The organism is Hyphomicrobium nitrativorans NL23 (assembly GCF_000503895.1).
GTDB classification, from domain to species: domain Bacteria; phylum Pseudomonadota; class Alphaproteobacteria; order Rhizobiales; family Hyphomicrobiaceae; genus Hyphomicrobium_C; species Hyphomicrobium_C nitrativorans.
Genome location: NC_022997.1, coordinates 1 through 115,343, shown reverse-complemented (window position 1 = coordinate 115,343; position 115,343 = coordinate 1). Strand labels below are relative to the sequence as shown.

Here is a 115,343-nt window from a genome sequence, read left to right as displayed (position 1 = left end):
GATCAGCGCCACGGCCTTGATCATGTCGTCGTTGAAGCTTTCGCGTAGCAGGTTCAGCGCGTCGATCTCCTGATCGACGATATTGCGAGCCCGCTCAAGAGCTTCGGCTACGTGTTCTGGACGCATCTGAAGTGCCTTTGTCGCGTTCGGGAAGGGTCGCGGAGGCGCTACTGTCCACCGTCGCTCCTCGCTGTCAATGCCGCAGACTATGCCCGCCTACAACGCTCGATAGGGAATAAGGCGCGTTCCCTGATCGGGAAAACCAGGGACACGTCGGAGGTTCAACGAATTCGGTCTGGCTCTTTCTTGATTAAAGTGCAGCGATAGCTGTCTGGGATAGTTTTTTCCATCAAGGGTTCGCCCATGCATGCAGAATTGGCTGCATTCCCGGCTTCAATTCGTCAACGTTGCCACCTATAAGAGCGGGATCGACGCTGACGTCAACCGAGGGAATCCATAGGTCAGACGGAGCGTTCCCTTGAAAAGGTCGACGTGAGGGAGGGATAGTATATATCGCTGATCGAGGGTCGGATGACCCACACCTTCTAATTTGAATGTTGCTTCATCAGACGAGGTTGCCGATGTCCGCCCAAACAGCCAACCTAGACGAGCAGAATATTGCGTTTTGGAACGAGCTGTGCGGGTCTAACCAAGCGCGGGTGCTCGGAATTGCAGATGCCTCGCCGGCTTCGCTGAAAAAGTTCGATGACTGGTTCCTGTCCTTTTATCCCTACCTCTTCCTGCATATCCCGTTCGAAGAGCTGAAGGGAAAAGACGTTCTTGAGGTCGGGCTTGGCTACGGGACGATCGCCCAGCGACTTGCGGAGAGCGGTGCCCGTTATACCGGACTAGACATTGCCTCTGGTCCGGTTGAAATGGCCAACTTCCGCATCCGCCAAGCCGGTTTGGAGGGGCAAGCAGTTCAAGGTAGCGTATTAAAGGCGCCGTTCCCCGACGAGAGCTTTGACATGATCGTGACAATTGGATGTCTCCATCACACTGGAAATCTCCAGCGCGCCCTCGACGAGTGCTACCGACTCCTTCGTCCGGACGGGAAGCTTATGGTTATGCTCTATTATGCGTACTCTTACCGTCGTTGGGAGCAAGCAAGGTCCGAAACGCTACGTTATTGGTTCCGGGAGCGGTTTGGATATGTCGGGCCGGTCAAGCCTTTGAGCGACGCCGAAAAGTGGGATTACGACCACAACGAAAAGGGACAAGCTGCACCCCATACAGATTTCGTATCGGTCCGTTCGCTCCGAAAGATGACGTCAAAGTTCTCCTCTTTCTCGTATCGGCGCGAAAATATCAATACTGAGCCGCCATTCCAGAAGTGGTCGAGCCGCCGCGAACTGTTGAAGACCAAGTATCCTGGGATTGTTGGTTTGGAAATTTACGCGACCCTCACAAAATGATACGATCCGTGATCGGGAGATCGCGAACCGCCACATTCAAACATTTAGCGATAATACTCCCGGTACCACGCGACGAAGGACTCGATCCCTTCCTTCAGCGGTGTCGCCGGGCGGTAGCCCGTGTCGCGGACGAGGTCGTCCACATCGGCCCACGTGGCAGGCACGTCGCCGGCTTGCATCGGAAGCCACGTTTTCTTGGCCTCTTTGCCGAGTGCGGCTTCAAGGATCTCGATCATCCTGAGCAGCTCGACCGGTTCCGTATTTCCGATGTTGTAAATCCGGAAGGGCGCGCTGCTGCTGCCGGGATCCGGTGCGTCTCCGCTCCATTCCGGATTGGGCGCTGCGAAGCGATCGGCGGTGCGTAACACGCCTTCGGCGACATCGTCGACATACGTGAAGTCGCGACGCATCTGGCCGTTGTTGTAAACTTCGATGGGCTCGTCCGCGAGAATAGCGCGCGTGAACCTGAAAAGTGCCATGTCCGGACGCCCCCAGGGTCCGTAAACCGTAAAGAAGCGAAGCCCCGTCGTCGCCAGTCCATAGAGATGGCTGTAGCAATGCGCCATCAACTCGTTGGCCTTCTTCGTCGCTGCATAAAGACTGACGGGGTGGTCGACGTTGTCATGCACGGAAAACGGCATCTGCGTATTGGCGCCATAGACCGAGCTTGACGAGGCGTAGACGAGATGGCGCACACCGTTGCGGCGGCATCCTTCGAGAACGTTGCCGAAGCCAACCAGATTGGCGTCGATGTAGGTCTCGGGATGTTCGAGCGAGTAACGCACGCCAGCCTGTGCGGCGAGGTGGATGACGACCTGCGGTTGCACGGCTGCGAAGAGGTTTGCGGTATCCTCTCGGGCCGCGAGATCCAGGCGGTGGAACGAGAAGGTGGGAGAGGCGCTCAAAAGAGCGAGCCGAGCCTCCTTCAGAGCCGGATCGTAATAGTCATTGAGATTGTCGATGCCGACAACGGGCGTTCCTCGGTCGAGCAGCCGGCGCGCCACATGAAAGCCGATGAAGCCTGCGGCCCCGGTGACGATGATCGGTGTATTCACGGTCGAAGCCAAGATCGGGAGACCTATTCGCGGGGTGAAACGACGGAATCGATTGCCGGTGAAATCCACATGGCGCGTGATATCTAGCGCTTACTATCCCGAATCCTCCCGCAAAGGAATACAGCGCGCGCGAGCTGCCGTTGACGTCGAGTGCTCAGCTTGGGGCGCGCAAGTCGGCATAGAGGGCAACAAGCCGTGCCTGCTCGATCTCCCAATTATAGCGGCCAAGGACCGCTTGGCGGCCGTTGTCGCCCATGCGCCGCGCCTCTGCCGGATCGTTGACCAAGCGGTCGATGGCAACAGCGATCGCTGTAGGATCGAGAGGGTTCACGCAGATGCCGCAGGCGTTTTCTTCGACGAGATCCCGCCAGAGCGGAAAATCGGACGCAATCACCGGCACGCCAGCCGACATGTATTCGAACATCTTGATTGGCAGCGAGGTGAGATAGGCGGGTGTCGGATGCAAGGTCACGAGGCCCGCAATCGAGCGCGAAAGCACATCCCGGATTCCCGTGCGCGAAAGAAAGCCTAGATGATCCGTCTTTCCCCAGCCAGGCGAAGATTGGACAATCTCCTTCGTGCCGGTGCCGACGAAGTCTCCTGCCAGCGCGAGGCGAACGTCGGATTGGCAATAGGTCATCGCGGCGATGGTGTCATGAATGCCTCGGGCGGCGGAGAGGCCGCCGACATAGCAGACGATCTTGTTCTTAGCCGTCCAGGATGCGCCGTCGTCGAGTTCACCGAGGATCGGATAGTTCTTGATGTCGGTTGCGGGCACACCCATCGCGGCGAACTTGTCGCGGATGGTCGGCGTCGCCGCGACGACGTGGTCGAAGTGGCGGCAGACGGTGCGCTCCAACAGTCGCGCGCCTGATGAAATGGGTCGGCGCAGCGCGACTGGGATGTAGGGTTTCGAGAGAATATCCTGCGGGAGATCTTCATGCGCATCGTAGATCACGCGCTTGCCTCGGCGCTTCAGAACTTTGCCTGCCAGCATCAGTTCAGGATCGTGAAAGTGATAGACATCGCAGTTGGCGGCGATGGCCTGCGTGAGCACGCGCCGCGTGGTCGTGAGCGCTCTGCTCAGCCTGCCGCCTGGCCTGCCGACATCGAGAATACGAACCCCATCGCGCGTTTCGTCGCCCACACCGTCCGCAACGATCAGCGTCACGTCGTGCCCGGCAGCCGCGAGCGAGCGGCACTGTTTGAGAAAAATCCGCGTGTCGTAACGGGCGTGCACCGATGTCAGATGGGCGATCTTCAAGGCTGGCCCTCCGAGTGGCCGCATCGTTGAGACAGAAGGCTTACGAGGCCACTTTGAATTCTCGCTCCCATAACGCAACGCTATAGAGCCGCCAGCGGCTGCGCTTATCGAGCCGTTGCATCGCCTTGGAGAATGCGTTTGCGGAAGCCATCTCACCCAAGAGGGGCGATGTGAGAACCGTCCGTTGCATCTCGGCTGCGTGTTTGGTCAGCCAAATATCTTCAGGAGCCTCGAATCCGAACTTGTTTTTCCGCCACGCCACGGCCTCGGGAAGCCGTCCCGTCATTGTCTTGCGCAAGATCCATTTGGACCAGCCGTCGCGGATTTTGTAGCGGTCGGGAAGCGACAGGCTCAGTTCGAGTAGCCGATAATCCAGGAAGGGCAGACGCGCTTCCACGCTATGAGCCATCGAGTTCTTGTCTTCGTAGCGCAGAAGGACCGGAAGATTCGTGGATTCGATTTCCAGCTTTTGCAGGCGAAAACTGTCGAAGCAACTCTTGGCGAAGGCCGACAGCGGTGCGGGCAAAGGCGCGTGGCGGTCGAAGTGCCGATGGCGACGCTTGTAGAACGCGTATCGCGCGGGAGCCACCAGCGCACCCACGAGATACTTCGCCATGTTGACGGGGTGCATCTTAGCGTTGTTGCGTGCAGATGCCCGCAAGGCCGCGACGGTGGCGCCGATCCCATCGCGACGGAATGCCGATGCGATATAGGCGGCGTAGTATTTCTCGTAGCCGAGCAGCGTCTCGTCTCCTCCCTGCCCGTCGAGCAGCACGACGATTCCGTTGTCTCTAGCGGCTTTCATGACAAAATATTGCATGGTGAGCGAGGGGCCGCCGAACGGTTCTTCCTGCGCACGCACCACATGAGGCAGCGACGAAACGAAATCTTGGTAGCTCGGCTTCGTGCAATGCCAGTCGAGATCGCTCGACTTGACGACCATCTCCGCGAAGTGCGCCTCGTTGTTGGAATCCTGCTCGCTGACGGCCGTGATGGCGCCGAAACGACCATCCGCTTCACGGCGATAAAGTTCCGACGCGGTGGCAGCGACAGATGAAGAATCGAGCCCGCCGCTAAGGCAGGTTCCTACTTTCACGTCCGACCTGAGCCGCAACCGCACCGCGTCTTCGAACAACGCCGAGAACTCCTCGGCCGCGTCCGAGATGGACAGGCTGCCCACGTCTTCCCGCGGGCTCACTTCATAGTAGCGCTGGATGGTGAAGCGGTTGTGCGTGAGATTGAAGGTGGCGCTGTGACCGCCCGGCAGGCACCGGATGCCCCGAAAAAACGTCCGGTCGTCGACGTCGCTGAAGCTGGTGACGAGGAATGTGCGGATGACGTCCATGTCGGCCGAGACGCCCTCGCCGAACGGCAGAAGTTGGCGAATTTCGGAGCCGAAGGCAAAGGCGTTGCGTCCCTCGGAGTAGTAGAGCGGCTTCACGCCGAACCGATCGCGCGAAAGAAAGAGCCTCTGTCGTGCGCGGTCGAAGATGGCGAACGCCCACATGCCGTTAAAGCGGCTCACGCACTCATCGCCCCAGCAGTCGTAGGCGGCGAGGATCACTTCCGAATCCGTCTCGGTGCGGAAAATATAACCTTTGGCGCGCAACTGCTCGCGAATTTCGAGGTAATTGTAGATTTCGCCGTTGAACGTCAGCACCTGTGTGCCGCCCGCGTTGTGCATGGGCTGAGCGCCGTGTTCGCTCAAGTCCAGGATCGACAGACGCCGATGACCGAGTGCCAGCGAGCCATCGATAAAATGACCGCTGCCGTCAGGACCCCGATGCCGGACGGCGTCCGTCATGCGTTCGATGACCGAACGCTCGGCCGGTCCCCCATCGAGGCGAACGAACCCCGCAATGCCACACATGCAATCGGTCCCTCCTGCCGCCCCGTTGTCTCTCTAGCTTCTTCTCTGCTGCTTCTAAGGCGGGACCGGTAGTTGCACCAGTCGCGATGTGAAACCTCACGCGGCGAGCGCGCGGTAGCATTGAAGCAGTGTCCGGCTTTCCTGCGCCCAGTTGTACTCGTCCTCTACGGCCAGTCTCCCCCGCTCACCCATCGCCTCAGCTTCGTCGGGATTGTCCAGTATCCATGCCATGGCCTGGGCGATGGCGGCCGGGTCCCGCGGGTCGACGAAAAGACCGCAGCGCGCATCGCCGATGAGATGCCGCCAGAGCGGAAAGTCGGAAACGATCACGGGCAGTCCTGCAGCCATGTATTCGAACAGTTTGATGGGGTAGGAATAGAGATAGTTTTCCCTTGGGTGAAGGACGACCAGCCCGGCCCGCGCCCCGCCGAGCATGCGCGCGATATCTTCGCGGCCAACCCAGCCCCGGTCGAGAACGTGTCGCCAGCCCGGCATGCGCTCGATCTCCTCGCGGAGCGCCGCGGGATCGAACGCGCCGGCCAGATCAAGAATGACCTGTGCTTTATCGATACGTGGCAGGGCATCGACGACCTCGCGAATCCCTCGGTCGACCGTAATTTTTCCGACGTAAGCGAAATGCGGCGCGCGCATCGCGTAGGGCGTGGCGTCGGATGCAACAAGCTCCTCGTGCAGCGGAAAATTACGGATCGTGTGCGTTTTGCGCTTCGGGAAGCGGCGGGCGATGTGCGGTGTCGCCGCCAGAATTTTTGTAAACATCAGCCCGCCGATCCATTCGAGGACTGCGTAGCTGACGCTCGCCGCATATCGCACGGGCCATGAGAAGCGCCAGGCGAACACTTCGCGCGGATAGTCTTCGTGAACGTCATAGATGACGCGGTATCCGGCCGCAGCGAGCAGAATGGCGAACGGCAGGAACATGCCGTCGTGGAAATGGATGACGTCGGGCTTAAATTTCCGGGCCTGTCGCGCGGCGCGCCACATAGGAACCAATCGACCCGCCACGCGCCCTCCCGTGCGGCCGACATCGACAATGTTGACCCCGTTGAAAACTTCATCGCCGTCACCGTCGCTGACGAAAAGAGCAACATCATAGCCCTCATTGGCCAGAGACACGCATTGCTTGAGCAGGATGCGCGTGTCATGCCGGTGATGCAGGGTGGCGATGTGGGCGGACTTCATGAGGCGCGGGTCAATCAGGCTGAATGAGACCGTCGCATGGCATACAGCGCCCCTCGGGGAAACCAAAGCGGTTATCTCAGTCTGCGGCCTTCTCCGTGCCCCGCGCGCCGTGTCATTTTGACTGATGCCAAACCGCACGCGGAAAGCCTTTGGCGGGCGGGGAGAGAGCTGTGGAGAAAAGGGGAAGACGGTGGCCGCAGAGCGAGCCACGCGGAGCAAAAAAGTTAGAAAAGTCATTCAAAGCTTTGAATAAAAACAATCCACATTGGACAGGCAGCTCAGGCATTCCGTCCGTTCTTCGGGTTGACGTTCACGCTCTGAACGTTCTAGACCGATGACGTTGGGGAGGGGGGCACGGTGTGCCGAAAGCGCCAGGACAAAAAGGCTTGGACGACGCCCGCATCATGCTCGGCCTGCTTGAGCAGATTGAGCGGGACAGTTCTCAGTCTCAGAGGCATCTGGCTGTCGAACTCGGGATCGCGCTGGGGCTTGTGAATGCCTACCTCGGCCGGTGTGTGAAGAAGGGCTTGCTCAAAGTCGCGCGTGCTCCTGCACGTCGCTATGCCTATTACCTCACGCCTAAAGGTTTTGCGGAAAAATCGCGCCTGACCGTCGATTATCTCTCTCACTCCTTTTCGCTTTTTCGCCGTGCGAAGCTGGACTGCGCCGCAGTGATAGAGGCCGCGCGCGCGAAGGGCATCGAAAGATTTGCACTCGCCGGCGTTTCGGATGTTGCCGAGATCGCCATGATTTGTGCACTGGAAAGCCGCACGGAGATCGCTGCGATTGTCGATCCGCAGTCTTCTCAGCAGCATTTCCTTCGTCTCCCGGTGTTTGCGTCTTTCGAGCAGATTTTCGGGTTGTGTGACGGAGTAATCGTGACGGACATCGCTGCGCCGCGAAAGATGTATGAGGCGGCTGTAGCCCGGCTCGGGGAAGAGCGCGTGTTCATGCTTGCCGTATTGTCGTCGCCGGTGGGCGATGCTCAGGAGTCGGGCGGATGAGCGGCATCAAGCGTTCATTGGGATGTTTTGCTCGCGCAGCCGCGCTCCTGGCTTGGGCGATGTGCGGAGGGTGTGACAAGGGGCTTGCGGATTGTTAAAAGGTTGCGGTTTTTCGGGAAGCTCCCGCAATAATCGCTTGTTTTAAGAGGACGATTTTATGTGTGGTATTGCCGGCTGCGTTTCCCTCGACGGCCAACCAGTACGTGACCTCGGTCGTCGCCTGGGCGCGATGAGCCGCCTGATTGAGCATCGGGGACCCGATGGGCACGGCATGTGGCTGAATGCAGCGGACTCCTGTGGTCTTGCGCATCGCCGTCTTGCCATCATCGATCTGTCGCCAACCGGCCACCAGCCCATGGCGGGCCCGAACGGCTCCGTCATCACCTACAATGGCGAAATCTATAATTACGTCGAGTTGATGGATCAGTTGCAGGATGGCTGGACCTTCCGGTCCGCATCCGACACGGAAACCATTCTCGCGGCTTACGAAAAGTGGGGCATCGACTGCTTGACGCACTTGCGCGGGATGTTTGCTTTCGCGCTGTGGGACGGAAACCGGCTGTTCGCGGCCCGCGACCGCTTCGGGATCAAGCCGTTCTACTACACTGTGGTCGACGGCGTGTTCTACTTCGCCTCCGAGATTAAAGCACTGCTGCCCGTTCTGCCCGAGGTTGCGACCGACCCCGAGGCGCTCGCCGAATATATCACCTTCCAGTATACGATCGGCGACCGCAGTCTCTTTAAGAACGTCCATCAGCTTCTCCCAGGCCATGCGCTCACGGTCTCGAACGGCGATGTGCGGACGTTCCGATACTGGGATGTGCACTACGACATCGACTGGGACCACCGCCCGGAATGGTTCGGCGGTCAGATGCACGGCCTGCTTGAGGACTCGGTGCGCGCACATCTGCGCTCAGACGTCCCAGTCGGGGCTTACGTCTCGGGCGGCGTCGATTCCAGTCTTATCGGCATTCTCGCCGCGCGCGAGCCGTCATCCGCGTGCATCGGCTTTCACGGCAAGTTCACCGGCTTTCCGGGCTACGACGAGAGCGCTTTTGCACATGCGGCTTGCGATATGGGCGGCATCGCGCTGCACGAGATCGAGATTACGGCGGAGGACTTCCGCGACAACATCGCGAACGTGATCTACCACCTCGATCAGCCCGTCGCCGGTCCCGGATCGTTCCCGCAGTACATGGTGTCCAAGCTTGCTGCCGAGCACGTTAAGGTGGTTCTGGGCGGTCAAGGCGGCGACGAGATTTTCGGAGGCTATGCGCGCTATCTGATCGCCTATCTAGAGCAGTCGCTGAAGGCTGCGATCGACGGCACGTACACCAACAGCAAGCATTTCGTCGTCACGCCGGAATCGATCATTCCGCACCTAACCGTGCTGCAGGAGTACAAGCCGCTCATCAAGCAGCTCTTCTCCAAAGGTCTGTTCGGTCCGCTGGACGAGCGTTACTTCCGTCTGATCGACCGCTCGACCGACATGACCGACGAGGTGGATTGGAGCGCCCTGGATCGCGAGTCTGTATTCGAGCGCTTTCAAGGAATTTTCAACTCCGAGCGCAACGTGCGCAAGGAAGCCTATCTCGACAGCATGACGCATTTCGATTTCAAGTGCCTGCTGCCGGCCCTTCTTCATGTTGAGGATCGCATGTCCATGGCGCACGGCCTTGAATCGCGCGTCCCGTTGCTCGATCACGCCATCGTCGAGTTTGCGGCCTCGATCCCGGCGGACGTCAAGTTCGCAGGCGGGCAGATGAAACACTTCCTCAAGACGACGTTCGCTTCGGATTTGCCGGGCGAGCTCACGGGGCGCCGCGACAAGATGGGGTTTCCGGTGCCCCTCAAAGAGTGGTTCTCGGGTGAGCTCAAGGATCTCGTTCACGACATCTTCCACACGCAGCGCTCTCGCCACCGCGACTTCTTCAACTCCGACGCCATTCTCGCGAACTTCGAGAAGACGGAGCGGTTCTCGCGCAAGGTATGGGGGTTGTTAAGTCTTGAACTCTGGCACCAGCGGTTCCATGACCGCGCGCACGAGTTCAAGCGGATGTGCGATGAGCACACGGAAGAGCCAGCGGTCGTATACACGACATCTCAATAGTGCGCAGCGTCATCCACGCCGCTGAACAGGATTACAGGGAAGAGGAACAGCAAGCTATGAAGGTCTTCATCACCGGCGGGAACGGTCAAGTCGGTTCCACCGTTGCGGAAATGTTGTTGGCGAGGGGTGATACGGTCCTGTCCATCGACAATTTCTCGACGGGCCGCCGCGACAACCTGCTTGCGCAGTCCAACCTGACCCAGGTTGAGGATACGATTGTCGACGGTGCGTTGGTCGATCGACTCTTCGCGGACTTCAAGCCTGATGTCGTCATCCACACGGCGGCGTCCTACAAGGATCCCGATGACTGGGGCACGGACGCACTCGTCAATGCGGGCGGCACGGCCAACATCGCCAAGGCGTGCAAGGATCACGGCGCCAAGCGTCTCGTCTATTTTCAGACGGCGCTGTGCTACGGCACGAAGCCGATCCAGCAGCCGATCCGGCTCGATCATCCGATCAGCCCCGTCAATTCGAGCTACGCCATTTCCAAGACGGCCGGCGAAAACTACGTGCAGTTTTCAGGCGTCGAATGGGTTTCGTTCCGCCTCGCGAACGTCATCGGCGAACGCAATGTGTCGGGCCCTCTCCCCATCTTCTATTCTCGTCTTTCTGAGGGGAAGAAGTGCTTTGTGACGCCTGCACGTCGCGACTTCTGCTACGCGGGAGACCTTGCAAAAGTTGTCGTGCGTGCCGCCGACGGCACCGGGCAGGGCGCCTACCATTTCTCGTCCGGCAAGGACGTCGCGATTCTCGAACTTTACGACGCCGTCGTTTCCGCAATGAAGTTCAACGATTACCCAGAGCCGGAAGTGCGTCCGCTCGGACCGGACGACGCCGCCTCTATCCTGCTCGATCCCTCGCGCACGTTCGACGATTTCGGCGATGTCAGCTTTACACCGCTTTCGGAGATCGCTCGGAAAGCCGTCGACCGCTGGGCCGAGCACGGCGTCGAGGGCGGCTATACGCACCTCAAAGAAGCGCGCGGCGAAATCAAGAAAAGCTGAGGCAGAAACGGCATGCGTATACTGATCACAGGCGGAGCGGGAACGCTCGGATCCGGCCTAACCGAGCGCTATCTCGTGGCGGATCATGATGTGTTGGTCATCGACAACTTTGCAACCGGACATCGCGGTTCGCTTCCCGATAGCCATCCGCGCCTGAAGGTCGTCACCGGGTCGGTTGCCGACAAGGACCTTGTCGATCGCGCATTTGCGGAGTTCGCGCCGACGCATGTGATCCATTCGGCAGCCGCGTACAAGGACCCTGACGACTGGCAGGAGGATACGCGCACCAACGTCGAGGGCACCATCAACGTCGCCAAGGCCGCGCAATCCGCCAACGTCCGCCGGTTTGTCAACTTCCACACCGCGCTCGGATACGGTCGGCCCGATCGGGTGCCGGTTCCTGTCGATGCGCCTGCGCGGCCGTTCACGAGCTACGGCATATCGAAGCAAGCCGGCGAGAGCTACATCGCGATGTCTGGCCTGCCGTTCGTGTCGCTGCGGCTCGCCAATGTGACCGGGCCGCGCCTCGCCATCGGTCCGATCCCGACGTTTTATACGCGTCTCAAGGCCGGCAAGAGCTGTTTCTGCTCCAAGACCGTGCGGGACTTCATCGACCTCGAAGACTTCTTTACAGTTATGGATCTGATCCTCGAAGACGGCGCGCCGACCGGGGTCTACAATGTTTCGACCGGCACTGGGCATACCATCAAGGAGATCTTCGATCTTGTCGCAGCGCACGTTGGCGTCGATCTTGCGGAACCTGTTCCCGAGGTCGAGCCCGGCGCGGACGACGTGGCGTCGATGGTTCTCGACCCGTCGCACACGATCGCGACGTTTGGCTGGCAACCTCGCTACTCTTTCGAGGAGACTATCCAGCGGATGCTGGCTTGGTATGACGAGCACGGAGTCATCGCCATCTACAGCCACCTGAAGGCGCCCGCTTGACCCTCCCCTCGTCTTGGGCGACGATCACGTCTATTCCGGACGGACCTCTGTTGCCAGAGCTGCCATTCGCTGAGCAGGGAGTCGAGTTGACCAATCGCAAACGCGCGGCGGTGAGTCTTGTGCTCACATTTGCAGTATTGGGTGCGGGGCTTGCCTTTTTCTTCGTGCCTACTGAAGAAAACCATAGTGTGGCCGAGAATGAGCCGGACGCGAGCAACGTAAGCGCGGGCTCCGCAGCCGATGAGATGGCGGATCTGGCGGGAGACGACCCCAAACGCTTCGTTGACTGTGCCAGTCAGCCAACGAAGGTTATGCGGATCGCTTGCCGAGTAGGAAGCGCAGCACACGCTGTGGCTCAGAACTATCCAAGCGGCGATTTTGACAAGCGGGAGGTTTTCAAGGCGTTTGCCGCGATAGAGGCGGCCACGGTCGTTCGTTCGTCATTGAGCACAGGAAGATATTCCTATCTTAAGGCTTATGCTCGCGATCAAATTCCTCTTGGCTCTGAGATGTGTCTGGATGTCGGAGCCGGAATTTGCGGAAACCACGTCGAGGCATTTCGAGATATCATGGCTGCCTTGGGCATTCGAACGCGTCCGGTGAGCTTTTTTTATACCACCGACGGACTGCGTGAAAGCCACATTGCCACCGAAGTCTACTATCTGAACGCGTGGCGCTTCATCGATGTGACATGGGGGTTCGCAGTCTCCCAGGACGGCAGTATAATGCTCAAAAGTATTTCTGAAATCAGGGGGAATCCTTCCCATACTCGAATGGAGAACGCGTTCGATGTGTGGTCGATGTTCGTGCGCGCAGCGAGGGGCGATCCAATGGAGTATCTCTATAGGCGAGACGTTGATGTTCTCGTCAATGGCAAAGGGATCGTAACTCTGGCCGTTCCCGCAGATACGCCAGCGCATGAAAATTTTGATAATGTCCCTAACTATGTTGGCGACACCACCACAAGCCATAAAAGGAACCCCACGGCATTGCGTTTCGTTGCGGAGGGAAGGTATCGGGTGTCGCTTGAGATTTCAGGTGTAGCGGGTTGCAAACCGGAAGAGGGAGATGCTCTTGAGGTCGATGGTCGCAAGCTCTCGCTGTCAGACGCTTCAAGCATAACCTTTGATATCGATCGCGAAGCCCTGTTGTCGATGCGCACAACGCAGCCGACATGCTACGCCGTGTTCTCGCAAGCGCGCTATGAAGCGCTGCACTGAAGCGGGTTTGGGGCTGCCCTGCCAATAGCGCTTGTTCTTTGGCCACGCTTCGCGTTTCTTGGCGTCGCCAGTCCCTTGCGCCGCTACTTCTGGAGATCCTCGATTATGTCTGATTTGCAAGGTGATGATTTCGCCGGCCGGAGCGTGCTCGTCGTGGGGGGGGCGGCTTCGTCGGATCAAATCTGGTGCGCGCAATCCTCGCCGCTCAGCCGCGGCGCGTGACAATCGTCGACAATTTCCTCTCCGCGGATCCGGCCAACGTACCTGAGCATCCGGCCGTGCGCCTTGTGATTGGTTCAATAACCGATGATCGCATCTTGCGCGATCTCGACGACGACATCGACTATGCGTTTCACCTTGCCTGCTACCATGGCAACCAGTCATCGATTCATGATCCGCTTGCTGATCATGAGAACAATACATTGACGACGCTGAAGTTGTTCGAGCGTTTGAAGGATATCAAGTCTCTCAAGAAGGTCGTGTACTCGGCGGCAGGGTGCGCGGTTGCGGCGAAGACCTTCGATGGCGCCACGGCAACAATGGAAGACGCGCCGGTCTCGCTCTTTCACGACAGCCCGTATTCGATTTCGAAGCTTATCGGTGAGATGTACGGCAACTACTATTTCACACGCTATGGCCTGCCCTTCGTTAAGGCCCGCTTTCAAAACGTCTATGGTCCGGGTGAGATCCTCGGGGCCGGCCGCTGGCGCGGGACTCGGGAAACCGTCTGGCGCAACGTGACGCCGACCTTCATTTGGAAGGCGCTGCACGGCGAAGCCCTACCTGTCGAAAACGGCGGCATCGCAACGCGCGACTTCATATTCGTCGAGGATATGGCGCGGGGACTGATAGCCTGCGCGCTGAGGGGGGCGCCGGGCGAGATATACAATCTTGGTTCCGGTGAGGAGACGACTATCCTGCAGCTTGCCGAGCGCGTCAATTCTCTGACCGGCAACGCAGCGCCGATCGGCCTGAAGCCGGCGCGTGACTGGGATCGTTCGGGCCAGCGGTTCGCCGATACGAGCAAGGCGCGCGATCAGCTTGGTTTCGTCGCCAGCGTTGGTCATGAGGAAGGATTGAAGCGTACGGTTGCGTGGACGAAGGGGAACCAAGATAGGATTCTGCGCTGCGTGATGCAGCACGCCGAGCATCTGCCCGAGGTGCGCGCTTACTTTAAAATGGATCTTTCATGAGAATTTTCGAACCCGGTTTGATTGCTCGTCTCAAGTCTGTCTCGCAGCGGCTTTTGAAGACCGCACCGAGGGGGAAGAAGCCGGAGGCCGAGACAAGCGCAGTTGAAGAGTACTGGACCGGACATAACGTGACTCTTCACCGGAAGTTTAGCTCCGCCAAGGAGTCGCTCGATGACTTTCATTGGCGCAACGACCAGTACTTCGGTTACATCGAACTGATGCCCGTATCCGGTGCGGATGGCTTGGCCGTGCTCGACTTCGGGTGTGGTCCAGGATACGACCTAGTTGGCTTTGCCACTCAGTCGAAGCCATCGCGCCTTGTCGGCGTCGATGTCTCTAGATCTTCACTGGCTGAAGCGTGCGACCGGCTGGCTTTGCATTCCAGCGACGTGGAATTATTGCACCATGACGTGTCGGATGACAATCTTCCGCTAGACGATGCATCGATGGATCTGGTTCACAGTTCGGGGGTGTTGCATCACGTGCCGGATATCGACAGGACGCTGGCGGAATTGCGTCGCGTTCTGAAACCTGACGGCGCAGCCCAGTTCATGGTCTATCACGCGGACAGTTTGTGGGTTCATCTCTATGTTGCCTACGAGAGACAAATCGTTCAGGGGATCGATGCAGCGCTTAGCTTGCCAGAGGCTTTTCGGAAGTCGACCGACGGCGCCGATTGCCCGATATCACGATGCTATACCCACGCGCAGTTTGTGGAACTCGCGGCTAGGCATGGTTTCGCCTTGGAAAGCTTCGGCGTTGCGGTATCGGCGTGGGAGATGTCCTTGCTGCACAAGCGTTTTGCGGCCATCATGGACCAGCGCCTTCCCCCAGAAAGCCGCAGATTTCTCGCCGGTTTGACCTTTGATGGGCAGCAACTGCCGCTCGCGCGGCCTCGCATTCACGCCGGCATTGATGGCTGCTATCGGTTTCGCCCGGTGTGACCTTGTGCACGCTTGGGTATTCGATTTGCGCTGGCGGCAAGCTAACACTGAGCGGCCATTGGGCGGGGCAAAAAAACCAAACACAAGTGTTCCGCGGCAATGAGGCGGCGAAGTGCACGGCGGGGACGTACGCACCTTCAGGCCTTGACGTTCGCGCCATGCGCTCTATAGGGTCCCCAACCTTTTTAAGGTTGGGATCTCTTCAGAGGTGATTATTCAGAGGAGCAGCGGCGTGTTCGCACCCGGATATGTGGAATTTTTTAGCGCGCATTCTCTGCCCACAGCTGATGGGTTGAGAGAATTCAAAGGATACAGGAAACCATTAAAAAACCTATCATCTGCGTCAACGCGCAATTCATATCTAACTACATAGGCGATTTTGGTTTTTTCCTTGTTGAAAAGCAATTCCTGAGCCTCGTGCTTATGGAATCCAACCTCTTGGAAAAGAGGACGAACAATTGATGCGCAAGAAAATTCTCGTTACCTATTCGATGTGGTCGACTTTTACGCCGACAACCCTTGAGTATCTGGCGGCTCTTAAGAAATTCACAGATTACGATGTTAGCTATGTGCATGTAACGCATAACGCCGTGATGGATTTTGATATCAATGACTACGACGTCGTGTTCAACAATTATTGCACCCGTTTTTGCTTTGAGGGGTATGTTGGAGACGACTATCAAAACGCGCTGCAGAAATTTCGCGGCCTTAAAATAATAGCGATTCAAGATGACTATGATCGCACGGCAACTCTGCATCGTGCCATTCGCCGGCTTGGATTTCACGTTGTGTTGACGTGTATGCAGAAGGAGTTTTGGCCGCTCGTTTATCCCAGGTCGGAGCTTCCAGGCGTGACTCTTGTTCAGGGTCTCACCGGATACATGCCGGAAAGCGTCATCGAGAACCGTGGGCGCTACCCAATTATCCCGCTGGCGGAGCGGAAGGTGAAAGTCGGCTACCGAGGTCGCGCTATCGGCGCAAGATACGGCCGCCTGGGATTCGAAAAATACGAAATCGGGCGACGCTTTCGAGAAGTAGCTCTCAAGCGGGGCGTGGCGACTGATATCGCGATGGACAATGAAAGCCGCATCTATGGCGATGCGTGGTACAATTTTTTGGGATCGTGTCGGGCGGTGTTGGGGTCGGAAAGTGGCTCCAATGTATTTGATTTTGATTCGGCTGTTGAGAAAATGGTCGAGGACCTCACGGTCGCTACGGGGCGCGCTCCAACGTATGATGAAATGAAGGACGTGCTCGCTCCACTCGAGGCGCCGTTCAATGTGGGACAGATTTCACCTCGGGTTTTTGAATGTGCTGCGATGATGACGCCGATGGTTCTGTTTCGTGGAAACTATTCGGATGTTCTGACGCCAGATGTTCATTATATCCCGTTGGAAAAGGATTTTTCTAATGCGGCCGATGTCTTGGACAAGATAGAGGATATCGACTACCTGCAAGGTTTTGCTGATCGCGCGTATGATCATTTGGTGAAGTCGGGGAAATTTGGCTATCGCGCTCTTGCGGACCTGCTTCGCGAAACGATCGAGCGGGAGTATGCAGAAAGGATAGATCCGCGATGGGTGGCGTATCGCTCGTCGACGGCGCAGAAATTTGCCCCCCCTCCGCCTGGGGCCTTGAATGAGAAGCCGACGGCTCATCCCCAGGACGCGGCGGTGCTAAACGACCGTTTGCTCCAGGCCGCGAAGCAAGCCTCCGATGCCGCCGCAGCAGCAGCGGACGCGCAAGGGTCCTCTATCGCAGGAGAGCAAACGACACCTGAGGACGATGAGCATACGCTAGCATATCGAGCTGTCCGCGGGGTGTGGAGATTGGTTCCGTTGCGTTATCGCCGCGCTTTGCACAAGGCTGTATTCCGATCGTAACGGAGGCGCCCAAGGCTCGTACTGTTGTGCGGGAGGAATGCTGTCATCCCGAGCCTCCTTGCGGGGAGGTTCCACGCAGCAGTTGCGCAGGTACGGGTAAGGCTTAGACCGTGATTTTGGCATCACGTCCGGGAAGTAAGGCCGCCGCGGAGATCGGGGTTTCCCGGCCGCGTCACCTCCCATCCCAGCTCGTGACAATGCGACAGCAGGCTGTTAACACTTTGCGCCCGCGAACGAAGGGGAATGGAGAATAAGCGGCGGGCACGTTATATATGGCCGATCGGTGTTTCGGGTGCGTCCGGCACGTAGCATGCGGTGCATGCCGATTGGCTTGACGGTCGATCCAAACAGAAAATTGAACGTCTGAGCCCAGATACTGGACATTTCCTACACGTTCAGCTCCGCCTGCGAACAGACGCCGGCCGGAGCTCGCTGAATGGAGCTTAATCGTATCCCATGACTGATCGGGGCACAGACGACGCATTGATTAAACGCGGGAGAGCGACGAACGAGCATGGTCTCGGAGTATTTCGTCTGATCCATAGCGTGGTCAAGAATTGGTCTCTCGTAAAAGAGCTTTCTCGACGCGAACTAACCGATCAGCATGCGGCGCAGGTCGCCGGGGGCATCTGGTTGTTCCTCCATCCCGTTACTCTCTTCTTTGTCTTTGCGTTCCTCTTCACCGCGGTGTTCCGTGTGCGTATCGGAGACGGTGGTCCCAGCGACTACCTTATATATTTGTTTGCCGGCTTGGCGCCTTGGTTGCTCACTGCCGATGTGATAGCTCGCTCCCCGAGCATTCTTTTCGCGAACCAGACGATTGTCAAAAAAGTTCTCTTTCCGACAGAGGTGCTCATTGCCAAGACCGTGGCCTCGGCATTGTTCGTCCAGGCCATTCTGTTTCTCACGGTGATCGGGTACATCATCATCGTTCGCGGCATTTACAATCCAATGTTTCTGATGCTGCCAATCCTGTTCGCGATGCACGTGCTATTGCTATGGGGGCTGGCGTTACTTTTGTCGAGCTTAACGCCTTACTTCCGAGATGTGTCTGAGTTCGTTCGTGTTTTCGTCACGATAAACGTGTACCTCATGCCGGTCATGTATCTGCCAAGCATGCTTCCAGGGAAGATGCAGTATGCCTTGATGCTCAACCCATTCAGCCACCTCATATGGTGCTACCAGGACGTCTTGTACTTCGGTCGGTTCGAGCATCCATATGCATGGGTTGTTCTTTTGATCATGGCCTCTGTCGTTCTTGCGAGCGGTTCCTACGTCTTCACAAGATTGCGCCACCACTTCGCGAACGTCCTCTGACGACACACTGGAGACGAACTTACCGTGAGCAATGTGGCCATACGGATCAATTCCGTCGCTAAAGAGTATCAAGTCTTCACCCGCCCACTGGATCTCGCAATCGAGGTCCTGACACGCCGAGCGCGTCACACGACGTTTCGCGCGCTCGATGGCGTCAGCTTCGAAGTTCAGCGCGGAGAAGTGCTGGGGATCATCGGGCCGAATGGAGCGGGCAAGTCCACGCTTCTCAAGATCATCACTGGCGTACTGGAAGCGACATCCGGATCGGTTGAAGTCAGCGGTCGCGTAAGCGCGATCCTTGAACTCGGCCTCGGTTTCCATCCTGAATATTCCGGTCGCGAAAACATCTATCTGAGCGGTCTCCTTTACGGAATGAACAAGGGGGAGATCGATAGAAAGATCGACGGCATTATTGCGTTCAGCGGTCTCGGTGACTTCATCAATCGGCCGGTGAAGACGTATTCCAGCGGTATGCACGCGCGCTTGGCATTCTCCATCGCTACGGCCGTCGATCCCGAAATCTTGATCATCGACGAAGCGCTCGCCACGGGTGATGCTGGTTTCGTACAGAAGTCACTGCGTCGGATTCGTCAGTTGTGTTCAGGCGGCCGCACGGTATTGCTCGTATCGCACGGCACAGCGCTGCTCGCCCAGCTTTGCAATCGGGTCGTTTGGCTCGATCAGGGTCGTGTGCGCATGGTTGGACCTTCGATGCAGGTCGTTCAGGCTTATGATCTCGCTGCGCACCAGAGTTCGGATGAAGAAAGCTGGATTGAGACTGTCGACGATGCGCTCGATAAGGAAAAGAGTAATCAGCCGCATCTGGCTACCGCTGAGAGTTCCTCCTCCGGCGTCGACGGCAGCATAGTAGAAAAAGTCGCCGCCGCGCCGCGCCAGAAAGCCCTCGAACCGCGCAAACTTTTCGAGAGCAATCAGAGCGGCGAGGATCGTTCTGTCGGACAGCAGATTTTTCGGCGCGGTCCGGTGTTTATCGACAGCGTCGAATTGATCAATTCGGCTGGAGAGCGGACGACGCGCTTGAAGTTCTATGAGCACGCGCTTCTTAGGATTAAATATAGGGTCGACGGCCCGTTACCCGAGTCAAGCCTTGGCGTGGCGATCTCGATCAATAATCGTCTCGACCTCTCGTCGGTCGCCCAATTTTACACTCAGAACATCCGGCCCTTCGAAACCCGCGAGAGCTATGACAGCGCGCCTGATCGCCGGAAGCCTGCCCGTCGGGGCACGATCGACTTGCATTTCGATTACGTTCCGTTCCGCAAGGGCGAGTACCTGCTCTCGATTGGTCTGTTGCCCAACGAGCCCGCCACGTGGGAATTCTATGAGTACCGCCATTTCTACTATCCGTTCTTCGTCGAAGATGCGGGAATGGATCTTGGCGCCCCCGTCTTTCTCGATCTGTCGCTCGTCCACAGGCCTATGGAAAACGAGACGCCTGAAGCGAACGAGGGTGTTTCCGGGTCGCCATCGGCGACTATGCCATCACTCGATGGGGGCGTTACGGATCGTTCAGCGCCAGAAGCAGCCGCGCCAGAATATCGCCTTGCGACATTGAGATCCGAGATAGAGGCGATCTGTTTCAGGGAAGGGGGATATCCGAAGACATGGCCGCGACATGAGGCGTGTCCGGCCTGTGATCAGGTTGCGCTAGCGCCTGCGTTTTCCAAGTATAGTTTTACTCACGCGCAATGCTCGGCCTGCGGTTTCGTGACCGTCGATCCCTATCCCCCCGACGACATCATCGCGAAGCTTTACGATGGCGCCTATTATACCCAGGTAAGAAATCTCTTTGAGGCGCCGCTGCTTCTCGGGTGTGGCGACGCAACGCCCTTCTCGGCGCCCAAAGAAACGCTCATGGCGGTCATCGATCGTGCGACAAGAGGCCGTGCGAGCGGCACATGGCTCGACGTCGGCGGTGGCCTTGGCGCTTTTGCCAATCTGATTGCGGAAGCGCGTCCATCCTGGACTGTAAAGCTCAACGAGTTCAACAAAAAGTCCGTGGACATCGCGCGCAATGCGTTCAACGACAGGTTCACCATTTCGACGGCAGATCTCGCCAATCTTCGCGCGTCCGGTGAATTGTTCGATGTCATCTCCTCGGTCGCCGTTCTGGAGCATATTCCGAAACCGAAAGAATTCCTTCAAGGCTATGCATCGGTGTTGAAGCCCGACGGCATGTTGGTGACGGTCGTGCCGCACTTCTCAGAGCTCAATGCCAAAGTGTCCCGCGCCTCTTCCGCGAATGTCGTGCCGCCTTATCACGTCTCGCTGTTCAATGAGCGCGGACTTCGGCGCCTGTTGGGACGTGTCGAGGGGCTTGAGATTGTCGCCATCGATCAAGCGGGGCCTTCCGCCTTTATCCCGGTTCACCTAGTGGATTACGGCGATTACTACGATATCACCGTTCCGACGGAGGAGGATCCGCAACCGAGATCCATTGCTGTGCGTTCCTATAGCACTGAGGAAAGCAATGCGATCAATGCATTGAGCCAAGCTGAGAAGGATTCGAACGATTATTTCGCCGAACGAGATGGCCGCCAACTCTTGATCGCCTATTGCAAGAAAAAAGGCAGTTCGTGAACTCGGGCGCTTGAGACGGTAACCAGGGATCCGCCTGCAGAACGAAGGCGCCCCGTTTCGGAGCCCAGTGGATAGCAAGATGTCAGACGCGGGTCGCGCTGTCGCTGAGTTCGATAAAGCGGACGCCCTCATTCTGCCAATTGAGGACCTTAGCCGCTTCGATCGCGCGGGCTTTGTAGTGAGCAAGGTTGTCCCGGTCCAATCGATTGACAGCGGAAGCGATCGCCTCGGGAGTCATCGCCTCGATCAGAACTCCGAGATTGTGCGCTCGCAAAAGCCGTGTCATCTCGGGCAAATCGGAGACGCAAAGCGCAAGTCCGGCCATCGTGTACTCGAAAAACTTGTTGGGCAGCACGTAGACATTCTGCTTCGAGTGATCCGGGAGAGCAAACAGGCCGATGTCGAACTCGGCGGCCCGCGCGACAAGCTCCGTCATCGGCACGGGCGGATCGAACGTGACGCGGTCCGATACGTTCATCTCGTGCGCTATTTTCTCGAGCGCAGCTTTGTAATCAGAGTGCGCCGGTCCACGTATTGTCAGGTGGAACTCCGGTCTCCATAGCGCGACGCTTCGGATCGAAGCCTCTAGCCCACGTCCCGGTGCTACGATGCCGTGATACAGCACTCGGATGATTTGTCCGACTGGCTGCGGTGAGCAACGCTGATAGTGCGGCGTGTTGCGAATAACGACCGGGCGTTTGTCGAGTTCGTAGACCTCCTGCAACCGATCAGCGATGCCATCCGACACGCACGTCACGAAGGAGGCACCTTTTATTGCACCTCCTTCCGCGCCTTTGATCAGGGCGCGATTGAGGACGCGCCACTGCAGGCTTTGGGCGTACTCGTCGACGGCGAGTTCGTGAGTATCGTAGCCGTAGGGAATGCCCTGGGCCGCTCCGAGCCGCGCAGCGATTGGCAAAGTTGTCCAATCGTTCGCGAGCCACAGGTCGACCTTGTGGCGACGCCCCAATTCATAAATGCTCCGGAAGTCATCTCTTAGCCTCCAGTAGGACGCCGCTGCATAAGACGGCTGAAGATTGACGCGAAGCACGCGCCACGCGCTATACCCCCAGCGAACAACAGGCATGAGCGTCACGGCAATGGGAAGAAGAAATGTTTTCGCCCAGGTCGGCGCGCCATACGCATCGAGGCGTTGGGCCAATCTTTCCGTAAGCAGTTGCCGTGGTGTCTTGCTGTCTGCCGTTGCGTTCCGATGTGGCTGAGTGATCTCGCGAGGGATCGAGAAACTCTCGCCTGCAACGGGCGCATCGTTGGTATCTGGTACATCAGCGCCCGTCACGGTTGGCGTAATGGGTGCGGTATCGATTGCAAGGCATGTCCACTTGGGCTCTGAAGAGCGGTGCCCCGGCAGACCGATCGCAACGACATCCCAGCCTGCCTCCGTCATCAGATCGCCTTGCCGGCGCACGCGTGGATCGTCGGGAATGGCCGATAAGCAGAGAATTCCGATGCGCTTGCGTCCGCTTCCAGGCCCAGGGTCTTGAAAGGCTTCCGTCTCGTTCACAGGCTCACCCCGAACCGCTCGCCCCAGATCCCAAGATTGACGATCCGCCACAGCGTGAAATCGACGGGCCGCCGCCCTTCGAGCATGTCAGCTGCCAATGCGCGCACGCCGACTGCGTTCATCAGCTCGGGATAGCGCTTGAGCGTGCTCTCGATCCCATCCTCGATGAGGCCGCGCAACGGGCCGCGAAACCAGACTTGCTCCGGCGTGGAGAAGCCGAGCTTGTCGCGCCGTTGCCGCACCGTTTCGGGGAGAACGCCGGCCATGCCGGCGCGCAAAACGCGTTTGGTATCGCCACCGACAATCTTGTGGTCGTTTCCGAGCCCGAGCAGGAATTCAACCAACGGGTGATCGAGAAAAGGAACGCGGGCTTCGATGGAGTGAGCCATCGAGTTGCGATCCTCCCAATGCAGCAACATCTGCAGATTGGAGGCGTACGTGAGTGTCATGCACAGCGTGCGAATGTCGGTGACAGGCGGAAGATCAAGTAGCTCGGAGGCAAGTGCCAGTGCACCTTTGGGATTACCGTGCTCCCGCAGAGCGTCCCCGTCGAGCCAGTTGTGCTGAACCAGCACCTGGCGAGTACCTCTGAGCGCATATGCAAGTTTTCCTGGCAGCAATGGCAGGAGATAAGTTTTGAGTTGATCCGTGACAGGCAGGCCGTGGAACTTTTTGCGCTCCAGCATGGTTCGCAGCAGCATCCGATAGTCGCGCTGCCGGGTCAGCCCGGCCATGTAGTAGGTAAAGCTGCTATGATATCCTGCGAGTGGCTCGTCGGCGCCTTGGCCGTCCAGCATCACCTTGATGCCCGCCCGTCTCGCTTCCTCGAACACGCGCCATTGCGCGAAAATCGAGGTCGATCCGAACGGCTCGTCCTGGTGCCACGTGATGTCGGACGCCTTCGCGAAAACGTCTTCGGCACGAGGGTAGATGAAGTGTGGGACCGTCTCGGCGTGCGCGACGATCTCGTCCATGAACGGCTTCTCGTCGACGCTTTTTTCCGGGTAACAAGCCGAAACCGTGTTGACTTTAGGTCCGCCCGTCCCCGATCCCATGAACTCCGACATCAGGCAGACGATAGCCGAAGAATCGAGCCCGCCCGACAGGCATGAGCCCACGGGAACGTCCGAGCGCAAGTGTAACGCGACAGACTCAGAGAGCGCGGCGCGAAAACGTTCAGCCGCTTCCGCTTCCGAAAGGTGGATCTCCGGCACGCTTGTCGAATACCAGCGCCGTATGGTGGCCTCGATGAGCCCCTTGCCGGTTTCGACGCTGATGCACTCTCCCGCTCTAAGCTGCATAACGCCATCGAACATCGTCTCAGGTGTATGGTCGGCAATGCCCGAGCTGAGAAAATCGTGAACACGCGCGACGTTCATGCGTCCGCTGACGCCGGGCAGGCTGAGCAGCTGCTTGATTTCGGAGGCGAACGCGATGCCGTGCGGGCCCTGCGCCATGTAAAGCGGTTTAATTCCGAACCTGTCGCGCGCGGCGAACAAACGCTTCTCGCGCTTGTCCCACACCACGAACGCGAACATGCCGCGCAGCTTGTCGAGCGCTGCCTCATCCCACACCGCGAAGGCGCGCAAGAGCACTTCGGTATCCGAATCGGAGGTGAAGATCTCGCCCTGCTGCCGCAGGGTTTCGCGCAGCTCGATGTAATTATAGATCTCGCCGTTAAACACGATGTGGTATCGGCCCGTCGGATCCGACGTCGGCTGGTGCCCGCCCTCCGACAGATCGATAATTGCCAGGCGTCGATGACCAAGCGCGACAGGCCCCGAGGGACTGTCGTGAACCTCCCAGCCGCTTCCGTCGGGGCCTCGGTGGGCGACGATGTCGATCCGCGCGCGATCAGGAGAAAATCCGATCGAGGAAAAGAGCCCGCACATGCCGTTTTATGATCCAATCGCAGTTCGAGCAGCACAATCGCGCCACGAATGTAGGCAAATCGCGACCGTGTCGAAATGCATTGCCGATGAAGAACGCGGTGACGAGAAGACGCTGCAATCTCCCATCCTGATCCTGCTATCTTCGCGCCGATTTTGTCGTTATCAGATCGTTCGAAGGTTGTCATCAAAGGCTGTGGGCTGTCGAGAGCGGTCGGGCACTAAATTGCAAAATGACGCTCCCCCGGAGCGACGGGTCTGGCGTTGGCGCGCATACCGATGTTTATCTTAGTCTTGCGGTCTTTCCGCACAACAAGGACGTGGGGCGCGCTCTTCCGGGAAATGAGGGACATGCCCCGCCGTGCCATCCGAGCGACGTGAGAGCCTTATATGACCGTGAAGAAGCAAACCAAGACCGTTGTCACGATCGTCGGAGCACGGCCGCAGTTCATCAAGGTCGCCCCCGTCAGTCGCGCGATTCGCGACACTGGACGCATCACGGAAATTCTCGTCCACACCGGCCAGCATTTCGACGCCAACATGTCGGACGTGTTCTTCGCAGAGCTCGGGATCGCGAAGCCGGATCATAATCTCGAAGTCGGCGGAGGCGGCCACGGTGCAATGACCGGGTTCATGCTGCAGCGTATCGAGCCGCTATTGCAAGACATCCGCCCGGACGCGGTGCTGATCTACGGCGACACCAACTCCACGCTTGCAGGCGCGCTCACGGCGGCGAAATTGCACATCCCGGTTGCCCATATCGAGGCCGGACTGCGCTCGTTCAATCGCGCGATGCCCGAGGAGATCAACCGCGTCGTCGCCGATCATCTGTCCGATTTTCTGTTCGCCTCCACGGATATCGCGGTTGTAAACTTGCGGAACGAGGGCGTCGATAGCGCCAAGATCCATCACGTGGGCGACGTGATGTACGATGCAGCGCTTCTTTTCGCCGACAGATCCAAAGACCGCTCCATCTTGTCGGATGTCGCCATCGAGCCCGGCCGTTACGTCCTTTCGACATTGCATCGCGCGGAAAACACCGACGATCCGGCGCGCCTTGCCGCACTGACGGCCGCTCTCGATCGGGTGGCCGCGCAATTGCCTGTGATCCTTCCTCTGCATCCGCGCACGCGCGGGGCAATGGAGCGTCACGGACTGCGCTTCGAGCGCGTCAAGACGATCGATCCAGTCGGCTATCTCGATATGGTCGCGCTCGAGTCCAATGCGGCCGTCATCGCAACGGATTCGGGCGGCGTGCAGAAAGAGGCGTTCTTCTACGCGGTCCCCTGCGTCACGCTGCGAGACGAGACCGAGTGGACGGAGCTGATCGACCTCGGATGGAATCAACTCGCCGCGCCGACGAGCCCCGCCATAGCCGAGCAAATCCTTTCCGCCGTTGGCCGCAAAGGCACGGAAGCGTTACCTTACGGTGATGGCACCGCCGCCCGATCCATCGCGGAAAAGCTCGCGGATTAAGGACGAACTTTTTTACCCCTCTAAGCTTTAAGCGGGCACCAATGCCGCGGCGAGTGCGTGAACAACACGGTCCTGGTCGCCCTCAGACAAATCCGGCCCCATCGGCAGCGACATGACGTGCTCGCCGAGCCATGCGCTCACCGGCGTCGGATCGTCGTTCGCGACGCTCCGATACGCCTCTTGGGCATTGAGCGGGATCGGATAGTGCACGGCCGTCGGCACGCCCGCGGCCTGGAGACGGCTTTGAACTTCCGCCCTGTTGGGCACCAGTACGGTGTACTGCGCGTGAACGCTGGTGCGGTCTCCGAGCACCGCAAGGGCGCGCGGGGCCGACAACGGCGCGTTCACATCCGAAGCATCGACCGTGCGATAGCCGGGTAAAGCGTCCCGGAGAAGCTGATCGTAACGCGCGCCGATGCGCGCCCGCTCGGAGACCTCCCACGCGAACCGCGGAAGCTTCGCGAGCACGATCGCGCACTGAAGCGTGTCCATGCGGCCGCCCACGCCGATCCGTGTATGAACGTAGCGTTTGCTCTGCCCATGCACGCGGATCTCGCGTGAAGCTGTCGCCAGGTCATCGTCGTTTGTGAACAGCGCGCCGCCGTCGCCGTAGCAGCCGAGCGGCTTGGACGGGAAGAAGCTCGTGCAGCCGAACGTGGAAAGGCCGCAGCTCTTGCGGCCGCGGTAGTCGGCACCGAAGCTCTGGCAGCCATCCTCGATGACCGGGATCCCGCCATGTTGGGCCGCGATCGCGTTGATCTCGTCCATATCCGCAACTTGCCCGTAAAGGCTGACCGGGATGATGGCCTTCGTGCGCGGCGTGATCTTCTCCGCGATCCGCCACGCGTCGATATTCGCCGTCGCCGGATCGACATCCACGAAAACCGGCTTGGCCCCGAGAAGCACGATCACCTCGGCCGTTGCGACGAACGTGAACGGCGTCGTGATGACCTCGTCGCCCGCTCCGACCCCAAGCGCCATCAGCGCGATGAGAAGAGCCTCCGTCCCGCTTGCGACGCTGACGCAGTACTTGACGCCGACATACGCTGCCAACGCGGCTTCGAGCTCGGCAACCTCCGGCCCCATGATGTACTGCCCGTGCGCCAGCACGTGCGCGATCCGCCGGTCGAGGTCCTCTTTGATCGCAGCCTGCTGTGTCTTGAGATCGATGAATTGCATGAGGTCTCTCGATCGGTCTTCGAAGGTTGCCGCACGATCCGACGAAAATCGGATCGGAAAACGCTCTAGTAACGCTCTAGTAGTGCAGCGGCAGGGCGACGCGCTTGCCGTCACGCGCCGAAAGATAGAGTGCGATCAGAAGCTCAAGCGACTTGAGGCCCTCGCGTCCGTCCGTCTCGGGCTCCGCGCGGCCGTTCAGAACATTGATGACGTTGTCGTAGTAGAGCGGATGGCCGAACCCGTAGACGCTCGTCGTCGCATAGTTGGCTTTGCTGATCTCGTCGTCCTCGGGAAGCTTCTCCGAGAACTCCCAATGCTGGATCTCGTTGACCGCAACACCGCCCACACGCACCGTTCCGTGCTCGCCGAGGATCGTGATCGATCCTTCGTAGTTCTTAGGGTAAGCGAGCATCGTGACGTTGAGCGTGCCGAGCGCACCGCTGCGCCAACGCAGCGCCGCAACGCCGGTATCCTCCACCTCGATGTCGCGCGCCAGCGTGGCCGTATACGCCATCACGCTTTCGAGCGGTCCGATCAGCCAGTCGAGCAGGTCGATGTAATGGCTCGCCTGATTCATGTAGGCGCCACCGTCGAACTCCCACGTGCCGCGCCACTTCGCGCTGTCGTAGTAGTCCTGCGGGCGCGTCCAGAACACGTTGATCGCCACCGAATAGATGCGTCCGAAGCGACGCGCCTCGACGGCGCGCTTCAGGAGCTGCAGCGTCGCATTGCGGCGGTTCTGCTTCACGACGAAAAGTTTCACGCCCGCCCGGTCGCAGGCCTCGACCATGTCGAGGCCGTCCTTCCAGCGCGTGGCCATCGGCTTCTCGGTCATCACATTGAAGCCGGCCGCGGCGGCCTGAATGGTCTGCTGAGGATGCAGGCCGCTCGGCGTCGTCAGCACGATGCAGTCGGCGTTGGTCTTGGCGAGCATCGCCTCAAGAGTCGCGTGAGGCGTAGCGCCCGTTTCCTCGGCCGCGGCCTTGAGAGCCGCGGGGACGACGTCGCATACGTCGACGACTTCGCAGCGATCCTTGTGCGTCGCGATGGCGCCGAGGTGGTTCTTTGCAATGCGGCCGCATCCGACGAGCGCGAAGCGGACTTTCCTGTCGGTGACCAGGGTCATTGATGGCGCTCCTGCGGCGTGGGCTAAAGCCTGAAAACGGTGAACCCCAGAGCCTGGAATTCGTGGCGGTCGTAAAGAGATTTTACGTCGGCGAGAATGGGGGCCGCGCCGCGCACGCTCGCTTTGAGCTTTTCGGGCGTCAGCTTGCGGTAGGCGTCATGGCCAACGGCCACGACCAGCGCATCGACGGGGTTTTCGGGCGAGATCTTCGTGAGTTCGATCCCGTATTCCTCACGGACCTCCGCGGGATCGGCCAACGGATCCTCCACGAGAACGTCAGCCCCGTGCTCCTTGAGTTCGCGCACGAGGTCGACGACCTTCGAATTGCGGATGTCGGGGCAGTTTTCTTTGAACGTAATGCCCATCACGCCCACGCGGCTGCGCGGCACGTCGATGCCGCTTTTCAGCATCCGCTTGATGGTATTGCGGGCCACATAGCGGCCCATGTTGTCGTTGATCCGCCGCCCGGCCAGGATCACCTGCGGGATGTAGCCCTTCTGCTCGGCTTTGTGCGTCAAGTAGTAGGGATCGACGCCGATGCAGTGTCCGCCGACCAGGCCGGGACGGAAGTTGAGGAAGTTCCACTTCGTGCCGGCAGCCTTCAGCACCTCGGCGGTGTCGATCCCGCACCGGGCGAAGACGACCGACAACTCGTTCATGAGTGCGATATTGAGGTCGCGCTGCGTGTTCTCGATGACCTTCGAGGCTTCGGCCACCTGGATGCTGCTCGCCTTGTGGGTGCCGGCCGTGATGATCGAAGCGTAGAGCGCATCGACGATGTCGGCGATCTCCGGTGTCGAGCCGCTCGTCACTTTTACGATCGTCGGCAGCTTGTGCTGCTTGTCGGCCGGGTTGATGCGCTCGGGGCTGTATCCGCAGAAGAAGTCTTCGTTGAAACCGTAGCCGGATGCTGCCGCCAGCGCCGGAACGCAGACCTCCTCTGTCGCGCCGGGATAGACGGTCGACTCGTAGATCACGATCGCGCCCTTCGGCATCACGCTGCCAACGGTCGTGGACGCCTTGATGAGGGGGGTCAAATCCGGACGGTTCGCGTCGTCGATCGGGGTCGGGACCGTCACGATGAAAAACCGGCACGACTTGAGATCTGCGGGATCGCTCGTGAAGCTCAGGTGTTTCGCGCTGGCAAGCTCGTCGGGCTCGACTTCGAGCGTGCGGTCGACGCCTTTGCGCAATTCCTCCACGCGTCCGGCGTTGATGTCGAAACCGAGCACGCGGCGCGTCTTTCCGAACTCCACGGCAAGTGGCAAGCCGACATAGCCGAGCCCGATAAGCGCGATATCCCCTTCAACTCTGTCCACGAAAAAGCCTTCCTGCAATTGCGACGATAAGGCCGTCCCGACCTGAGGCGCCTCGAACGGGCGGTAAAATGCACGCTGTTGTCACGAGGAGACGGCCTGCCTATGCATCAAATTATACAGAACTGTGAAAATGGCCCCCCGCCAATGGCAGGGGAATAGCTCAGCCACCGCTCGTTTTGCAACCCATTTGCTGGGGAAGGGAACCTTGAAGACAGCGGTGCAAGAGACCTCCCTCTGCCCGTGATGAAACGGCCCTCCGCGAGGATCGGACGCGATTCTATCAATGAGATCCAAGAGATGTGGTTTCAATGCCGGCTCGGAACATCGTGCCGGGTTCGTCTGAGGGAAGTCGCCGTAGGGCGACCCTGCGTCGACTGTTACCGGAGAGGCCCTATGGCTGCGTGTGGGCATAACCTCTTGACGGTTGCCCCGCCACAAGGAACACGTTGGCGGCTCGGCTGGCGACGTGCTCGGATCATGAAAATGGATCTGTCGGCAACGCGGTGCCAGCCGGATGTCCGGATTTCCACACGATACGAGAAAGTACCGAGCGCATGAGCAAGACACCTTTCGTGCACGAAAGTGCCTACGTCGACGAGGGCGTCGAACTCGGCGAGGGAACGAAGGTCTGGCATTTCAGCCACATCCTCTCGGGTTGCCGCATCGGCCGAAATTGCTCCATCGGACAAAACGTGATGATCGGCCCGAACGTGCCGGTCGGCGATAACTGTAAGATTCAGAACAATGTTTCCCTCTACAAAGGGGTGGAATTGGAAGAGGGCGTCTTTTGCGGCCCGTCCTCCGTTTTTACGAACGTGATCAACCCGCGCGCAGAGGTCGAGCGCAAGGATGAGTTTCGCGTCACCCGTATCCGTCGCGGCGCAACGATCGGGGCCAACGCGACCATCGTCTGTGGCAACGAATTGGGAGAGTATTGCCTGATCGCGGCAGGCGCCGTGGTGACGAAGTCCGTCCCTGCATTTGCGCTGATGGCAGGGGTCCCGGCACGCCGGATGGGTTGGGTCTCTCGTGCCGGCGAGATTCTCGACGAAACGCTGATCTGTCCGCGCACCGGCGAGCGTTACGAACGCGTCGGTGAAGCGCTCCGGCTGGCCGGAGGCGAAAACTAGACCATGGACCCTGTCAGGCCGAAGCGTGAAGCATCGGTCTCATCGAACGCGTCGAGCGTCCGATCCGATTCCATCGGATCGGAAAACGCTTTAGCTTATCGGCGCGTTGCCTCGGCCGAGCGCCGGATTTGCGCCTAATCCGCACTAGGCATATTGCCCCCCCGTCGCAACAGAGCCAGCCGCGTTACCTGGAAAGTAGTTGGGATTGCCCCCTGAGCTAATCGCACCGTTGAGCGTCGAGGAATAGCGCGATCCCGTGGCTGACCCGCTGAATGTCAGACCCGCAGCCCGAACCACCGACCCAATCGTGGCACTGACAAAAGGATTGAACGCCGGCGTCCCGGTGAGCGCGACAGTCAAGCCGCCGAGGTAGATGAACTGCGACCCTGTCGAAGCGAGAATGTGCTGGGCCGCGCTGCCGGAGATCGTATAGCTGGCGAGCACATAGCACCACGCGCTGTCGAGCACGACATGAACCGAGGCGCACGCGCCGAATTCGCAGCCCTCAAGTTGAAGAGCGGACTTCTCCAAGTAAATGCAACTTCCGCTCGTTGTGGTCTGGATGCGAATCCCAGCCCCGAGACGGTATCTCGACGTAATGAGAGTGCCTCTAATAGCATTGGAGCCGGTGACGCCGATAACGGCTGTCCCGGAGGAACAAGCCAGCGTGCAGAGACCCGCGCCGACGAAGTTTTTTAGGACGATTGGGGTTGTGTATGTGCCGGATGCGATGCTGATCGTAACGTCGTAGATCGACGTATCGAGGCCGCCGACGACATCGATGGCTTTTTGTATTGTCAGAAACGCTCCACCCGACGAGTTCGAGAGACCGTCGTTCGAATCGTTTCCGTCTGTGCGGACGTAGTAGGTGCGGTTGGCGGTCAAAAGCTCGCGGCCGCCGCCACCGCCGCCCGCGGTATTCGGCAGCGAGACCGCGCCCGTCGCACGGTTGACGACGATGGCTTCGTGCCAGGCCGTCCCATCGGCGCTCACCTTCACGTGCCAGTCGTTGTCGCCCGTGAGGCCGAACTCCGCGTGCCCCACGAAGTCCGTCTGAAACAGCACGCTTGCCGTATCGCCCGCCGCCGCTTTGTTGATCTTGAGGCGGTGGTCGTCGCCTTCATGGCTGAACAGACTTGCCGGGCTTGAGACGGCGAGCCGGTTCGTCGCATCGGCGGTGTCGTTGATGCCGACAAGCGATACCGGATTGACGTCTCCACCGCCTCCGCCACCCCCGCCGGTCACGATGGAGAAATACGTCCATTCGGCCGTCGAGCCCGGCGTCGTCGCGTCCGGTTCGTGATCGATGTTCCCGTCCGCGTTGGACAGGAATACGTGACCTTCGTGCTCGACGAGGTCGCCGGCATTGTAGGTGGCCGCATCGCTCCAGGCGCCTTTTGGAACGAGGCCCGAGCCGCCGCCGCCCGGCGCCTCGGTCCATCCGCCCCCCGAATAAAGGTAGAGGCGGCTTTCGTCGTGCACCCAGGCCAGCCATCCGGCGATCGGCCGATAAAAGGCCCACGCCCCGTCCTGCCAGGCTGCAACGTCGCTCGCATGCCCGGACCACGCGCCCGTTGGGCCAGCCCCTACGATGTAACGCGCGCCGGGGTCCGGGCTCGATGGGGGCGTGCCGAGATCCTTGTCTGCGACAGCGAGCTGAACGACCGCGTCGAGAGCCCGCAACGCCTCGTTGTGGGTGACGTGCTTCTGCGACTGGCTCGGCATGATATAGGGGAGAGCGAGATTTTCGGTGTTGTCCACGAGCTGCGCCTGGGTGAGGGATGCCTGGCGCGAGTATGAAGGGGCGACGAAAGCCGTGGATAAGTCAACGAAGACCCGGCCCCGCGCAGCGCGTGCGCCGGACAGAGGGCCACGAACAGCGCGATGAGGCATGTCTGGATCCTCAACCACTACGCGGAAGAACCGCGCGGCACGGGCGGCACGCGGCATTTCTCGCTTGCGCGCCATCTGCCCGCATCCGGTTGGCGCGCCACCATCATCGCCGCCAGCACCAGTCATGGCAGCGGACGCCAGCGGCTCGATGAGGGTGAGGCGAGCCGCGCCGAGACGATCGATGGTGTGGACTTCCTCTGGCTGCGTGCGCGATCCTACTCGGGCAACGGCGCGGACCGCGTGCTGAATATGATGGACTACACCCGCGCCGTCTTGCGGCAGGATAATCTCCGCGATCTCGTTCCGCCTGATGCGGTCATCGGATCGAGCGTCCACCCCCTGGCCGCATGGGCCGGACGAAGGCTCGCGCGGCACTATCGCGTACCCTTTCTGTTCGAAGTGCGCGATCTCTGGCCGCAAACCTTGATCGACATGGGGCGCCTCGCGCCCCGGCACCCGGCTGCGATTGCGCTCCGGATGCTGGAGCGGTCCCTTTACGCGAGCGCCGCCAGGATCATCGTCCTCTTGCCTGGCGCGCGCGATTACATCGAGCCGCTGGGAATTCCGGCCGACCGGGTTGTCTGGATCCCGAACGGCGTCGATCTAGAGGGGCACCCGCCACCCGCCGACGTGCCGTCGTCCGGCCCGTTCACGCTGATGTATCTCGGCGCACACGGAAAGGCGAACGCGCTCGACACTCTCATCGCAGCGATGGGGATTGTCGGGGCCGATCCCGCAGGCGAACGCATTGTGCTCCGCCTCATCGGACACGGCCCGGAGAAAGAAAAGTTGAAGGCATCTGCCGAGCGCTTGGGCCTCAAGAGCGTGCGCTTCGAACCGCCTGTCGCGAAGGCCGACATCCCCGTACGTGCGTCGGAAGCCGATGCGTTCGTGATCTCGGTAAAAGATATTCCGGGCCTGTACCGCTTCGGGATCAGCATGAACAAGATCTTCGATTATTTGGCGGCCGGCCGTCCGACGATCATCGCGGCCGACGCGTCGAACAATCCCATCGCCGAAGCGGGCGCTGGCTTCACCGTTCCGCCCGAGAACCCTGAAGCGCTCGCGGCCGCCATCCTGGAGTTGGCATCGCTGCCGCGCGCGCGGCGCGAGGAGATGGCGCTCGCTGGGCGCGCGCACGTCGAGGCGAATTATGCCATGGATCGTCTTGCACGCCGATTGGCGCAAGCGTTGGACGCAAGCGTGGGGCAGCCATGAAGCGTGCGTTCGACATCGCCATTTCGGCCACGGCGCTGATCGTGCTTCTCCCGGTGCTTGCCATTCTGGCGCTCGTTGTGCGATGGCGCCTCGGCAACCCTGTCCTGTTCCGGCAGGTACGCCCCGGGCTCCACGCCAAGCCGTTCACGATGCTGAAGTTCAGATCGATGCGGGATGCGAGAGACGCAAGCGGTGCGCCTCTGCCGGACCATTTGCGTCTCACTCCGTTCGGTCGTTTTTTGCGCTCGACGAGCCTCGATGAGCTGCCCGAGCTGTGGAACGTACTCGTCGGCGAGATGAGCCTCGTGGGCCCCCGTCCACTCCTCATGGAATATGTGCCGCTGTACTCGTCCGAGCAGGCGCGCCGACACGAGGTCCGGCCAGGTGTTACGGGCTGGGCCCAGGTCAACGGCCGCAACGCCATCTCGTGGCAGGAGAAATTCGCCCTCGATGTGTGGTATGTCGACAACCGCTCATTCTGGCTCGATCTCAAGATCATCGCGATGACACTAGGCAGAGTACTGAAACGCTCGGGAATCTCCGCGGACGGCGAAGCCACGATGCCGAAATTCACAGGTGGCCAGCAGGAATGACGAGACTGTTCGGAATCTATGGCGCGAGCGGGTATGGGCGCGAGGTGCTGCCTCTGGCGCGCGCCGCGCTGGGCTTGACGGACAGCGCCACGGACGAACTCGTCTTCGTCGACGACGGTCCGATGCCACCGCACGTCAATGGGCATAGGGTGCTGGGCTGGAATGCGTTCCAGGCTGCCACGGCAACGAAGAAATACGCATGTGTGGCCATCGCCAACTCCGCCGTCCGGGAAAAGTTGGCAACGCGATGTGTCGAGGCGGGTGTCGAATTCTTCTCGGTTCGCGCGAGCAACGTCGTCGAACTTGACGATGTCGATTTCGGCGCAGGCGCGATCCTGTCGCCGTTCGTGACATTGACGTCGAACATCAGGATCGGGAAGCATTTCCACGCCAACATCTACTCGTATGTCGCCCACGACTGCGTGATCGGTGATTTTGTGACCTTCGCTCCAGCCGTGCACTGCAACGGCAACGTGACGATCGGAGATCACGCGTACATCGGCACCGGCGCCATTCTCCGCCAAGGCCGCCCCGGTGCGCCGTTGACGATCGGAGCCGGGGCCGTGGTAGGCATGGGCGCCGTCGTCACGAAGGATGTGCCGCCGGGTGCGACCGTTGTGGGCAATCCGGCCCGTCTATTTCTGAAGAAGTGAAATCCCCTTGCTCGACACGCCATTCCCGCCCTGGCCTTCCTTCTCCGACGAAGAAGTCGAAACCGTCGCTCGCGTCATGCGATCCGGCCGGGTGAATGCCTGGACGGGTGGAGAGGTGAAAGCGTTCGAGCAGGAGTTCGCAGCGTGGGCCGGCACAAAGCACGCGGTCGCGCTCGCCAATGGCACCGTGGCGCTCGATGTCGCCTGGCGCGTGCTGGGCATCGGCGCCGGAGACGAGGTGATCACCACGCCCCGGTCGTTTCAGGCCTCGGCGTCGTCCATCGCCATGGCAGGCGCGCGTCCGGTCTTTGCCGATGTCGATCTGCAATCGCAAAACATCACGCCGGAGACGGTCGCTCCGCTTATCACGCCGCGCACTCGCGCCATCCTCTGCGTCCACTTGGCCGGTTGGCCCTGCGATATGGCGGGTTTTCGCGCCCTCGCCCGCGAGCACGGCTTGAAGCTGGTGGAAGACTGCGCGCAGGCGCATGGCGCCCGGATCGACGGCCGGTCGGTCGGCACCTTCGGCGACATTGCCGCGTGGTCGTTCTGCCAGGACAAGATCGTCACCACCGGCGGCGAGGGCGGCATGGTGACCACCGACGACGAGACGCTATGGAAGGCGGCTTGGTCGTTCAAGGATCATGGCAAAGGCTGGGCTGCCGTCCACGAGCGCGAACATCCGCCAGGCTTCCGATGGCTACACGAAACCTGGGGCACGAACGGCCGCATGATGGAGATGCAGGCCGCCATCGGGCGCATTCAACTTGCACGGATGCCCGAGTGGCACGCCGCGAGGAAACGCAACGCGGTGGATCTCGCACGTGCCTTCCGCAAAAGCTCCGGCCTCCACGTGCCCGTGCCGCCCGCGGGCGTCGAGCACGCGTGGTACAAGTTCTATGCGTTCGTGCGCCCGGAGCGCCTGAAGCCGGACTGGAACCGCGACCGCATCATGAATACGATCGTCGAGGCTGGAGTGCCCTGCTATGCCGGCGCCTGCCCCGAGATATACCGCGAGAAGGCCTTTCGCGACGCGGGGTTCGGCCCCCCCCGAGCGGTTGCCGGGCGCGGTGAAACTTGGCGAAACCAGCCTGATGTTCCTCGTGCATCCCACACTCGGCCCTGAGCATGTTTCCAAAACCTGCGCGGTTGTGGCGGATGTGCTGCGCCAGGCGGAAGGATAAAAAGAATTTTATTACAATAAGTTGAGCGTAGTTTTCGGTTCTGTGTGCGCGATGTCACGACGCCGTCGCTGTGGATTAGGATATTGGCCGCGCTGCGCGTTCCACTTAAGCTGTGCCCCGGTTTATCTGGCCGGGCAGGTGCTGCGCCGAGGCCGTTCGCTCGGCACAGCGTTTGGCCAGCAATGTTGATGGCGGCCTGAGTTTGTGTTTTGCCGCCGATCGTCTGGCGGCCGCGAAAATGATGTTTATTTGAATGTTGCGTACTCGGATTGTGAGGACAGCTTGGCGTTCAGGGACAAAATCGAGGATTTCCAGCCGCGGCTGAGAGCGTGGCTGTTGAACAAGTCGCGCTACCATAAGCGCGCAGCTCTCGTGCTGATCGACTTGACGCTGCTCTATCTCGCGTTGTGGATCTCGTTCTCGCTGCGCTTCGGTGTGTTCTACTGGCCGTCGCAGCCTGCTCTGCTGGCGCTGGTCATTGCCTGCCCGCTGATCTGCCTCGCCACGCTATGGTGGTTCGATGTCTACAAGGTGGTCACCCGCTTCATAGGATATCGCGGGGCGACACGCGTCGCCATGGCCATCGGCCTGGGCATTCTTTTCTGGGCGCTCGCCATCTTCTTGTCGGGACAAGCCGGCATCCCGCGCACTGTCATCTTCGTCTTTGGCGTTCTTGCCGCGATCTTTCTGACTCTCGTGCGCTTTGCCGCCAAGCTGCTGCTTGAGACCGCCGACATTCGCCCGCCCCGCTGGCGCGTTTCCGCGCCGAAGTCTCCGACGATCATCTACGGAGCGGGACAACTGGGCATTCGCCTTCTGGCTGACGTACGCAGGGCGGGGGATCGCGATATCGTTGGGTTCGTCGATCCGTCGCCGAGTTTATGGCGCCAGTACATCAATGGCGTGAAGGTTCACGCGCCCCAAATGCTCGAACGTCTTGTCGAGCGCCAGGATGTTTCCGAAGTTCTTGTCGCGCTGCCGGGATCGCAACGTCGCGAGCGTCGCGAAGTGCTGAGAGAACTTGAGAAGCTGCACGTCAGCGTCAAGATATTGCCCGCCTACGAAGACATCGCCTCCGGCAATGTAGGCGTGAGCGATCTTCGCGACGTGGATGTGAGCGACCTGTTGGGTCGCGATTCCGTCAAGGCGAGCCAAGCCCTTCTCGCGCGCAGCATTCGCGGTAAGTCCGTCCTCATCACCGGCGCGGGAGGCTCCATCGGCTCCGAGATCGTGAGACAGGTGGCGGCGCAGTCGCCAAAGCTCGTCGTTCTTTTCGACGTGTCGGAGCCCGCCCTTTATCGAATTGCATCTGAACTGGAAAAGCTCGTCGAAAATCTTCCGCACGCCGCGCGGCCGCAGATCACCACCGTTCTCGGCTCCGTCCTCGACCAGAAGCTCATGGCGGACGTGGTTACGGGAAATGCGATTCAGACGATCTATCACGCCGCGGCCTACAAGCACGTCCCGATCGTTGAGACGAACCCGATCGTCGGACTCGACAACAATGTATTCGGCACCCGCATCGTCGCCGAGACAGCCCGCAAACACGGTGTCGAGCGCTTCGTCCTGATCTCCACGGACAAGGCCGTTCGTCCGGCGAACATCATGGGCGCGAGCAAGCGGCTGGCGGAGTTGGTATTGCAGGCCGAGGCTCTGGAAGAAGGGCAGACGGTCTTCACGGTGGTCCGCTTCGGGAACGTTCTGGACAGCTCGGGTTCCGTGGTGCCGCTGTTCCGCGAGCAGATCCGGACGGGAGGCCCTCTGACGGTCACGCACCCCGAGGTCACCCGGTACTTCATGTCCATCCCCGAAGCCGCCGAACTGGTGATTCAAGCGGGCGCGATGGCAGGTGGCGGTGAGGTATTCGTTTTGCAGATGGGCAGCCCCGTACGCATCGACGAGCTTGCACGCCTCATGGTGCGTCTTTCGAATCTGGAAGTGCGCGACGAGAAGAACCCCGGCGGCGACATCGAAATTCGTTACATCGGCTTGAGGGCCGGCGAGAAGCTTTACGAAGAACTTCTGATCGACGCGCATTCGCAAAGCACCGATCACCCGCTCATCTTCAAGGCGGATGAGCCTGTGCTGTCGGTGGAAGTGCTCGGTAGGGCGCTCGCGCAGCTCAAGCAGGCGATGGCCGATCGCGATATCGCAGCCATTCGCGGCGTACTCACGCGTACAGTCGAGGGCTATCGGGCCGAGCCAGAGAAGAGCGCGCATGTAGAGCTTGGGACGCAGCCGCAGGGGGCCGGCTGGACCGACCCCGCCCGCACACTTCACTGATCTCCGTCATCGTCGATGATTGACGGCAACCGCCCGCAATGTCGGTAAACGTTTCCCATTTTTTTCCCGACATGGGGGCTCCGATCGTCTATCTTGATAGGATATAGCGGTCCAGCCCGGCCGCCCTTCCTGACAAGACATTCGACGCGACGTGCCGCATGTGGTCCCTCACCCCCGAAGAACTGGTTGCGATTAAGCTGTCGCTGCGCGTCGCGAGCGTCGCCACGCTCGCGAGTCTGCCGTTTGGCATCCTTGTCGCCTACGTCCTCTCGCGTGGGCGCTTTCGCGGCAAGATGCTCCTCGATGGCCTCGTCTACATGCCGCTCGTTCTGCCGCCGGTCGTCACGGGCTATGTCCTGCTCATTCTTTTCGGGCGGCGCGGTCCGCTCGGCGCGTTCCTCGAAGAGACGTTCGGCATCGTGTTGTCGTTCCGCTGGACGGGCGCTGCGTTGGCGGCCGCCGTCATGAGCTTTCCGCTCATGGTGCGCGCCATTCGCCTCGCGATGGACGCAATCGACCGCAGAAGCGAGGAAGCAGCGGCGACGCTCGGCGCTTCGCCTGCGTGGGTATTCTTCACCGTGACGCTCCCGCTGGCGCTGCCGGGCATCGTCGCTGGCGCGATGTTGGGGTTCGCCAAGGCGCTCGGCGAGTTCGGAGCCACCATCACCTTCGTTTCCAACATTCCCGGAGAAACGCAGACCATCCCGGCGGCTATCTACACCTATACGCAGACGCCTGGCGGTGACGAGGGTGCTTTCCGTCTTTCCGTGATCGCAGTCGTGATTGCGTTCGGCGCGCTCATCGCGTCCGAGCTTTTGAGCCGGCGTACGACGCGGCGACGGGCAGGCCTCCTATGATCGAGGTGTCGTGCGGGCTGGTCCGTCCCCGCTTCGTTCTGGACGCCAGTTTTAAAGCGCCGAACGGATGTGTCGCGCTGTTCGGCCCGTCAGGGTCGGGAAAAACGACCATCGTGCGCTTGCTGGCGGGGCTCGAACGTCCCGAGCGCGGTCGCATCGTCGTAGGTGGCCGCACGCTTGTCGACACTGAAGCCCGCATAGATGTCCCGATCCATAAGCGCCGCGTCGGCCTCGTCTTCCAGGATGGCCAACTCCTCCCGCACCTGTCCGTACAGCAGAACCTCGACTACGGACGCAGCTTCGCCCCGCGCGATGCCGGAATCGCGCCGTTCGATGCCGTCGTGGATCTGCTCGGAATCGGCCACCTTCTGAAAGCACGGCCCGCCACGCTCTCGGGCGGCGAACGGCAGAGGGTTTCGATCGGCCGCGCGTTGCTTGCCGCGCCGCGCCTCTTGGTGATGGATGAGCCGCTGGCCTCTCTCGACACCGCCCGCAAGCTGGAGATCCTGCCCTTCGTCGAACGGCTGCGCGATGAACTGGCCCTCCCGATCGTCTACGTCTCCCACGCTGTGGAGGAGGTCGCTCGGCTCGCCACCACGGTTGTGCGCCTGTCGGAAGGCCGCGTTGTCGCGGAAGGCTCTCCAGGCGATGTCATCGGCGCTTCGGTGCGCGACGCGGGTGATGCTTCGTTCCCGACGTTGTCTTTCGTTTCCGCCAAGGTCGTGCGTGAAAGGCCGGAGTTTTCGGTGGTCATTCTGTCCCATCCCGCGGGCGAGATCGTTCTTCCCGGAAGCACGCTCCGACAGGGAGACCTCGTGCGCGTGGCGATAGCCGCGACAAACGTCGCGCTTGCCGTCGAAGAGCCGCGCGGCATCAGCGTGCGGACACGTCTGCGCGGACGCATCCTGCGGGTCGAGGAAGGTCCCGGCCCATCCGTCCACGTTGTCGTCGAGCTTACCGGCGGCGACCGCATCGTGGCGTCGCTCACCCGCCTCGCCGTTGCCGATCTCGATATCGCGGAAGGGCGGGACGTCTTCGCTCTCGTCAAAGCCGTGACAATCGATGAAAACGCCGTTGCCACGTTCAGGCGTGACCGCAACGCCGGGTGAGAAACAGCGTAAGCTCCGGAAGCCGCACTGGTATGACATTCCCGCAACAGATGCGTGCGATTGAGATCGTGGTGCCTCTGCTGCCGAAACGGCATCGTCATGATTTTGAGGAGCGTACGCGGTCGCTCGGCATGAGGCGGTCGCCGCGCGAACTCGCTAAAATTCCTAGTGTTTTCCAAGTTCGAAAACGACCGAATGAGAACGGACAGTCTTTCGAGCAGACATTCCGCATTCCGCGTTATGAATGTGTGGATTGCACCCGGGGCTAACGGGCCGAAACCTTGCCGACACGCAGCGAAAATGGCACCGTCCGCAAATAGTAAAGGCCCATTTGAGAACAGACGGGGCTGGAGATTGGCGGGAAGGAGCGGGGGCTCTTTGCGCTCCACGCGGGTTTGTATCAAAGAGATTTGAAGTCACGGTGTTGGTCACGACATGACCGATGGGCTGTTGGCCGCCAGGCTGGAGAATGACTTTCTATCCGTGTTGTGCATGACGAATGGCGTGAAGTGCGGCAATAAACGCTGCAATAATTTTTGATTGTTGGGGCAGTCAATGGTGAGCCACCCGATCGATATTATGTCTCGCAACATTAATCGGCGTGTTGCGTGGCAACAGCTGTCTCTTGGGGTCATCGTTGCGATCCTGCCCGTAATGGTTTTCGTTCGGGTTGCCCCGCCGCTTCTCTGCGTTCTCCTGCTTGCGACGCTCGTTGGCGCGGCATATGCGCGGGGCGATGCCGGTGACGCTCTGGAAAAACTACGCGGGTGGATTGGGCGTCGCGAGGCGCATGTCCTGATCGCCGCTCTGGTTTTGTTGTGTCTCTCCGTGATGTGGTCGCCAGCCAACGAACACGGCGCTTCGCACGCTTTCCGTGTTGTCATGGCGGCTTTTCTCATCACGGCGCTGCTTGCATTCGGTTCGATGGCGAGCCTGACGAATCTCGGTCCCGCTCTCGCTATGAGTTTGGCCGCCGGCGCAGTCCTCATTCTTGCTAATCTGCACGTCGGTGACGAAACGAGAAGCTGGATCGGTCTTTCCCCCGATCTGTGGCGAATGAACCGGGCGGCCGTCGCAATCGTGCTCTTTGCGCCGCTCGCCTTGCTTTTGCTGTGGCGTTCGTCGCGCCTGCTGGCGGTTGGGCTCGTTGCCGTATGCCTCGCCGCGGTATTTTTCTCGTTCAGCGAGTCGGCGCAGTTTGCGACGCTCGTCGTAGCGGCGGTTTGGGCAGCCTCGTCACTTAATCCGATCCTCGTCCATCGTCTCGTTGGCGTGTCGATGGTAACGACGTTGCTTGTCATGCCTTTCGTCGTTCGCTTCGCGAACGAAATCGTGCCTGCGGCCGTCCATGAGAAGGTCGGATACGGAGTGTTGACGATCCGCGGGGAAATCTGGACCGCGTTCGCAGATCTCGTGCCGGAGCGGTTTCTTTTGGGCTACGGGATAGAGGCAAGCAACGTCATCGCGAAGACGCCGACCGCCGCCTCGTTGCCTGAAAGTGTGCGCGATCTGTTGGCATTCTCTCACCCGCATAATGCGCCGTTGCAGGTGTGGTTTGAACTCGGCTTGGTTGGCGCGCTTCTCGTGGCTGTGTTGATCGTCTTCGCGCTGCGCGCGATGGAGCGCTTGCCGGCCGACCGCTTGGGCGCGGCGACGGCAACGGCCGCGGCCGTCTTCACCGTCTCTGCGGTGAGCCATGGCGCCTGGCAATCGTGGTGGTTCTGCTTGGTCGGGCTGGTGGCGGCCGCCTACGCGATGTTGCCGGCACAGTCCGATGGAAACAATGGTGTGCGCCGCGAATCCGAATTTTGATTCGAGCCGATCCAGCGCTTCCGGTGAGCGCCCGTTCGCGATTGGCTTGGATCGCTCAAAGGCTCTTGTTCATACGCCGGATGCGGGTGGCAAGCTGGCGCATCACGTAGAGTGAGAATGCGGGGTTCGCCCGGACCAGTTCGAGAAACGTCTCACGGTCGATCAGGGCGACCTCTGTAGGATCGGCTGCAATCGCGGCGGCCGAGCGCGGTGCGTTGTCGATCAGCGCAAGCTCGCCGAAGATCCCGTGCATGCCGACGTTTTCGAGCACCGTGCCATACGTCACGATGTTCACCTTGCCTTCAAGGACGAGGTACATGAGGTCGCCGGGATCCTCTTCCAGGAAGATCGTGTCTCCCGCCCCATAGCGCTTGAGGGGGATCTTGAACCGTTCGAGAAAATCGAAATCGAAGGGGGCGCCGAACATGACAAGAGCCTCGGATCTGCAATCAAGCCCGCCATAAAAGAGGCAGACTATACAGCCTGCGCGACGCCCTGTCGCGGCCCAGCGGCGTCCCCTCGGATCAGCGTTAAGACGACGCAGCATTGTCGCGGAAGCGGCGCCCGGCCATACTTCCCGGCGATTGAGGGAGGTCAAAGCTCGGCGGGACAAAACCGCGTTCAGCTTGCCGGTTCCTCGGAATACGGACATGGAGACAACGCGTGAAGACATCCGGGTTTATCGCCGCTTCTCTTGTAGGCGCTCTCGTCGCCTCTGCCGCGCCTGCGCTGGGGCAGGCCAAGATCACCGCAGGCACGCTCACGTGCCGAGGGGGCGAGGGCATCGGCCTCGTTCTCGGCTCGCAGAAAACCTACGCCTGCCGCTATGTGTCGGCATCCGGCAAGCTGTCGGAAAAGTACGAGGCGTCCGTCACGCGGATCGGCATCGATCTTGGTGTTACGGAAAGTGCTACCATCGTCTGGACGGTGCTTGCCTCGTCCGACAAGCTCGACGATCGTGCTCTTGAAGGCAACTACGTCGGTGCAAGCGCGGACGTGGCTGTCGGCGTCGGCGGCGGGGCAAACGTTCTTGTTGGGGGGTCGAGAAACAGCGTCGTGCTGCAGCCCGTCAGCGTCGAAGGCCAGACCGGCCTTAACCTTGCTGTCGGCGTCGCGGAGATGACGCTCCGCTGAGAGCGGGACACCTTCGGCACATTGGTTGCGTAGCTCTGCCGCCCCCGCTATCACTCGCGGGAGCGGCAGCATCGAACCCGGAAGCGCATCACGATGGCGGACCTGAAGCTCCTGGCCCTCGACGACGAGGATCTCGCCGTCATCGCAGCCCACCTGCAGGATGCGGTGCTGCGGGTCGGAGACATGGCCTATCTAAAGGCCGACCGCAGGTTCGCCGTGGTCGTCAATCGGTTCGATTGGGATCACGCCGTCCGTTCGGAGGGCAAGACTCAGCGCTACATTCGACGTCAGACCGGCGTGCGAATCGAGCACGTGCAGGGCGCCAAGGTGTCCGGGATCGACTTGACCGACAAGGAGCGTGTGTTGTCGCTTCTGACGCTGACATTCGAGCCCGGAGAAGCTCCGCACGGGGCCGTCACCCTGACGTTTGCGGGCGGAGGCGCCGTACGCCTCGAAGTCGAATGTCTGGAAGCGGCCTTGAACGATCTCGGCGCCGCTTGGGCCACTCGCCGTAAGCCCGAGCACGCCGGCGAATAGCCGCTTTTTAAAGCACCCCATAAACAATGCCAATCGCCTGACGGAAATCGGAAACCGTGAAGGTGCATCCGCGCTTTCACCGAGGGCTTGCGTCGCTTATAACGGCCCAAACTCGGAGCGCCTCGGGGGGACCAGTCAGGCGCCAAACTGGAGCAACCCAGACATGCCCGTGTGGCTCAAGACATCCGACTCCGGATTTGCGCCTGCATTCGACGCTTTCCTTGCCACCAAGCGCGAGGCGTCCGCGGACGTGGACCTCGCCGTTCGCAATATTCTCGCGGACGTGAAGGCGCGCGGTGACGCGGCACTGATCGATCTCTCGCAGAAGTTCGATTCCGTCGATCTCGCAACGCTCGGCATCCGCGTCACAGCGGACGAGGTCGACGCTGCCGTCAAAGCCTGCAAGCCGGATACGCTCGAAGCCCTGTCCTTCGCCCGCGATAGGATCAGGGATCACCACGGCCGCCACCTGCCCGAGAACGAGATCTATCAGGATGCGCTGGGCGTCACGCTCGGCCACCGCTGGACGCCGGTCGAATCGGCGGGCCTCTACGTGCCCGGCGGCCTCGCTTCCTATCCGAGTTCGGTTCTTATGAACGCGGTGCCCGCCAAGGTGGCGGGCGTCGAGCGTCTCGTCATCGTGGTGCCGTCGCCGCGCGGCGAGTTGAACCCGCTCGTGCTGGCAGCCGCACGCCTCGCAGGCGTCGAGGAGATCTATCGCGTCGGCGGGGCGCAGAGCATCGCAGCCCTCGCCTACGGTACGGAGACTATCCGCCCCGTCGCCAAGATCGTCGGCCCCGGCAACGCGTATGTGGCCGCGGCCAAGCGGCAGGTGTTCGGTACCGTCGGGATCGACAGCATCGCGGGCCCCTCCGAGGTGCTGGTCATCGCCGACAAGGACAACGATCCCGATTGGATCGCGGCCGACCTGCTGGCGCAGGCCGAGCACGATACCGCCGCTCAGTCCATCCTGATGACCGACGACGAGGCGTTCGCGAAGGCCGTTGAGAAGGCGGTCGAGCGGCAGCTCGAAACGCTGCCCAAGCGCGACATCGCGAGCGCGAGCTGGCGCGACTTCGGTGCCATCATTCTTCTGAAGTCCTTGGACGAGGCGCCGCCCCTCGCGGATCGCATCGCCGCCGAGCATCTCGAAATCGCGACCCGCGATCCCGACGAACTGGGCAGCCGCATCCGCAACGCGGGCGCTCTCTTCCTGGGCGCCTACACGCCTGAAGTGATCGGCGATTACGTGTCCGGCTCCAATCACGTGTTGCCGACGGCGCGTAGCGCGCGCTTTTCCTCCGGGCTCGGCGTCCTGGATTTCGTAAAGCGCACGTCGATCCTGAAACTCGACGCAAGCTCGCTTGGCAAGCTTGCCCCGGCCGCGATGACATTGGCTGCGGCCGAAGGCCTCGAAGCCCATCGGCGCTCTGTCGAAATCCGTCTTTCGGAGAAAGGGTAACGGTCATGGAGCAGGCATCGTCGGAGACTGTCGCGACCAACGACCGCTTGAGCGAGATCACGCTCGACTCCGCTTCGATCGGGCGCGGCAACGCCAACATCGAGCACGAGCGCGAGGTCGCGATCTATGATCTGCTCGACGGCAACGCATTCGCGCTCGAAGGTCGCGACGAAGGCCCGTACAAGCTTTCGATCGGCATCGTCGACGATCGCCTCGCCTTTACCGTATTCAGCGCCGACAAGCCGTCGGACGAGCCGATCGTTGCTCATTTCCTCTCGCTGACGCCGTTCAAGCGTATCATGAAGGACTACTTCCTGGTTCTGGACAGCTACTATCAGGCGATCCGCACCGCTCAGCCTTCCCGTATCCAGGCCATCGACATGGGCCGGCGCGGGCTGCATGACGAAGGGAGCCGCGTGCTCATGGAGCGGCTCGAAGGCAAGATTAAAATCGACGTCGACACCTCGCGGCGGTTGTTCACCCTCATCGCGGCTTTGCATTGGAAAGGGTGACCCCGTGTCGGAGGAGGGCGAGGGGCCCCAGGCTGTGTTGTTCGCGTGCGCCGCGAACGCGTCCGGAGCCCAATGGCGGCCGCCATACTGCAGCATCTGATGGGAGATCGCGTACGGGTTGCGTCGGCGGGCGTGCGTGCTGGCCAGCCAGATCCCTATGCCGTGGCTGTGCTGGACGAGATCGGTATCGACATCTCCGAGCATGAGCCGGTCGGTCTCGACAGCATCGAGGGCGAGGTATTCGATCTCGTCGTGACGCTCTCGCCGGAAGCCCATCACCACGGTGTGGAACTCACGCGCGTCATGCCGGCCGATGTCGAATATTGGCCGACGCCGGACGCGACGGCTGTCGCGGAAGACGTCAGCCGTGAGGAACTGCTGGCGCGCTATCGCGGTGTGCGCGACACGCTGTTCCGGCGGATCAAACAGCGCTTCGTCAAAACGGGCGGCGGCCCATCCGTGTAGCCGTCGGCGCGCTTGTGCAACCTGTCATCCCGGCCCAGCGACTGCGACAGCAGGAGCGCCGCGCCGGGACCCAGGAAAAGCTTCTATCGCGAAATATCGCGTCTTCGACTTGCTCGCGCTGGATCCCGGCTCTCTGCTCCGCTCCGGCCGGGATGACAAGAGGCGCAAGTGTTGTCGACCTGCGCCGATCCCGGTGGTGGTCCCGCGATGGGAAACGTGCACTAGATGGACGAGCGTGGTCCAACGAGAAACCATGTGCTCTGCGTCCCGACGCCCTTGATCTCCATCGCCCCGCGCGGCTCGGTGTCGAACGCGTCTGCAAGCCTCTCGTGCGTCACGGGGCAGATGTGGATGCGGCCGGGTAGGGAGGCGGTTTCGAGCCGGGCTGCGAGGTTCACGGCATCGCCCCAGATATCGTAGCTGAATTTCCGCCGCCCGATCACGCCCGCCATCACCGGCCCCGTCGCGAGCCCCATCCGCATGTCGAGCGCGTGGCCCGTCTCGGCCCGCAGCGCCGCGACGGCGGCGTGCATGGAAAGCGCCATGCGGGCAAGACGCTCCGCGGACTTGGGCACGGGTTCGGGAACGCCCGCCGCCACCATATAGGCATCGCCGATGGTCTTGATCTTTTCCACGCCATGGCGCTCGGCAAGCTCGTCGAAGCGCGAAACCAGCGTGTTCAGGAGCGCCACAGTATCTGTAGCGCCGAGCTTGCGCGCGAGCGGGACGAACCCCGTGATGTCCGCGAACAGGATCGAAGCTTCCGGGAACGTGTCGGCGACGGGCTCCGCGGGCTTCGCCTTGAGCCGTTCGACGACCGTGTCGGGGAGGATGTTGCGCAACAGCGCGTCGGTTTCGGCCTTGGCGTTCTCGGCCAACCGAAACGCGTAATAGACCGCCGCGGCGATGATGCCGAAGGTTGTGACCGCAGCCTGAATGTACATCGAATCGAGCACGTCCTGCTCGGTTGCGATGAGGGCTGCGGTGCTCGGAAACCAGAACCAGGCGAGGATGTGCAGCACCAGCGCGACCGCGATCGAAGAAAAGATCAGCCACGTCCGGTGCAGGCCGTAGACGACGAACGCCGCGGCCGAGAAGGCGACATACTGAACATGCAACCCGGATTCGCGCCCGAGAAAGGACGTGAACGCGAGCAGCGCGGCGCATTCCGTCACCAGGATCAGCAGTGCCGCCGCCACGGGGCCGAAGCGGTGCATGAACGGCACGGCCAGCATGACCGCGATGATGGCGAGGTTGATGTGGATGATCGGCCAATAGCGCGCGTAGTCGAGAAACGTTTGCTGGATCGCGTAGACAAGCGTCGTGAGCACGATCAGGTAGGCGATCATGTTCAGGATCTTGAGCCGCCGCTTCGTCTCCGGCGGATAGCCCTGCGTTCCGGCTTCGACCAGTCGCGTCAGCCACGGCCCGAGTGCGGAAGTTGGGCGCGATGCCTTGAGCCAGGCGATCACGCGGCCGGAGACGCCGGTGCGTGTCTCAGCCGATGCCGGGGTGTGATCCATTGCGGCTGGAAGGCTCCCAAAAAGACGGGCCTCAAGAGCCGGAAATCGCTTCGAGCTCGTCGATATCGCAGGTAAAGCGCGTGTCCTTGCGCGCGATGGCGCCGCCGTCTTCGAGCAGCGCGAGTGCCGCGTTCACTTTCGGCCGGCTGGCGCCGATCAGAAGCGCCAGCTCGCTTTGCGAGATCGGGAGATCGATGATCACTTTCGCGCCGGTCTCGGCATCGCCCTTCTGCCGCGCCGTGGCCAGAAAGAAGCGCGCGAGCCTGACTTCGATCGGATAGAGCGCAATGCCTTCGAGCTGGTGGTCCGCTTCGCGCACGCGCCGGCACAGAAAGCGAATGACCGCTTCGCGCACGATTGCGCGCTCGTTGATGAGCCGCATAAGGGCGCCTTTCGAGAGCGTAGAGGCGCTGACTTTCGTCACGGCCGTCGCGTCAGCCGTCCGGACGCCCCCGTCGAGAACGGCGATCTCGCCGAAGACGTGGCCGGGCTCGGCGTGTGCGAAGGAAAGCTCACGTCCTTCGGCCGTCAGCACCGAGAGCCGTACGCGGCCGGTCGTGACGAGGTAGATGTCGCGCCCCTCGTCGCCGCGTGCGAAAATCGATTGTCCGCTGCCGAACGAGGCTTCGCGCATCTCCTGCGCCACGGCCTTGCGGTCGGCCTCTTCGAGAGCGCCGAACAGGGGCGTTTGCCCAAGCATGTCGAGAAGGGGGGCCTTGGCGCTCATCGAGCCTCCGGTCATGGGATGCGCACGGATTTTCGCGGGAACCGACGGGATTGGCAACGAGCTTCTTGCTTTTCGGGGGCGCTCTCTGCATTCTCCGCACGCGATTTCCGGGCCCGTGACCCGTTCGCACTCCTGTACCGGTGGAGCGCCGTTCGGCCCGCCGTCGATCGTTCGGGGCCGTCGGATCGGAGCAATGATCGTGTCCGGCCAGGTCGTGTTCAGTAGGGCGTGTCTCTCGGCTCCAACACTTTGGCAAACCGACATGAGCTCCGTGAAAGCTGGCTTTCTCTCCTCGTTCAGGCGCACCGACAGCCCGCGGCGTGAAACGCTGCGCCGGGAGCTTGCCCGCGAGCTTGCGCGTGACGGCGGCGCTCCGGGCACGCCGAAGCTCGTACTCGCGAGCGCGAGCCCGCGGCGGCTGACGCTTCTTGCCCAGGCCGGCATCGAGCCGGATGCGCTTCGCCCCGCCAGCATCGACGAGACGGCGCGTCTGGGCGAGATGCCGCGGTCGCTGGCGGCCCGCCTCGCCCGCTCGAAAGCTGAGACGGCGCGCGATCAGATCGCCAACGATACGGACATTGCGGGCGCCTACATCCTGGCCGCGGACACGGTGGTTTCCGTGGGTCGCAGGATCTTCGGCAAACCCGAGCATATCGAGGAGGCGGTCGCGACCCTTGAGCGGCTGTCGGGGCGCTCGCATCGGGTGCTGACGGGCGTCTGCCTCATCACGCCGGACGACAAGGTGCGCACGAAGATCGTCAGCACACGCGTGCGCTTCAAACATTTGGCGAAGCCCGAGATCGAAGCCTACATCGCCTCGCGCGAATGGCGCGGCAAGGCGGGCGCATACGCGATTCAAGGCCTCGCAGGCTGCTTCGTGCGCAAGATCACGGGCTCTTACACGAATGTCGTGGGGCTCCCGCTCACGGAGGTGGTGAGCCTTCTGATCGGTGAGGGCTTCCCGGTTCATTTCAACTGGCTGCGGGCCGCCGACCTCGACGCTGAGTAGCGATCGCCAGGCAGCTCCGAGGATCGGATCATGAGCGCGTCAGACGAAAAGCCGAAGACGGCGGCCACCGGCGGCAAGTGCCCCATTTGCGGCAAGCCCACGGTCCATGCCGTCCGCCCGTTCTGCTCGTCGCGCTGCGCGGATATCGACCTCGGCCGTTGGGTCTCCGGGGCGTATGTGATCTCCGGCGGCCACGCCGATGCCGACGAAGACGGGGCCGACAGCGAGGCCGCTGCCGCCGGCCAACTCGACCGCGGACGGGGCCCGGACGAGGACGCCTGACATTTGGCGGAACGCCCTCGAACGAGGCTGGACAGCGCCGAGACGACCCCCTATAAAGCGCGAGCTTCGGCGGCCGTCAGTGCCCCGCAAGCGACGCCCAGGTAGCTCAGTTGGTAGAGCATGCGACTGAAAATCGCAGTGTCGCTGGTTCGATTCCGGCCCTGGGCACCACTTTCCAGAAAACACAGTAAGTTAGGCGCCGGGTTTACAGGCGGGTTTACATTTCCGTTCCGGTTTTGCCCTTCGAGACAAGCCTGGCGACGCTTCCTGCCAGCTTCCGTTGGTTCACTTCTCGCAAGTATCGGTCGGCCTCTTTAGCAGTCCGCCAGCCGCACCACGCTTTGATCTGCTCAGTCGTTGCGCCCCATTCCGCGAGGCGCCGGGCGGATGCCTTACGCAAGCCATGGGCGCTACAGTCGGTTAGTCCCGCCTCCCGGCAACGGTCGCCAAACCAGTTACCGAAGCCATTGTTCGTGAACGGCTTGCCGAACTCGGTGACGAGATAGGTAAGATCGCCAGTGGGGCTCTGTTCGATGATGCTCTGCAACTCAGGCAAGATCGGAAGCTGAAGCGTGACGGGGTTGCGGTTACGGTTCTTATGCTGGACGAAGTGTAGCCATCCCGCCTTCACATGCTGACGGCCGAAAGTCACAACGTCGGAACGCCGCTGGCCGGTGTAGAGCAGCAACGCTAGCGCGAGCCGCGCCTTGCTTCCGATCGGGTGGCGGTCTTCGAACTTGGCGATCTCGGTATCATCCCACGCGTGAAAGCCGCCCTGTTTCTTCGACTTTAGAAACTTCACTTCGCGTGCAGGGTTGCCCGCTGTCTGATCGGCTTCACACGCCCACGAAAACACGGCGCGAATGGCCTTGAGCCGCCCATTGGCCGCCTCAGGCGCGTCGGCTTTTCGGTCGCGAAGCACCCGGATCAAGCGAGCGTCTAGCCGCTCAACCGGGCATTGTGCGTACGTGATCGCCGCGTTGTTCGGTGCCGGCTCATCCCAAGTTAGCTCAAGGGCGCGCCTTCGCACGCGCTGGGTACTCGGGTCGAGCGCGTTGAACTCAACTGAAGAAAGGTAGGCACAACACAGCCATCGCCACGTCCCTTGCGCCGGTCGGGTGTGCGAACCGGGCGCCTCGGTCGATTTTCTCGAGGCGGCGTCGTAGTCGGCTATGAACTCGGCGCTTCCGATGGGCCCGCGAAGCGTGGCGCGCGGATAGCCTTTCCGCCGATAATAGAGCCGTTTATGGCCGTGACGGTCGGTTAGCTCTTGTACATACCGATAACGCGCGACGGCCATACCTGCCCCGGTGCTCATGGTGTCGCCCAAGGGTCTTCCGAACCCAAGCCCCCGTCAATAAGCTCGTCCACGAACGCCATGAGATTCTTAAGCGGCCAGAGCGGGCGCGAACCGATCTGGACCGGCCGCAACAGGGCATTGCTCTTGCGCAGCTTGTCGAAGGTGGTTGGAGCAACATTGAGCAACGCCGCAGCTTGCACCCGCGAGCACAGCAGTAACGGCATCGAGGACGGTAAAACGGCGCTGGGCTTTTCGTGGCGGGTCATTGCGGTGGCTCGATAAATAACGAGCCTAAAAAATATCATCGCAACACAAATCGCCAAAATCGCATTCTGTAAACCCGCGCGCCGCGCGATAAACTTCTTATTCAGATTTTGGCATTAGAATGCTCAGCATTGCTGAGCATTCTAAAAGTCGCATAACGTCCAACTTGGAACCGAAATTTGCAGCGCATCCCATTTTAAGTTTCCATCCCGCCATGTCTCGCTTTGTCCCCAAAGGCGACGACGCGGCACTTTATGTGGAGACTTAAGATGGAAAACGTCTGTTTGACCCCTGACAAGGCGGGTCGGTTGCTAAATCGCACTCCGAAGACCCTTAAACGTTGGCGCGATAAAGGCGTAGGGCCGAAGTTCCTCGCCGTACACGGGCGCTATTTGTACCCCGTGGCGGAACTTAGGGAGTGGATGGCCGCCAACACATTCGGGTCTTCGGCCGAACTTAATCGAGCCGCGTAAACGGCAAAGCCCGCCGGCTGGCAACCGGACGGGCTCTTTTTGTCTGATAATTTTAACGGCGAATGGAAATGGCTGACCCCCACATAGTCGTGACTTTCACCCCGAAAGTCAATTTTGCGACGCGCTTCCTTTCGCGAGTTTTTGAAGGGAAGTGTGATGTTCAAAGAAGCTATCGGCCTTAGCGCCGCTCTAAAGCGTGCCGATCCCGTCGCATACTGGGCGGAATATGACGCCGCCGAAGGTGCGCATCGTGATCTTTGGTACTACGGCCGCCACGGCTGCGAGTGGCATGTCCGTGAGGCTCTGCCGTGCGAGTATCGGGGCGTTCTCTTTCGGCAGGGGGAAAGCGCTGTCCCTGAGGGATGGTCGCGATACCCTGCCGCGATTGTCGCCATTCGCTACCGCGATGGATGCTTAGAACGATGGTTCGGGCCGGTTTCGTCCCCGCTACTGCTCTATGGTGAGCGCGGCCGAAGCACCTTCACGCGGCACTCGCCAGAAGGCTGGTGGCGGTATCTCGAGGCGATGCATGAAAGCGGAAACGGCAGCGTCCTTTGGGACATGCTTGGTGTGCCGGTGGCTGTGCAATGAGCCTCGTGTCCACAGCCGTTCGGCACGCCCGCAACGGCGATCCTGTGTTCCGCATCCGGCACGGATCGAAAGACAAACCCCAGCGGGATTGGGCCAACGGAGGGGCGATTGCCGATCCCGCCGAAGCGTTCGACACCTTCATTGAGGCTCGCACCAACATCGGCGTTCGCACTGACCGTCTTGTGGTCGTGGACGTAGACGCACACCGCGAGGGTTTGGAGACCCTTAAGGGCCACCCGCCGTTGCCTGCTACCTACACAGTGAGAACGCCGAACGGCGGGCTTCACCTGTACTTGCGCGCGCCGGCCGGCGCCGATCTATCGGGCGGAACTGATAAGCTTGGACAAGGCGTTGACATAAAGACAGGTCCGAAAAGCTACGTCATGGGCGTGGGCTCGACCTTCAAGGGTCGGGAGTACCTACTCGAGCGCGATGCACCCGTTGCGGAATGTCCGGCTTGGCTCTTAGAGCGGCTTGTGGCGGCGCATCGAAAGTCTGCGGAAGCACCGAAGACGTTGGGCGAACTAGACACGCCCGCGTCGATAGAGGCAGCGACAGCCTATCTCAAAGACGCCGCGCCGGCGGCTGTGGAGGGTTCCGGCGGTAACGAGATGACGTTCAAGGTCGCGTGCCAGGTGAAGGATCGCGGCGTTTCAGAGCCCGTATGTTTTGATCTCATGTGGGAGCACTACAACCTTCGATGCTTGCCGGAATGGCCGGCCGATGAACTAGAGACCGTTGTCGCGAACGCTTATCGCTATGGACAAGTGCCCGCCGGCCGCGACAATCCCGCGGCCGGGTTCTGCGCAGTCGAGCTTCCGAAACCGGAAAATTCGCGCTCCCTATCGTATTGGGTTGGCGACGAGCCTTTAGATGCGGAAATCGACTGGCTTGTTGATGAGACGATCCAGCGCGGCGGAATCGGGTTTCTCGGCGGCAAGTCGGGCGCGGGTAAGACCTTCCAACTCGTTCACTTGGCACTGAGCGGCGCGATGCAGCGTCCCTTCTACGGGCGCAAGATCGAAGCGGGGTTTGGAACCTACATCGTTGCCGCGGAAGGTAGCTACTCGATCACGCATCGCGTTAAAGCGGCGGCAGTGCACGCCTTCGGCTTGGACAGTAGGGCTGCGAGGCAACTTCCCCTGAAGTTCACGAAGGGTGCGATCGACGTCATGAGTTCCGCCGGCTTGGAAGCCTTCATTGCCGATTTACGGCAAGTGGACGCGGACATGCGCCGCGAGTTCGGTGTCCCGCTCGGCCTCGTCGTCTTCGATACCTTCGGACAGGCGTTCACATTGCGTGACGAAGACGCCTCAACGGAGGTAACGCGCGCCACCAAGATCATGCACTCAGTCAGCCAGACAATTGGTGCGACTTGCCTTGCGACGCATCACTTTGGTCATGGGCCGGAAAGGTTGCGCGGTTCGTCGGCACTAAGAGCTAACGCCGATTTCGTGATTGAGCTTCGCAAGAACGGCGAAGTGTTCCTCGAAAAGTGCCGTGACGCTGCGGAATGCCGCCTAGGCTGGGCAGAACTCCCCATAGTTCAGGTTGGCACCAAGAAGGACGGGCAGCCGATCACGTCATGCTTTGTCCGTGAGCTGGCGCGGCCGAATGGCACGGCCGCCGCCCCCGAAGATGGCTTCACGAGCGTCCAGAGCGGACGGGACTTTGAAGATGCCCTGGCGAAAGTGCCTTCCGGAGAAGCGGCGGCCGTTGAAGCTGCATTTAAGGCGGCACGATCTGGAAAACCGGACAGCCGTAGGAAGGCTTGGGATCGCGCTCTCAAGAAAGCATTGGCCACCGCCTACGTTCTAGAGGGGGGAAGGCTCTACAAGCGAGGCCCGGACATCCCGGACATGTCCGGATTTTAGCGTGTCCGTGTCCGCCGGACATCCGGACGGACATCCATCCATCTCTAGGAGATGGATGTCCGTGTCCCGCTCCTGTCCAAGAACCTTCAGCCTGGCCGAACGACATATTTTTTATGCGCAGCGCGGTTCGAAAAGCTTACGCATAAAATATGCGTCATTAACTCGGCGGTAAGAACTCTACGTATATTTTATGCGTTGTTCGCCCCCGCAACCGGATTTTCGGAAGCGGGCGATGGCGTTTGCGCTTTTTTAATCGTGTTGCGGCACCGTGTGTACATCGCAGATGAACAACGGAGCAAACCGATGACCAAGCCTATCTCGAAGAAATTTAAGACGAAGACCCGCGAACAGCGCGTCGATCTCGACGGCCTCGTGACCATGGCCGAAAACCTCCCCGCCCCTGGCATCGTGGGGCGCATCATCAAAACGGGCCGGCGCCAGCTCTTCGTCGGCGTCGAGCGCGTACGCGGGCAGCTCGTGCCCGTGGTGTTCGCGATTGGCGGTGCAGCATGACGCCCTGGGATCGCTTGCGGGAGCGCGCCGCTCACCTCGTTGACCGCCGCGTTCGGTTGCCTTGGCTGCTGGTGGAGACGCGCCGCGGTGGTGACGGACCGGGTTTCGCGATTGAAGCCACCGCCAAGCGCGTATCCGTCTGTGCGCGAATTGATCTCGGATATTGGGATAGATGCTGGCTCCCACCCGACGACGTGCGCAGCGAGAACATCGATCATCGCATGGGTTCCGCCTCCCTTGGCTGGGCGCATGTTTACTGGGTCTTTCGAGCACCTGGCGGTGACCGGCGGCGAGAGGAACTCGAGGGGCGGGCGTATCGTGCCGTCGTGAAAAGGATAAGCGACGCAAAACGTCTCAGTTGGCGCCACGATTTGGTGCCGCTCGATTTTCGGGCATAATTGTAATGCCCGAGTGGGCATCGAACTTCCTTTTGATTTTGCTGTGCTGAGTGCAGCGGTGCCGAATCTAAACGGCCCGCTGCATTTTTTTGCGTTCTGCGCGCGCTGGGCGATCATGAGCGCGTGGCGCATTTCGCGCCGAAAGATTTATTTTTGAAAGAGATATCGATGAAACCGATTTCCATTCCCGCGCGCGCCCATGACGCGCGCATTTTCGCTAACGCCGCCGGCTCGGACGTGCGCGCGTCTCTGGACGGACTGACCTCGACGATTAGCACCTTTCGCGACGACTTCGGTGGACGGCTCAAGGCACTCGAAGACGAAAGCCGCGAGCGCAGCCGTATCGAGCAGATCGGTGGGCGCACGGGCTGCGGTGACATTCTGAGCGGCGATGCTCGCTCCGAACGTGAAGCCTTCGCAGCTTTTGGTCGCGGCATCCGCGCGTCGATGGGCACCGACAATAAGCCTGATGGCGGCTACCTCGTTCCTCGCACGGTTGAACAGAGCATCGCCCGCCTCGCCCGTGACGCGACGCCGATGCGTTCCATCGCGCGCGTCGTCACCACTGACACGAGCGCGTACGTCAAGTGCGTGAGCCTCAATGGTCCCACTGCGACATGGGTAGGCGAGCGCGAGGCGCGCAATCAGACGCCGGGAATGAAACTGTCCGAGCTGGAATTCCCCGTATGGGAACTTCAGGCGATGCCGGCCGTGACGCAGACGCTTATCGACGACGCCTTCGCAGATGTTGCTGCTGAGCTTAGTCTTGAGATCGCGACGGCGTTTTCGGAAATGGAAGATACGGCTTTCGTTCACGGCACCGGCATCAAGCAGCCGAAAGGCTTCCTTTCCGTCCCTAAGGTCGCGGACCCGTCTTGGGCATGGGGCAAAATCGGCTTCCGCGTGAGCGGCGTTGCCGCGGCGTTGTCCGACAGCACGCACAACGGCGTGGACGCCCTCTACGATTTGTATTTTTCGCTCAAAGCAACGTACCGGGCGAACGCGAGCTGGCTGATGAACAGCTCGACTGCCGCAACGGTTGCGAAGCTGAAGGATGATAACGAAAACTACCTCTGGCAACCGTCTATCCAAGTTGGTCAGCCCGCAACGCTCCTTGGCCGCCCGGTAGTGATTGATGAAAATATGCCGTCGATCGAAGCGGACGCGACGCCGATTGCGTTCGGTGACTTCGAGCGGGGCTATCTGATCGTAGACCGCACGGGCATTCGCGTTCTTCGCGATCCGTATTCAACGAAGCCTTACGTCCTGTTCTACACCACGAAGCGCGTTGGCGGCGGTGTGCAGGACTACGCGGCTATCAAGCTGCTGAAGATCGCCGCCTCGTAAGCGGCGTGTCGGAAGGGGCCGGATCGTGCTCAATGTTCCAAAAAATCTTGAGGTCGATCCGGCCTTTCATCCGATGCTGCGTCTCACTGAGGGCGTAATGCTCAAGCCCGCTGAAGTCGCGAGGCACCTTCGCGTATCAGTTGGGCATCTCGGCTTTATGCGGCGACACGGCGGCGGGCCTCGATACGTGATGGTCGGCCGCCATGTTCGCTATCGCCATGCCGATGTGTTGGCATTCGAGATCAACCGCAGCTCTGGTCCGGTCTCTCCGGATGCTATCGCGCTCGCATTAGCATCCGTTCCCGGCCTTCCCCCGAAGGTCCGTGATGTCATCACGTCGCACGTGACTGCGGTGCTCTTTCCGCCGAGCGAACCGAGGCCGCGGAGACGCGCGACGCAACTAACCCGAAAATAAAAGGAAAAAACTTTCACGCGTTTGCCCTTGGGGACCGCCGCATGGGGTCGCATTTTCAAATTCGCGAAACGCGGAAGTTTTCTAAAAGGTGATTTTAATGGCTAAAGTAGGCAGGAAGCCTAAAAGCAACGTGATCCGGTTGTTAGAAGGTAATCCGGGCAAGCGCCCGATCGCTGACGACGAAATCATTGTCGATTTGCCCCCGCAAAAGCCGCCCGTTGTCGCTGCAAACCCCGTGGCCTCCGCGGAATGGGACCGCGTGCTCTCGATTATGCCGCCTGGGCTGATCAGCGCCGCGCACGAAGGCGTGCTAGCAGCCCATGCTCTCGCCTGGGGGATGCTCTGCACGTCGCAGGAAGCCATTGCCGACCTCGGGATAACGGTTGAAACGGCGCGAGGTCGGACCAGCAACCCGGCCGTCAAGACGTGGAAGATTGCCGTCGATACCCTTCATAGGACAGCCGGTCTTTTGGGGCTGCACCCCGGCGCGCGCTTAAACGTTCCGAAACGCGGCGAGACGCCATTTGGCGGGAGGTTTGCCGGCCTACTAGGCGGACTGCCCCGTAAGAATTAAATTCAACCTGTGGCCATACAAGGTTGAGAAAGTAAGTTATTTCGAAACGGTATACCGCTTTAAATGAAGCGGCCCGTCGCGCTGCGCTAACAGCTCGGCGGGCCTAGAGCCAACCCTACCTGTAATAGGAGTGACCCATGCTTCGGGAGTCTAACGGGCGCGGAACGCGCTGTCTCGGCTATTGTGCAGCCGCAACCTTCATCCTATGCGCCGCGGCGCAAAACTCGCTTCACGGTTGGGCACTTGGTGCCCGAAGCTCAGAGATCGCCGCATTAATCCTCGCGATTGCCTCCATTGCCGGCGCAATCATGACGCCGATCGCACTCGCAGCCGCTTTCAACGCCTTCGGCCGGTGGCAGTTTGTGCGGGGCTTAGTGGCTCTAGCATTGGCCGCTTGCTGTTTTGCCTATGCGACTGTCAGCTCACTCGGCTTTGTTAGTGGCGCCCGCGACGTTGCAGCCGCCACGCGCGGCGCCGAAGCGGACGCGTACGCAATCGCACGAGACAAGGCGAAGGTGGCGAATGTCGAGCTTGCGACGTTGGCGGCGGCACCGCGGGGCAACCGTAAGACCGAAGCGGCACGCGCCGAGCGCAAAGCGAAACTCGAGGCCGATCGCGCCGACGCCGAGCGCGTCATGGCCGCCGGCGCCACGGCAACCGTGGCCGATCCGACCGCAGCATCCATGGCCAGCTATGCGGCTGCGCTCGGCTATGAGGTAGAGCCAGCGAAGCTGTCGCCCTGGCTTGTGCTGCTCTCGGTCATCTTTTTCGAGCTTGGCGCCGCGGCTTCGCTGATCGTCGTTGGGGCGCTTCCCGGCGCTGCGGCGAAGGCAGAGCCGGCCAAGTCCGCGCCTGCCGTTGAACCTAAGCCGGTGCCGGAGGTAGCAGCCGCTCCGGCCATGGCCGATGCTCCCGAAGCTCCGCAAGACGATCGAAAGACGGTAGGACGTAAGCGCTCGCGCGCCCTAGACGATGTGCTAGCGAAGATCAAGAGCGCAGGCGGCCAGCTCGAGGGGCCACTAGACGAGCTTGGCGAACGGCTTGGGTTGTCGAAGTCGTCTGCGCATCGGGCGCTTCACGCGTTGGCCGGGCTCGGCGCCGTTAATCTCGCGACGAGTGCGGCAGGGACGTTGGTGCAGCTCCGATAGTCAGTAACCTTTCGTTAACCGAATCCGTCCGGTATCTGATTATTTCGGAGGGCGGACAATGGCTTATTTTTGGGGTCGTTTCGGGCTTATCGCTGTCTCGGTGATCGCGTCACAAATTGTCAACGTGTCCGCTGCGAGCGCTGCGCAGCAAAAGTTCACGGAGGCGGACTTCTATTGGGATGCAGGCACAAAGAATCATAAGCGCCTGATAATCGCCGCGGTGAATCGCCTGCACCGCGAGGATGCTCGATGCCGCGATGTTATTCACGCCGGCACGGCTGCGAAGTCCGTCACGCGATCGAAAGCAGCGAATCGGCCGGTGTTTTTCGTCCTGTGCGGCGAGGGGTTCGATACCGTAACCGTTCATTTCGATGAATTGAGCATGAAAGCTACCGCTCCACTTTCGGCGCCCGTTCACGTCGATCAAAGCGCGGCGGTTCAGTTCTGTGAGGACTATGCGAAGTCTCGCGCCGTCCGGCCAAGCACAGTTAGCTTCTCACGCTTTCTTGATACAGCCGTGGCCGAACACCCCAACGGGCGCACGACGGTTTTTTCCTCCTTCACTGCGAAGAATAACGTTGGTGTTGAGCTGAACTACACGATCCGGTGCTTGATCGATCGGTCTGGCATCATTGAAGGACATATCGGGCGAGCGTCGTGAAATACAGAGCCCTAAAATGTTTGAAAGAGGTTGCCGGACGCGATCGGTCGAAAATTTCGGGTCGGCCCGATGGCCGCCAAGCGAATTAGATCATTCTTGAAGGGTGCGACATGGATTTGATAATCGGATGGGTTTTGCTCTCGATTGCAGTCGGTGTAGGGGCTCGCAATCGGTTTAACAGGAGCGGCGCTGATTGGTGCGTACTTTCCCTTGTTGTCTCGCCGTTGATCGCAGGGGCGTTTCTCCTGGCCGCGGGCCCGAAAATAGCGAAAGCAAAGCGACCTCTCAGAGGTTTAAAGAACTGCCCGCCACCACTTCCTACTGACGATTTGGATGCCGCGATTAGAGGGCTTCGGGCGTAGTTTCGTATCAAAATTTGCGCGACAACATGCGTTCGGCCAGCCTCTCCGCATCAACAAGCGGAGATCGCCCATGGCCGAACGCATTCCCCTTTCGAAGCTCGCAAAGCTCACGCAGCGCTCGCCGGCTGAGCTTTCAGCCTACCTAAATGTTAAAGCCTTTGACGAGAGCCACGCCGGCGCGCCCGAACAGCATGTGACGGCTGTAAAGGCGATCGAACTTCTCATTGCGTCCGACCTCGAACGCATGTGCCCGTCCCGCGTGGAGCGCGTGCGCCTGGTCAACCGCGTCATGGCGGACTTCAGCCGGCCGCGTGATGCTTATCCGGCGCTGTTCGCGTTCGATCCGGCCAGCGGTCGCTCGCACATCGAATTCAGCCGCTCAGTTGATATGGGGGCGCTGTCCTATCGGCTGACAGCCGACGCGCATCCGCATCCCGGCCAGGGCTTCGCGCGCGCCGACATTGGCGTCACCTCGAGCGGGTTCATCGTGCTCGACTTGGCAGAGATCACGCGTCGCGTGTTTGAGGCGGCCGACGACGCGAGGGCAGGGTTTACACCGGCAGGGGTAAAGCCTTGAATCTTCACGGCGTGGCCAAATGTAAACCTGCGACTTAAGTGATTGAAAACATGGGGTTTAGGTGCCTCGGCCCTGGGCACCATCGCCTTTTCAGGCCCATCTCTAAATCTCACGCGGCCGAGCCGCACATCGAAGTGCGCGCTACCGGCCGCATGGTGCCTTTATCCGGCCGACAACCGTTCGATCTGCGCACCGCACGCCGAGAGCTTCTGCTCCAGCCGCTCGAACCCGCGGTCGAGATGATAGACGCGGTTGATGAGCGTCTCGCCTTCGGCCATCAGCCCAGCGATCACGAGCGAGACGGACGCGCGCAAATCCGTCGCCATGACCGGCGCACCGCGCAGGCTCTTGACCCCGCGAATGGTTGCCGTGTCGCCGTGTAGCTTGATGTCCGCGCCGAGGCGGGCCAGCTCCTGCACATGCATGAAGCGGTTCTCGAAGATCGTCTCGCGGATCACGCTGGTGCCCTTCGCGCGCGTCATCAGGGCCATGAACTGCGCCTGCAGATCGGTCGGGAAGCCGGGGAACGGCTGTGTTTCCACGTCGATCGGGACGATGCCGTCTCCGTTGCGCGTGATGCGGATTCCGTTGTCGGTGTCCGTCACGGTCGCGCCGGTCTCGGCCAGAGTGTCGAGCGCCGTCGTGAGCAGGTCCCGCCGCGTGCCTTCCAGCACCACGTCGCCCCCCGTCGCCGCGACGGCGAAGGCGAACGTCCCCGTCTCGATGCGGTCGGGCAGCACAGCGTGCACCGCGCCTTCGAGCCTCGGTTTGCCTTGGATGCGCAGCGTGGAGGTCCCGATGCCCTCGATGACAGCGCCCATCTTCACGAGGCAGGCCGCCACGTCGCCCACTTCCGGCTCGCGCGCGGCGTTCTCGATCAGTGTCTCGCCCTTCGCGAGCGCGGCGGCCAGAAGCACGTTGTGGGTCGCGCCCACCGACACTTTCGGGAAGATCACGTGCCCGCCTCTGAGGCCCTTGGGTGCCCGCGCGATCACATAGCCGCCGTCGATCTCGATGTCTGCGCCAAGCGCCTTGAGGCCGGTGAGATGAAGGTCTACGGGCCGCGTTCCGATGGCGCATCCGCCGGGGAGCGACACCTTTGCTTCGCCCATCCTGGCGAGCAGCGGACCCAGAACCCAGAAACTCGCGCGCATCCGTGACACCAGATCGTAGGGCGCCATCGTATCCGAGATATCGCGCGCCGTGAGGTGGAAGGTTTCGCCGAGGTGCGACGTGCCACCGACCCGCTTTCCGTCGACGGCAAGGTCCACGCCGTGGTTGCGCAGGATGCGGGCGAGGAGGTTCACGTCCGCGAGGTTCGGCACGTTTTTGAGCGTGAGCCGGTCCTCGGTGAGAAGCGTCGCGATCATCAGCGGCAGCGCCGCGTTCTTCGCGCCCGAGATCGGGATCGACCCCTTGAGGCGCTCGCCGCCAACGATCTTAATTCGGTCCATGAGGTGCTCGGAGCCTTTGTGCAGGGTGGGCGGCGAGTGTCCGGCTGCGGACCAGTGGAGTGCTTCGCCGATGTGTGACGAGATGATTAATCGCTCCGGGGCCCGAAGCGCAACGGAAAGGGCAGGGAACGGCTCCTGGGCGCGGCCCGCCTACGCGTGGGGTTCGTCCTTTCGAGCGGGGGCCGGAGACGAGGCGGTAGATGTTTCGGAAGGAGCGTCGTCGTGCGTTCGCTTGGCGCGCTGAAGCGCTTTGCGGCGCGCAAGGTTGTCTCGCAGCGCCTTGGCCAGCCGCTCCTCCTTTTTCGCGGCGGAATGCGACGGCGCGCGGGGATCTTTGGACGTCATGAAGCGAGCGCTCGGATGATCGGCATCGGATGGGTTTCTAGCTATCGCGCGCGCAAGGCGATGCCAAGCGGGCAGGGGGCGAACGAGAGGTGATCTGCAATCTCAGATTGATAGCCGCGCCGCAGGCCTCAACCTTAAATAGATAATATGCAGTGGACTGACGATCTTCGTTGACACTCATTTAGTTAACTGTCTTGCTGAGCACTTAACCATGTTGTGCTCGTGTGTGCGTTATGTCGGTCTCGCGTCAGCCAGGTCGTCGCGTCAGTGGAAGCCGGCACCTCGGCGCTGGGCTCGTGGGACTTTCGGCGCTTTTCGCCACCTGCAATAGCCTCGCATCGGACGTGGAACTCACTGAAAAACCGAGGGAATGGCAGGTGTGGACGGGCGCGGATGCGTCGTCCAACGTCTGGTTGCTCTATTCTGGCGTGACGTCGTCCCCGTGGAGCCGGATGCACGAGGAAGGGCTGAAGCTGCGCGCGTCCGGCGGATATGGCGAGTACACGTATTCGGATCGGGTTCCCTCGTCCGACCCCGCCCTGGACCCCCGCGACCGGGAAGCGACGTTCCACGCCAAGACCCATTACGCCGAGATCCTGGTCGGCTACCTCATGCGCTTCGGCGAGTTGACGGCCAAAGCTTTCGTCGGTCCCTCCATCATCGGCCACGACATCTCGCCCGCCGACACCGAAACGGTGGTTATAGGCGACGAAATCGGCCTGAAAGGCGTGCTGGAGCTGTGGCTGAACATGGGTGAGCGCGGCTGGGGCTCGCTCGATATGTCGTTCTCCTCGGCGCACGACACCGCCTCCGCGCGCGCCCGTACCGGCTATCGCATCTGGCCCAGGCTTTCGCTCGGCGTCGAAGCCGCGGTCAACGTCGATGCGCAGGGCCAATGCCGTATGGACGTTTCCAGCGCGTCCGGCTGCAAGTCCGCCTATGACCGGGAAACGCGCCTGATGGATTACGGACGCGCCGGCGGTTTCGTGCGCTATGAGCTTGAGCGCGGGGAACTTTCGCTGTCCGTCGGCGCGCTCGGCGATAAGTTTTCCCGCGACGGAAAAACTGAAATCTCGCCCTACGCGACGGTCAATTGGCTGACCCAGTTCTGAGGCGATAGCCCGTCTCTATCCAATCCCAATCGGCGTGAAACGCCTGAAATTCCTCATCAAAGAGACTTGAAAACACGTTGGCAACCAAAGCGTTGCCGCGGCGCGCGGACGCGAGGGCCTCGCCTTGACGAAGCCGCAATTTGTCACCACAAACAAAATGACCGTTCGTTTTGTTTCCAAGGGAACAGCGCCCGCGCCCGAGCAGCCTTAAGGCTGCGTCCTGATCGAGAAAGCGTTATGCCAAAGCTCAAGCCCGAGACCCTGCGCCAGCGCCGCGAGAGCATCCTCGATGCCGCCGAGCGCTGTTTCGCGCGCTCAGGCTTCCACCGCACCACCATGCAGCACATCTGCAAGGAAGCCGGCATCAGCCCCGGCGGGCTCTACGTCCACTTCGCCTCGAAAGAAGACCTCATCGCGGGGATCACGGAGCGTGACCGGGCGAAACTTGCAGCGAAGCTCGCCGATCTGCCGGATGCGCCGGATCTGCTCACCGCGCTGAGCAGGCTTGGCGAGCACTACACGCTGGAAGAGCCGCACTATAAGCGCGTCCTTTGCGTGGAGATCGGCTGCGAAGCGACGCGGAACCCCGCCGTTGGCGAGATCTATCGCACGGTCGACACGTTTTGCCGTCAAAGCTTCGAGCAGGTCTTCGCAAAGGCCCGCGAAAGCGGCCGGATCGCGGCAGAAGACGATCCCCGTCTGCTGGCCGAAGTTGTGTCCCTGATCGGCGACGGCCTGTTCTGGCGTCGCGCCGTCCACCCCGAGTTTAATGCCCAAGAGGTTCTGCCGGTGCTTGTTCGCATGGTGAGTGAGTTGTTGAAGCCTGTGGATCCGGCAAAAGAGGCGGTGCGCCCGCCCCCCGCCAAGCCCGCGAAAAAGGCCGCGCGTGCTCGTGCGGAGGCTGCCCAATGAAAAAGCGCCTTCTCATTATTCTTCTGGGACTCGGCGGCCTCGCTGTCGCCGCGTATCAATCAGGCCTCGTCGCCCCCTATCTCGAAACGCTCGCGGCCAAACACGAGACTGAAGAAAAAGCCGAAGCGCCGAAGTCCGGCCCGCCGGTTCCGGTCGTCTCCGTCGTGTACGCGAGGCGCGCGGATTTCGTCGACAGCGTCCTGGTGACCGGCTCCTTCGCCGCGCGCGAGGAAATCCTCGTGGCGCCGGAAGTCGACGGCATGCGCGTGCTCGAAATCCGCGCCGAGGTTGGCGACCGCGTGAAAAAAGGCGATGTGCTGGCCGTGCTCGTGACGGAGCAGATCGACGCGCAAATCGCCGCCAACGACGCAGCGCTCGCAAGCGCCACCGCCGCCATTGCGCGGTCGCAGAGCCTGATTGCCGAGCAGGAGGCGCGCGTCGCGGAAGCCGAAGCGCAGCTTGAGCGCGCCCGCCCGCTCGTGAAGTCCAAACACCTGTCCGAAAGCGTCTTCGATCAGCGCATCGCGCTTGCAAAAACGGCGGAGGCCCAACTCGCATCGGCCAAGAGCGCACTCGCTCAGGCAGAAGCGGAAAAGGCGCAGATCCAAGCGCAGCGGCGGGAGCTGGATTGGCGGCACTCCAACGCGGAAGTGCGCGCGCCGACCGATGGTGTCGTGAGCCGTCGCAGCGGCCGCGTCGGCGGCATCGCCACCGCAAGCGCTCTCACCGGCGGCGACACGATGTTTCGCTTGATCGAGAACGGCGAGATCGAGCTCGAAGCCGAGGTCGTCGAGACACACCTCTGGAAGGTGAAGCCGGGTCAGCAGGCGCGCATCCGGGCGTCCGGCGGGATCGAGGTCACGGGCACCGTCCGCCTCGTCTCGCCCGAAGTCGACAAAGCGACACGCCTCGGCAACGTCCGCATTTTCCTCGGCGATAGGGACGACATCAAGATCGGCGCCTTCGGGCGCGGCATCATCGAGACAGGCGCCGGAAGCGCGGTCGCCGTCCCGCTCTCGGCTGTGCTCTACACCGACGACGGCCCGACCGTGCAGGTCGTCGTGGACGGAGAGATCGCCACCCGCAACGTCAAGACGGGCCATGAAACGGCGGGCATGATCGGCATCGAAAGCGGCGTTGCAGAAGGCGAGCTGGTTGTCCAGAAGTCCGGAACCTTCCTGCGCGACGGCGACGCTGTCCGTCCCTTGAAACCGGACGAGGCAACGCCGGGCAAGCTCAGTGAGGCCGGCCGATGAACCTCAACGTCTCGGCGTGGGCGATCCGAAATCCGGTGCCCTCGATCGTTCTGTTCCTGGTGCTGATGGTGCTGGGAATGCAGGCGTTCCAGGCGCTGCCCGTCACGCGCTTCCCAAACATCGACGTTCCGCTCATCCAGATCCGCATCTATCAGGCGGGCGCGGCGCCGACCGAGCTTGAGACCCAGGTCACGAAGCGTGTCGAAGATGCCGTCTCCGGCGTCAATGGCGTGAAGCACATCACCTCGACCGTCACCGAAGGCGCGTCGCTGACCAGCATCGAATTTCGCCTGGAGATCGACTCGGATCGCGCCCTGAATGATGTGAAGGATGCCGTCCAGCGCATCAAGACCGACCTGCCGCGCACGATAGAAGAGCCGGTCGTGACGCGCGTCGAGCTGGAAGGCCTCCCCATCGTCACCTACGCGGCGCGCGCGCCGGGCATGACGCCGGAGGAACTCTCCTGGTTCGTGGACGATACGGTGTCGCGCCTGTTGCAGGGTGTGCCCGGCGTTTCGGAAGTGCGCCGCATGGGCGGCGTCGAGCGTGAGATCCGTATCGATCTCGATCCCGACCGCCTGCTGTCATTCGGCGTCACGGCGGGAGATGTGAACGCACAGGTTCGTGCGTCGAACGTCAATCTTGCCGGAGGCCGCGGCGAGATTGCGGGCCGCGAGCAGGCGATCCGTACGCTCGCAAGCAAGGTAACCGTGAGCGAGCTGGCCGCCACGATGGTCGCGCTTCCCGGCGGCAGAAAGGTGCGGCTCGACCAACTCGGAACGGTGACGGATTCGATTGCGGAGCCGCGCACGTTCGCCAAGCTCGATGGAGAATTCATCGTCGCGTTCTCGGTCAGCCGTGCGAAGGGCGCGAGCGACACCGTGGTTGCCGCCGCGGTGGCCGAGCGCTTGAAGGAGATCGAGACCCGCTATCCCGACGTCGCCATTCAACGCATCGACAACACCGTCGACTACACGATGGGCGTTTACGAAGCGACCATGAAGACGCTGCTCGAAGGCGCTGTGCTGGCCGTCATCGTGGTATTCCTGTTCCTGCGCGATTTGCGCGCGACCGTCATCGCAGCCGTTGCGCTGCCGCTCTCCATCGTGCCGGCGTTCTGGGCCATGTCGGTGATGGACTTTTCGCTCAATCTCGTGAGCCTCCTCGCCGTCACGATCGTGACCGGCATTCTCGTCGACGACGCCATCGTCGAGATCGAGAACATCGACCGGCACATCCATCAAGGGAAATCCGCCTGGCGCGCGTCCCTCGAAGGCGCGGACGAGATCGGCCTTGCGGTTATCGCTACGACACTCACCATCATCGCCGTCTTCACGCCCGTGTCGTTCATGGGCGGCATCGCCGGCCAGTACTTCAAGCAGTTCGGTCTCGTCGTATCCGCGGCGGTCTTCTTCTCGTTGCTCGTCGCGCGTCTCATCACACCGATGATGACCGCCTACTTCATGCGTCCGAGCGCCCACGCCGAGAAGGAAGGCTGGATTCTCCGAACCTACACGCGCCTCGTGCGCTGGTCCGTTCGCCACTATGTCATGACGGTCATGCTCGGCCTCATGGTGTTCGCGGGCTCCATCGGCAGCTTTTTCCTTCTGCCGTCCGGATTCATGCCCACCGAGGATTCGGGCCGCATGTTGCTCGGCGTCGAGCTCCCGCCTGGTTCGCGCCTCGCGGATACGGAGCGTACGCTGGACGAGATCGCGCGCCGCGTCAGCGAGCGGCCGGACGTCGAGAGCGCGTTCGCGCTCGGCGGCACGCTGCTGGGCGGCGGTGAGGAAGTGCGCAAGGCGACGCTCATCATCACGCTCGTTCCGCGCAAAGAGCGCGCGCTCTCGCAAGGCGATATCCGCGAGGAATTGAGCCGCAATCTCGCGGGCCTCCCCGACATCCGCTACTTCTTCCTGCAGGACGATGGCCAGCGTGAACTCCAACTCGTCGTGACGGGACGGGACGGCGACGCCGTGACGCGCATCGCGGCCGAACTGACGAGCGAGGCGAAGCGTCTGAACCAGCTTACCAACGTCGTGTCCACCGCCGAGCTGGACCGGCCGGAGCTGCGCATTTATCCGCGCTCCGAGCTTGCGGCCGAGCTTGGCATCACCACCGAAGCGATCTCTGAGGCTGTTCGCATCGCCACCATCGGCGACATCGGCGCAAACCTCGCCAAGTTCGACGTGGCCGACCGTCAGGTTCCGATCCGCGTGCAGCTGCGCGAAAGCGCGCGCGAAAATCGCCAGCTTCTCGAAGAGCTGAAGGTGGCAACGGCCTCGGGCGGCGCTGTGCCGCTCTCTGCGGTGGCGACGTTCAGCTACGGCCAGAGCCCGACCGCCATCGACCGTTACGACCGCACGCGCCGTATCGTGCTTGGCGCCGACCTCGTGCCCGGCACGCCGCTGGGAGACGCGGTGAAGGCCGTGATGGCGTTGCCGGCGGCGCAGGATCTTCCGCCGGGCGTCGAGATCCGCGAGTTCGGCGCGGCCGAGATCATGGGCGAAGTGTTCGAGAGCTTCGGGGCAGCCATGGCCGCGGGTCTCATGATGGTTTACGCGGTGCTCGTGCTCCTGTTCGCGAGCTTCCTGCAACCGATCACCATTCTGTTCTCTCTGCCGCTCTCCATCGGTGGTGCGATTGTCGGCCTCGCGCTCACGGGCAACACCATCAGCCTTCCGGTCGTGATCGGCGTGTTGATGCTGATGGGGATCGTGACGAAAAACGCGATCCTGCTCGTGGACTTCGGCATCGAGGAAATGCGCCGCGGCACGGAACGGCGCGAGGCCATCGTCGATGCCGGCCGCAAGCGCGCGCGTCCAATCATTATGACGACCATTGCCATGGCGGCAGGCATGCTGCCCTCGGCACTCGCGCTCGATTCAGGCGGCGAGTTCCGCGCCCCGATGGCGATCGCGGTGATCGGCGGTCTTCTCTCGTCGACGGTCTTGAGCCTCGTGTTCGTGCCGGCGGTGTTCGTCCTTATGGACGATGTGGGTCAGTGGATCTGGCGCTTCTTCGGCCGCTTCGTCGGTCCCCGCGACGAACCAGGCGACAATCCATCGGCATCGCCGCCCACATCGCCACGCCCCGCAGCCGCGGAGTAACAGCGCATCCGATCGAGCGGTGCCGCAATAAAAAAAGCGCGAGGGAGTCGATCCCTCGCGCTTTTTGTTTCGAGATTTTTATCTCAGCGCTACTGCGTCGCCGCGGCGGCAGCCTCGTGCCGGAAGAACGCGTCGACGCGCATGCCGGTGAGCAGCGGCGGCGTTCCGTCGAGCCCGATCAGTACTTCGAGAACTTCCACGTCCGTCGGACGGCGCGGACCGCGCGACGTGATCCGGGGCGCGCCGAGCGCCGGCGCGATTTGCGTGACGACACCCTCGAACTCCTGGTCCGGGAATGCGTCGGCGCGGACCACGACGCGCTGGCCGATGCGGATGCGCGTCACGTCGCGTTCTTCGACCTCCGCGCGGACGCGAAGGCTGGAGATGTCGCCGAACAACAGCAATGCCGCATCGGGAGACGGCGCGGCCATCTCGCCGACCTTCGCCCACACGTTGAGAACAGCTCCGTCCTGCGGCGCGCGCACGCGCGTCTTTTCGATGGCGTGCACCACCTGGGCGACCTCGGTCCGCGCAATCGTGAGCGAGGATTCGAGTCGGGTTGGTAGCGGCATGTTCGCGTTCTCAGCGAGCTTTTCGAGCGCGGCGCGGTCGTCGGCTTCCTTCTGCTCGGCTTCGGCGAGCGCTTCGCGGGCCTTGGTCAGTGCGTCCGCATCTGCTTCGTCGGCCCGGTGCTGGCGATACACGTCGTCCGCCGCCATCAGCGCGCGGAAGCTGGCCCGTTCGGAAGCGTAAAGCGCGTCCTCGGCCTTCCGCCGGTCGAGGGCGGGGCCCGTCGCAGCGGCTTCCTCGACGTCCTCGTCACGCTCGCGCACGCGAACTTCTGCCTCCGCCTCTGCCGCGATCAGCTTCTGCATGAGATCGCTGCTGTCGAGGCGGACGAGCAGGTCGCCACCGCTCACGCGGTCGTTCGTGGTGGCGATGACCTCGACGATCCGGGCCGGAATTTCGGCCGCGATCCGGACTTCGCCCCCGGAAGGCTCGACACGCCCGGTGGCCGAAGCCGCCCACACGGGCCGGAGCGTGGACGTGTTGGCCGCGTGTGCGGAACCGCCCGTCATCTTCTGGGCGTGCGAGCCGGGCGTACTGCCGACGAGCTGGTTCAGCAGCACGCTTGCCGCGATGGCAAGCACCGCGGCGATAGCCACGGTGTAAAAGGTGGGGTCGAGCTTACGCATTTGCTTTTCGCCTCTTTGTCAGGTCGGTGATCTCGGGCGCGTCGAGGCCCTGCGGCCTGCGCTCCTCTCCGACGATGAGTCCGTCCTCGATACGCACGACGCGGTCGGCATATCCGAGTGTTCTGGGATCGTGTGTCACGGCCAGCACGCAGCGATCCTGCTCCTTGGCGACGCGCGCGAGCAGCGCCATGACCGCATGCCCGTTCTCGCTGTCGAGCGCCGCCGTCGGCTCGTCCGCGAGCACGACGGAGGGCTGAGCGGCAATCGCGCGGGCAACCGCCACGCGCTGCTGCTCACCACCCGACAGGTTGGACGGGAAATTCCGAAGTCGATGCCCCAACCCGACGTCGCGCAGCACTTCCTCGGCACGTCGCGCGGCCGGATAGCCCTTCTGCCCGATCACATCGAGCGCGATGCGGACGTTCTCGAACGCCGACAGCGTCGGGAACAGGTTGTACGACTGGAAGATGAAGCCGATGTGCTTGCGGCGCAGGTTCGCGAGTTCTTCCGCCGTCTTGCCCTCCGTCGACTCGCCCGCCACCCGCACGATGCCGGATGTGGGAGTGAGAATGCAGCCGAGGATCGAGAGCAGCGTCGTCTTCCCGCTGCCCGAAGGGCCCATCAGCAACGTGAGTTCGCCCTTGGCGAGCGCAAGGTTGACGCCCTTGAGGGCCACGACCTTGCCGGCCCCCTTGCCGAGTTCCTTGACCACGTTTTCGCATTCGAGGACGGGCGTGTTTTTCGTCATCTGCTGAACACCGTGGCTGGATCGATGCGGGTGACTTTCATGATCGCCGAGATCGCGGACACGCCCGACATGAAGAGCGTGAGGCCGAGCAGCGCCACCGCGAGCCCCGGCGTCATGACGAGGGGCAGCGGCGTATTGCGGCTGATGTAGAGAATGCCGAGAGAGATGAGTATTCCGAGCACGTAGCCGATCACGGCCGAAAGCCCGGCCTGCGCGAGAATGACCTTGTAGATGTATCCCGACGACGAGCCGAGCGCGCGCAGCGTCGCGAACTCGTTGAGGTGATCCTTCGTGCTCGAATAGAGCGTCTGCGCCACGATCACCGTGCCGACGAGGATGCCGAGCAGCGCGCCGCCGATGAGCGCGAGACCGGCGCCGGTGCGGAACAGCCACTGGCTGAGGCTCCGTTCGTGGAACTCTTCCTTGGTCAGCACCTCCGCGCCGTCGAGCCGCTTCAGAAGCTCCTGGCGAACGACTTCCACATCCGTGCCCGGCACAAGCTGCACGAGGTAAAACGAGGCCCTGTCGCCGTCGACGCCGAGCAGGTTGCGCGCGCGCTGCAACGGCGTGAACACGTAGGGAGACTGGGTGAACGAGCGGATGCGATGCGTCAGCGCCTTCACCTTCACGCGGCCGGTGCCGATCTGGGCCGTATCGCCGATGCCGTCGATGCCGAGCTCGCGGAAGTAGGTGTCGTCGGCGGAGACCGCGTCCGGCGACTTGATGTCCTGCCACGTGCCGTCGACGAGCGACCATGGCGCGAGCCCGCCGTCTTCCGCATCCGTACCGACCACGACGACGCGGGTCGAGCCGCCCTCCGCCTTCCGCCATTCCGCGAACGAGACGACGAGCGGGACCACGGCCTGAACGCCCGGTGTGGCGAGAGCCTGGTGGCGTTCTCGCGAGGTGAGAAGAATGCCGCCCTCCTCGAAGCTCTTGGCGTCGAACGCGGTGATCCAGAGTTCGCCGTTGGAGCGCTCGATCATGTCGGTAATCATGCGGCTGGAGCCGAGATACATGCCAAGCTGGATCGCAACGAGCACGATGGAAAACAGGATGCCGACCAGCGTGACGGCAAGCCGGATTCGGTCATGGAAGAGATTACGGAACGCGAGCGTGAGGATCATCTTCTCAGCAACCGATCGGGTTGACGGATACGGGGACTTGAAATGTCGGGTCAGGCCCGCTGGGCGCATCGGGCTCTGTTGAGGCCCGTCCGTGCGCCCGGCTTCCAAGCTCTGATCGAGGTCGTCTTCGTGAGCCGGAATATAGGTTATGGTCCAGGCTCACACTACCCTTCTAGCGCGGTGGCATTCAAATCAAAGTGCCGGGGCAGAAAGATGGTAAGTCTAAGCCTTGCCTCTTGATGTCCTTCGGAGCATGGCTAATAACGTACTGATAACGTTACGTTCCGTGTTTTCGCCGTTTTTGGTTGCAGAGTCGAGATCCTGCGACGATGAGACACCGCGGCCAGACCCGCGGCGCAGGGTGCGTTGAAAAACAGCACGAAACTAGGCTGTGACGCGGTCACGGCCGAATTATCGGGTTCCTTCATGATCGAAAGAACGTTTGCCCTTATGGGCTTTGCAGCGCGGCTCCTCCCGGCAGCCGTCGTTGGTTTGGTTGCCGTGTCCACCGCGAGCCATGCTCGTCCGGAACTCGGCCTCTGGTACGATGACTCCGGAGACGGTGCCGTCGAGATTTACATCTGTAACGACGACCCTAATCGCCTGTGCGGCCGCATTGCGTGGCTCAAGGATCCGCTGACGGCAGAGGGCACGCCTAAGCACGATCGCTACAACCCGAAACCGGACCTTCAGAACCGCCCGATCTGCGGCCTGCCCGTCATCGGCAACCTGGGTCTGATGAGAGACGGCACGTTCGACGGCGGCTGGATCTACGATCCAAAGGCCGGCAAGTCCTACAGCGTCGCGTTGCAACTCGCCTCGCCCGATCAGCTCGTCGTCACCGGCTATCTCGGCGTGAAGATGATGGGCAAGTCGTTCAATTGGCGCCGGGCCGGCCCAGAGGTGCAGCCTTGTGATGGCCTACCGCCAGCCTGACGCTGACCCCAGAGCCATTGCGGAAGAACAACGAAAAAGGCCGGGCATTCGCCCGGCCTTTTCAATATCGTCGGCATGAAAGCGAACGATGGGCGCTACTCGGCGACGCCGTTCCCCTTGAGGAAACGCGAAACGGCGGCCTTCTCTTCGAGGCGTTGCGTGAGGCGCTGGACGAAATCCACCGTGCGGTCGACGACGACCGAGCGCTGCCGGTCGAGCGTGACCATGTGATAGCTGTCGTCCAGGACGGTGACGTCCACGAGCCCGCCCAGCTTGCGCTGGAGTTGGAAGGCGTTCGAGATGTCGCTCTGATCGTCGCGACGCGGATGGAAGATAACGGCCTGCTGCGAGATTTCGCCGAGCCGGCGCTTAACATCGCGCGCAAGCCGCGTGAACTCCCAAACCAGCCCGCCGCCGCGGCTGAAGAGATCCTCCATCGACCGTCCTTCGCTCTTGAAGGAGTCGATGACGAAATTGCGAATGCGCTCGTCCTTGATGCCGAAGGGCGCGCGCTGCTTGAAGCGCATCAAAGATGCGACCCACTTGTGATAAACGAGCCGGAACAAGTTGAAGGTCAGCGGAATGGCCCAGCCGTTCGGCTTCATCGTCGGCGCGAAAAGGATGAGGCCGTGAACGTCGTTGGCGCGTTCGCGCGCGAGCCGGAGCGCAAGCATCGAACCTGCAGAGAGGCCGCCCACGATGACGACGTCGCAATGGGCTTTGAGTTCGTCGTGCGCTTCTTCGATCGCCTGATACCAATCGCGCCAGGACGACAGGCCGGAGGGATCGGTGCCGCCACCGAGGCCCGGTACGAGCGGGCAGTAAACCGTGTAACCCTGTCGCGCGAGACCTTGAGCAACGAACCTCAACTCGATGGGGTTGCCGCCAAGGCTATGCACCAAAAGCACGCCAACTTTGCCACCGGGAATGACGAGACTGCCACGGTAGGCGTTGATTTTTTCGTTCTTGCTCATGCTGTTAGGTTAACTCGCTGTTACGCGCCAAGAAGAATAAACCCGATTGAGAAGGAAATGCCAAGTGTTCAAAAGGCGTCCTCTCACAAGGTCTCAGGATCGTTGCGTCCTTGGTTGCCTCTCCGCGTCGTTATTTTTTGGCGTCGTACCGGCCCGCAAAACGCATGGCGCACCCCGTGAGGGCGAGGATCGCAATCGTCTCGGCAGCCGGAATGCCCCGCTGCACGGCCGGAGCTTGATGCCCGTGAATCCGTCGCTCGACACCCTCGGTGCCGCGACAATGAGAAGGGCTCGTCCGCACTGCCGTCCTCAAGGCCCTTACCTGCAACTCTCGCGTCGTCCTTGCCTATGAGGCCATCGGTCGCAAGGTAAACAGAGCGCGCCCTGAGGCACCCCGCAGGCCGGTTTTGCCCATCGGTCGGCGCTCGGTGTCGAGGGTTGGTGCGGCGGAAATGTGACGTGTGCTGTGTCGAAACCACGGTGGGACATCGGTGAACGGAGGCGGCGAAAGCGAGAAGCCTATGATCGTTCCGGGCGATAGCCCGAGGATGAGTTCGCGATTATTCCCGCCGTGGCCAGATTGTCGCATCCCCCGCTCGGGCGTGGAATAGCACACCGGGAACGATGGGACGAAATCCGGGACCCATTCCACCGAGATGTCCGAAAAGTCACTGGCCACAGGGCGCGTCGCGCGTATAGTAAATTTCGGATCGGCGCCATCGCTTCTCCGCGCAAGGAGTCCGGGGCCACTGGAGTTGACGACCGTTGCTGAGTGTCCTGCGCCCCGCTGTCTCGGCGTTGCTCGTCGCTGCGATTTCTGCGCCGTTTCTCCAATCCGCGCTTGCCGCCGCCCCTCCCATGACACGGGCCGACTATGAGGCCTGCCAGTCCGCCGACGAGGCAGGCTTCCGCAAAGCCATCGAAGCCCTGTCGCTGAAAGCCCTGCAAGCTGGCGTCAGGACGGTCGATTACCGGGCGACGGTAGACCGGGAATGGCGCCGCGCCGGCATGGACGATCTGCTCGTCAAGCGCGTCGATCTCGCAATCGAGGAAGTGCGCAGCGAAACGAGCTGGGCAGGCCTCGCGCAATCGCTGATCGACACCGAGAAGGCGCAGAAGATGGCGGCCGAGGTCGCCGAGCGCGTTTATCAGTCGGAGCCGATGCGGGTGGCCGTCGAAAGTCTCGCGACCGGCGTGGGCCAGGAGGTCGGCCGCGCGCTCGAAAGTGCGTTGCAGGACGCAGCGAGCCCCGCGGTCGAATGCATGCGGGCGTTCCTTGGCCAGCGCTACGGCACGACGGTTGCGGGTGTCGTCTCGCGCGACGTGGAGCGCGATTTCGGGCTGGATTCCGTTGCGGGTCGCGCGACGGTCTCGTCTGGCGCAGTCATCCAGCAATCGGGAGAGGGCATTGCAGGTGCGGCCCTCGTGCTCATGCGCCGTCAGCTTGCCAACCTGACGGCGCGCATCGGCCAGCGGCTCGCGGGCTCCATCCTCGCCCGCCTCGTGTCGGTCGCGGCGGGCGGCGTCGGCGTGGTGCTGATCGCCAAGGACATCTGGGAGCTGCGCAAAGGCGTGCTTCCGATCATCTCGGAAGAGATGAAGTCGGAAACGACGAAGAACATGGTCAAGGAGGAACTGGCCAAGACGTTCGACGAGCAGATGACGAAACATCTGCCCGAGATCGCTTCCAAATCGGCGGATCGCGTGATCGAGATCTGGCAGAGCTTCCGCAACGCCCATCGCCAGGCGCTGGATTTGGCCGCGCGCAATGAGGATTTCCGCGCTTTTCTCGATACCGTGCAGCCCGCGCAACTCGCCCGCCTCGACGAGGTGATGGCGCTTGTCCTGGCGTCCGGCGGAGAGCCGGGCGTGCTGCGCCGCCTGGGAGACGGCTCTTTGAACGAGGCTGTCCGCTTCCTGCTTGAGCCCGCGATGACGATTGCGCGCGAAACCCGTTCCATCGATGCGGCGCTCGGTTGGTCTCAGCTTGCGGGCGACCGGCTTCCCGCAGTGATCGAGCACGGCGTTTACAAACGCGCCGATCATGCGGGCTTCACGCGCGCCACGCTCACGCAGCTTCTGGCGCTTAACGATCCGATGGCGATCGGCCGCCTTGCGGCGCTTGAACCCGCAGCGCGCGAGCGTTTGTTCGGCCTCCCGGCGGCGGACCTGAGACGGCTTGCGCGCGGCTTCTCGGAAGCCGAGCTCGATACGCTCTCGCGCTATCTCGTGGGGCTCGATCCGGAGCCGCGCGACCGCATCCTGAAAGCCGTGGCCGCAACGCCAGGCAAGATGCAGCGGCTCGCGTCGTCCCGTGTCCGCGATGGCCTGATTACGAGCCGCGATCAGGCGCGAGCCGTCGATATGATGCTGCGCGAGGGGAGCGGCGGACCAAAAGCCATCCTTGCCGATGCAGAAGCCGCGTGGGAGGGGCAAGTCTCGCCCATCCTGCTGTGGGAGAAGCACCCGCTGCCTGTGGTCGGCCTCGGGTTTGCGGTGCTCGTGCTGCTTTTGATGCTGCGCCGCCTGTTCCGCCCTCGGCGCAAAGCGGCCCCGGCCCAGACGACGGCGTAAGCGGACGGATTGCCGTGCCGTTCTCTCCGTCTGCGGCACCCTTGGGCCCCGCAATTGACGGGCCTCACCCGGCCTCATAGGTTGCGCCCTCGCATTCCGTTTATGGAAAGGATTGCTTCCATAAATGGAAAGTTCCACCAACGCCGAAAGCCACCACCTATGTCCGAACCGACGCTCGATCCCGCCCTCGCCGAAGTGCTAGGCGACGCTAAGGCCTGGCCCTTCGAAGAAGCGCGCCGGCTCATTGCGCGTCTCGACAGGATCAAGGGCGGCAAGGACAAGACGGTTCTGTTCGAAACGGGATACGGGCCGTCCGGCTTGCCGCACATCGGCACCTTCGGCGAGGTTGCCCGCACGACCATGGTCCGCCACGCCTTCACGATCCTGACCGGAGGCAAGATCGCAACGCGGCTCCTCTGCTTCTCCGACGATATGGACGGCATGCGCAAGGTGCCGGACAATGTGCCGGACCGCGCTGCGCTGGAACCCTACCTCCAGCTCCCGCTCACGTCCGTGCCGAACCCCTTCGGCGGTGATTACAAGAGCTTCGGCGATCACAACAACGCCATGCTCCGCCGCTTCCTCGATACGTTCGGCTTCGACTACGAATTCGCGAGCGCCACCGAATACTACAAGGCGGGCCGCTTCGATGAGGTGCTGTTGCGTGCGGCCGAGCGCTATGACGACATCATGGCCGTCATGCTGCCGACGCTGGGCGCCGAGCGCCGCGAGACCTACAGCCCCTTCCTTCCGATTTCGCCCATATCCGGCCGCGTGCTCTACGTGCCGATGAAGACCGTCGACGCCAAGGCGGGGACGGTGACGTTTGCGGACGAGGACGGCCGCGACATCACGGTGCCGGTCACGGGCGGAAACGTAAAGCTGCAATGGAAGCCGGATTTCGGCATGCGCTGGGCCGCCCTCGGCGTCGATTTCGAAATGTTCGGCAAGGATCACCAGACCAACGCGCCGATCTACGACAAGATCTGCAAGATCCTCGGCGGCACCGCGCCCGAGCATTACGTCTACGAGCTGTTTCTCGACGACAAGGGCGAGAAGATTTCGAAGTCGAAGGGCAACGGTCTCACCATCGACGAATGGCTGACCTACGCTTCGCCCGAAAGCCTCGCGCTCTTCATGTTCCAGAAGCCGCGCACGGCGAAGAGGCTCTACTTCGACGTCATTCCGCGCGCGGTCGACGAATACCTGCAACTGCTCGCAGCCTATCCGCGCCAGGAGGGCAAGGCGCGGCTCGATAATGCGGTTTGGCACATCCACAACGGCAATCCGCCGTCGCACACGGTGCCGGCCGGCGTCACGTTTGCGCTGCTTCTCAATCTCGTCGCGGCGTCGAATGCGGACGACAAGGCCGTGCTGTGGGGCTTTATCCGCCGCCACATTCCAGGCGCGAGCCCGGAAGCCTATCCGCTGCTCGACGAGTTGGCCGGATACGCCGTGCGCTATTACGCCGATTTCGTGAAGCCGAAGAAGCACCACCGCGCACCCGACGATGTCGAGCGGGGGGCCCTCGAAGCACTGTCGCAAGCGCTCGCGAAAGTTCCAGCGGATGCGCCCGCCGAGGATCTGCAAACCGTGCTCTACGATGTCGGCCGCACGATCCCGCGCTATCAGGACCTGAATGCCAAGGGCGCGACGCCGGAAAAGCCCGGCGTCTCGAACGCGTGGTTCAACAGCATCTACGAAATCTTGCTGGGCGAGAGCAAAGGCCCGCGCTTCGGCTCGTTCATCGCGCTTTACGGCATCGACGAGACGCGGGCATTGATCGACGCCGCGCTGAAGGGCGAACTCGTCTCGGCCGATCCGGTCCAAGCGTAACGCAACGCCCGCACGGGCAATCTAAAGCTTGATCTCCCAATCCTTGAACAGCACGCCGATCAACGTTTCCGTCCGCGCCAGGATGCGGTCCGGCGTCCAGTCCCGCTCATCCGCCACGTGCTTCGAAAGAAGGAAGCGGGAATGCGCGAGAATGGGTTTCTTCTGCGCCCAGTCGAGCGTGTCGGCCTGCTGATTGTCTCCGGGTGCGAGGAACGTCAGGTTGCCGAGGCGGTGCGTATAGCGCTGCACGGCCTCGCGCGAGGCGAAATGCGTCCGCCAGCCGCTTTTCGGCGCATACCCGCGCGGCAGAATGTGCTCGATGGTCACCGAGTTGCGCTCGACAGGCCCCGTGTCCTGCCCGAGCGCGATGCTGATCCGCCGCAGGACGCGCCCCGCGTAATGCTTGGCATCGAACGAGGTGCTGCGCAGGTTGAAAATCGCCGCGTCCCGCAGGCGCGGCGTTACATCGAGTTCCGTCATGTGCGACACCGTCACGCCGCGGTCGATCTCGCCCATGAGGTGAAGGATCCGCGTATGCTGCTTCGTCGGATCGAAGCCCGCGATCCGCATGATCCACACGAGCCGTTCGAGCCGCTTGAAGAATAGCAGGGTTTCTTCCGGGCCCCGCGCCTTTCCCATCCACAAAAGCGCAGCGGGAACCCAGAGCTGCGGATCGATCCACCGGCAGCGCTCTGCAAGCTTGGGTATGGGAGATGTGTCGCTCGGCTGCCGAAGCGAGGCGAGACGCTCCGCAGCGGGGCGCAATTCGGTGTCGAGGAATGTGTGTCCCGCGCCTGCGACGTTGAATTTGAACGTATCGGCAATGTCGATCTCGACCGGCTTGCCGCTGAGGCGCCGCCGCTTGAGCAAACGGATATGTCCGAGCAACGCGTGCATATCGGTTGCGCCGAGTGCGGCTTCGCAGTTTTCCCAGATCGTCTGGCAGGCCGCGCGCTCTTGAGGCGGCACGATGGCGAGCAGGCTGAACTTGGCCCGATCCGACTTGGAAAAATCGACGCGCGTTTCTTCTTCGGTGCGGAGCAGGCTCCAGGCCTCGTCCTCGTCTTCGAGGGACGAGACGATCACGCAGCACCGCTCCGCAAGATAGCCGATGAGCGCGCGCCGAAGTTCCGGCGTGTAATCTCCGCCCGAAAGCTCGGCCCTGAGCGCGTTGCGATTTTCGATGATGTTGCGCTCGCTTTCGGAGAGCGTCTCGAAATCGACGGCGGGATCGATGGCCGTCGCTCCGGGTGCCTGCACGTAGCGCTCGCAGAACGCCGCCATCACGTCCTGCGTGCTGAGGCGCAGGTCGTCGCCCCGGATGAAGCCGTGAAGGCGGCCTTGGAGTTTCGGGTCGCTTTCGAGGTCGCGCAGCACGGCGAACAGAAGCGTGAGTGACATCACGCGCTGATGGCCGTCGACGAGCGCCGCGTCCGGCGCCTCTGTCTTTTTCGCCACCATGAGCTTGCCGAGGAAATACGGGCGTTGCCCTTCGTGCCGACGCATAGCGCCCACGATGTCGGAAAGCAGGCGGCCCACTTCGGGCGTCTGCCAAGCATAGGCCCGCTGAAAATAGGGCAGTCTGAAATGATACGCGTCTGAAAATAAGTCCCCGAGGGGGACAACGCTCACCGAAATATAATCGTGCACGAGGGAACTTCCCTTAACTTCCTTTTCTCTCGGACGCAGGCCTCCTTCTCGCGTTGTGAGAACGCGAGTGGAACGTTGCATTGTCCGTGAGCCCGCCCGTCGAGTGACCTTTTCGTAGTGGGGGAACGCCCCTCCGCATCCCACCCGCACAAAGCTCTGAATACGATATGCGCCATCCGCTGGTGCGCGGTGGATTTTACACCACATCGACCGTCGGAGAACACCAGAATACGTCTGGCGCGAATGGCGGAGGCCGGACATAAAGTCAAGGCGGGTTCGGATTGCAACGGAAGTAGCGGTCCCGACCCCGGGACGGCGGACGGAAACAACGCGATGATATTCAAGATTGTCGGGCGGGAAGACTGGGACGCGGCCTCGCGCGAGGGCGTCTATTGCGGCTCGCCCGACGACGTGCGCGACGGCTTCATCCATTTCTCGACGGCGGAGCAGCTCGTGGGCACGGCCGCTCGCCATTTTCGGGGCGTCGATGGCCTCGTACTCGTCGCGTTCGACGACGAAACCTTGGGCGAAGCGCTGAAGTGGGAGCCGTCACGGGGCGGCCAATTATTCCCGCATCTCTATGGCTCCCTGCCCACAGGCCTTGCGCTCTGGACGCGGCCGATGCCGCTGGACGCGGACGGCGTTCCCCGCATTCCGGAGGATATCGCAGCATGTTGAGGGCGCTTGCCGGTCTCGCGCGCCCGATGCTCTTCGCGCTGGAGCCCGAGGCCGCGCACGAGGTCACGCTGCGCGCGCTTGAGCACGGCATTTATCCGCGCGCTTCGTCGGTCCGGCATCCCGTGCTCGAAGTTCCCCTTTGGGGCCTGACATTTCCCAATCCGCTCGGCGTCGCCGCGGGCTTCGACAAGGATGCGCGGGTTCCGGATGCGGTGCTCGGGCTCGGCTGCGGATATGCCGAGATCGGCACGACCACGCCGAGACCCCAGCCCGGCAACCCGTCCCCGCGCGTATTCAGGCTGATTTCGGAACGCGCCGTCATCAACCGCCTCGGCTTCAACAACGCCGGACACGCCAAGGCGCTCGAACGCCTGAAGGCACGTCCCGCGCGCGGCATCGTCGGCGTCAACATCGGCGCCAACAAGCAGAGCGCAGATCGCGCTGCCGATTACGTCGCCGGCATCGAGGCGTTCTATGATGTTGCAAGCTATTTCACCGTCAACATCTCGTCGCCGAACACGCCCGGCCTGCGCGACCTCCAAGCGCCCGCGGCCTTGGACGAGCTTCTCGGCCGGGTCATGGCCGGGCGCGCGGCGAAGGTTGCGGCTGGTAGCCCGAGCCGCCCCATCGTCGTAAAAGTTGCGCCGGACCTCGCGGAGGAGGATGTCGGGCCCATCACCGAGGCGCTGGTCCGCCACGGCGTGGATGGCATCGCCGTCTCCAACACGACGCTCGCGCGGCCCCACGGTCTTGCGGATCGGGCTGCGGCGGAGGCGGGCGGCCTGTCCGGGCGTCCGCTGTTCCACCGTTCGACCGTCATGCTGGCGCGGGTTTATCAGGCGACGGGCGGTAAAGTCCCGCTGATCGGCATCGGCGGCATCGACAGCGGCGAGACCGCGCTCGCCAAGATCGAAGCGGGCGCCAGCCTGCTTCAGCTCTACACGGGGCTCATCTACGAAGGTCCCGGCCTCATCGGCCGCATCACCGCACGTCTCGCGGAGGCATGTCAGCAGCGCGGCGTATCGTCCATTATGGATCTCGTCGGAACCCGCGCCGCCGAATGGGCCGCCAAGCCGCTCGATTGAGGAGGCGGATCAGCTCTCGTTCCCACCCTTCGAGCGGCTTGCGGACACGACGCGCGTAATCAGCCAGATCGGCACGACGATCAGCGCGCCGAGCAGCAGATACTGCAGCAGCCATTCGACCGCGCCGAACCCGAGGTCGTAGATGTTGCGCAGGAGTTGGTTGATCCGGTCGAAGAAGTTGCCGAGGTCGATGCCGAGCGCGCTCAGGACGATGCCGACGGCGATCGAGATCAAGGCGAGGCGGATCAGGACCCCGACCGGGTTTCCGCCGAAAAACGTGTTACGATCCATGAGGCTGACTTCCATGCGCGAACGGAGCGAGACGGGCTAACCCTCTAGCATGGCAGAGCCTCTGAGCGAAGGGCGTCTTGCGTGGGTGGCGTATCGGAGAAGGCGAAGGGCAAGCGGGCGGCAGGAAAAAGCCCGCCGCAGCGGGCGCAAAAAAAGGCGACATCCGGGGCAGCCGCGCGCCCCACGCCGACGCTTCCAGCGCCGTTCACGGATTGGTTCAGCAGGCGGGGCTGGCGTCCGCGCGACCATCAGCTTGCCCTCTTGGAACAATCGCGCGCCCGCCGCTCCACGCTGCTGATCGCCCAGACCGGCGCGGGCAAGACCATGGCGGGCTTCCTGCCGAGCCTGATTGCCATTTCGGATACGCCGCGCCGCCGCGCAGGCGAGGCGGGCAGCGGACTCCACACGCTCTACATCTCGCCGCTCAAAGCGCTGGCCGAGGACATCGCCCGCAACCTCGTCGCCCCCGTTGCGGAAATGGGCCTCAACGTGCGCATCGAAACGCGCTCGGGCGATACGTCCACCGCACGGCGCGCACGCCAGCGCGTGAAGCCGCCACATATCTTGCTCACGACTCCGGAGCAGGTCGCGCTCATGCTGTCGAGCGAGGACGCGGGCTACGTGTTCGGCAACCTCGACACTGTCATCCTGGACGAATTGCACGCGCTCGCGCCCTCGAAGCGCGGCGATCTCTTGGCGCTGGGGCTGGCGCGTCTGAACACGTTGGCGCCGAACCTCATCACGCTCGGGCTTTCGGCAACGGTCGCACATCCGTCCGAGCTTCGCAGCTATCTCCGGCCGCAGACCGCGCCGGAACGGATCTGCGAGATGTCGGATCTCGTCGTTGCCGCCGGTGGCGCGGATCCGTCCATTGCAATCCTGGAAATCGAGGAGCCGGTGCCGTGGGGCGGCCATTCCGCGCGGTACGCGATGGCCGAGATCTACCGCGCAATCGAGCGCCACCGCACCACGCTCGTGTTCGTCAACACGCGGATGCAGGCCGAGATGGTGTTCCAGGAGCTCTGGAACCTCAACGAGGCGGCGCTTCCCATCGCGCTGCATCACGGCTCGCTCGACAAGGCACGGCGTCTCAAGGTGGAAGCCGCCATGGCGAGCGGATCGCTCCGCGCCGTCGTGGCCACCTCCACGCTCGATCTCGGCATCGACTGGGGTGACGTCGATCTCGTCGTGAACGTCGGCGCGCCGAAGGGGGCATCGCGCTTGGCGCAGCGCATCGGCCGCGCCAACCACCGGCTGGACGACCCTTCGGCCGCCCTTCTCGTGCCCGCGAACCGCTTCGAGGTGCTGGAGTGCCGGGCCGCTCTCGATGCCGCCAAGGCGGGTGAGCAGGATGCTGTCATTGCACGCTCCGGTGCGCTGGACGTGCTGGCCCAGCACGTGCTCGGCACCGCGTGCGCCGGGCCTTTCCATCCAGACGCGCTCTACAAGGAAGTGCGCATGGCGACGCCTTACGCCAACCTCACGCGCGCGCGCTTCGACCGCGTCGTGGAGTTCGTGTCCACCGGCGGTTACGCCCTCAAATCCTACGAGCGTTTTGCGAGGCTCCGCCCCACCGGCGACGGCCGCCTGCGCCTCGCGCATCCCTCGCTCGTCCGCCAGTACCGCATGAACGCGGGCACCATCGTCGAAGCGCCGATGATCAAGGTGCGCCTCGTCGGCCGCCGCCGTGCAGGCAAGACCGGACGACCGGATGCGCAGCGCCCGCTCATGGGAGGCCGCGTGCTCGGCGAGGTGGAGGAGTACTTTGTCGAGCAGCTCTCGCCGGGTATGACGTTCGTGTTCGCAGGCGAAATCCTGCGCTTCGAGGGCCTCGCGGACACGGAAGCCTACGTCACGCGCGCCCCCGGCGCCGACGCCATGATCCCGAGCTACGCGGGCGGCAAGTTTCCGCTCTCGACCCATCTCGCCAAGCGCGTACGCGCCATGCTGGCCGACAGCAGGCAGTGGTCCGACCTGCCCACGCCCGTCGCGGACTGGCTGCGTTTGCAGCAGGACGCCTCCGCGCTCCCCGGCGTGGACGACGTGCTGATCGAAACCTTCCCGCGCCGCGGACGGCATTTTCTCATCGCCTATCCGTTCGAAGGCCGCCTCGCGCACCAGACGCTCGGCATGTTGCTCACACGCCGGCTCGAACGCGCCAGCGCACGCCCCCTCGGCTTTGTCGCCAACGATTACGGCCTCGCCGTCTGGGGCCTCGGAGACCTCACGGGGCGGATCGCGGACGGAAGCCTCGATCTCGCGGATCTGTTCGCGGAGGATATGCTGGGCGACGACCTCGAAGCCTGGCTCGCGGAAAGCAGCCTCATGCGCCGCACCTTCCGCACCGTCGCCGTGATCGCGGGGCTGGTGGAACGGCGCTTTCCGGGTCGCGAGAAGAGCGGCCGGCAGGTCACGATCTCCACCGATCTCATCTACGACGTGCTCCGCCGCCATGATCCCGGCCATATTCTGCTGGAAGCCGCGTGGGAGGATGCGGCCACCGGCTTGTTGGACATCGCCCGTCTCGGCCGATTCCTGGCGCGCATCCGCGGGCGAATCAGGCATCAAGCTCTGGAGCGGGTTTCTCCGCTCGCCGTGCCGGTGCTGCTCGAAATCGGCGTCGAGCCGGTTGCCCGGCTGACGCGTGAGGATCTTCTGCGAGACGCGGCCGCGGAACTGATCGCGGAAGCCACTGCAAATGCGGGGACACACGAAACGTGAGAAACGCGACGCAGCTTCTGGAACTCAAGCCCGAGCGCCTCGATGTCGGTGAGTTCAGCCGCCAGCCGCTTTCGGTCTCCGGCCTCGCCTTCGTCGCCGACGTTTCGGGCGCCCTCTATTGGCCGGCCGAGAACGCACTGATCGTCGCCGATCTGCATTTCGAGAAGGGGTCGGCCTTCGCCGCGCGCGGCCTCATGCTGCCGCCCTACGATACGTCGGCCACCCTCGAACGCCTCGCCGCGACGCTCGATGCCTATAACGCCGAGACGGTCGTCTGCCTCGGCGACAGCTTCCATGATAACGGCGCGGACGGGCGTATGTGCGCGCAGGATCGCGAGACGCTCGCGATCCTGCAGGAAGACCGCGAATGGATCTGGATTACCGGCAATCACGACACGGTCATTCCCGAGTGCTTCGGCGGCCATGTGCTGCCGGAGCTGAACGTCTCGGGCCTCATCTTCCGCCACGAGCCGGCGCAAGGCCGTGTCACGCATGAAATCGCCGGCCACTTGCACCCGGCCGCGCGCGTGTCGTTCCACGGCCACGTCATCCGTCGGCCCTGCTTCGTCGGCAACGGCAATCGGCTCGTGCTGCCCGCCTTCGGCACGTACGCGGGCGGGCTCAACGTGCTCGACGACGCCTTTGCGCCGGTCTTCGGCTCGGATGGTGTTTCGGTTCTGGTGATGGGACAGGAAGGGCTTTACCCGATCGCCTCGCGTCTTCTGAAAGAAGACTGACCGCGCGATCCTACACAGCCGTCTTGCGCCGGAATGCGGCCGAGGCGAGCAGTCCCGCGATCACCGCGACCATCACCGTGAACAGGCCGTAGAGCGCCGGGTGGCGCATCGCGAACCAGTAGATCCAGAGTTCCAGGCCCTCCCGCTCCAGCCGCACCCGCTGCTGGAATGTGCTCAGCACCTCGCCTTCGCGGAAAAGATAAACGCGCGCGGTCAGCGGCCCCACGGGAACATGCGCCGGCAACGCGATGGAGGCGCGAAACAAGCTTTTGCCGATGAAGATCACGGCATAGTCGGCCTTGAGATAGAGCCCGTCCTGCTCGCGGCGGCGCACCACCGCCTCCTTGAAGCTCTTGGCTTCGGCAGGCTCCGTCCGGATCGCGGAGCGGGCGGCGGGTGAAAGCCGCACATAGTCGAGCCCGATCGCGTGCGCTTCGAGAAACCCTTCCTCCGCGATCTCCTCGATCGGCCGGGTCGACGCGATGGCATAATAACTCGGCGCGCTCTCGAAATCGAAGGAGTCGGTGTTGACCCACAGCCCCGCCACGTTGGATTTCCGCCGCGCGACGACCGGCTCCGGCACGCCCTCCAGCACGACGATCACGTCGTAATAGCCTGCTTCCGCGCTCGGCTGGCGGCTGTTGAGCACGGAGCCGAAGACGACGATCTCCGTGCCCGTGAAGGCCGACGTGATGGCAATGGCCCGGCTGGAGACATCGGCTTCCACGGTCTCTCGCGGAAGCGGTTGCGGCTCGCCACGTCGGACATCCGGAGCGGGCTTCGGGTTGCGCTGGACGATGCGGCGCGACTCTTCGTGACCCCGCGCGAGGACCTGAGCGGTTGCTGCGTCCGTAAAATGCCACGCGCCGTTCGCAAGCACACCCGCGAGAACGAGCTGCAACGCGCCGGCCACGCAGAGTACGCGGAGACACCTCATGGCGTGCCTCCGAACGACGTGGTGATGCTGTAAAGGTCTTCCGGCGTCGCCACCAGATCCCAGCCGATGCGGATGCAGACGAGGAGGACGAGCGCTGCCAACAGAAACCGCAGTTGCTCGCCCTTGAGCCGCGCGCCCGCTGCCGCGCCGTACTGCGCGCCGATCACGCCGCTCACGATGAGAATGAGCGCAAGCACAACGTCCACGCTGTAGTTCTCGGTCGCATGCATCACCGTCGTCAGCGCCGCAACGAACACGATCTGGAACAGCGAGGTGCCGATCACCACGTTCGTGGGCATGCGGAGGAGATAGATCATCGCCGGCACCATGATGAAGCCGCCGCCTGCCCCGATAATAGCGCCGAGAAATCCCACGAACGCGCCGATAGCGAGCGGAGGAATGGCGCTGATGTAAAGCTTCGAGCGGTGGAACCGCATTTTGAACGGCAGCCGATGGATCCAGTTGTGCTGGCCGGAGCTGCGCGCAAGCGAGAGGGGCTGCTGAGTTCTCGCGCGCTGGATGGCCCCGGCCGCCTCGATCAGCATCAGCGTTCCGATCACGCCGAGGAACGTGACGTAGGCAAGCGCGACGAACAGATCGAACTGTCCCGCAAGCCGCAGGATGCGCACCATCTGCACGCCGATGACGGAGCCCACGATGCCGCCTGCGAGCAGCACCAGCCCCATCTTGATGTCGACGTTGTTGCGCTGCCACTGCGCGATGGCGCCCGAGACGGACGAAGCGACGATCTGGGCGGCCGCCGTGCCGACGGCGACCGGCGTCGGAATGCCGGAAAAGATCAGCAGCGGCGTGAGCAGAAAGCCGCCGCCTACGCCGAAGAGGCCCGAAAGGAATCCCACGGCGGACCCCATGCCCAGGAACAGCAGCACGTTGGCGGGCATCTCGGCGATCGGCAGATAGATATGCATTACGGAAAGTGGTGCTCGACCGGGCTCGCAGGGTGGGAAATCGATTTCGGCGCAGGGAAGCCTTGGGACCTATGCACGCATGAAATGCATACGGGGGCGTCCATGCCCCCGCATCGTATTGAACCTTGAGTGCAAGCGCCAGCCTTGCGACGCGGTCTTGCGACCGGGGGGCGGCGGAAGTCTTGCTGCGGCCCTCAGGTGCCGCTCTCCGCGCGCCGTTTCCAGTCCTCTCCGGCGGCGAGCGCGTCGTTGGCGAGGCGCGCGGGCATCCGAGGCTTGAAGGTGTTGACCTGTTGCTCTGCCTTTTTCAGCTCGCCAGCGGACATTTTTGCCTTGAGCGCATCGCGCAGCCCTCCGGCATCCGCGTCGCCGCCCATGGCGGCCAGCGCATACCACGTGTAGGCCGCGACGCGGTCCGCTGCGACGCCGAGGCCGTTCTCATAGAGCACGCCGAGATTGAACTGGCTGTCCGCAAGCCCGTGCTCGGCAGCTTCCGAGAACCAGTGCATCGCCGTCTTGTAGTCGGGCGCGTTCTGGTCGCCTGCGACGATGACCGCGAGATTGTGCATCGCCTTCACGTTGCCTTGCTCGGCGGCACGCCCATACCAGACGCGCGCCCGCGCAAGGTCTTTTTTGACGCCGAGACCCCGCTCGTAGAGCGTGCCCAGGCGATACTGAGACTGAGCGAAGCCCTTGGCGGCCGAGAGCTGATACCAGCGGGCCGCTTCCACGAAGTTCTGCGATGTGCCTTTGCCTTCGGCCAGCCGCGCACCGACTTCGAACTGCGCCGACGCATCGCCGTTGGCGGCAGCGAGGCGCAGCGAGAGCGGGCCCACCGTCGCGGGCGGCAGATCGAGCGCACCGTCGTGGCTCCTGCTCACGCCTGCTGAGGGCGCGGGGATCGTACCATGCGCGGCAACGGGCGAGACGGGATCGATGATCCGCCCTGTCTTCTCGGGAAGCATCGCGCCGGGCGTTTGCTTCGAGGCGATTGTCCCGAGCTGACCGGACAGCCCCGCCAGCACCTGCTGTTCGTAAACGCCGGCGACGGCCTCTTCATGCTGCGTCACTGCGGACGAGACGATGGTGGTGCCCGGCGGTGCGGACGCGGTATCGCCGGTCGGGTCGAGCTGCGGCGGGTTGAGGACGTCGTCCAACCCGCCGTAAGGCGTCACCCGATGATCGCCCGAGAGGCCGGTGTCCTGCTGCTGCCGGCCGTATCCGGCGAAGTCGGTGTCCAGGTCGTCGAGTGCGGAACGCTGTCCCGTGCCGGTGGAGTCGGAGGGCGGAGCATCGGCCCCATGCTCGATCGCGCCGGGCACGCTGATTTCAGGAACAGCCGGAACGGAGCTGTCCTTCCGCGTGAGAAGCAGAAGCCCACCATTGATCGCGACGACCAGCGCGAGAACACCCGCAATCAGCTTCGGCGAGGAACCGAAAAGACGGCTGGCACCGCCCAGGATCGCGTGGCGGCCGACGCCGCTCGGCGCCGGCTTCTCGTCCTCGAACTGCCACGCCGGTTGCGAGCGCTCCGACATCGCTTCGGCGCGGTTCGCGGCTGCCTTCATCTTGGCGCGGCGGGCATCGGCAACGAAATCGCGGCGGAGCCTTTCGATCGTCGAGTGGTTGTCTTCGTCCGGATGCTGCGTATCGCCGGCGGCGGAAACGTAAGACGCCGGCACTTCGGCCGGAGCGATCTCGTCCATGGCGTGCGCCGGTGAATAGTCGGCAAAACGCGTATCGGCCGGCATTTCGGGTGCCGCCCGCTGGGCCGAGAAGTGGCGCTCGATTTCGGCGATCTGGGTCTGGGGGTTATGGAAAGATGCAGCCGGCTGCGGCTCCTCCGCAAAGGCCGGAGCAGGCTGCGGCGGCAGGTGCTGCTGCTCGAACGTATCCATGCGGTCGAGCACGCGGACCAGCGCCTGCTGGAGCGTATCCAGCATTCCGAGCGCGGTCTGCTCGCTCTGGCGCTGCTCGCGCCGCGTGTCTTCCAGAAGCGCTTTGATTTCGTTGTAGCGATCGGCCTGCGCGGTGACGTGACCGTTGAGATCCTGCACCAGCGCCGATGCCTCGGTATTCGTGTGCCGCCGGTCTTGCAGCGAGGCTTCGATCAGCGCGGTGAGCTCCTGGTGACGGCGCGCGTGGGCCTCGTGGTTCTCCTGGCCGAGACGGGCATGGACTTCTTCGGCCGCCCGCATGGCGACCGCGTCGAGATCGGCTGCAAAGCGCGCGTTATAGTCGAGCAGCTTCGCCAGCCGCTCGTCCGACACCTGGTCCATGACCTGGCGCACGTCGGCCTCTATGCCGTCGAGGCGCTGCACGTGCCGCTCCAGATGCTGAAGTTGGTGGCCGAGGTCGCTCACGTGCTCTTCGATGCGGCGCAGCCCTTCGAGGTCGGCGCGTCGCACGACGTCTTCGAGGGCGAGATTGATATGGTGCTGGAAATGGTCGAGGCGTTCTTCGAGAAGCGCGATCGTCGTGCCGGGTTTGAGGTCCGAAAGCGTGCGCTTGATCCGCTGCGTCACGTCGTGGAAAGGCTGTCCGAGCCAGTCCTGCTGTGACGTCTCCTGCTGTGACGTCTCCTGCTGCGACGACGGTTCCTGGTGAGACGCGCCCTGATACGCGCCGCTCGCACGATACGCAGTAGGCGCGCCGCCGGCCGCCTGTTGGGTTTCGTACGTTTGCATCAGCGCTTCCGCGCTGGCCGCATCCCACGGTTCGTCGTGCCCAACCGCGCTGCCGTCGCTGCCCTGCGCCGCGTCGGCACCGGCGGAAGGCATAAGCTCAAGCGCGCGCAGGCGCTTGACGATGTGCTGAAGCGTATCGCTCTGGCGGCGCTGCGTGTCCTCGATCTCGCGTGCAAGATCCATCAGCGGCCGTCCGGGTCCTCCGGCCGCTTCGGGCAGGCCCTGGGCGCTATGCCACGCCGGCCAACTGTCTTGCTCTGAATGCAACATCAAGGGTCCCCACGAAGCGGTGCGACGCACGTACCGGCCGCTCCTCGGTGGGAGATGAAGGGCGGAACGATCCGCCCGCCATGCCGGCTGAACGCGTTTGAAGGGTCAGACGAGGCACGATTCAGAAACCCGAACACCATGAGGCTCGCAGCCCGCAGTAAACGTTCTCTTAAGCTGGGGCTGGATCTGAGAAAATTATTGAAAATCAATGCGATAATTTTGACCTGGGAACGTTCTCCCCCTGCCCTTCGCCCAAAATTGAACGGGCGAATCGCATGCGCGTCGCGACGCGCAGCGGACAGGTGCCGCATTCCGCTGATATGCTGAGGCAAGGGTGTCTTGCCTGCGGAAAGATGGAGGCGTGCTGTGTTGAAGACGCTGCGTTGCGACCGGAGGCATGACCGCGACCGCACATGGGCGCGTGGGTTGGTGGCAACCGGCGCGCTGCTGCTTCTCGCTGCGCCCGCGTGGGCTGCCGGCGAGGCCACGGGCCGCTATACGATGTCCCCCACCGAAGGCGGCGTCATCCGCCTGGATCGCGAGACGGGCGCGATGTCGTTCTGCACCGGCAAGGACGGAGCGTGGTCATGCAAGGAAATGCCGGAAAGCGAGAACGATCTGGCGCAACGCGTCGACGAGCTCGAACGCGAGAACCGCGCGCTGCGGGCCCAGGCTGAACGGAGCCCCGTGCATCCGCCCGCAAGCGAGCCGCCGGCCGCGGGCGATCTCGTTCCACCCGCGCCTCCCGGAGACCTTCCCGTTCCGACCGAGCGCGACGTGGACAAGCTGTTCGACTACGTCGAAGGCATGGTGCGTAAGTTCAAGGAGCGCATCGATCGCCTGGAGCGCGAGGCGCAGAAAGAGCCCGACCTGCCGCTCTGACGGCCCGTTGAACGAAGCGTCTCTCAGCTTGCGTCCGGACCGAAAAAAATCCGGTATCGCACGAAGTCGTCGGCCGCGATGAAGCGGTCGTAGACGCGCCGGGCGGCTGCGTTCGAGCCGCGCGTATGCCAGTAGAGTCGCGACCAGCCCTTCGCTTTCGCCAAACCCGCGAGGTCTCGGATAAGCGCTTCGCCCACGCCGCGGCCCCGCTGCTCCGGGGCGACGAACAGATCTTCGAGATAGCACGACGACGTCGTCGTCCAGGTGCCCGCGTGGAGCACCGAGTGGGAAAAGCCGCACACTTCGCCCGCCGTCTCGGCGACGCGGCAGAACAGGCCGTCGGATTTGTGGATCAGGCGGTTCCACGTGCGCGCCGTTACGTCTTCGGGGAGCGTGGTCTCGTAGAACGCGAGATAGCCGTCCCACAGCCGCCGCCAGCGCGGTTCGTCGCTCGGTAGGGCGTCACGGATCAGCACCGCCTCGGTCCCCTCGCATCTCGGTTTCGGGTGCCGATCATCCCCGATCGCGAGCGGCCTGACCAGCGGGCCGCGGGCGTAAATTCAGGGCGTCGGCGGGCGGAACTGCACAAAAAAGAAGCGCGACGGCCGCAAAATGCGGCCGCCGCGCCAAAGACCGAAAGTTTGATCGATATTAGATGATATCGATCTCGGCCGGCAGGTAGGACGTGACCTCAAGGCCAACTTCCTGCTCGCGAACCGACGGCTTCATCCAAGTCTTCATGATAGTTCCTCCTTTTTGAGCCCCCGACAAAAGAGCGTCCGAGGCAGGGTACAAATAAGCGGAGCTGACGCGGAATACCAATCGTATTTTCATTTTCGTTGGATCAGTCAGCCTGATGCTACATTGTAGCGTTTTAAAATAGGCGCATAGAAAAGAGAAGCCGCATGCAAAGCGTGGAACACCGGCGCCGAGTGAAATGAAAAGCCGCGTGGGCTGGGCCTGCGTATGAACCGATGCGAGACGGGAAACAGTGTTCGGCGCACGCGGCGCGACATGCAACTAATCGAGCAAAACCGGGCATATCTCGCATGGCTCGATGCGTGCCGCGCGTGGTGCATGAGGCGCGAGACGCGCCGTTGCACGAAAACGCCGGCGTGAGGACGCCTCTCGCGAGATCTTTGTTTCGGGAGCGTTCGGATGCATGAGAGAAAGCGAACACAAATCCGTGAAACACTCTCGTCGAAACCGTGATCCTGAGACAATGAAGACCAATCGGATCGAGGCATTCAAAACGGCTCAGAAAATAAAAAAGCGGCGGTCACTTTCGCGACCGCCGCCGAATTCAGCAAGTCTGATCGACTTAGATGATGTCGATCTCAGCCGGCAGGTACGAGGTCACTTCGAGGCCGACTTCCTGCTCGCGAACCGAGGGCTTGTTCCAGGTCTTCATGGGATGTTCCTCCTTAAGAGTTCCTATGACCAGCGGGCCGCCAGCCCGTCTGATGCTGCATCGTATATAGGCAAGCACCCCGATAACGGCAAATCGCAAGTTCGTGATCCAGTCATCAGTCTGTCTTATTGACTTGCAAAGATTTTCTTATGACTGCATCCAGCGTGGAGGCGTGTAAATTAAATAAAAACAATCAGTTGCGGTCCGAGAGCGACGTCCGTGCATCGGCCGCGAATTCGGCTTCGAGCGCCGCTTCGAGAGCTTGAAGGTCTTCCGGGATGGGAAGATCGAAGGCTTTGAGCTCGTTGAGCCGCTCCCGGAGCTGAAGGTAAATCTCGTGGCGATCCTCCGCCTCGTTCTGCATCCGCGTGAGCAGTACGCCGATTTCGGCCTGAACATCCTCGAAAGCCATGGTGGCACCTTCCTCTGTCGCGCGTGTCGTAAAGAAATAGGGATCCGACCGAAGCCGCCGCAAGTGCTGCCGCGCCCTGCACCTCGCGCTCCGTCCTGCCACGCCACAGGCACAATTTTCAGCGCTTCATCGGCGGGTGCGCGAAGCGGGGAAAACCAATGGGGGATCGTCATGAGAGACCCGTTCGTCGGCCGCGCGCTCGGCCTCGTTCTCGCGACCTGTTTGGGGTCGAACTTTGCCGGCCATAGTGTCCGCGCCGACGATCGGCCGCGCTTCTGGGCCGTGACGGGCGTCGCACCCGGCGACGTTCTCAACCTGCGCGACGTACCGCACGGCGATAGCAAGAAACTCGCGGGCATCCCGCCCGATACGCGCGGTCTCAAGCACCTCGGCTGCCTCACGCCGGAACCGAGTCTCGACCGCTGGATGATCATGACCGAGAGCGAACGCATCAACGCGAAGCTCCAATGGTGTCGCGTCGAATATCGCGGCATGCAGGGTTGGGTCGCCGCGCGATTTCTGAAGCCCGATCCATGACCGCATTGCGCACGATGCGAGCATAACGCACCACGCCCGCAAGTGTGCATCGTTTGATCGAGAACGTCCGAACGGGCTTGACGCGCGGTGCAGTGTGCTATGCTCATGAGTGTGCGGAACGAACGTGGGGGATGACACGTAAAAGCATAGCGCCCGCTTGCCGGGCCGTGTATCGAGTGGGGTGGCGTGATGCGTTTTGATTTCGCGGCGTTTCGGCGGGCATTGCCGGCCGACCTGTCTCCCAGCCTGTCGACGGCGCTCGCAGCGGCGGGCACGTCGCTCGCAACGTTGATGATCGGCTACGTCGTCCTTTTCGGCGGCGGCAAGACCGAGGCGGACGCCGAGATCAGGGCAAACACGGTCGCCGTGAGAGGCCCGGTCTTCACGCCCGTTGTGACCACTCCTGCCGTTGCCCGCATAGATCGGCCCTCCGCCGTGTCGCCCGGCGCTGTCGTTCAGCCGATGACCGGCGACGCCCAAGACCTCACGCGCTCCGTCCAGACGGCGTTGAAACGCGCAGGCTGTTACCAGGGCGGCATCGACGGCGTGTGGGCCGGACAAACCAGCGCCGCGATGGAGGCGTTCACGATCCGCGTCAACGCGCGGCTTCCCGTCGACAAGCCTGACGCTGTGCTGCTGGCCCTCGTCGAAACGCATGACGACGTCTCGTGCGCCGTTGAAGCCTTTGCTTCGCCGGTAGATGCGAGCAGGCTCGAAACGGGCAGCATCGAAACGGCTGTCGAGAGAGGCACCCCGACGATGAGGCGCGAGGCGATCATGACGCGCGATGTCGTCCTGTCCTCTTCTGCCACGTTCGAGACGCACGGCCGCGCGGAGCATCTGAGCTATGCGGACGAGACGCAGCCCGCCTCGAAAACGGCACAGCCGCTCGCGCATGTCGCGACGGCGTCGGTCGGTGGGAACGAAACGGCGGCCGCAGGCTCGCCCAAGATGGTGCCGGCACCCGTCGTGCGTGTCCCCAAGGCTGCAAAACGCGAACGTCCGCGACGCGCGTCACGCAGAGCGCGCAACAAACCGCCGTCGTTCTCGCGCTCCGTCTCCCGCAGCTTCCGCTCCATCAGCCGCACGATGAACCGGCTGTTTTAGGCCGCGCACTCATAAATGGATGGGACATTGATGAGCCAAGACAAGCCAAGGGTCAGGAAAAGCGCGTAGCGCGATGCCTACGCATCGGGCAAGCGGTTTGACGCCGCCATTGGCTTGTCTTGGCTCACCCCGAAGGGGCGCGGTCCTTTCGCACTGCAGGGTCATGCCGGAGACATGCTTCCAGCATGACACGAAAGTCCTCGCGTCAATGCCCATCCATTTATGAGTGCGCGGCCTAACCCTGCATCTCGACGCCAATCCCCCACGCTTCCTCCTGCACGGCGATGTCGGTGAGGATGCGGTCGAGCAGAAGGCATGTGCGCTTGAAGAGATCGGACCCGCGCCGGTAATCGGCAGCCGCGAAGAAATCGACCCGCCCCGCGCGGAACAGCTCGACGCACGTATCGTAGCCCTTGCCGCGCTCTTCCGGATGCACGGCAATCGCGTGCCCGCCGCTCTTGCGCATCAGCGCCATGGAGGGCACGTCGGTCTCGCCGTCGCCGAAATAGATCATGTTCCGGAACGGGATCGGCCGCAGCTCTTCCGCCATGTGCGCGTTGATGCTCTCGCCGAGATCCTCGATGCCCTTGTTGATGCGGAAGAGATACTGCGTCTTACCCGTGTCCGTGATCACCCGCTTCGGAAACGGCAGCTCGTAAGCGTCGAACCAGTATTCGGACGCGAACACGTTGTGGAAGTGGCGGCGGATCGAGGTGCCTTCGATGATTTCGGTGAGCCCGGATGAGACGAGGTAATGCCGAAGCTCCACGCCCGCGCTTTCCGCACGGATACCGATGTATTCCGCGATCTCGTCGAACCATTCGGCAACACCGGGAAACAGCGCCACGTCCGCGCCCTGGCGCACGAGGTCGTCGCGGTCGATCCTGAGGCCCTTCTCGCGCGCCTTTTTGTACATCAGGTGCATGTAGGTGATGAGCGGGTCCGCGCCCTGCTCGCGCGCGACGCGGGTGCACTCGTCCCAGAAAGCGGATGCTTCGATGCCGAGTTGCGGCAAGAAGGAGTATTCCTGCATCGGGCGCGGGGAGAGCGTGCCGTCGAAGTCGTAGACGAGCGCGATGGTCTTCTTGTCGAAGGCCTCTACGGGCTTGGACGCCGTCTTCGATTTTGCCGAAGAAGCGTCCGTATGCGCGGGCGCGTCGTCCTCGTCCCGTTCCGTCTTGCGCCCCGTCGCGCGCTCGGTCATCTCCGGCTCCTGTCCATCAAAAATTATTGACGAACATTCCGCCGATTCGGGTGGCGTGCTGAAGGCGTGAGGACGCGGTATGAACAACTTGACGGACATCTGCGGCAGCGCCCGCCGTCGCGGATGTCCGTTTCATGCCGTCAGAACTCAGTGCTTATGGCCGCAGCCGCACCCGTCATGGCCGCCCGCGTGGGTGTGCTCGTGGCTGTGATCGGCCTCGTGCTTGTGACCGTGCCCGCCACAGCACCCGCCGTCATGGGCGTGGTGATGATGGTCGTGGCCATGATCGTGCCCATGGGAATGATCGTGAGAATGGCCGTGGTCGTGCCCGCATCCGCAGCCGTCGCCGTGCGCGTGATCGTTGGGGTCGGCGAGCACGGCCGCCAGGCGCCGCTCAAGTGCGATTGACTGCTCACGCGGCGCATTCCGTGCTTCGAGCGTGAGCGCCATGATCTCGGCGCCGAGCCTCAGATCGTCCACCTGTCCGAGGTAATGCCGCCGCAGCCGGCCCTGCCGGTCGAACAGCAGCACCGCAGGTGTGCCCTGAATTTCGAACGCGTCCATCGTTTCCGGCAGGGGACCGCCGGTGGTCTTGTCGAGCGCCACCGGAAATTTCAGCTCATGCTCGGCGACGAACGCTTCGAGGGCGGCTTTGTCCTGCTTGTCGGCGTGCTCGAAGGGCGTGTTGAGCCCGATCACGACCACCTCGTCGTCGCTGAAGGCGCCCGCGATGCGCGCCGCCTGCGGAAGGCCGTGCTTGAGGCTGCCGGGGCAATGCTGCTGGAAGGCGGCGAGCAGGACGACCTTGCCCTTGAGGCTTGCCAGCGTCAGGGAGGAATCGGCGTTAAACCAGGCGGCGGCGGCAAGCTCTGGCGGGTTCTCGGGGTCGAACATAGATGTCCTTTCGCAGGAGATGAGGCGCCCACCATAGCCCGGAACGGGGCACACGTCAGGGGGCGGGAGGCACGGCCTTTGCGTTTCACAGATCAAAACCGCTTGTTCTGCGGCATCGCGCATCGGAACGTCTTTAGACGGCGAAGTCGAGGGGGGCCAAACCTGGAATTCCCCGTTTGTGGGGCTGCTCAGCGCCTCGACGACGGCCATGTTGTCGAAGTCGGCCAGACGCGCCTGCATGGCCTTGATGAAGGGGCCCTCGCCCTCCGCGCCCATCGGCACCGAAAGACTGGCCCGCCCGTCACGGTCCGAAAGCACCCACTGAATCTCGTGCTCCGGGTCGGATTTGTCGACCGCAACGTGAACGCGCTCGATCTCGCCCCACTCGATGAGGGCAACGCGCCCCTTTTCGTCGCGAACGGATACGATCCTATCGTCGAGCGAAACGCGGATCGGCGAGATCGCGCTGGGCGGCGGCGCGTCATGGCGTCGCCCGATGAACTTCGAAAGCCAGTCCAGCATTGCGGTTGCCCTGTTGGGCTTTGAGTTGGGCTCTGAAGCCGTCATGTCGGATCGGTGCCCGCACACGCGATCGCATCGTGTAGACCATGATTCACCAGCAAGATCGAGTACATGCGTCCGGAAAAAGCAATCCGGAGAAAGAGAAAGCGGCGCATGACACGTCGTGCCGAGACGGCCTCGCCATCCGGGGATGGACGAGGCGGCACCGACACCATGCGAGCGCTGCGAGAGAAGGGCAAGCCCGTCCCTGACGGAGCTCAGGCGGCCGCCGGAAGATCTTTATCCGAGCCGCTGCTCCAGCGCCGCCAACTCCTCTCGGAGGCCAGCCGGAAGCTTATCGCCGAAAGTGGCGAAGTGCTCGCGGATGGAGGGGAGTTCGCCTTTCCAGCCCTCGACGTCGACCTTGAGCAATTCAGCTAGATCCTCGCCCGGCACATCGAGCCCGTCGAGATCGAGCGCGCCGTCGGCGGGCAGCCGCCCGATGGGGGTTTCGACCGCGTTGTCCGCGCCGTCGCACCGCTCGAAGATCCATTTCAGCACGCGGCTGTTTTCCGCATAGCCCGGCCACAGGAACTTGCCGTCGGCGCTCTTTCTGAACCAGTTGACATAGAAGATCTTGGGCATGGCGCTGCCGCCCTTCTCGCCGATGTCGAGCCAGTGCTGGAAGTAGTCGCCCATGTGATAGCCGCAGAAGGGCAGCATCGCCATCGGGTCCCGCCGAACGTCTCCGATCTTACCCGCAGCCGCGGCGGTCTTTTCGGACGCCATGGTCGCACCAAGGAAGGTGCCGTGCTGCCACGAGAGCGCCTCCGAGACGAGCGGCACGACGGACGCCCGCCGTCCGCCGAAAAGAATGGCGTCGATCGGTACGCCTTTGGGGTCGTCCCACTCCTTGGCGATGACGGGACATTGCGCGGCCGGTGCCGTGAAGCGCGCGTTGGGGTGCGCTGCGGGCCGGCCGGACGCGGGCGACCAGGACCGGCGCAGCCAGTCCGTCAGGTGCGGGGGCGGATCTTCGCCCATGTTCTCCCAGTAGAAGTCGTCGTCGTCGGTCATTCCGACGTTGGTGAAGATGCAGTTGGCGTCGAGCGTCTTCATCGCGTTGAGGTTTGTCTCGCGCGATGTGCCGGGCGCCACGCCGAAGAAGCCGGTCTCGGGGTTGATCGCGTAGAGACGCCCGTCCGCGCCGAATTTCATCCAGCAGATGTCGTCGCCGATGGTCTCGGCCTTCCAGCCGGGAATGGTGGGGATCACCATGGCGAGATTGGTCTTGCCGCATGCGGACGGGAAGGCGGCGGCGATGAATTTGGATTGGCCTTCCGGATTGGTGAGCTTGAGGATCAGCATGTGCTCGGCGAGCCAGCCTTCGTCGCGGGCCTGCACGGACGCGATGCGGAGCGCATGGCACTTCTTGCCGAGAAGCGCGTTTCCGCCGTAGCCGGAGCCGAACGACCAGATCTCGCGCGTTTCCGGGAAATGGCAGATGTACTTCGTGGTATTGCAGGGCCACGGCTCGTCGGCCCACGTCTGCCGCTTGAGCGGCACGCCGACCGTGTGGTGTCCGCGCACGAAATCCGTGTTGTCGCCGAGAGCCTTGAGCACCTCGTCGCCGACGCGCGTCATGATGTGCATATTGGCGGCCGCATAGGCGCTGTCGGTCACCATGATGCCGATCCGTGCGATCGGCGATCCGATCGGCCCCATCGAATAGGGGATCACGTACATCGTCCGCCCCATCATCGCGCCGTCGAACAGGCGTTCGAGCGTGACCTTCATCTTTCCGGGATTTGCCCAATTGTTGGTCGGCCCGGCGTCGGATTCGGACACCGAGCAGATGAACGTCTGATCTTCCACGCGGGCGACGTCTGCCGGATCGGACCGCACGATCACCGAGTTGGGGCGCTTGTCCGGGTCCAGCCACAGCGCCGTTCCCATCTGCACCATTCTGTGCAGCAGATGCTGGTATTCCGCCTGGCTGCCGCTGCACCAGTGAACGGCGCCTGGTGCGAACAACTTTCGGCAGTCTTCGACGAACGAAAGAACCGCCGAATTCGTCGTTGCGATCTTTACGGGAGGCGCGGCGTTCATGTCGGTGTGTTCTCCGCCAATCGAGAGCGTTGAGGCTATCGGAAATCTGCCCCTTCTCTATTGATCGCGCGCAGGCCGCACAAGCGCTCACAAAGGCCTAAGACGTTGAACTAACGTATCGGTTGACGCTCCCGCGCACGTGCGACGAGAGCCACCAATTCGCGGCGCGCTTCCTCAGGGGAGGTTACGCGGTTGTCGAAGGTGAGACGCGCTGTCATGCCGTCGCAGACGAGATCGAAGCCTTCGGGATCGATGCCGGTCATGCTCCACGGTCCGCTCGGTGCTCCCGCGAGCACGGTGGCATAAAGCTCGTTCGCCGCCGCATGATCTTCGTTCATATGCGCGACGATGTCGTCGTGACCGGCGACGAGGGACGCGGCGTCCGAGATGTCGAGCAATAGATCGCGCGGATCGAGATCGACGATGCGTCCGAACCCGCCGATGTAATGCGCCCGATCCGGGACGAGTTCGTAGAAGGCGAAATCCGGAAAATCGGCATAGCCCGCGGCGTGCGGTTGGCGCGCGAGGAACCGGCTCCGTGCGGCGGCGCGCTCGCTCTTCTGCGCGCGCCCCATCAGCGTGACCCGTCCGCCCGCGAGCGGGTCTCCGGTGGCGTCTGTGCCGTCGAACAGCAGGCTCGCCCGGCCGTCGGCGAGGAGATTTTTCGTGTGGAGGGCGAGGGTTGAGATCAGGAGGAGGGGCGTGCCGTCCACATCGGTTGCGATTGTGACCAGCGAGGCGTAAGGATGGCCGGTCGTACTTTCGAGCGTGGCAAGCGACGCTTTGAGGGCTCGGCGCGTGAGCACGCGGGCGGCCTCGGCGGGCGGGAGCGCGTCTCGCGGTGCGTTGGACGGGGTGCCGGGATCGGTGACAGCCATGGGGAAACGAGCCTCGTGTGAGCTTGCGGTGGGCACCGATCAGGTTACGCACCGTTCAGACTGGGTTCAGGCGGAGAGACGTAACGGATCTCCTGCCACAATTGATCCACCTTGGGACCATAAAGCGCAATCGATCCCTATTAAGAGCGCCCAGAGGATAAGCGGAACCTGAACATGAAAGAGAAGAGCACGATCGCGCTTGTAGATGACGAGCGCAACATCCTGACGTCACTCGGGATGGCGCTCGAAGCCGAAGGCTACAAGGTGCGCACCTATTCCGACGGTGCGTCCGCGCTTGAGGCTCTGACCGAGGATCCCGCCGACCTCGGCATCTTCGATATCAAGATGCCGCGCATGGACGGCATGGAGTTGCTCCGCCGCGTGCGGCAGCAGTCCGACATGCCCGTGATCTTCCTCACCTCGAAGGACGAGGAGATCGACGAACTGTTCGGCCTCAAGATGGGCGCCGACGATTACATCGCAAAACCCTTCTCGCAGCGCCTCATCGTGGAGCGCGTGCGCGCGATCCTGCGCCGCCTGCAACCGAAGGACGGCCAGGCCGCGGAGACGACCGTCGCCCACACCCTGGAGCGCGGAAAGCTCAAGCTCGATCCGGAGCGCCACACCTGCCACTGGGATGCCCGCCCGGTGACGCTGACCGTGACGGAATTTCTGATCCTCCAGGCGCTCGCGCAGCGCCCCGGCGTGGTCAAGACGCGCGACGCGCTGATGGATGCCGCCTACGACGACCAAGTTTACGTTGACGACCGCACAATCGACAGTCATATCAAACGCTTGCGTAAGAAGTTCAAGCAGGTCGACGATAGCTTCGATGTCATCGAGACGCTCTACGGCGTCGGCTACCGCTTCAAAGAGGCATAGACCACGATCGTTTCAGGCCCTATCAGCCTGAAACGTGAATCGTCGGTCTCACGAAAGACATAGAGCGTGATCGCGATTCAATTGAAGCTGATCACGCTCTAGAACGCGTCGGAGCGAGTGTTGGCCGCATCAGGCGCAAGCCAGCCTGACGGTATCGAGGACACACCCTGGAGTGGAGGGGCAATGGCGCTCGAAACCGAGCGAACGCCGGCGACTGCCACCGGGCTCGACGCTGTCACGTCCGGGCTGCGGAGGCAGGCGGCCGCGCTTCTGCCGTGGCCCCGCAGGCTGCTGCGTCGGGTCTCGAAGGCGATGGCCCGGCATTCGCGCTGGTGGCAGGGCACGTTCGTTTTCCGCTTCCTCAGCGCAAGCCTGCTCCGCCGTATCCTTGCCGCCAATCTCGCAGGCCTCGTCGTCGTCATCGGCGGCATCTTCTATTTCAGCGAGCACAACGTCTGGCTGCTCGAAGCGAAGCGGGAGTCGCTGCGCGTCCAGGGCGAGATCATCGCCGCTGCCATCGCGAGCGATGCGCGGATCGAGCCTGGCCGCCTGATCATTCCGACCGATGATTTGCTGTCGCCTCAGGACCACGCGGACGATGCGTTCGCCGCGCACGAGCTATCGATCCGTCCCGAACGCGTGGCGCCCATTCTGCGCCGCCTGATCCAGCCGACGCAGCGTCGTGCCCGCGTCTACAGCCGCGACGGCACGCTGGTCATGGATTCGGCAACTTTGCTGATGCGTGGCCAGCTCAACCGCCACGAGCCGAAGGTCGAAGATGGCACGCGGCTGCGCACGAAAAACTTTTGGACACGCCTCAAGTCTTTGATGATCGGAGAGGAGTTGCCGGTCTACCGCGAGATCGGCAACGCCAACGGCACCTCCTACCGCGAGGTCCGGCGCGCCCTCGAAGGCACGACGACGGCCATGCTGCTGCTCAACGAGAAGGGCGAGCAGATCGTCTCGACGGCCGTGCCCATCAAGCGAGGCGGCGTCGTGCAAGGCGTCCTTCTGATGTCGACCCCGCCGGGCGAGATCGACGACATTCTCTCCGAGGAACGCGCGCTCATCTGGGTGCTCGCGGCTTTTGCGCTCATCGCCACCCTGGTGAGTTCGCTGATGCTGGCGCGCACGGTGGCGGGGCCGATCCGCCGCCTCTCCGCCTCCGCCGAGCATGTGAGCCGCAACATCTCGGCCCGCCATGAGTTGCCCGACTATGCGCACCGCACCGATGAAGTGGGGCAGATGGCGTCCGCCTTCGCCTCCATGACGGATGCGCTCTATCGGCGCGCCGAAGCGAGCGAGAGCTTCGCCGCCGACGTGGCGCATGAGTTGAAAAACCCGCTGACCGCGGCCCGCTCGATGGCTGAAGCGCTTGCCTACGCCAAGACGGAGGAACAGCGCCAGGAAGTTGTGCGCCAGATCCAGAACGAGCTGAAACGGCTCAACCGTCTGATCACCGACGTGTCCAACGCCTCTCGTCTCGACGCGGAGTTGGCACGCCAGCAGATGGGCCCGGTCGACGTGACCAGCGTGGCCGCGAGCGTCGCGCAGATTTTCCGCGACATCCTTTCGAGCGACAGCCGCCTCGTGGCGACGGAGATCGCGCCCGCCCCGTTCGAAGGCGCGTTTCTCGTGAGCGGCCACGCCGGCCGTCTCGGCCAGGTGTTGACCAACCTCGTGGACAATGCAGTTTCGTTTTCTCCGGAAGCGAGCACCGTGACGGTGCACGTGCGCCGCGTCGCCGGCATCGTCGAGCTGGCGGTGGAGGATGAAGGCCCCGGCATTCCCGATGACCGCCTTAGCATCATCTTCGACCGCTTTTACACGGATCGCCCCGACACCGAGGCGGTGCGCGGCAAGAACTCCGGGCTCGGCCTTTCGATCTCGCGTGAGATCATTCGCGCCCACGGCGGTGAAATCTCGGCCGAGAACAGGCGAGGCGCACTGCAGGCGGCGGACGACAAGCCTCTCGGCGCACGGTTCGTCGTGCGCCTGCCCGCGCTCGTTGCCTCGGCCCGCTCCGGCATGACCAGCGGCCGGCGCGCGGCGCCTGCTTCGGATCGGCACCATGACGCGCCCCGCGACCGAGTTTGAGCGCGTTCACGCCACCGCGCTCGCGCTTGGCGGCAAAGCGGCGTTGATCCGCGGCCCTTCGGGAGCCGGTAAGTCCGACCTCGCGCTACGCTGCATCGCGGCTCCCGCGCTGGCTCATGTGCCGCACCGCGCCGAACTCGTGGCCGACGACCAGGTCGAGCTTCGCCGCACATTCGACGGCATCGAGGTCTCGGCTCCGCCCGCTATCGCCGGCAAACTTGAAGTGCGCGGCCTCGGCGTGCTGGAGGTGCCCTACCGTGCGTCTGCGCGCCTCGCGCTCGTGATCGACCTCGTGGCACTCGACGACGTGCCGCGCTTTCCGCTCGAAGAGATCGCGACGGTTTTCCTGGGACAGGCCGTCCCGACGCTGCGTCTCGCGCCGTTCGAGGCGTCCGCTCCGGCAAAGGTCGTGCTCGCGCTGGCCGCAGCCCGGGACGTGCTGGCCCCCCCGCGGTCTGTTGGATGAAAGTCCTTGCGTTGCCCGTGAAGCCCTGTAAGTCTCCGCCGCGCCCTGTGGCACGGGCTTTGGTCCGCTTAGCGTCTCATGATGCCATGGAGAAAATCGTGACGCGATGGAGAGTTAGGCCGCGGCGTGTGGAGGATCGGCTCCGCGTCGGCGAATCGAAAACTCGCAACAATCACGGCTCTTCCAGATGATCGGACTTGTGATCGTTACGCACGGCGGCCTCGCCGTAGAATTCCGCGCGGCACTGGAGCACATCGTCGGCCCCCAGACGCAGCTGGAGACCATTTCCATCGGGCCTGAGGACGATATGGAGCTGCGCCGCAGCGAGATCCTTGAGGCCGTGCGCCGCGCCGAAACGGGCGACGGCGTCATCATCCTGACCGATATGTTCGGCGGTACGCCATCGAACCTCGCGATTTCCGTGATGGACGAGGCGAAGGTCGAGATCCTGGCGGGCATCAATCTGCCCATCCTGGTCAAGCTCGCGGGCCTGCGCGCGGACGTTCCGCTCGACGAAGCCGTGACGTTGGCGCGCGAGGCCGGCCGGAAATATATCAAAGTGGCCAGCCAAGAGCTGTCCGGCGAGCAGTAGGCAGGAGAGCGCCGAAATGCCGGAAATCCGCGATAGCAAACGTCCCGAGGCCGTGGTGACGGTGGTCAACCGCAAGGGGCTGCACGCGCGCGCGTCTGCCAAGTTCGTGAAGCTCGCGGAGAGCTACAACGCCACCATCACCGTGACCCGCGACGGTCAGACGGTCGGCGGCACCTCGATCATGGGCCTCATGATGCTCGCCGCAGGCCCTGGCTCCACGCTCTATATCAACGCCTCCGGCGCCGAAGCTCCGGAAGCGCTCGAAGCTCTCGTCAATCTTGTCGAGACCGGCTTCGGCGAGGAACTGGCCGGCGAGGACTGACCCGGTCCACTTCGGACATGCCCCGAACGCGGCGCGGCAGCGCCCGGGAGCGTCTTGGCGAAGCCAAGCTCCGCTTGGACGCGGCGCGCGGGTCATGGCGGAGCCATGCAAACAAAAGAGCGCCGGAGCTATGCTTCGCATGGACTGCCGCGGCCCTCCACAAAGCACCACACTTTTTGTCCGAAGCTTCTGGCAGCTTGTGTCGCACCAAAGAACGGCGCGGCAGCGCCCGGGAGCAAGGCGACCCGCGGCAAGTGCCGCGGCCCTCCACAAAGCACCACACTTTTTGTCCGAAGCTTCTGGCAGCTTGTGTCGCACCAAAGAACGGCGCGGCAGCGCCCGGGAGCAAGGCGACCCGCGGCAAGTGCCGCGGCCCTCCACAAAGCACCACACTTTTTGTCCGAAGCTTCTGGCAGCTTGTGTCGCACCAAAGAACGGCGCGGCAGCGCCCGGGAGCAAGGCGACCCGCGGCAAGTGCCGCGGCCCTCCACAAAGCACCACACTTTTTGTCCGAAGCTTCTGGCAGCTTGTGTCGCACCAAACATATAAGGACTTGTTTATATCTTATTGCCGTCCAGGCTCTGGGCGGCTATATGGGGGCGGAGATCGCCTGGGCCGCCGGATCGCGTGCCCGCCTCCTGTGCAAGAAAAACACAAGGAATCCCAATGAGTTCATTCCAGGACTACGTCGTCAAGGACATCTCACTGGCCGACTGGGGCCGCAAGGAGATCGCCATCGCCGAGACCGAGATGCCGGGTCTGATGGCGACGCGTGAGGAATACGGTCCTTCCCAGCCGCTCAAGGGCGCCCGGATCGCCGGTTCGCTGCATATGACGATCCAGACGGCGGTGCTGATCGAGACGCTCAAGGCGCTCGGCGCCGACATCCGCTGGGTCTCGTGCAACATCTACTCGACCCAGGATCACGCCGCGGCCGCGATTGCGGCAGCCGGTATCCCCGTGTTCGCCTTCAAGGGCGAGACGCTGAAGGAATACTGGGCCTTCACGCACAAGCTGTTCGAGTGGGGCGACGGCGGCACGCCGAACATGATCCTCGACGACGGCGGCGACGCGACGCTCTACATCCATCTCGGCGTGCGCGCCGAGGGCGGCGATACGGCGTTCCTCGATAAGGCTGGCTCCGAGGAAGAAGAGGTTCTCTTCGCGCTCATCAGGAAGACGCTCTCCGAGAAGCCCAAGGGCTGGTTCGGCACCGTCGCCAAGGCGATCAAGGGCGTCTCCGAGGAAACGACCACGGGAGTGCATCGCCTCTACGAGATGCAGAAGGAGGGCAAGCTCCTCTTCCCCGCGATCAACGTCAACGACTCGGTCACCAAGTCCAAGTTCGACAACCTCTACGGCTGCCGCGAGAGCCTCGTGGACGGCATCCGCCGCGGCACGGACGTGATGATGGCCGGCAAGGTCGCGATGGTTGCGGGCTTCGGCGACGTCGGCAAGGGCTCGGCCGCCTCGCTCCGCCAGGCTGGCTGCCGCGTGCTCGTGTCCGAGATCGATCCGATCTGCGCGCTCCAGGCCGCGATGGAAGGCTACGAGGTCGTCACCATGGAAGATGCGGTCAAGCGCGCCGACATCTTCGTGACGGCGACCGGCAACAAGGACGTCATCACCGCCGATCACATGCGCGGCATGAAGGATCGGGCCATCGTCTGCAACATCGGCCACTTCGACAACGAGATCGAGGTGGTGGGTCTCAAGAACTACAAGTGGGACAACATCAAGCCGCAGGTGGACGAGATCGAGTTCCCTGATGGCCACCGCATCATCCTGTTGTCCGAAGGGCGCCTCGTGAACCTCGGCAACGCGATGGGCCATCCGTCGTTCGTGATGAGCGCGTCGTTCACCAACCAGACGCTGGCGCAGATCGAGCTCTTCACCAATCTCGATAAGTATGAGCGCAAGGTCTACACGCTGCCGAAGCACCTCGACGAGAAGGTCGCCCGTCTCCACCTTGAGAAGATCGGCGTGCAGCTGACGAAGCTCTCGGACGAGCAGGCCGCTTACATCGGCGTGCCGCAGCAGGGCCCCTACAAGTCGGATCACTACCGCTATTAAGTTCCGCAAAGTGCTCAGACCAAACGAAAGCCCCGCCAGCGATGGCGGGGCTTTTTTGCTGGGCGCTGGCGGCGGAATAGGCCGCTTTAGAGCATGTTCATTTCAAACGAACTCGACGCTGTCCCTCCCCCCTCATGCCGGAGGCATGTCTTCGACATGACGTGGGGGAGGTTAGGAGGGGGGGATTGAGCACCATCTGGTGTTGGGCTTCCCCCCCACCCCTAGCCCCTCCCCACAAGTGGGAGGGGAAAAACGCGAGTCCGCCTGACCTGAACGTGCTTTAGGCCGCTTCGCGGCCCCATTCGGGGAAGGGATCGGGAAGCGTCTTCCATGCGCCCGTGTCGACGGCGCCTTCCTTGGGGAGCGGCAGCAGGCACGCATCCAGCTCCGCAATCATACGGGCCTTGTCCATCTCGCGCGTTCCGATGAAGACGATCTCTTGGCGACGGTCGCCCCAGAGGGTGTGCCAGGTCTTGTTGATCCGCGCGACGAGGTCGTCCTCCTCCGGCCAGTTCTTCTTCGGCACGGCGGCCCACCAATAGCCGATCGCCTCATGCCGCACCAATGAGCCGGCCTGCGCGAGTTCGCCAACCCATTGCGGCCGTGTGGCAAGCCAGAAGAAGCCTTTCGCCCGCACCACGCCCGGCCAGGATTTGGTGAAGAAGGCGTAGAGCTTCTCCGGTTCGAATGGCCCGCGCGCGCGATAGACGAAGCTCGAAATGCCGTATTCCTCGGTTTCGGGCTGATGATCCTTGAAGCCGTTAAGCTCCTTGAACCACGTAGGGTGCCGATGAGCGGCATCGAAGTCGAACAGGCCGGTGTCGAGGATATCCCTTGCCGCGATCTGCGCGTGGCTCGTCTCGATGATGCGCGCATCCGAGTTGAGCGCCCGGATGATGGCGCGGGCGGCCTCCACGTCTTCGCGCGATGCCACGTCGATCTTGTTGAGCACGATCACGTCGGCGAACTCGATCTGGTCGACGAGAAGCTGAACCAGCGGGCGCTCGTCCTCGTCGCCGGCCGTTTCGCCGCGGTCTTTCAGGAAATCCTGCGAGGAATAATCCCGCAGCAGATGCGCCGCGTCCACGACGGTCACCATGGTGTCGAGTCGCGCCACGTCTGACAGGCTCTGGCCGTCCTCGTCGCGAAACTCGAATGTTGTCGCGACGGGAAGCGGTTCCGCGATGCCGGTCGATTCGATGAGCAGATAGTCGAAGCGCCGTTCCAATGCGAGCCGGCGGACCTCTTTCAAAAGGTCGTCGCGCAGCGTGCAGCAGATGCAGCCGTTCGACATCTCGACCAGCGTCTCGTCCGTCCGCGACAGGTTCGCGCCGCCCTTCGAAACGAGATCGGCGTCGATGTTCACCTCGCTCATGTCGTTGACGATGACAGCGACCTTGAGGCCCTCGCGATTGTTGAGGACGTGGTTGAGTAGGGTCGTCTTGCCCGCGCCCAGGAAGCCGGACAGCACCGTCACGGGCAGGCGCCTGTCGATACGCGTCGCACTGCGTTCGAGATGGTCTTTGAGCTTTGTGTCCATATCGATCAATCCTCCGAAATATTCGGATGTTATAACATCCAAAACGAGACACACAAGTCCCGCGGGCGTCGTTCGAGGCTGGCGTCCAAAGAAAAGAGGCGCGGGATGAAACCGCGCCTCCGTTTGGATCGAACGCCGCTTTTTGGGAGACGGGGTAGGCGTCCGGTCAGTTGAGATTGATCGAGCCGAACACCCGCACGTTGGCGCCGGGCAGCAGAACATCCTCGCGGCGCTTGAAGGACGTGTGGTTCAGCACCTCGTCGTCCGCGAGGTTCTCGCCCCTGATGCCGATCGTCGCCACGGGAACGATGCCGTCGACGGTCTCGCCCTGGATCGTGTAGCTCAGCTCCGCCGAGACGAGTGTGTAGCCGGGCGTCGCTTCCTCTTCTTCGCCGAAGCGGTTCTGATCGAAGGCATGAAGAACGCCGGCCCGCGCGAACCAGTTGGCGTCGCGGTAGTAGATTCCGCCGCCGAGGCGATGCGGAGGAATGCGCGGCACGTAACCGCCGCCGTCGAACTTGGCGTGGACGAAGTCGTACTGGCCTTCGATGCCCCACAGACCGTTCCAGATCGGCGCGACGTCATATTGGAAGGCCAGCTCTGCGCCGTAGAAGTTTGCGTCCCGCTGCTGGAAATGCACGAGATCGAACATGTGCGCGCCGCCGTGGCCATGGCCGTGACCATGTCCATGCTCGTCTTCAGGCTCGCACTCGTGTCCGTCCGCCTCGCAGGTATAGCCTTGCAAGGCGCGGTAGATGAAGCCGTTGTAACGCGTGTAATAGGCCGACGCGTCGAACCGGAAAGCGCCGCGCGCCTTCGCGAGGCCGACTTCCGCCGTTGTTGCCTTCTCGACATCGAGAAACGGATTTCCGACCTCGAACGTGCCTGTCGCCTCATGCATGCCCTTCGAGAACAGCTCCGCCGCATCGGGCGCGCGCTCGACATATGAGCCCGTGAGCCTGCCGACCACGTCGAACGGAAGTTTTTGCAGCAGGCCGAGACTGCCGCTCACCGGAGTAAAGCTGCGCTCGCCTTTGAAATCCTCGTGATGGAGGTGGAAGTGGGAATGGTTGCCGTGCGGCACTTCCTCGATTTCGAACTCGCTCCAGCCTTTTCCGTCCACCGTCGTGTGCTCGATGCGTGCGGCGGCCTGCAAGCGAAGGAACGGATTGATTTCCAGCTCCTCGAACCAGAACGCCGCCACGCTCTGCGTATGCGCGGGTTCGAGCAGCGATTCACCGGCGTCTGGATCGGGCACGATACCCGAGGTGTCGCGGTTCACGACATGGACACCGAGCGCGCCGGAAAAGGTGCCGAGCGATGTGCCGACCGGCAGATGCTGAAGTTCGAGGCGCGCTTCCTGCTCCGTGTTCTTGAAGCGCGAGTGAACCGCAAAATCCACGTCGTCGTCGTCATCATCGTGCGCATGCCCATGGCCGTGCCCGTGCCCGCCGTGGCCATGGTCGTGCTTGGCCCATTCGTTATGGCGGTAATTGGACGCGCCGAACCAGAAGCGGATCGCTTCGATCCCTGCGTCGCGTACGCGCCACTCGCCGTGCGCCATGTATCTGTCCTGCACGAGATCGATATAGGGATCGACGCCCTCCTCGGCCTCGTGTCCCGGAATCCCATACGTGCTCTCGATGCGCGAGAAGGACACGCCGAAGAAGCCGTCGAGCCCGATGAGCGACGCGCCCAATGCGCCGCCCTTGCTCTCGACGAAGCTGTTGACGACTGTGCCGCGCGGAGAATCGTAATCGTCCGCCTTGCGCCAGAATCCGTCGGCGTGAACGGCAAACCCGTTCGATCCGGCCGTCGCCTTGAACGATCCGTCCTTTCCTTCGTCCACCGACGTACCCGCGCCGCGGATCGCGCCGCTGAAACCGTTTCGCGGGATGAACGTCGGGATACGCTGGTTCTCGACCGAGACGACGCCGCCAATGGCTTGCGACCCGTAGCGCAACGTCGCCGGGCCGCGAATGACCTCCACGCGGTCGCCCGCGTTGGGATCGATGGGCACGGCATGGTCCTCGGAAATGGCCGCCACGTCATGCGTGCCGATGCCGTTCTCCTGCGTGCGCACGCGATAGCTGTCGAGACCGCGGATGATCGGCCGGTTTGCGCCGGGCGCGAACGTGCTGCCGATGATGCCGGGGCGCGTCTGAAGCGCTTCGGTGATCGTTTGTCCGCTCGTGCTCAGAACGTCGCGGTCGGTCACCACCGTCACCGAGCTGAACGTATCGTCGCTGACGATCAAAGTGCCGGGCAGGTTGTCCGGAAGCGGCGCTTCGAAGTCCGCAACAGGGGCGGCTTGCGTGCTGGCTGCGGGCGCGCTCGGGCGGCGCGCCTGCTTGCGCACCGGGCTGGGGCTCGTGACCTCGATCTCCGGAAGATCCGTGACGGTCTCCTGCGCGTGGGTGATGGTCGCCGAAGCCGCCGCGGCTGCGAACAGCGCCGCGGCCGGCAAAACCGCGCTTGAAAACCTTTTCCTTTGAGACGTCCGCATCACAAACCTCTTGAGCGTGGATGTTATATTATCCGATGCGTAAAGCGAGGCACGCACGTTGGCAACGCCAATTGTGATATTATCCAGTCTAGCTCCGGGGATCGTATCTGACTCGTGGCGGATCGGTCACAGGCCGGATCAGCCGCACGCGGACGCGAGGCGCCGCCGCCATCTTCTGGGCCGCGCTGCATCCGCCCCCCGGTCCGGGGTTGACGGGGCTGCTATCGAGTTCGTATCGCTGCCCCGTGAGCTTGATCGGATACGACCCGGGGCAAAAAGCCCGGGCGAGCACGGAGAGAGAAGATGAGCGGACGCATTGGAATTCGAGTTGGTGAAGCCCTGGTCGCCGGCGGCCCGCCCGGCACGGCAGCCGAGCCCGAGGTCGCGATCGGCGAAATGGACGGGCCCCTCGGCACGGCGTTCGCAAACCTGCTCGGAAACCAGGTCGTGGGCCACAGCCGCGTGCTGGCGCTCCTCAACACGGACGTCATGATCCGCCCCGCCACCATCTGCGTGAGCAAGGTGACGGTGACGGACGAGCGCTACACCAACATCCTGATGGGCACCGTGCAGTATGCCACCGCCATGGGCGTGCTCGATGCCGTGAGAAACGGCGACATCCCGAAGGAGAAGGCCAACGACCTCGGCATCATCGTTTCGCTCTGGCTCAACCCGTCCGTGTCGACGATCGAAAACCTGGATCATAAGATCCTGTTCGACATTCACCGCGAGGCTACGACCAAAGCCATTCACAAGGCGATGTCGAACGAGCCCTCGATCGACTGGCTCCTGGAGAACCAGGACAAGATCGTTCACAAGTACTTCGAGAAGGGTCTCAAGGGCGAGATCTGATCCAAGAGAAACCCCGGCGAAACCCCGGCGCATCGCGCCGGGGTTTTTTGTTACGCGCAATCGAGCTACTTGGCGCGCGCAACGCGCAGAATGTTCGACGTGCCCGCATCCGGATCTTCGGTCAGCACGTAGACGGCGCCGTTCGCCCCGACCCGGACATCGCGCACGCGCGCTTTGAGCGGCACGCGCTCTTCGTAGGCGACGCGGTCGTTTTCGATATGGAGAACCACGAGGCCGGTCGAAACGAGACCGCCGACGAGAAACGCGTCCCGCCATTCCGGAAACTCGTCGCCGCGATAGAGCGCCATTCCCGACGGACCGATGACGGGATCCCAATAGTAGACCGGCTGCTCGGTGCCATCCTTGGCGGTGATGCCCGCACCCACGGGGTCGTCGCTGTATTCGACGCCGTAGGTCACTTCCGGCCATCCGTAGTTGAGTCCGGCCTCAGGACGGTTCAATTCGTCGCCGCCCTTCGGACCGTGTTCGACGGTCCAGAGCCGTCCGTTGCCGTCCAGGGCCGCAGACTGGAGATTGCGATGGCCATAACTCCAGATTTCCGGTAGCGCGCCGTCCTTGCCGACGAACGGATTGTCGGAGAGCGGCTTTCCGTCCTGATCGATACGGAACACCTTGCCGAGGCCGCTTCCGAGGTCTTGCGCCTGACCGCGCACCTCTTTGTCGGAGCGTTCGCCCACGGTCACGAACAGCTCGCCGTTGGAACCGAAGACCAAACGCGAGCCGAAGTGCTTGTCGCCATCGTAGGTCGGCATCTGCCGGAAAATGACTTTGACGTCTTTGAGGGCACCGCCGCCTGCGTCGTCAAGCGCCAATGTCGCGGAGGCGACGCTGGTGCCGTTGCCGCCATCTCGTGGCTCGGAGAACGAGAAGAAGATGCGGTTCGACGTTTCGAAATCCGGCGCCAGCACGACATCCAGCAGACCGCCCTGTCCATCGTCGTCGACATCCGGCACACCGGCGAGCGCACCGCTGACTTTCCCGTCCGGATAGACGACGTGCATCGCGCCTTCTTTGGCGGTCACGAGAATGCGGTCGTTTGGCAGCAATTGCATCGCCCACGCCTGGGGGAGACCCTCCGCAATAATTTCGGAGGCCGCCTTCGGCATTTCGGCGGGTTGAGCAGCCCGCGTTTGCCCTGCAAAAGCGGGTTCCTGATTTGACGCGTTGGGAGGCTGCGTTTCCGTCGGCTTGCCGATGGGCTGCGCCTCCGTTCCATCCGCGGGCGGCACGCCTTCCACCTCTTCGGCAGGCGACGTCCCGCTATCGGTTTGGGCGAAAAGAGGCGTGGTGACGAGAACGGCTGACAGCATCGTCCCCGCGAGAAGGGAGGGTGTGCGAGGCATTGTGAACTCCGGTCATGGTTGAGATCATGGCCGCAGATCTTGGCGTCTTATCGAGGAAAGACGGGAGGTGACGCGGCCGCGTGCTCAAAGGGTAAGGCAAAGCGCCGGGAATAGTTCCACGCGGCGCGGCGCGATGAAGCACCCGAAGCAGCGCGCCGTCCGCGCGATCCTGGGATGAAGTGTGTCTGCGCGTGCCTCAACGCGCGCAGACACACTTTCTATGGCAGCGCTGCCGAAGACGGCCTGAGCCTAACGCGACAACCCTTTTTCCTTGAGCTCGGCGAGATACTCGCCCCACCGCTTGTCTTTCTGCAGCGACAGCATGTGGAGATAGGACCACGTGAAAAGGCCCGTGTCGTGCCCGTCGTCGAACACGATGCGCACCGCGTAATTTCCGACGCCGCGCAGTTCGCGGATCTTCACGTTCTTCTTGCCGCCGACTGTGACGCGTTGCTCTTTCGAATGCCCCTGCACTTCGGCCGACGGGCTCAACACGCGCAGGAATTCGGCAGGAAGCTCGTGCTCGTCACGCGTGGCGAAGGAGACGCGCAAGGCCTCGCCGCCGTGTACGGCTTCGAGCTTGGGCGGCTTCATGCCCCGCCCGGCCACGCGCTCGATTTCGGACCAAGCGTTGGCCGCGATGGCGCGGAAAATGTCCGCGCTCGGGCTCTCGGGATGGGTGGCCACAACGGGCCGCCCGGCATCCGAGGTCTCTCGCACTTCCATCGTGAGCGGCACCTCGCCGAGAAACGGAACGTCGAGCCTTTCCGCCTCGGCGCGCGCGCCGCCGTGCCCGAAGATGTCGTAGCGCGCGCCGGTATCGGGCGCGATGAAGTAGCTCATGTTCTCCACGATGCCGAGCACGGGGATGCTCACTTTGCGGAACATGGCGAGCCCTTTTCGGGCGTCGATCAGCGCAAGGTCCTGCGGCGTCGAGACGATCACGGCCCCGGCAAGCGGCACCTGCTGCGCGATGGTGAGCTGTACGTCGCCCGTGCCCGGTGGCATGTCGATCACGAGCACGTCGAGATCGCCCCAGACGACGTCGCGCAGCATCTGGTTGAGCGCGCTGACCACCATCGGTCCGCGCCAGACGATGGGCGTGTCCTCCTCCACCATGAAGCCCATGGACATGACCTTGAGCCCATAGTTTTCGAGCGGCTTGATTTTCTTTTCGCCGGCGCCTTCGGGGCGATCGGTGATGCCGAGCAGGCGCGGCTGGGAGGGGCCGTAGATGTCCGCGTCCATGATACCGGCCTTGAGGCCGATGGCCTGGAAGCCGAGCGCGAGGTTCACCGCCACCGTCGACTTGCCGACGCCGCCCTTGCCGGACGCGACCGCCACGATGTGCTTCACGCCGGGCACGCCCTGCGTCTGGCGAACGGGTGCGCTACCCGCAGCGGGCGGAGCGGCCTTGCGGCCACCGTCTCCGGCCGCGCCTCTGGCGCGCGCTTCCGCCACGCGCGGATGCTCCCGGCCGTTCCCCGATGCCCCGTTTCCGGCACCCGCAGGCGCGCTTCCGGGCGCGGCCTCGGCCGTGAGTACGGCCACGACCCCGCTCACGCCGTCAATCTCGCGCACGACCTTCTCGGCCGCTCCGCGCAACGGCTCCAGCTCTTCCGCCCGCGCGGCCGGGACCGTGATGGAGAAATAAACCCGCCCGTCCTTGATCAGGACGTCTGAGACAAGACCGAGATCGACGATGTTTCCGTCAAGATCCGGTCCCTTGACGCGCCGCAACCGTTGGACGACCTCTTCCTTCAGATCAGACATAGGGCTCTCCCGCGCTCCTTGTTCTTCCGATGTTTTCCGGCTCAAGCTCGCGAAGAGCGCGCGAGCGAGCGCCGCAGGGGCAATCCTGCGTCTAGGCCATGGGCCGGAGAGGCGCAACGGTGGAGTTTCTCCGGAGTTCTCCCCTGGCTCCCGATCGGATATAGGAAGCGAGCCGCCGCCGCGCCATGAAGGCGGAGCGAAATCCGGAAAAGGATGAGGCGCGGGAAATCCAGGGAGGGGGACGGGTGAAAGGACTGCTGGCGACGAGCCGGCTGATCGACCGGACATCCACGGCGATCGGGCGGGCCGCAGCTTGGCTTGTGGTGGTCGCAGCCGTGATTAGCGCGGGGAATGCCGTCGTCCGCAAGACCTTCGACTGGAGCTCGAATGCCCTGCTGGAAGTCCAGTGGTGGCTGTTTGCGCTCGTGTTTCTGCTCGCGGCGCCCTGGGCGCTCGTCTCCAACGAGCACATCCGCGTCGACATCGTGAACAGCCGCCTTTCGCAGCGCACGCGCAACATTATCGAACTCGTCGGCCATTCGCTTTTCCTGTTGCCCGTCGCGGCGCTCATCGCGGTCACGTCCTGGCACTTCTTCATGGCCTCGTACGCCCATAACGAGCAGTCCCCGAACGCGGGCGGCCTCGTGCTTTGGCCGATCAAGGGCCTCATTCCGGTGGCCTTCGCCTTGCTTTTTGTTCAGGGCGTCTCCGAAATCATCAAACGCGTGGCCATCATGCGCGGAGACCTCGCCGAGAGCGGCCCGCAGGGCGGCTATCACGACACCGTCGTCGAGACGGGCGTCGACCTGAAGGACGGCGGCGAGGGTCCGCCCCACGGGGACAGGACCTGATGAACCGGGACGGGGGACGTTTGCGCGAAGCGCGCCGTTCCCCTCCCCCTTGTGGGGAGGGGTTAGGGGTGGGGGGAATCACGCCGGCTGCTATTCTGGAATC

97 protein-coding genes, 1 tRNA gene and 2 pseudogenes (1 of these 100 running past the window's edge) are annotated in these 115,343 nt (G+C 62.5%); 62 read left to right on the top strand and 38 right to left on the bottom strand.

What is annotated here, in order from left to right:
- Positions 1 to 126, bottom strand: the start of a protein-coding gene (locus W911_RS00495; protein WP_023785550.1) for a KpsF/GutQ family sugar-phosphate isomerase. The gene continues 849 nt to the left of window position 1, outside the view; the window shows 126 of its 975 coding nt (coding positions 1-126); the start codon lies at positions 124 to 126; the stop codon falls past the left edge of the window.
- A gap of 455 nt (positions 127 to 581) precedes the next feature.
- Here W911_RS00495 and W911_RS17030 point away from each other — a divergent pair, with 455 nt between their 5' ends.
- Positions 582 to 1,415 (top strand): class I SAM-dependent methyltransferase, encoded by an 834-nt coding sequence (locus tag W911_RS17030; RefSeq protein WP_158412813.1) that lies wholly within the window; start codon positions 582 to 584, stop codon positions 1,413 to 1,415.
- 44 nt (positions 1,416 to 1,459) lie between these two features.
- Here the strand turns inward: W911_RS17030 and W911_RS00485 are convergent, their stop codons facing one another.
- From W911_RS00485 to W911_RS00470, 4 genes are all read right to left on the bottom strand, one after another.
- Positions 1,460 to 2,470: an NAD-dependent epimerase gene (locus tag W911_RS00485; protein ID WP_041316822.1), complete on the bottom strand. Its 1,011-nt coding sequence runs from the start codon at positions 2,468 to 2,470 to the stop codon at positions 1,460 to 1,462.
- Between the two features lie 154 nt (positions 2,471 to 2,624).
- Complete coding sequence (locus tag W911_RS00480; RefSeq protein WP_023785547.1) at positions 2,625 to 3,734, bottom strand: glycosyltransferase family 4 protein; 1,110 nt, start codon at positions 3,732 to 3,734, stop codon at positions 2,625 to 2,627.
- A gap of 40 nt (positions 3,735 to 3,774) precedes the next feature.
- Positions 3,775 to 5,604, bottom strand: coding sequence for an asparagine synthase (glutamine-hydrolyzing) (gene asnB / locus W911_RS00475; RefSeq protein WP_023785546.1), 1,830 nt, complete (start codon positions 5,602 to 5,604; stop codon positions 3,775 to 3,777).
- Between the two features lie 96 nt (positions 5,605 to 5,700).
- Positions 5,701 to 7,041, bottom strand: coding sequence for a glycosyltransferase family 4 protein (locus W911_RS00470; protein WP_210163470.1), 1,341 nt, complete (start codon positions 7,039 to 7,041; stop codon positions 5,701 to 5,703).
- Between the two features lie 149 nt (positions 7,042 to 7,190).
- Between W911_RS00470 and W911_RS00465 the strand changes: the two genes are divergently transcribed.
- From W911_RS00465 to W911_RS17020, 10 genes and pseudogenes are all read left to right on the top strand, one after another.
- Positions 7,191 to 7,808, top strand: a complete 618-nt coding sequence (locus W911_RS00465; RefSeq protein WP_023785544.1) for a winged helix-turn-helix transcriptional regulator — start codon at positions 7,191 to 7,193, stop codon at positions 7,806 to 7,808.
- 157 nt (positions 7,809 to 7,965) lie between these two features.
- Entirely contained in the window at positions 7,966 to 9,918 is a 1,953-nt protein-coding gene (gene asnB / locus W911_RS00460; RefSeq protein WP_023785543.1) for an asparagine synthase (glutamine-hydrolyzing), read from the top strand.
- 56 nt (positions 9,919 to 9,974) lie between these two features.
- Positions 9,975 to 10,925: an NAD-dependent epimerase/dehydratase family protein gene (locus tag W911_RS00455; protein ID WP_023785542.1), complete on the top strand. Its 951-nt coding sequence runs from the start codon at positions 9,975 to 9,977 to the stop codon at positions 10,923 to 10,925.
- 12 nt (positions 10,926 to 10,937) lie between these two features.
- Positions 10,938 to 11,870, top strand: coding sequence for an NAD-dependent epimerase/dehydratase family protein (locus W911_RS00450; protein WP_023785541.1), 933 nt, complete (start codon positions 10,938 to 10,940; stop codon positions 11,868 to 11,870).
- A gap of 86 nt (positions 11,871 to 11,956) precedes the next feature.
- A complete protein-coding gene (locus W911_RS00445; RefSeq protein ID WP_144083459.1) occupies positions 11,957 to 13,090 on the top strand; it encodes a transglutaminase-like domain-containing protein in 1,134 nt (377 codons plus the stop codon).
- Between the two features lie 167 nt (positions 13,091 to 13,257).
- Positions 13,258 to 14,283 (top strand): annotated as a pseudogene (locus W911_RS00440) (NAD-dependent epimerase/dehydratase family protein); the annotation flags it as partial.
- Positions 14,280 to 15,227, top strand: coding sequence for a class I SAM-dependent methyltransferase (locus W911_RS17025; protein ID WP_023785538.1), 948 nt, complete (start codon positions 14,280 to 14,282; stop codon positions 15,225 to 15,227). The pseudogene W911_RS00440 and the gene W911_RS17025, both read left to right, overlap by 4 nt.
- A gap of 461 nt (positions 15,228 to 15,688) precedes the next feature.
- Positions 15,689 to 17,110, top strand: a complete 1,422-nt coding sequence (locus tag W911_RS00430; protein WP_023785537.1) for a hypothetical protein — start codon at positions 15,689 to 15,691, stop codon at positions 17,108 to 17,110.
- A 456-nt stretch (positions 17,111 to 17,566) separates the two neighbouring features.
- Entirely contained in the window at positions 17,567 to 18,427 is an 861-nt protein-coding gene (locus W911_RS00425; protein ID WP_023785536.1) for an ABC transporter permease, read from the top strand.
- 24 nt (positions 18,428 to 18,451) lie between these two features.
- Positions 18,452 to 21,028, top strand: a complete 2,577-nt coding sequence (locus W911_RS17020) for an ATP-binding cassette domain-containing protein (RefSeq protein WP_023785535.1) — start codon at positions 18,452 to 18,454, stop codon at positions 21,026 to 21,028.
- Between the two features lie 82 nt (positions 21,029 to 21,110).
- Here W911_RS17020 and W911_RS00415 read toward each other — a convergent pair whose 3' ends face one another.
- Together W911_RS00415 and asnB (W911_RS00410) are read right to left on the bottom strand one after the other, a co-directional pair.
- Positions 21,111 to 22,553: a glycosyltransferase gene (locus W911_RS00415; protein WP_023785534.1), complete on the bottom strand. Its 1,443-nt coding sequence runs from the start codon at positions 22,551 to 22,553 to the stop codon at positions 21,111 to 21,113.
- Positions 22,550 to 24,445 (bottom strand): asparagine synthase (glutamine-hydrolyzing), encoded by a 1,896-nt coding sequence (asnB, locus tag W911_RS00410; RefSeq protein WP_023785533.1) that lies wholly within the window; start codon positions 24,443 to 24,445, stop codon positions 22,550 to 22,552. The genes W911_RS00415 and asnB (W911_RS00410) overlap by 4 nt, the downstream gene beginning before the upstream one ends.
- Before the next feature lie 387 nt (positions 24,446 to 24,832).
- Between asnB (W911_RS00410) and wecB the strand changes: the two genes are divergently transcribed.
- Positions 24,833 to 25,918 carry a non-hydrolyzing UDP-N-acetylglucosamine 2-epimerase gene (gene wecB / locus W911_RS00405; protein WP_023785532.1) on the top strand — a complete coding sequence of 362 codons (1,086 nt, stop codon included), beginning with the start codon at positions 24,833 to 24,835 and terminating at the stop codon, positions 25,916 to 25,918.
- A gap of 27 nt (positions 25,919 to 25,945) precedes the next feature.
- On the opposite strand, the gene W911_RS00400 is transcribed toward wecB, so the two are convergent.
- The 3 genes from W911_RS00400 to W911_RS00390 form a co-directional block, all read right to left on the bottom strand.
- Positions 25,946 to 27,097 (bottom strand): DegT/DnrJ/EryC1/StrS family aminotransferase, encoded by a 1,152-nt coding sequence (locus tag W911_RS00400; protein WP_023785531.1) that lies wholly within the window; start codon positions 27,095 to 27,097, stop codon positions 25,946 to 25,948.
- A gap of 76 nt (positions 27,098 to 27,173) precedes the next feature.
- On the bottom strand, positions 27,174 to 28,223 hold the full coding sequence (locus W911_RS00395) for a Gfo/Idh/MocA family protein (protein WP_023785530.1): 1,050 nt from the start codon (positions 28,221 to 28,223) through the stop codon (positions 27,174 to 27,176).
- A gap of 23 nt (positions 28,224 to 28,246) precedes the next feature.
- Positions 28,247 to 29,542 carry a nucleotide sugar dehydrogenase gene (locus W911_RS00390; RefSeq protein WP_041316802.1) on the bottom strand — a complete coding sequence of 432 codons (1,296 nt, stop codon included), beginning with the start codon at positions 29,540 to 29,542 and terminating at the stop codon, positions 28,247 to 28,249.
- Positions 29,543 to 29,988: 446 nt separating this feature from the next.
- Here W911_RS00390 and W911_RS00385 point away from each other — a divergent pair, with 446 nt between their 5' ends.
- A complete protein-coding gene (locus tag W911_RS00385) occupies positions 29,989 to 30,672 on the top strand; it encodes an acyltransferase (protein ID WP_244438552.1) in 684 nt (227 codons plus the stop codon).
- Positions 30,673 to 30,816: 144 nt separating this feature from the next.
- Here the strand turns inward: W911_RS00385 and W911_RS00380 are convergent, their stop codons facing one another.
- Positions 30,817 to 32,433 (bottom strand): DUF2793 domain-containing protein, encoded by a 1,617-nt coding sequence (locus W911_RS00380; protein WP_041316798.1) that lies wholly within the window; start codon positions 32,431 to 32,433, stop codon positions 30,817 to 30,819.
- A gap of 123 nt (positions 32,434 to 32,556) precedes the next feature.
- On the opposite strand from W911_RS00380, the gene W911_RS00375 reads away from it, so the two are divergent.
- From W911_RS00375 to W911_RS00340, 8 genes and pseudogenes are all read left to right on the top strand, one after another.
- On the top strand, positions 32,557 to 33,783 hold the full coding sequence (locus W911_RS00375; RefSeq protein WP_023785527.1) for a glycosyltransferase family 4 protein: 1,227 nt from the start codon (positions 32,557 to 32,559) through the stop codon (positions 33,781 to 33,783).
- Positions 33,780 to 34,376: a sugar transferase gene (locus W911_RS00370; protein WP_023785526.1), complete on the top strand. Its 597-nt coding sequence runs from the start codon at positions 33,780 to 33,782 to the stop codon at positions 34,374 to 34,376. The genes W911_RS00375 and W911_RS00370 overlap by 4 nt, the downstream gene beginning before the upstream one ends.
- Entirely contained in the window at positions 34,373 to 35,029 is a 657-nt protein-coding gene (locus tag W911_RS00365) for an acetyltransferase (protein WP_023785525.1), read from the top strand. Before W911_RS00370 ends, W911_RS00365 begins: the two co-directional genes overlap by 4 nt.
- A gap of 76 nt (positions 35,030 to 35,105) precedes the next feature.
- Positions 35,106 to 36,213: pseudogene (locus W911_RS00360) on the top strand (DegT/DnrJ/EryC1/StrS family aminotransferase).
- Between the two features lie 282 nt (positions 36,214 to 36,495).
- The gene (locus W911_RS00355) at positions 36,496 to 38,496 is read left to right on the top strand and encodes a polysaccharide biosynthesis protein (RefSeq protein WP_023785524.1); all 2,001 of its coding nucleotides are present in this window, start codon (positions 36,496 to 36,498) and stop codon (positions 38,494 to 38,496) included.
- Between the two features lie 158 nt (positions 38,497 to 38,654).
- Positions 38,655 to 39,353: a molybdate ABC transporter permease subunit gene (modB, locus tag W911_RS00350; RefSeq protein WP_023785523.1), complete on the top strand. Its 699-nt coding sequence runs from the start codon at positions 38,655 to 38,657 to the stop codon at positions 39,351 to 39,353.
- Positions 39,350 to 40,462, top strand: coding sequence for a molybdenum ABC transporter ATP-binding protein (gene modC / locus W911_RS00345; protein ID WP_023785522.1), 1,113 nt, complete (start codon positions 39,350 to 39,352; stop codon positions 40,460 to 40,462). The genes modB and modC overlap by 4 nt, the downstream gene beginning before the upstream one ends.
- A 654-nt stretch (positions 40,463 to 41,116) precedes the next feature.
- The gene (locus W911_RS00340; RefSeq protein WP_023785521.1) at positions 41,117 to 42,274 is read left to right on the top strand and encodes an O-antigen ligase family protein; all 1,158 of its coding nucleotides are present in this window, start codon (positions 41,117 to 41,119) and stop codon (positions 42,272 to 42,274) included.
- Positions 42,275 to 42,329: 55 nt separating this feature from the next.
- Here W911_RS00340 and W911_RS00335 read toward each other — a convergent pair whose 3' ends face one another.
- The gene (locus tag W911_RS00335) at positions 42,330 to 42,701 is read right to left on the bottom strand and encodes a cyclic nucleotide-binding domain-containing protein (protein ID WP_041316080.1); all 372 of its coding nucleotides are present in this window, start codon (positions 42,699 to 42,701) and stop codon (positions 42,330 to 42,332) included.
- A 236-nt stretch (positions 42,702 to 42,937) separates the two neighbouring features.
- Between W911_RS00335 and W911_RS00330 the strand changes: the two genes are divergently transcribed.
- The 5 genes from W911_RS00330 (at position 42,938) to W911_RS00310 (ending at position 46,384) form a co-directional block, all read left to right on the top strand.
- Positions 42,938 to 43,408, top strand: coding sequence for a DUF992 domain-containing protein (locus tag W911_RS00330; protein ID WP_023785519.1), 471 nt, complete (start codon positions 42,938 to 42,940; stop codon positions 43,406 to 43,408).
- A 93-nt stretch (positions 43,409 to 43,501) separates the two neighbouring features.
- A complete protein-coding gene (locus tag W911_RS00325) occupies positions 43,502 to 43,945 on the top strand; it encodes a DUF2948 family protein (RefSeq protein WP_023785518.1) in 444 nt (147 codons plus the stop codon).
- Positions 43,946 to 44,108: 163 nt separating this feature from the next.
- Positions 44,109 to 45,407, top strand: coding sequence for a histidinol dehydrogenase (gene hisD, locus W911_RS00320; RefSeq protein ID WP_023785517.1), 1,299 nt, complete (start codon positions 44,109 to 44,111; stop codon positions 45,405 to 45,407).
- 5 nt (positions 45,408 to 45,412) lie between these two features.
- On the top strand, positions 45,413 to 45,919 hold the full coding sequence (locus tag W911_RS00315; protein ID WP_023785516.1) for a UPF0262 family protein: 507 nt from the start codon (positions 45,413 to 45,415) through the stop codon (positions 45,917 to 45,919).
- A 72-nt stretch (positions 45,920 to 45,991) separates the two neighbouring features.
- Positions 45,992 to 46,384: an arsenate reductase/protein-tyrosine-phosphatase family protein gene (locus W911_RS00310; protein ID WP_341872100.1), complete on the top strand. Its 393-nt coding sequence runs from the start codon at positions 45,992 to 45,994 to the stop codon at positions 46,382 to 46,384.
- A gap of 221 nt (positions 46,385 to 46,605) precedes the next feature.
- On the opposite strand, the gene W911_RS00305 is transcribed toward W911_RS00310, so the two are convergent.
- Both W911_RS00305 and W911_RS00300 read right to left on the bottom strand, forming a co-directional pair.
- The gene (locus W911_RS00305) at positions 46,606 to 47,907 is read right to left on the bottom strand and encodes an adenylate/guanylate cyclase domain-containing protein (protein ID WP_023785515.1); all 1,302 of its coding nucleotides are present in this window, start codon (positions 47,905 to 47,907) and stop codon (positions 46,606 to 46,608) included.
- Positions 47,908 to 47,938: 31 nt separating this feature from the next.
- Positions 47,939 to 48,634 (bottom strand): Crp/Fnr family transcriptional regulator, encoded by a 696-nt coding sequence (locus W911_RS00300; protein WP_051388585.1) that lies wholly within the window; start codon positions 48,632 to 48,634, stop codon positions 47,939 to 47,941.
- Between the two features lie 262 nt (positions 48,635 to 48,896).
- Between W911_RS00300 and W911_RS00295 the strand changes: the two genes are divergently transcribed.
- The 3 genes from W911_RS00295 to W911_RS00285 all read left to right on the top strand — a co-directional run bounded on the left by W911_RS00295 (position 48,897) and on the right by W911_RS00285 (position 50,096).
- Positions 48,897 to 49,643 (top strand): Maf family nucleotide pyrophosphatase, encoded by a 747-nt coding sequence (locus W911_RS00295; RefSeq protein ID WP_041316785.1) that lies wholly within the window; start codon positions 48,897 to 48,899, stop codon positions 49,641 to 49,643.
- 30 nt (positions 49,644 to 49,673) lie between these two features.
- Positions 49,674 to 49,925, top strand: coding sequence for a DNA gyrase inhibitor YacG (gene yacG / locus W911_RS00290; protein ID WP_023785512.1), 252 nt, complete (start codon positions 49,674 to 49,676; stop codon positions 49,923 to 49,925).
- A gap of 95 nt (positions 49,926 to 50,020) precedes the next feature.
- Positions 50,021 to 50,096 (top strand) — tRNA-Phe (locus W911_RS00285).
- Between the two features lie 46 nt (positions 50,097 to 50,142).
- On the opposite strand, the gene W911_RS00280 is transcribed toward W911_RS00285, so the two are convergent.
- Positions 50,143 to 51,255: a tyrosine-type recombinase/integrase gene (locus W911_RS00280; RefSeq protein ID WP_244438551.1), complete on the bottom strand. Its 1,113-nt coding sequence runs from the start codon at positions 51,253 to 51,255 to the stop codon at positions 50,143 to 50,145.
- Positions 51,240 to 51,491 carry a hypothetical protein gene (locus W911_RS00275; RefSeq protein WP_041316077.1) on the bottom strand — a complete coding sequence of 84 codons (252 nt, stop codon included), beginning with the start codon at positions 51,489 to 51,491 and terminating at the stop codon, positions 51,240 to 51,242. Before W911_RS00275 ends, W911_RS00280 begins: the two co-directional genes overlap by 16 nt.
- A 252-nt stretch (positions 51,492 to 51,743) precedes the next feature.
- Between W911_RS00275 and W911_RS18965 the strand changes: the two genes are divergently transcribed.
- The 11 genes from W911_RS18965 to W911_RS00230 all read left to right on the top strand — a co-directional run bounded on the left by W911_RS18965 (position 51,744) and on the right by W911_RS00230 (position 60,422).
- Positions 51,744 to 51,962 (top strand): helix-turn-helix domain-containing protein, encoded by a 219-nt coding sequence (locus W911_RS18965; RefSeq protein ID WP_081717581.1) that lies wholly within the window; start codon positions 51,744 to 51,746, stop codon positions 51,960 to 51,962.
- Between the two features lie 156 nt (positions 51,963 to 52,118).
- Positions 52,119 to 52,553 (top strand): hypothetical protein, encoded by a 435-nt coding sequence (locus W911_RS00270; protein ID WP_023785509.1) that lies wholly within the window; start codon positions 52,119 to 52,121, stop codon positions 52,551 to 52,553.
- Positions 52,550 to 54,427 (top strand): bifunctional DNA primase/polymerase, encoded by a 1,878-nt coding sequence (locus W911_RS17015; RefSeq protein WP_051388485.1) that lies wholly within the window; start codon positions 52,550 to 52,552, stop codon positions 54,425 to 54,427. Before W911_RS00270 ends, W911_RS17015 begins: the two co-directional genes overlap by 4 nt.
- Before the next feature lie 303 nt (positions 54,428 to 54,730).
- Entirely contained in the window at positions 54,731 to 54,940 is a 210-nt protein-coding gene (locus W911_RS00260; protein ID WP_023785507.1) for a hypothetical protein, read from the top strand.
- Positions 54,937 to 55,338: a hypothetical protein gene (locus W911_RS18245; protein WP_158412811.1), complete on the top strand. Its 402-nt coding sequence runs from the start codon at positions 54,937 to 54,939 to the stop codon at positions 55,336 to 55,338. The genes W911_RS00260 and W911_RS18245 overlap by 4 nt, the downstream gene beginning before the upstream one ends.
- Before the next feature lie 123 nt (positions 55,339 to 55,461).
- A complete protein-coding gene (locus W911_RS00255; protein WP_158412810.1) occupies positions 55,462 to 56,685 on the top strand; it encodes a phage major capsid protein in 1,224 nt (407 codons plus the stop codon).
- Positions 56,686 to 56,758: 73 nt separating this feature from the next.
- Positions 56,759 to 57,100 (top strand): helix-turn-helix domain-containing protein, encoded by a 342-nt coding sequence (locus tag W911_RS18960; RefSeq protein WP_425277595.1) that lies wholly within the window; start codon positions 56,759 to 56,761, stop codon positions 57,098 to 57,100.
- Positions 57,101 to 57,197: 97 nt separating this feature from the next.
- Positions 57,198 to 57,674, top strand: a complete 477-nt coding sequence (locus tag W911_RS17010) for a P27 family phage terminase small subunit (protein ID WP_023785504.1) — start codon at positions 57,198 to 57,200, stop codon at positions 57,672 to 57,674.
- A gap of 308 nt (positions 57,675 to 57,982) precedes the next feature.
- The gene (locus W911_RS00245) at positions 57,983 to 58,822 is read left to right on the top strand and encodes a helix-turn-helix domain-containing protein (RefSeq protein ID WP_158412809.1); all 840 of its coding nucleotides are present in this window, start codon (positions 57,983 to 57,985) and stop codon (positions 58,820 to 58,822) included.
- A gap of 58 nt (positions 58,823 to 58,880) precedes the next feature.
- Positions 58,881 to 59,483 carry a hypothetical protein gene (locus W911_RS17005; protein WP_023785502.1) on the top strand — a complete coding sequence of 201 codons (603 nt, stop codon included), beginning with the start codon at positions 58,881 to 58,883 and terminating at the stop codon, positions 59,481 to 59,483.
- A 432-nt stretch (positions 59,484 to 59,915) separates the two neighbouring features.
- The gene (locus W911_RS00230) at positions 59,916 to 60,422 is read left to right on the top strand and encodes a hypothetical protein (protein WP_023785500.1); all 507 of its coding nucleotides are present in this window, start codon (positions 59,916 to 59,918) and stop codon (positions 60,420 to 60,422) included.
- A gap of 161 nt (positions 60,423 to 60,583) precedes the next feature.
- Here W911_RS00230 and murA read toward each other — a convergent pair whose 3' ends face one another.
- Entirely contained in the window at positions 60,584 to 61,876 is a 1,293-nt protein-coding gene (gene murA, locus W911_RS00225) for a UDP-N-acetylglucosamine 1-carboxyvinyltransferase (protein WP_023785499.1), read from the bottom strand.
- 641 nt (positions 61,877 to 62,517) lie between these two features.
- Here murA and bcsS point away from each other — a divergent pair.
- The 4 genes from bcsS (at position 62,518) to W911_RS00200 (ending at position 68,611) form a co-directional block, all read left to right on the top strand.
- Positions 62,518 to 63,333 carry a cellulose biosynthesis protein BcsS gene (gene bcsS, locus W911_RS00215; RefSeq protein ID WP_023785497.1) on the top strand — a complete coding sequence of 272 codons (816 nt, stop codon included), beginning with the start codon at positions 62,518 to 62,520 and terminating at the stop codon, positions 63,331 to 63,333.
- A 237-nt stretch (positions 63,334 to 63,570) separates the two neighbouring features.
- Complete coding sequence (locus W911_RS00210; protein WP_023785496.1) at positions 63,571 to 64,245, top strand: TetR/AcrR family transcriptional regulator; 675 nt, start codon at positions 63,571 to 63,573, stop codon at positions 64,243 to 64,245.
- Positions 64,242 to 65,501 carry an efflux RND transporter periplasmic adaptor subunit gene (locus tag W911_RS00205; protein ID WP_023785495.1) on the top strand — a complete coding sequence of 420 codons (1,260 nt, stop codon included), beginning with the start codon at positions 64,242 to 64,244 and terminating at the stop codon, positions 65,499 to 65,501. The genes W911_RS00210 and W911_RS00205 overlap by 4 nt, the downstream gene beginning before the upstream one ends.
- Complete coding sequence (locus W911_RS00200; protein ID WP_023785494.1) at positions 65,498 to 68,611, top strand: efflux RND transporter permease subunit; 3,114 nt, start codon at positions 65,498 to 65,500, stop codon at positions 68,609 to 68,611. Before W911_RS00205 ends, W911_RS00200 begins: the two co-directional genes overlap by 4 nt.
- An 89-nt stretch (positions 68,612 to 68,700) precedes the next feature.
- Here W911_RS00200 and W911_RS00195 read toward each other — a convergent pair whose 3' ends face one another.
- The 3 genes from W911_RS00195 to W911_RS00185 are packed head-to-tail and all read right to left on the bottom strand — an operon-like array spanning position 68,701 to position 71,682.
- Positions 68,701 to 69,807 (bottom strand): HlyD family secretion protein, encoded by a 1,107-nt coding sequence (locus tag W911_RS00195; RefSeq protein WP_023785493.1) that lies wholly within the window; start codon positions 69,805 to 69,807, stop codon positions 68,701 to 68,703.
- Positions 69,800 to 70,555: an ABC transporter ATP-binding protein gene (locus tag W911_RS00190; RefSeq protein WP_023785492.1), complete on the bottom strand. Its 756-nt coding sequence runs from the start codon at positions 70,553 to 70,555 to the stop codon at positions 69,800 to 69,802. The genes W911_RS00195 and W911_RS00190 overlap by 8 nt, the downstream gene beginning before the upstream one ends.
- Positions 70,552 to 71,682, bottom strand: a complete 1,131-nt coding sequence (locus tag W911_RS00185; protein WP_023785491.1) for an ABC transporter permease — start codon at positions 71,680 to 71,682, stop codon at positions 70,552 to 70,554. The genes W911_RS00190 and W911_RS00185 overlap by 4 nt, the downstream gene beginning before the upstream one ends.
- Positions 71,683 to 72,108: 426 nt before the next feature.
- On the opposite strand from W911_RS00185, the gene W911_RS00180 reads away from it, so the two are divergent.
- Positions 72,109 to 72,618, top strand: a complete 510-nt coding sequence (locus W911_RS00180; RefSeq protein ID WP_244438550.1) for a DUF2147 domain-containing protein — start codon at positions 72,109 to 72,111, stop codon at positions 72,616 to 72,618.
- A gap of 95 nt (positions 72,619 to 72,713) precedes the next feature.
- Here W911_RS00180 and W911_RS00175 read toward each other — a convergent pair whose 3' ends face one another.
- On the bottom strand, positions 72,714 to 73,592 hold the full coding sequence (locus tag W911_RS00175) for an alpha/beta hydrolase (protein WP_023785489.1): 879 nt from the start codon (positions 73,590 to 73,592) through the stop codon (positions 72,714 to 72,716).
- A gap of 765 nt (positions 73,593 to 74,357) precedes the next feature.
- On the opposite strand from W911_RS00175, the gene W911_RS00170 reads away from it, so the two are divergent.
- Together W911_RS00170 and W911_RS00165 are read left to right on the top strand one after the other, a co-directional pair.
- On the top strand, positions 74,358 to 76,166 hold the full coding sequence (locus tag W911_RS00170) for a hypothetical protein (protein ID WP_023785488.1): 1,809 nt from the start codon (positions 74,358 to 74,360) through the stop codon (positions 76,164 to 76,166).
- Between the two features lie 159 nt (positions 76,167 to 76,325).
- Positions 76,326 to 78,002, top strand: a complete 1,677-nt coding sequence (locus W911_RS00165) for a lysine--tRNA ligase (RefSeq protein ID WP_023785487.1) — start codon at positions 76,326 to 76,328, stop codon at positions 78,000 to 78,002.
- A gap of 21 nt (positions 78,003 to 78,023) precedes the next feature.
- Here W911_RS00165 and W911_RS00160 read toward each other — a convergent pair whose 3' ends face one another.
- Positions 78,024 to 79,634 (bottom strand): DUF262 domain-containing protein, encoded by a 1,611-nt coding sequence (locus tag W911_RS00160; RefSeq protein ID WP_158412808.1) that lies wholly within the window; start codon positions 79,632 to 79,634, stop codon positions 78,024 to 78,026.
- 351 nt (positions 79,635 to 79,985) lie between these two features.
- Here W911_RS00160 and W911_RS00155 point away from each other — a divergent pair, with 351 nt between their 5' ends.
- Together W911_RS00155 and W911_RS00150 are read left to right on the top strand one after the other, a co-directional pair.
- A complete protein-coding gene (locus W911_RS00155) occupies positions 79,986 to 80,330 on the top strand; it encodes a DUF952 domain-containing protein (RefSeq protein WP_041316762.1) in 345 nt (114 codons plus the stop codon).
- The gene (locus tag W911_RS00150; protein ID WP_023785484.1) at positions 80,324 to 81,415 is read left to right on the top strand and encodes a quinone-dependent dihydroorotate dehydrogenase; all 1,092 of its coding nucleotides are present in this window, start codon (positions 80,324 to 80,326) and stop codon (positions 81,413 to 81,415) included. The genes W911_RS00155 and W911_RS00150 overlap by 7 nt, the downstream gene beginning before the upstream one ends.
- Positions 81,416 to 81,424: 9 nt before the next feature.
- Here the strand turns inward: W911_RS00150 and W911_RS00145 are convergent, their stop codons facing one another.
- On the bottom strand, positions 81,425 to 81,706 hold the full coding sequence (locus W911_RS00145) for a DUF6460 domain-containing protein (protein WP_023785483.1): 282 nt from the start codon (positions 81,704 to 81,706) through the stop codon (positions 81,425 to 81,427).
- A gap of 81 nt (positions 81,707 to 81,787) precedes the next feature.
- Here W911_RS00145 and W911_RS00140 point away from each other — a divergent pair, with 81 nt between their 5' ends.
- Both W911_RS00140 and pdeM read left to right on the top strand, forming a co-directional pair.
- Complete coding sequence (locus W911_RS00140) at positions 81,788 to 84,427, top strand: ligase-associated DNA damage response DEXH box helicase (RefSeq protein WP_023785482.1); 2,640 nt, start codon at positions 81,788 to 81,790, stop codon at positions 84,425 to 84,427.
- Positions 84,424 to 85,164: a ligase-associated DNA damage response endonuclease PdeM gene (pdeM, locus tag W911_RS00135; RefSeq protein ID WP_023785481.1), complete on the top strand. Its 741-nt coding sequence runs from the start codon at positions 84,424 to 84,426 to the stop codon at positions 85,162 to 85,164. The genes W911_RS00140 and pdeM overlap by 4 nt, the downstream gene beginning before the upstream one ends.
- Before the next feature lie 10 nt (positions 85,165 to 85,174).
- Here the strand turns inward: pdeM and W911_RS00130 are convergent, their stop codons facing one another.
- From W911_RS00130 to W911_RS00120, 3 genes are all read right to left on the bottom strand, one after another.
- On the bottom strand, positions 85,175 to 86,101 hold the full coding sequence (locus W911_RS00130; protein ID WP_081717578.1) for a TIGR02186 family protein: 927 nt from the start codon (positions 86,099 to 86,101) through the stop codon (positions 85,175 to 85,177).
- The gene (locus W911_RS00125) at positions 86,098 to 87,030 is read right to left on the bottom strand and encodes a sulfite exporter TauE/SafE family protein (RefSeq protein ID WP_023785479.1); all 933 of its coding nucleotides are present in this window, start codon (positions 87,028 to 87,030) and stop codon (positions 86,098 to 86,100) included. Before W911_RS00125 ends, W911_RS00130 begins: the two co-directional genes overlap by 4 nt.
- A gap of 194 nt (positions 87,031 to 87,224) precedes the next feature.
- The gene (locus W911_RS00120) at positions 87,225 to 89,900 is read right to left on the bottom strand and encodes a tetratricopeptide repeat protein (protein WP_023785478.1); all 2,676 of its coding nucleotides are present in this window, start codon (positions 89,898 to 89,900) and stop codon (positions 87,225 to 87,227) included.
- A 453-nt stretch (positions 89,901 to 90,353) separates the two neighbouring features.
- Here W911_RS00120 and W911_RS00115 point away from each other — a divergent pair, with 453 nt between their 5' ends.
- Positions 90,354 to 90,869, top strand: a complete 516-nt coding sequence (locus tag W911_RS00115; protein ID WP_144083457.1) for a hypothetical protein — start codon at positions 90,354 to 90,356, stop codon at positions 90,867 to 90,869.
- A gap of 23 nt (positions 90,870 to 90,892) precedes the next feature.
- Here W911_RS00115 and W911_RS00110 read toward each other — a convergent pair whose 3' ends face one another.
- The 4 genes from W911_RS00110 to W911_RS00095 form a co-directional block, all read right to left on the bottom strand.
- Entirely contained in the window at positions 90,893 to 91,345 is a 453-nt protein-coding gene (locus tag W911_RS00110) for a GNAT family N-acetyltransferase (protein ID WP_023785476.1), read from the bottom strand.
- Between the two features lie 175 nt (positions 91,346 to 91,520).
- Positions 91,521 to 91,610, bottom strand: coding sequence for a pyrroloquinoline quinone precursor peptide PqqA (pqqA, locus tag W911_RS00105; RefSeq protein WP_020087993.1), 90 nt, complete (start codon positions 91,608 to 91,610; stop codon positions 91,521 to 91,523).
- A 580-nt stretch (positions 91,611 to 92,190) separates the two neighbouring features.
- Positions 92,191 to 92,280, bottom strand: coding sequence for a pyrroloquinoline quinone precursor peptide PqqA (gene pqqA, locus W911_RS00100; RefSeq protein ID WP_023785474.1), 90 nt, complete (start codon positions 92,278 to 92,280; stop codon positions 92,191 to 92,193).
- 193 nt (positions 92,281 to 92,473) lie between these two features.
- Positions 92,474 to 92,692 (bottom strand): hypothetical protein, encoded by a 219-nt coding sequence (locus W911_RS00095; RefSeq protein ID WP_023785473.1) that lies wholly within the window; start codon positions 92,690 to 92,692, stop codon positions 92,474 to 92,476.
- A 171-nt stretch (positions 92,693 to 92,863) separates the two neighbouring features.
- Here W911_RS00095 and W911_RS00090 point away from each other — a divergent pair, with 171 nt between their 5' ends.
- Complete coding sequence (locus W911_RS00090) at positions 92,864 to 93,229, top strand: SH3 domain-containing protein (protein WP_023785472.1); 366 nt, start codon at positions 92,864 to 92,866, stop codon at positions 93,227 to 93,229.
- Between the two features lie 189 nt (positions 93,230 to 93,418).
- On the top strand, positions 93,419 to 94,336 hold the full coding sequence (locus tag W911_RS00085; RefSeq protein WP_023785471.1) for a hypothetical protein: 918 nt from the start codon (positions 93,419 to 93,421) through the stop codon (positions 94,334 to 94,336).
- A gap of 235 nt (positions 94,337 to 94,571) precedes the next feature.
- Here the strand turns inward: W911_RS00085 and W911_RS00080 are convergent, their stop codons facing one another.
- The 4 genes from W911_RS00080 to W911_RS00065 form a co-directional block, all read right to left on the bottom strand.
- Positions 94,572 to 95,540 (bottom strand): HAD family hydrolase, encoded by a 969-nt coding sequence (locus tag W911_RS00080; protein WP_023785470.1) that lies wholly within the window; start codon positions 95,538 to 95,540, stop codon positions 94,572 to 94,574.
- Positions 95,541 to 95,687: 147 nt separating this feature from the next.
- Entirely contained in the window at positions 95,688 to 96,956 is a 1,269-nt protein-coding gene (locus W911_RS18580; RefSeq protein WP_023785469.1) for a peroxiredoxin family protein, read from the bottom strand.
- A 279-nt stretch (positions 96,957 to 97,235) separates the two neighbouring features.
- Positions 97,236 to 99,044, bottom strand: a complete 1,809-nt coding sequence (locus tag W911_RS00070) for a phosphoenolpyruvate carboxykinase (GTP) (protein WP_023785468.1) — start codon at positions 99,042 to 99,044, stop codon at positions 97,236 to 97,238.
- Positions 99,045 to 99,154: 110 nt separating this feature from the next.
- A complete protein-coding gene (locus tag W911_RS00065) occupies positions 99,155 to 99,922 on the bottom strand; it encodes a HugZ family pyridoxamine 5'-phosphate oxidase (RefSeq protein WP_023785467.1) in 768 nt (255 codons plus the stop codon).
- A gap of 174 nt (positions 99,923 to 100,096) precedes the next feature.
- Here W911_RS00065 and W911_RS00060 point away from each other — a divergent pair, with 174 nt between their 5' ends.
- From W911_RS00060 to ahcY, 6 genes are all read left to right on the top strand, one after another.
- Complete coding sequence (locus tag W911_RS00060) at positions 100,097 to 100,804, top strand: response regulator transcription factor (RefSeq protein WP_023785466.1); 708 nt, start codon at positions 100,097 to 100,099, stop codon at positions 100,802 to 100,804.
- A gap of 183 nt (positions 100,805 to 100,987) precedes the next feature.
- Entirely contained in the window at positions 100,988 to 102,901 is a 1,914-nt protein-coding gene (locus tag W911_RS00055; protein ID WP_023785465.1) for a stimulus-sensing domain-containing protein, read from the top strand.
- Positions 102,876 to 103,367, top strand: a complete 492-nt coding sequence (locus W911_RS00050) for an HPr kinase/phosphorylase (RefSeq protein ID WP_023785464.1) — start codon at positions 102,876 to 102,878, stop codon at positions 103,365 to 103,367. Before W911_RS00055 ends, W911_RS00050 begins: the two co-directional genes overlap by 26 nt.
- 187 nt (positions 103,368 to 103,554) lie before the next feature.
- On the top strand, positions 103,555 to 103,959 hold the full coding sequence (locus W911_RS00045; RefSeq protein ID WP_023785463.1) for a PTS sugar transporter subunit IIA: 405 nt from the start codon (positions 103,555 to 103,557) through the stop codon (positions 103,957 to 103,959).
- A gap of 16 nt (positions 103,960 to 103,975) precedes the next feature.
- Entirely contained in the window at positions 103,976 to 104,281 is a 306-nt protein-coding gene (locus tag W911_RS00040) for an HPr family phosphocarrier protein (RefSeq protein WP_023785462.1), read from the top strand.
- Positions 104,282 to 104,947: 666 nt separating this feature from the next.
- Positions 104,948 to 106,354, top strand: a complete 1,407-nt coding sequence (gene ahcY, locus W911_RS00035) for an adenosylhomocysteinase (protein WP_023785461.1) — start codon at positions 104,948 to 104,950, stop codon at positions 106,352 to 106,354.
- Between the two features lie 280 nt (positions 106,355 to 106,634).
- On the opposite strand, the gene zigA is transcribed toward ahcY, so the two are convergent.
- Positions 106,635 to 107,894, bottom strand: a complete 1,260-nt coding sequence (gene zigA / locus W911_RS00030) for a zinc metallochaperone GTPase ZigA (protein ID WP_023785460.1) — start codon at positions 107,892 to 107,894, stop codon at positions 106,635 to 106,637.
- Between the two features lie 166 nt (positions 107,895 to 108,060).
- Entirely contained in the window at positions 108,061 to 110,400 is a 2,340-nt protein-coding gene (locus W911_RS00025; RefSeq protein WP_041316063.1) for a TonB-dependent receptor, read from the bottom strand.
- Between the two features lie 303 nt (positions 110,401 to 110,703).
- Here W911_RS00025 and fae point away from each other — a divergent pair, with 303 nt between their 5' ends.
- A complete protein-coding gene (fae, locus tag W911_RS00020; protein ID WP_023785458.1) occupies positions 110,704 to 111,252 on the top strand; it encodes a formaldehyde-activating enzyme in 549 nt (182 codons plus the stop codon).
- Between the two features lie 65 nt (positions 111,253 to 111,317).
- On the opposite strand, the gene W911_RS00015 is transcribed toward fae, so the two are convergent.
- Positions 111,318 to 112,616 carry a PQQ-dependent sugar dehydrogenase gene (locus W911_RS00015; protein ID WP_041316059.1) on the bottom strand — a complete coding sequence of 433 codons (1,299 nt, stop codon included), beginning with the start codon at positions 112,614 to 112,616 and terminating at the stop codon, positions 111,318 to 111,320.
- 249 nt (positions 112,617 to 112,865) lie between these two features.
- Positions 112,866 to 114,389 carry a P-loop NTPase gene (locus tag W911_RS00010; RefSeq protein ID WP_023785456.1) on the bottom strand — a complete coding sequence of 508 codons (1,524 nt, stop codon included), beginning with the start codon at positions 114,387 to 114,389 and terminating at the stop codon, positions 112,866 to 112,868.
- Between the two features lie 245 nt (positions 114,390 to 114,634).
- Between W911_RS00010 and W911_RS00005 the strand changes: the two genes are divergently transcribed.
- Positions 114,635 to 115,240 carry a TRAP transporter small permease subunit gene (locus W911_RS00005; RefSeq protein WP_041316740.1) on the top strand — a complete coding sequence of 202 codons (606 nt, stop codon included), beginning with the start codon at positions 114,635 to 114,637 and terminating at the stop codon, positions 115,238 to 115,240.
- Positions 115,241 to 115,343 lie beyond the last annotated feature (103 nt).

Bases quoted from the DNA above. Each gene is read 5' to 3' on its own strand.
- W911_RS17030 (WP_158412813.1), top strand. From the start codon at position 582: ATGTCCGCCCAAACAGCCAACCTAGACGAGCAGAATATTGCGTTTTGG.
- asnB (WP_023785546.1), bottom strand. From the start codon at position 5,604: ATGTGTGGCATTGCGGGGTTCGTTCGCCTCGATGGGGGACCGGCCGAG.
- W911_RS00470 (WP_210163470.1), bottom strand. From the start codon at position 7,041: ATGACTTTTCTAACTTTTTTGCTCCGCGTGGCTCGCTCTGCGGCCACC.
- asnB (WP_023785543.1), top strand. From the start codon at position 7,966: ATGTGTGGTATTGCCGGCTGCGTTTCCCTCGACGGCCAACCAGTACGT.
- W911_RS00455 (WP_023785542.1), top strand. From the start codon at position 9,975: ATGAAGGTCTTCATCACCGGCGGGAACGGTCAAGTCGGTTCCACCGTT.
- W911_RS00450 (WP_023785541.1), top strand. From the start codon at position 10,938: ATGCGTATACTGATCACAGGCGGAGCGGGAACGCTCGGATCCGGCCTA.
- W911_RS17025 (WP_023785538.1), top strand. From the start codon at position 14,280: ATGAGAATTTTCGAACCCGGTTTGATTGCTCGTCTCAAGTCTGTCTCG.
- W911_RS00430 (WP_023785537.1), top strand. From the start codon at position 15,689: ATGCGCAAGAAAATTCTCGTTACCTATTCGATGTGGTCGACTTTTACG.
- W911_RS00425 (WP_023785536.1), top strand. From the start codon at position 17,567: ATGACTGATCGGGGCACAGACGACGCATTGATTAAACGCGGGAGAGCG.
- asnB (WP_023785533.1), bottom strand. From the start codon at position 24,445: ATGTGCGGGCTCTTTTCCTCGATCGGATTTTCTCCTGATCGCGCGCGG.
- wecB (WP_023785532.1), top strand. From the start codon at position 24,833: ATGACCGTGAAGAAGCAAACCAAGACCGTTGTCACGATCGTCGGAGCA.
- W911_RS00400 (WP_023785531.1), bottom strand. From the start codon at position 27,097: ATGCAATTCATCGATCTCAAGACACAGCAGGCTGCGATCAAAGAGGAC.
- W911_RS00395 (WP_023785530.1), bottom strand. From the start codon at position 28,223: ATGACCCTGGTCACCGACAGGAAAGTCCGCTTCGCGCTCGTCGGATGC.
- W911_RS00375 (WP_023785527.1), top strand. From the start codon at position 32,557: ATGAGGCATGTCTGGATCCTCAACCACTACGCGGAAGAACCGCGCGGC.
- W911_RS00370 (WP_023785526.1), top strand. From the start codon at position 33,780: ATGAAGCGTGCGTTCGACATCGCCATTTCGGCCACGGCGCTGATCGTG.
- W911_RS00365 (WP_023785525.1), top strand. From the start codon at position 34,373: ATGACGAGACTGTTCGGAATCTATGGCGCGAGCGGGTATGGGCGCGAG.
- modB (WP_023785523.1), top strand. From the start codon at position 38,655: ATGTGGTCCCTCACCCCCGAAGAACTGGTTGCGATTAAGCTGTCGCTG.
- modC (WP_023785522.1), top strand. From the start codon at position 39,350: ATGATCGAGGTGTCGTGCGGGCTGGTCCGTCCCCGCTTCGTTCTGGAC.
- W911_RS00340 (WP_023785521.1), top strand. From the start codon at position 41,117: ATGGTTTTCGTTCGGGTTGCCCCGCCGCTTCTCTGCGTTCTCCTGCTT.
- W911_RS00335 (WP_041316080.1), bottom strand. From the start codon at position 42,701: ATGTTCGGCGCCCCCTTCGATTTCGATTTTCTCGAACGGTTCAAGATC.
- W911_RS00325 (WP_023785518.1), top strand. From the start codon at position 43,502: ATGGCGGACCTGAAGCTCCTGGCCCTCGACGACGAGGATCTCGCCGTC.
- hisD (WP_023785517.1), top strand. From the start codon at position 44,109: ATGCCCGTGTGGCTCAAGACATCCGACTCCGGATTTGCGCCTGCATTC.
- W911_RS00315 (WP_023785516.1), top strand. From the start codon at position 45,413: ATGGAGCAGGCATCGTCGGAGACTGTCGCGACCAACGACCGCTTGAGC.
- W911_RS00310 (WP_341872100.1), top strand. From the start codon at position 45,992: ATGGCGGCCGCCATACTGCAGCATCTGATGGGAGATCGCGTACGGGTT.
- W911_RS00305 (WP_023785515.1), bottom strand. From the start codon at position 47,907: ATGGATCACACCCCGGCATCGGCTGAGACACGCACCGGCGTCTCCGGC.
- W911_RS00300 (WP_051388585.1), bottom strand. From the start codon at position 48,634: ATGAGCGCCAAGGCCCCCCTTCTCGACATGCTTGGGCAAACGCCCCTG.
- W911_RS00295 (WP_041316785.1), top strand. From the start codon at position 48,897: ATGAGCTCCGTGAAAGCTGGCTTTCTCTCCTCGTTCAGGCGCACCGAC.
- yacG (WP_023785512.1), top strand. From the start codon at position 49,674: ATGAGCGCGTCAGACGAAAAGCCGAAGACGGCGGCCACCGGCGGCAAG.
- W911_RS00275 (WP_041316077.1), bottom strand. From the start codon at position 51,491: ATGACCCGCCACGAAAAGCCCAGCGCCGTTTTACCGTCCTCGATGCCG.
- W911_RS18965 (WP_081717581.1), top strand. From the start codon at position 51,744: ATGTGGAGACTTAAGATGGAAAACGTCTGTTTGACCCCTGACAAGGCG.
- W911_RS00270 (WP_023785509.1), top strand. From the start codon at position 52,119: ATGTTCAAAGAAGCTATCGGCCTTAGCGCCGCTCTAAAGCGTGCCGAT.
- W911_RS17015 (WP_051388485.1), top strand. From the start codon at position 52,550: ATGAGCCTCGTGTCCACAGCCGTTCGGCACGCCCGCAACGGCGATCCT.
- W911_RS00260 (WP_023785507.1), top strand. From the start codon at position 54,731: ATGACCAAGCCTATCTCGAAGAAATTTAAGACGAAGACCCGCGAACAG.
- W911_RS18245 (WP_158412811.1), top strand. From the start codon at position 54,937: ATGACGCCCTGGGATCGCTTGCGGGAGCGCGCCGCTCACCTCGTTGAC.
- W911_RS18960 (WP_425277595.1), top strand. From the start codon at position 56,759: ATGCTGCGTCTCACTGAGGGCGTAATGCTCAAGCCCGCTGAAGTCGCG.
- W911_RS17010 (WP_023785504.1), top strand. From the start codon at position 57,198: ATGGCTAAAGTAGGCAGGAAGCCTAAAAGCAACGTGATCCGGTTGTTA.
- W911_RS00245 (WP_158412809.1), top strand. From the start codon at position 57,983: ATGACGCCGATCGCACTCGCAGCCGCTTTCAACGCCTTCGGCCGGTGG.
- W911_RS17005 (WP_023785502.1), top strand. From the start codon at position 58,881: ATGGCTTATTTTTGGGGTCGTTTCGGGCTTATCGCTGTCTCGGTGATC.
- W911_RS00230 (WP_023785500.1), top strand. From the start codon at position 59,916: ATGGCCGAACGCATTCCCCTTTCGAAGCTCGCAAAGCTCACGCAGCGC.
- murA (WP_023785499.1), bottom strand. From the start codon at position 61,876: ATGGACCGAATTAAGATCGTTGGCGGCGAGCGCCTCAAGGGGTCGATC.
- W911_RS00210 (WP_023785496.1), top strand. From the start codon at position 63,571: ATGCCAAAGCTCAAGCCCGAGACCCTGCGCCAGCGCCGCGAGAGCATC.
- W911_RS00205 (WP_023785495.1), top strand. From the start codon at position 64,242: ATGAAAAAGCGCCTTCTCATTATTCTTCTGGGACTCGGCGGCCTCGCT.
- W911_RS00200 (WP_023785494.1), top strand. From the start codon at position 65,498: ATGAACCTCAACGTCTCGGCGTGGGCGATCCGAAATCCGGTGCCCTCG.
- W911_RS00195 (WP_023785493.1), bottom strand. From the start codon at position 69,807: ATGCGTAAGCTCGACCCCACCTTTTACACCGTGGCTATCGCCGCGGTG.
- W911_RS00190 (WP_023785492.1), bottom strand. From the start codon at position 70,555: ATGACGAAAAACACGCCCGTCCTCGAATGCGAAAACGTGGTCAAGGAA.
- W911_RS00185 (WP_023785491.1), bottom strand. From the start codon at position 71,682: ATGATCCTCACGCTCGCGTTCCGTAATCTCTTCCATGACCGAATCCGG.
- W911_RS00180 (WP_244438550.1), top strand. From the start codon at position 72,109: ATGATCGAAAGAACGTTTGCCCTTATGGGCTTTGCAGCGCGGCTCCTC.
- W911_RS00175 (WP_023785489.1), bottom strand. From the start codon at position 73,592: ATGAGCAAGAACGAAAAAATCAACGCCTACCGTGGCAGTCTCGTCATT.
- W911_RS00165 (WP_023785487.1), top strand. From the start codon at position 76,326: ATGTCCGAACCGACGCTCGATCCCGCCCTCGCCGAAGTGCTAGGCGAC.
- W911_RS00155 (WP_041316762.1), top strand. From the start codon at position 79,986: ATGATATTCAAGATTGTCGGGCGGGAAGACTGGGACGCGGCCTCGCGC.
- W911_RS00150 (WP_023785484.1), top strand. From the start codon at position 80,324: ATGTTGAGGGCGCTTGCCGGTCTCGCGCGCCCGATGCTCTTCGCGCTG.
- W911_RS00145 (WP_023785483.1), bottom strand. From the start codon at position 81,706: ATGGATCGTAACACGTTTTTCGGCGGAAACCCGGTCGGGGTCCTGATC.
- W911_RS00130 (WP_081717578.1), bottom strand. From the start codon at position 86,101: ATGAGGTGTCTCCGCGTACTCTGCGTGGCCGGCGCGTTGCAGCTCGTT.
- W911_RS00125 (WP_023785479.1), bottom strand. From the start codon at position 87,030: ATGCATATCTATCTGCCGATCGCCGAGATGCCCGCCAACGTGCTGCTG.
- W911_RS00120 (WP_023785478.1), bottom strand. From the start codon at position 89,900: ATGGATCTTGCACGCGAGATCGAGGACACGCAGCGCCGCCAGAGCGAT.
- pqqA (WP_020087993.1), bottom strand. From the start codon at position 91,610: ATGAAGACTTGGATGAAGCCGTCGGTTCGCGAGCAGGAAGTTGGCCTT.
- pqqA (WP_023785474.1), bottom strand. From the start codon at position 92,280: ATGAAGACCTGGAACAAGCCCTCGGTTCGCGAGCAGGAAGTCGGCCTC.
- W911_RS00095 (WP_023785473.1), bottom strand. From the start codon at position 92,692: ATGGCTTTCGAGGATGTTCAGGCCGAAATCGGCGTACTGCTCACGCGG.
- W911_RS00090 (WP_023785472.1), top strand. From the start codon at position 92,864: ATGAGAGACCCGTTCGTCGGCCGCGCGCTCGGCCTCGTTCTCGCGACC.
- W911_RS00085 (WP_023785471.1), top strand. From the start codon at position 93,419: ATGCGTTTTGATTTCGCGGCGTTTCGGCGGGCATTGCCGGCCGACCTG.
- W911_RS00080 (WP_023785470.1), bottom strand. From the start codon at position 95,540: ATGACCGAGCGCGCGACGGGGCGCAAGACGGAACGGGACGAGGACGAC.
- W911_RS18580 (WP_023785469.1), bottom strand. From the start codon at position 96,956: ATGCTGGACTGGCTTTCGAAGTTCATCGGGCGACGCCATGACGCGCCG.
- W911_RS00070 (WP_023785468.1), bottom strand. From the start codon at position 99,044: ATGAACGCCGCGCCTCCCGTAAAGATCGCAACGACGAATTCGGCGGTT.
- W911_RS00065 (WP_023785467.1), bottom strand. From the start codon at position 99,922: ATGGCTGTCACCGATCCCGGCACCCCGTCCAACGCACCGCGAGACGCG.
- W911_RS00060 (WP_023785466.1), top strand. From the start codon at position 100,097: ATGAAAGAGAAGAGCACGATCGCGCTTGTAGATGACGAGCGCAACATC.
- W911_RS00055 (WP_023785465.1), top strand. From the start codon at position 100,988: ATGGCGCTCGAAACCGAGCGAACGCCGGCGACTGCCACCGGGCTCGAC.
- W911_RS00050 (WP_023785464.1), top strand. From the start codon at position 102,876: ATGACGCGCCCCGCGACCGAGTTTGAGCGCGTTCACGCCACCGCGCTC.
- W911_RS00045 (WP_023785463.1), top strand. From the start codon at position 103,555: ATGATCGGACTTGTGATCGTTACGCACGGCGGCCTCGCCGTAGAATTC.
- W911_RS00040 (WP_023785462.1), top strand. From the start codon at position 103,976: ATGCCGGAAATCCGCGATAGCAAACGTCCCGAGGCCGTGGTGACGGTG.
- ahcY (WP_023785461.1), top strand. From the start codon at position 104,948: ATGAGTTCATTCCAGGACTACGTCGTCAAGGACATCTCACTGGCCGAC.
- zigA (WP_023785460.1), bottom strand. From the start codon at position 107,894: ATGGACACAAAGCTCAAAGACCATCTCGAACGCAGTGCGACGCGTATC.
- W911_RS00025 (WP_041316063.1), bottom strand. From the start codon at position 110,400: ATGCGGACGTCTCAAAGGAAAAGGTTTTCAAGCGCGGTTTTGCCGGCC.
- fae (WP_023785458.1), top strand. From the start codon at position 110,704: ATGAGCGGACGCATTGGAATTCGAGTTGGTGAAGCCCTGGTCGCCGGC.
- W911_RS00015 (WP_041316059.1), bottom strand. From the start codon at position 112,616: ATGCCTCGCACACCCTCCCTTCTCGCGGGGACGATGCTGTCAGCCGTT.
- W911_RS00010 (WP_023785456.1), bottom strand. From the start codon at position 114,389: ATGTCTGATCTGAAGGAAGAGGTCGTCCAACGGTTGCGGCGCGTCAAG.